The sequence below is a fragment of the Actinoplanes sp. NPDC049598 genome (assembly GCF_040675435.1).
Lineage (GTDB): Bacteria > Actinomycetota > Actinomycetes > Mycobacteriales > Micromonosporaceae > Actinoplanes.
Genome location: NZ_JBFAOX010000007.1, coordinates 261378 through 373684, shown reverse-complemented (window position 1 = coordinate 373684; position 112307 = coordinate 261378). Strand labels below are relative to the sequence as shown.

The window sequence follows — 112307 nt, the reverse complement described above, 5'->3', positions numbered from 1 at the left end:
GTCTCGTAGTCGAAGTCGCCCGTCATGCGGCGACGGTAAACCTGTACCCCCGGGTGCGGGTCAAGCGCGGACGAGCCAGCGCATGACGTCGAGCGCGTGCGACGCCGGGTCCGGGATGGGGTGGAAGACGTGCTCGACGTGGCCGTCGGTGACGACCAGGGTCAGCCGCTCGTACAGGGTCAGATCGCCGGCGGCGAGGGTGGGCAGGCCCAGAGCGGCGGCCAGACCCAGGCGCGGGTCCGGGATGAGGGGGTACGGAAGACCCAGGCGGTGTACCAGTTCTCGCTGGTAGCCGGTCGACTGGGCGGACAGGCCGTACACGCGGGCGGCCCCGGCGGCCAGGATCTCGGCGTGGTGGTCGCGCAGCCAGATGGCCTGGTCGGTGCTGCCCCGGGCGCCGTGGATCTCGAGCAGGCCGCGGGGCAGGTCGACCCCGGGGCGGCCGGTGAGCGGGTAGACGAAGATCACGCTGCGGCCGGGGCCGAGGGCGCTCAGATCGACCGGCCGGCCGTCGGTGGCGTAGAAGGTCAGCGCGGGCAGCGGCTTGCCGGCCAGGTCGGCGGCGGCGGAGCCGGTGGGCGCGCCGGTGACCACCGAGCGGGCCGCCTCGTCGATCCGGGCGTCCAGGGCCTCCCGCTGGGCGGTCAGCTCGCCGATGCGTTTCTGCAGGCCGGTGACCGTGCTGCGGAACGTCGCGACGGCCGCCGCGCACACGTCGTCGCCGTTGGCGATGGACTCGACGAACGGCCGCGTCTCCTCGACCGACAGGCCCAGGGCCATCAGCTCACGGATCTGGGTCACCTGCCGGACGGCGATCGGCTCGTATTCCCGGTAGCCGTTGCTCAGCCGGCGCGGCACGACCAGCCCGGCCGCCTCGTAGTAGCGCAGGGCCCGCACGGTCGTCCCCGTGCGGCGCGCCAGCTCCCCGACCCTCATTTCCTCTTCCTCCGGGGCAGGCGTGGCCACCTCTTGCCGAGGACCAGATAGGCGGCGTACGCGGCGGCGGCCACCGCCACCGGCACCCCCGGCCAGCCCTCGTGGATGATCAGCGGCGGCCCGGCCGCGACCAGGGCCAGGGCGAGGGTCAGCCGGTGCGAGCTGAGCCGCCGGGGACCTTGTGGCACGCGATCCCCCCACCCCGGTCATGACGCTCGTACGGGGCAAGTATCCCAGCCGTCCGTTCCCGTGGAGATCGCGGCATGTCCGCACCGGTCCCCCATGAGAGCTACCCCGGATTGCTCACCGTGCGGTGATGATCGACGGGGGTGACTTTCCCTAGCGTCTCTCCCATGCCTCGCTTCCGCGGGAGAAACGCCGCGGCCGCGGCACCGCGCCGGCCGCCATGAGCCCGCCCGCCGGCGAGCCCACCACGCCCGAGCCCCAGGCGTCCTGACCGGCGACGACCAGACCCTTGACGGCTGTACGGGTCCCCGCGAACCCGGCCCGCAGCCGCTCCGGCGTCGCCGCCGGCCCGTAGAAGGACCCCCGCACGCTGTGCTGGTAATTCTCGAACGACAGCGGGGTGGACACCTCGGCGAACGCGATGTTCTCCCGGAAGCCGGGCCGGCGCTGCTCGAGCCGGTCGAGCATCCGCTCGGCCGTGTGGAAGCGGGCGACCGGGTTGTCGAGCGAGGCGAACGACACGTACAGCACGCCCTCGCCGCCGTCGACATCCGGCATGAACCAGTGGTTCTCCCCGCGGATCCCGAACCCGGGCCGCTCCTTGAGCCCGAGCAACAACATCACCGCCGAGGGCTCGGGCGGGCCTTCGGCCTTCCAGACCGGCCAGGCCGTACGTCGTCCGGCAGTGGCTGCAGCTGCACCCGGCCCTCGGTCATGAAGGTGAGCAACGGCCCGGCGTCGGCGCTCATGTAGTGCAGCCCGGTGCCGAATTTGAAGCACCCCTCCCGCGAGAACTCGTGCGTCATCCCGCCGAGCGTGTAGTGCTGCTCCAGCACCAGCACCCGCCGGCCACCGAACTCGGCCAGCATCCGGGCCGCCGTCAGGCCACCCATCCCCGATCCGATCACCACCACATCGACCTGCTCGTCGGAAGCCACGCCACCCAAGCCAGGCAGCCCCGACTGGACCCGTCCTGGACGCTTACTGGATCCTCAGGGCGGCGCTCCGGCCCCCGGCCCGGTTATAATTCCCTGACCTCGCGGTTCGCGGGGACAAGATGGCCTCTCCGCGGTGCGTCTCCGGCCCGCGATGCCACGAGCCATCCCCGGGAGCGTGGCCATGACCTCGAGCACCGTCCGTTCCGACAGCGCCCGTTCCGACGGCGCCTTCGACTGGGACACCGAGGAGTCGGAGGCGGTCCAGAAGGCGGCCGCCGAGGCGCAGACCGTGGCCACGACCGACACCGTCCGGGCCTACCTGCGCGAGATCGGCCGGGTCCCCCTGCTCACCGCCGAGCAGGAGGTCAGCATCGCCCGGCGCATCGAGGCCGGGCTCTACGCGGCCGAGCTGCTGCGCGCCGCCGACGCCGAGGACCGCCCGATCGAGACCGAGCTGCGCCGCGACCTGCGGTGGATCGTCCGCGACGGCGACCGCGCCAAGAACCACCTGCTCGAGGCCAACCTGCGCCTGGTCGTCTCGCTGGCCAAGCGGTACACGGGCCGCGGCATGGCCTTCCTCGACCTGATCCAGGAGGGCAACGTCGGCCTGATCCGCGCGGTCGAAAAGTTCGATTACGCGAAGGGCTTCAAGTTCTCCACGTACGCGACGTGGTGGATCCGCCAGGCCATCACCCGCTCGATGGCCGACCAGAGCCGCACGATCCGCATCCCGGTGCACATGGCCGAGATCATCAACAAGCTCGGCCACATCCAGCGCGACCTGCTGCACAGGCTCGGCCGGGACGCCACCCCCGAGGAGCTCGGGGCCGAGATGGACATGCCGGTCGAGAAGATCCACGAGATCCAGCAGTACGCTCGTGAGCCGATCTCGCTCGACCAGACGTTCGGGGCCGAGGGCGACTCCCAGATCGGCGACTTCATCGAGGACAGCGAGGCCGTGGTCGCCCTCGACGCGGTCAGCTTCACCATGCTGCAGGACGAGATCGAGGCCGTGCTGGCCACCCTCACCGAGCGCGAGGCGGGCGTGGTCCGGCTGCGCTTCGGCATCCGCGACGGCCAGCCCCGCACCCTCGACGAGATCGGCCAGGTGTACGGGGTGACCCGCGAGCGCATCCGCCAGATCGAGTCCAAGACGATGGCCAAGCTGCGCCACCCGGCCCGCTCCCGGCAGCTCTCCGACTACCTGTTCTGATTTCTCGCGAGCACCTTGCGCCGGCCCGTCCGGCCCTCAATACTTAGCCTCATGGCAAAGTATTCGGCCGTGCTGGACGACGTCTTCGTCGCGCTGGCCGACCCGACCCGGCGCGGCGTCATCCGCCGGCTCGGCGAGGGCCCGGCGACGGTCGGCGAGCTCGCCGGCGCGTACCCCATGACCTTGCCGTCCTTCATGAAGCACGTGCGCACCCTGGAGTCGGCCGGCCTGATCCGCACCACCAAGGCCGGGCGGGTCCGCACCTGCGTGCTCGACCGCGAGCGCCTCGCCGTCGTCGAGGACTGGCTCGCCGAGCAGCGCGACGTCTGGGAGCAGCGCACCGACCGTCTCGCGAGTTTCGTTGAGGAGCCGTCGTGAATCCCGAGCTTGATCTGAGCCTGCACCGCGTCATCCGCGCCCCGCGCACCGCGGTGTGGAAGGCCTGGACCGACCCCGCCCGTTTCGAGAAGTGGTGGATCCCAGCGCCGACGGTCTGCCGCGTCGACAGTCTCGAGCCGCGGGCGGGCGGCGCCCTGCTGACGCACATGAGCGAGGACGGCACGACGTTCGTCCCGCACATGGACGCCCTCTTCCTGGTCGTCGAGGAGCTGTCCCGGATCGTCTTCACCAACGCCGTCGACAGCGCCTGGCGGCCCGCCGTCCCGGCCCCGGTCGCCATGACCGCCGAGATCACCTTCGCCGACCACCCGGACGGCACGGACTACCGCATCCTGGTCCGGCACGGCGACCCGGCCGCCCGCCGACGGCACGAGGAGCTCGGCTTCCTCGACGGCTGGGGCACGGTGACCACCCAACTGGAGGCGGCCGCGCTATGAGACTCGTCCTGACCTCGTTCGTCACGCTCGACGGCGTCAGCCAGGGCCCGGGCGCCCCCGACGAGGACCCCAGCGACGGCTTCACCCGGGGCGGCTGGCTCGTGCCCTACCTGGACAAGCAGTTCGTGCAGCGCACCTCGGAGTGGCTCGGCCACGCCGACGGCCTGCTGCTGGGCCGCCGCACCTACGAGGCCTTCGCCCGCGACTGGCCCCAGATCAAAGGCGACGACCCTTTTACCGTACGGATGAACGCCCTACCCAAATACGTCGTGACCAGCACGCTCACCTCCGGCAGCTGGAATCCGACCACCGTGCTGTCCCTGGAGGCCGTGGCCGACCTGAAGACCCGCCCCGGCCGCGAGCTCCAGATCCACGGCAGCGCCCGCCTCGGCGCCACCTTGCTGCAGGCCGGCCTGATCGACACCGTCCGGCTGGCCGTGGCCCCGACCGTGCTGGGCACAGGCCGCCGCCTGCTCGACCACCCGAGCGCACCTACCACGCCGGCCGCCGGCCCCCGCCAACCCGATCTCCTAAGCGGGCCGGTCGGGCTGCGGCTCATTCGGCACGAGGCGACGACGACCGGCTTGCTGCTGCTCGAATACGAGAATGCCGGGGCCGCTCAGGTGGGCTCCTACGAGGGTGTGTCGGCCTTCGTCTAGGCCGGGCCCGGTGTGTCCTTGATCAAGTGCTGGTCACTGCCAGGTTGGCAGGTGGTAGCTTTGTGCGGGTGACCGGCACAGTTGACCTCAGGGAGCGGCGGCGACTCGCCACCGTGGCCGAGATCGAGGCGGTGGCCCTCGATCTCTTCGATGAGCGCGGGTCGGAGCGGACGACCGTCGAGGAGATCGCGGCGGCGGCCGGGGTGTCGCAGCGGACGTTCTTCCGGTACTTCCCGACCAAGGAAGACGCGGCGCTCGGGGTCAACCGGACGTTCCAGGAAGCGTTCAGCGGGCAACTGGCCGAAGGCAAGGATGTCTTCGAAGCGGTCGCCGCGGCGCTGGCCGGCCTGCGCACACGCCCCGGCGCGGTCGAGCGGCTCTTGCGGGTGCGGCGCCTGCTGGCCCAGGACGAGAATCTCCGGCGGGCCGCGCTGGCTTTCGACGCCGAGGCCTGCCACGCCAACCAGCGGCTGATCGAGGGCGGCCCGCTGCGGGCCCGCGTGGTGATCGAGACGGTCAGCGTGGCGCTGCGGGCAGCGCTCGACGAGTGGGCGCGCCGCCGGCACGACGGCGAGGACGCCGACCTGCTCGAAATCTTCCGCGAAGCCTGCGGATATCAGAAGGCCATGTGACAGACCGCCAGCCCGCCGGCCCGGCCGAGCCGCTCCGTCCCGCCAGGCCCCGCCCGGTCAGACCACCGGTCCAGCCAGACCCCCGTCCACCCCCGCCTTGGTCCGGCTGGGGAAAATATCAGTTGAAATGGGTAAACATGCTTTTCACGCCTTTGGAGCTCGGCTCCATCAGTCTGCGTAACCGCCTGGTGATGGCGCCGCTGACCCGCATCCGGGCCGGGGCCGATGACGGGGTGCCGGGTGATCTGCTGGTCGAGTACTACCGGCAGCGGGCCTCGATGGGGCTGATCGTCACCGAGGGCACCTGGCCGGTGCGGGAGGGCCGCACCTGGATCGGCCAGCCCGGCATCGAGACGGCCGAGCAGGTTGCGGGCTGGCGCCGGGTGACCGACGCCGTGCACGAGGCCGGCGGGAAGATCATCATGCAGATCATGCACGGCGGCCGGATCTCGCACCCGGAGGTCGGCGGGACCGGGCGTACGGTCGCGCCGAGCGCCATCGCCGCGCCCGGGGAGATCCGCATCCACAACGGCAAGGCCGATCTGCCGGTGCCGCACGAGCTGACCCGGTCGGAGATCGCTTCGGTGGTCGAGGGGTTCGCGGCCGCGGCGCGTAACGCGGTCGCGGCCGGCATGGACGGTGTCGAGGTTCACGGGGCCAACGGCTACCTCGTTCACCAGTTCCTCTCCCCCGCTTCCAACCTCCGCACGGATGAGTACAGCGACCGGCCCCGGTTCGCGATCGAGGTCGTGACCGCGGTGGCCGCGGCCATCGGCGCCGATCGCACCGGTGTCCGGCTCTCGCCCGAGCACAACATCCAGGGTGCGCTCGAGACCGACCCGGCCGACGTCCTGACCACGTACCTCTCCCTGGCCGAAGGCCTGAACGGCCACCTGGCCTTCGCCGACCTGCTGCACGCCGAGCCGGGGGGCGAGCTGGTGCAGAAGCTGCGGCACGCGCTCGGGGTGCCGGCGATTGTCAACACCGGCTTCGGGAAGACCACGACCCGTGAGGAAGCGGCCCAGCTGCTGGCCGACGGCGTCGGTGACGCGGTGGCCGTGGGGCGCGCGGCCATCGCCAACCCGGATCTGGCCGAACGCTGGCGGCGGGACACGCACGAGAACACCCCTGACCCCGCGACGTTCTACGTGGGCGGCGCGACCGGCTACACCGACTACCCGACCTTGAAGGAGCTCGCATGAAAGCGGCCGTCTACTACGAGAACGGCGGACCCGAGGTCCTGCGTTACGAGGAGGTGCCGGACCCGGCGCCGAAGGCGGGCGAGGTGCTGCTGCGGATCGAGGCCGTCGGCGTGCAGGGCGGTGACACGCTGCACCGGCAGCTCACCCCGTTCGAGTCAGCGCCGCACATCGTCGGCTACCAGGCGGCGGGAACGATTGCGGCGGTGGGCGAGGGCGTCACGGCCGTACGCGAGGGGCAGCGCGCGGTCGCGTTCATGATGGCCGGCTCGCACGCCGAACTGGCCGCAGTGCCGCTGCACAACGTCTACGTGGTGCCGGACGACATGGACCCGCGGGTCGCGGCCGGCATCCCGGTCGAGTTCGGCACGGCCGACGACTGCCTGTTCGAGTTCGGCCACCTGAAGGCCGGTGAGACGGTCCTGATCCAGGCCGCGGCGGGCGGCGTCGGTCTGGCCGCCGTGCAGCTGGCCAAGGCGGCCGGGGCCACGGTCATCGGCACCGCCTCCAGTGACGAGAAGCTTGCGCGGCTGGCCGATTACGGCCTCGACCACGCCATCAACTACAAGAACGACGACGTGGTCGAGCGGGTCCGCGAGCTCACCGACGGCCGCGGCGTCGACCTCGTCCTGGACCCGGTCGGCGGCCGCACCCTCGAGGGCAGCATCAACGCCCTGGCCTACCGCGGCCGCATCAGCTGGGTCGGCCAAGCATCGCGGGAGTCGTACTCCCCGCAGTTGGGCCCCCTGATGGGCAAGAGCGCGTCCTTGAACGGCGTCTACTTCGGCGCCGAGATGTCGCACAACCCCGAGCGCACCCGCGCCCTGATCGAGAAGCTGATCGGCCGCGTCGCGTCGGGCGAGCTCAAGGTCGTGATCGACAAGGAGTTCCCGCTGGCCGAGGCGGCCGAGGCGCACCGCTACATCGAGAGCCGCGCCGCCTTCGGCCGCGTGCTGCTCATCCCGTAGGTCAGCCGGCCCACCGCGGATCCGCCCGCCGCACGGCGAAGCTGGAGCGCAGCCGCTCGAAGGCGCTGCGCACCGGGACCGGCACCTCGACGTGGGCGATGAAGTCACGCCCCGCCGGGCCGTAGTCGGTCAGGCGGGGCACTTCACCCATCAGCAGTTCGACATAGCGTTCGACGGTCCACATCCCGGCGGGCGGGTCCACCAACGACAGCCGGCCGTCGACCTCGGTCACGGTGGTCCGGTGGGCCGCGTAGTTGATGAGCCGCGTCGAGGGCGCGTGCTTGCGGAAACCCGCGTCCATCCGGCGCTGCATCGTCGCGTCCTGGATCAGAATCAACTGCTTCGGCTGTACGCCGTGGGCGTGCAACAACCGCAGCGCGTACGTCACGTTGTTGCCGCAGTTGGTCGACTCCTCCTCCAGCAGGTCGGCTGTCAATCCGTACCTCTCCCGCAGGTAGCGGTCGAAGAGCGCGGCCTCCGTCCCCGAGCTCACCCCGAGGGTCTCCCGGAGCGCGCCCGTCGTGTGGCCCTGGCCGCCGACGATCATGTAGCGCTCGGCGGCGCCCGCGCGCATGGCCCCGGCGAAGACGTCCGCGCCGGCCTGGATGCTGCCGCCGAAGAGGATCGCCACGTCGGCCATGCCGGCAGTGAGCGTTTGTGCGTCGCGGAGTGCGCAGAACTCCACGAGGGTGTTGACATCCGCAGCCCGGCTCATGATCCCAGCTTACGGAGATCAGTTTGCACCGAGTGCAACGATGCACTTAGGGTAACCACTGTGATGATCAACGCCCAGCCGCCGGATCGGCGGGCGGCGCTCAAGGCGCGGCACCGGCGGGCGATCCTCGACGCGGCCCGGGAGCTGATCTCCGAGGGCGGGCCGAGCCGGCTCAGCGTCGACCTGCTGGCCGAGCGGGCCGACGTCTCGCGGCGCACGATCTTCAACCACTTCGCCTCGATCGACGACGTCGTGACGACCGTCTGCACCGAGGTGCTGGGGGTCGTCATCGAGAACGTCCTCGAGCAGATCAGCACGGCCCCCGCCGTGTCGACCTTCGAGACCGTGGCCGGGGCGCTGCGCGAGACGGACGTACCGAGCCTGATCGCCTTTCTCTATCAGGCCCTCGGCGGCTTCGGCGCCGGCGATCCGCGCCCTCAGCAGATCTTCCAGGCGACCTTCGCGCGGACCACGAGCGACCTCGCACGCCTGCTGGCCGACCGGCACGCGGATCTGGACGCGCTGGAGGCCGAGATCCTGGTCAGCTCGCTGATGCACGGCACGGAAGTCATCGCGCACCACTGGATCGCCGAGACCGGCGCCGTGGTGGACAAGGACTCGCGGTGGCTGTGGCTCCATCTGCTCGAGCGGCTCATCGACAGCATCCGTACCGGTTATCCCTCCTGAAAGGCTCCCCCGTGGCCGAGTTGCTCTACCGTCTCGGGCGTTTCAGCGCCCGGCGGGCCTGGACCGTCCTGATCGCCTGGCTGGTGATCCTGGGGTTGTCCGTCACCGCGTACCTCACCCTCGGCGGCACCCTGTCGTCGCAGGTCACCATCCCCGGCACGAAGACCGACGAGGTCACCCAGCAGCTCGCGCAGCGGTTCCCCAGCGCCAGCGGCGGCTCGGGCACGATCGTGTTCCACACCGCGAACGGGTCGGCGTTCACCGACGAGCAGAAGAGCGGGATCGCCGCGCTGCTCAAGAGCACCGGTGAGCTCGACGGCGTGGCGTCCACCAACGACCCGTTCGCCACCCAGCAGCAGGTCACCCAGCAGGCCGCGCAGATCGAGGGCGGCCTGGCCCAGATCGCGCAGGCGCCCTCGAGCCCTCAGATCGACGCGCAGAAGGCCAAACTGGAGCTCTCGCAGAAGCTGCTAGCCCTGTCGTCGAAGGTCCGGCTCGTCTCGGAGGACGACAGCGCCGCCACCGCGCCCGTCGTCTTCGACAAGCCGCGGATGGAGGTCACCCAGGAGACCAAGGACGGCGTGGTCGACCACGTCTCGGCCGGGCTGCCGGCCGGGGTCGAGGCCGCTTTCTCCAACGACATCACCCAGGGCGTGCCGCAGGTGCTGGGCGTCGGTGAGGTCATCGGCGTCGTGGTCGCCGCGATCGTCCTGCTCGTCATGCTCGGCTCGCTGCTGGCGGCCGCGCTGCCCCTGGTCGGCGCGCTCGTCGGCGTCGGGGTCGGGGTCACGGCGTCGCTCGCCCTCTCCGGCACGGTCGACATGCTCTCGATCACCCCGGTGCTGGGCGTGATGCTCGGCCTGGCCGTCGGCATCGACTACAGCCTGTTCATCCTCAACCGGCACCGCCGTCAGCTGCTGGCCGGTGTGGACCAGCACGAGTCGATCGGGCTGGCCAACGGCACCTCCGGCAACGCGGTCGTCTTCGCCGGGGCCACCGTCCTCGTCGCGCTGCTCGCCCTCAACGTCACCGGCATCGGTTTTCTCGGCATGATGGGCACGGTCGGCGCCATCTGCGTCGCCGTCGCCGTCATCGTGGCCGTCACGCTCACCCCGGCCCTGCTCTCCCTGCTCGGCCCGCGGGTGCTCGGCCGTAAGGCCCGCGCCCGCATCGGACAGTCCACCACCACCACACCGGCCCAACCCATGCGTACCGGTCGTGCCGTCCTCACGGCCCTGGCCGGACTGGCCGCCCTCATCGTCATCGCCCTCCCGGCCCTGTCCATCCGGCTCGGCCTGCCCGACGGCTCGTCCGAGGCCGAGGACTCGTCGCAGTACCAGGCGTACAAGCTGACCGAGGAGAAGTTCGGCGCCGGCGTCAACGGGCCGCTGCTCGTCGTGGCCGAACTGCCCAAGGCGGTGACCGGCGACGCCGTGCTGGCCGAGCAGGTCCGGGTCGGCACCGCCCTGCAGGGCGCGAACGATGTCACCGCGGTCGCCCCGATCGGCCAGTCCAAGGACGGCGCCCTGCTCGCCTTCCAGGTCATCCCGGCCGGCGGCCCGTCCAGCGAGTCGACCGAACAACTCGTCCGCGACCTGCGCGGCCTCTCCCCGCTCGACGGCGACGTCACCCTCGGCGTGGCCGGCAGCGCCAGCGGCAACATCGACATCTCGGAGCAGCTCTCCGACGTGCTGCCGCTCTACCTGGGCGTCGTCCTCGGCCTCTCGCTGATCATCCTGATCTTCGTCTTCCGCTCGCTGCTGGTGCCGCTGACCGCGACCCTCGGCTTCGTCCTGTCGCTGTTCGCCACGTTCGGCGCCATCACCGCGATCTTCCAGTGGGGCTGGCTCGGCTCGGTCTTCGGCGTGCACGACCCGGGGCCGATCCTGAGCTTCCTGCCGACCATCCTGATCGGCATCCTGTTCGGGCTGGCCATGGACTATCAGCTGTTCCTGGTATCGGGCATGCGGGAGGCGTACGCCCACGGGGCACCGGCCCGCCTCGCCGTGCGCCAGGGCGTCCATGCCGGCCGTACGGTCGTGACCGCCGCCGCCATCATCATGATCTCCGTCTTCGGCGGCTTCATCTTCTCCCACACGGCGATGATCCGGTCCCTCGGTTTCGGCCTGGCCTTCGGCGTCCTGGCCGACGCGTTCGTCGTACGGATGCTGGTCATCCCGGCCCTCATGCATCTCCTCGGCCGGTCGGCGTGGTGGATCCCCCGCTGGCTCGACCGCATCCTGCCCAATGTGGATGTCGAGGGGGCCGCCCTGGAACGCAGCCACCCCGCGCCTTCTCACGACACCGCTCCGGACGTCGCCAGGCCGACCACCGTGGACAACGCCGTTTGACCCAGCCGTCGACGATGGGGCGTATGAACGCGGGCCCCGTCGTCGACGACCGGGACGGTGTCGCGGTCGTCAGCCTGGACAAAGGCAAGGTCAACGCCCTCGATCTAGACCTGCTGCACGAGATCACGGCGGCCTTCGCCGAGCTCGACCGAAGACGGGAGGCGGGCCGCCGGGAGGCGCGATCGGGCCGGAGGGCGCGGCCGGGCTGCCGGATGTCGCTGTTGCTCGGGCGCGGGCGATGGCCGGGATCGCGCCCGACACGTTCCGGGTGACCAAACAGCAGTTACGGGCCGGGGTGCGGCGGCAAGCGGATCCGCGGGTCGCGGAGCTGTGGATCAGAGCGGTCGAGGAGGGACGGATCGAGCGGTACATGAGCCGTTTACATATGTAATTCAACAACATATGGTGGCGGCATGAGGGAGCCGACGTACTTCATCCTGGCCGCGCTCCAGGACGAGCCCCGGCACGGCTACGCGATCATCACGCGGGTCGCCGAGCTGTCGCATCAGCGCGTCATGCTGGCCACCGGGACGCTCTACCAGGCGCTCGACCGGCTCGTCCGGGAGGAGCTGATCGAGGTCGAGCGCGACGAGGTGGTCAACGGCCGGGCCCGGCGGCATTACGCCCTCACTCCCGGCGGCCGCCAGGCGCTGCGGGCCGAGGCGGCCCGCATGGCCGAGGCGGCCCAGGTCGTGCTGCGGGTGAGGCCGGCATGAGCCCGTACGAGGTGCTGGTCCGCCTCTACCCCGCCGACCAGCCCCGCGACGAGATGCTCGGGGTCCTGGAGGAGAACGCCCGGCCCTGGCCCTACGAGGCCCCGGCCCTGCTGCTCGGCGCGCTGCGGGCCCGCACCGGCGGCAGCCACCCGCCCCGCCTGCGCTGGCTCTACGCGACCCGCGCAGCTGCCCTCATACTGCTGGTGGCCGGCGCCACCGCACCCGTCCTCGACCTGCGGTACGGCATCGTCCTGCTCAACGACCTCATGATCGCCACCTGGATCTGCGCCGGCCTGGCCGCCACCGCCGTCATGCTGGGCGCCCGCCTCCCGGCGCTGGGCCTGTCGCTGTCCGCCCTGCTCCTCAGCGGCACCGACCTGACCAGCGTCACCGCCATCGCCGCGTACACCCTGGCCGCCGTCCTGCTGCTGATCCCCGGCCCGTCCCTGCCCGTGCGCAACCCACTGCCCATCGCCCTGGCCGTGGTCTGGGCCGTCGACTACACCCTGCCCGCCTGGGTCCAGTCGGCCCTGCTGCTCGCCCTGCTCGCCTGGACCTTCATCGACGAGCGCATCCTGCTCGCCACCGGCCTGGCCCTGCTGGCCGGCCTGGTCGCCGTGACCGACGACGTGGTCACCGCCAACGACCCCCGCAGCCTGCTGATCCTGGCCGGCTGGCGCCTCGGCCTCCCCGCCGCCCTGGTCGCGGTGGGCGCCCTGCTCACCCACCGCCGAGCCCAGACCTGACCCCACCGCCACCCGCCGAGCCAGGCCGCGGGACGGGGAGCGAGCGGCCGGCCCTCCGAGCCATGACTCGGCGAGTTGCCACCCCCACTCCGCCTCCGCGAGGCGAGCGGCCGTCGCTGAGCCGCCGGGGTGCCGCGGCCCGGCGGCCCAGCCCGGCGGGGTGCTGCGGCCCGGCGGGCTGGGCCGCCGGGCGAGAACTCAGACGGCGATGCGGCCTCCATCGGCGGGGAGGATGGCGCCGTGCACAAAGGAGGCCTCGTCGGTGGCGAGGAAGACGATGGCGGCGGCGATCTCCTCCGGGCTGCCGGGGCGACCGGCGGGGCCGGCGGTGGCGAGCTGGTCCAGAGACTCGCCCATGGCGGCGGTGCCCTCGGTGCGGGTGGGGCCGGGTGAGACGGCGTTGACGCGGACGCCCGCCGGGCCGTACTCGGCGGCCCAGGACTTGGTCAGCAGGACCAGGGCGGCCTTGCTGGAGCCGTAGAGGCCCATCCCGGCCGCGCCGAACTCGGCCACCATTGTGGTCACGTTGACGACGGCCCCGCGGCCGCGGGCGGCCATGGCCGGGGCGAGTTCGGCCACCAGGAAGTACGGCGCCTTGACGTTCAGGGTGTAGACCTCGTCGAACTGCTCCTCGGTGGTCTTCTCGGTCGGGCCGAACGGGAAGACGCCGGCGCTGTTGACCAGGATGTCGATCGGGCCGGCGAGCTCGGCCGCCCGCACCGCCAGGGCCCGGGCCGACGCCTCGTCGCGCAGGTCGCTCGCCACGAAGTACGCGGTCCCGCCGTCCTGCTCGATCTGCCGCACGGCCGCCTCACCGCGCGCCGCGTCGCGGCCGGAGAGCACCACCGTCGCGCCTCGCGCGGCCAGCGCCGCCGCGGTCGCCCGTCCGATGCCGCTGGTGCCACCGGTGACGAGAGCCGCCCGGCCGGAAAGTTCTGTTGTCATCATGTCCGGCCCAACCAGCCACCCCGGCCCCGGCCATCCCGCCCGCGATAAGGCCTCCTTATCACCGGCCATCAGGAGGTGCCCACGCTGGAGCGGGGTGGGGATCGGCCGGGGAAGCGCGCGGTGTGGTGCGATGGACCGGTGGAGTTGCGCGAGCTGAGGGCGTTCGCGGCGGTGGCCGCCGAGGGCAGTGTGTCCGGGGCGGCGCGGCGGCTGCGGATCAGCCAGCCGGCGGTCTCGCAGATCGTCGCGGCGCTGGAGCAGCAGGTCGGGGTGGAGTTGCTCGTGCGCAGCAGCACCGGGGTGGCGCTGACCGAGGCCGGTTCGGTGCTGGCGGCGGAGGCGCGGGCGATGCTGGCGCGGCACGATCAGGCGCTGGCAGCGGTGGGGCGGTTCGCCACCGCCGGGGATTCGCTGCTGCGGGTGGGGGTGCCGCTCGAGATGCCGCCGGAGCTGCTGCCCCGGGCGGTCGCGGCGCTGGCCGCCGAGCATCCGCGGACCCGGGTCGTGGTGCGTCACCTGTCGTCGGCCGCGCAGCTGGACGCGCTGCGCGACGGCGAGCTCGATCTGGGCCTGGTCCGCAGCCGCCCGCCCGACTCCGAGCTCGACGCCCTCATCGTGGTCGAGGAACGCCTCGGGGTCCTGCTGGCCACGACCCCAGACCCGGGTGTACGCCTGGACGCGCTGGCCGGTCGGGAATGGGTCGGCTTCCCGCGGGCCGACAGCCCCGACTGGTACGACGAGATCGTCGCCGTGCTCCGCAGCCACGGCCTGAACCCCGGCCCGGCCGCGGCCCCGGGCCAGTCGCTGATCGCCGAGGTCAAGTTCGCCGCCGTCACGGCCGGGCGGGCGTTCGCCTTCGCGCCGGAGCACTGGACCGTGCCGCTGCCGGCCGGGATCCACTGGGTCCCGCTGATCGGCTCACCGCTCGTCCGGCGTACATGGGCGGTCTGGCCGGCCTCCTCCCGCCGCCGCGACCTGGCCCGCCTGATCGCCGAGCTGGAGCCGCCCCGCACGGACTGAGCCCGAGCCGAGCGCGAGCCACCCCACGCGGAATGAGCCCGAGCCGAGCGCGAGCGGCCCCACGCGGACTGAGCCCAAGCCGAGCGCGAGCCACCCAAGCGGACTCAGCCCGAGCCGCCCGGCCCCGCCCGAGCGCCCGCGATACTCTTGTCCTGCGACAACAAATCACCCCGACCCGATCAGGCAAGGTCTTCCGCATTGCTCGACGAGACCGCCCTCTGCGGCACCCTGTCCTCGTCCCCCGACGGCACGATCACCGAGGTCAACGACACCCTGCTGGGCTGGCTGGGCTACCGCCGGGACGAGGTGGCCGGCCGCCGGCGCTTCGGTGACCTGCTGACGATCGGCGCCCGGCTGTACTACGAGACCCACCTGTCCCCGCTGCTCGGCCTGCAGGGCGAGGTCAGCGGCGTCACCCTCGATCTGCGGACCCGGGACGGCAGTTCGTTCCCCGTCCTGGTCAGCTCGCTGGCGCTGCCGGGGCCGCCGCGGCTGATCCGCACGATCCTGTTCGACGGCCGGGAGCGCCGCGCCTACGAGCGGGAGCTGCTGGCCGCCCGCCGGGCCGCCGAGCGGGAGAGCGACCGGCTGCGCCACCTGGTGTCCGATCTGCAGCGCAGCCTGTTGCCGGCCGTGCTGCGGACGCCGCCGGGGCTGGAGACCGCCGCCCACTACCGGATGGCCTCGGCCGACCAGGTCGGCGGCGACTTCTACGATCTGTTCCCGCTGTCCGACGGCCGGTGGGGCTTCTTCCTGGGTGACGTCAGCGGCAAGGGCATCGGCGCCGCCGCGGTGACCGCCCTGGCCCGGTACACGCTGCGGGCGGCCGCGGTCTACGACCCGGACCCGGCGGCCGTCCTGCGCAACCTCAACCAGGTGCTCTACCAGGAGTACCGCGACGACGCCCGCTACTGCACCGTCGTCTTCGGCATCCTCACGCCGGGGACGGGCGGGGCGACGGCGGTGATCGCCAGCGGCGGGCATCCGGAGCCGCTGCTGCTGCGGGCCGACGGAAGCGTCGAACGTCATGCCACCCGGGGCCGGCTGGTCGGCGTCTTCCCCGGCTCGGCCTACACCAACACCAGGCTGGCCCTCGGGCCGGGCGACACGCTCGTGCTCTACACCGACGGTCTCTCCGAGGCCCGCACCGGCGGCGACGAGCGTTTCGGGGTGGAGGCGGTGACCCGGTTCGCGGCGGCGCTCGCTCCGGCCGGCGCCTCCGCGGTCGTCGACGCCGTCGTCGGGCTGCTCGACGGCTTCGGGCCCGGCCTCGAGGACGACACCGCCGTCATGGCCGTCAGCGTCCCGGCGGGCTGACCCCGGCCGGTGGTTCGGCCCGGTGGATGCGGTTGCGGCCGGCCTTCTTGGCCTCGTAGAGGGCGGCGTCGGCGCGGGCGGTGAGACATTCGGCGGTCTCGGCGCCGTCCCAGACGGCGACGCCGGCCGAGAAGGTCTGCCCGAGCGGGGTGGCCCGGCGCATGCGATCGACGATCTCGTGGGCCTGCTCGGCGGTGGCGTCGGGCAGCATGACGACGAACTCCTCGCCACCGAAGCGGGCCAGGTGGTCGGCCGTGCGCAGCTGTTCCTGCCAGGCCGCGGCCGACTCCTTCAGGACCCGGTCGCCGGCCAGGTGCCCGTACGCGTCGTTGAAGCGCTTGAAGTGGTCGATGTCGATGATGGCCACGGCCAGCGGGTCGCCGGTGCGCCGAACCCGGTCGATGGTGCGGGGCAGCTCGGTGTTCCAGGCGCGCCGGTTGGGCAGGCCGGTCAGCTCGTCGGTGACGGCCAGTTCGCGTACCTTCTCGGTCTGCACGTCGAGCTGGGTGATCAGCTGCGACATGCGGGTCACCACCAGCAGGAACAGCGCGACGCAGCCGAACCCTATGGCGAAGGCGTCGGTGATCTCGTGCCGGGCTGCCTGCTCGATCAGCAGGGCCGGCGCGATGAGCGAGACCAGGGTCAGCATCAGTAGCAGCCGGCGGTTGGGCCGAACCGAGCGCGGCGCGACGACGACCGGGAGCGCACGGGTGGCGGGATGAACCGCGGCCGCCGCGAACAGCAGGTAGCCGATCAGGAACGCGTCGGCCAGGAGCTTGTGGACCAGGGTGCCGGGCTCCCAGACCATCTGGTTGATGACGGCCCAGGCGCCGTCGCCGCCGAGGAAGCAGAGCAGGGCGGCGCCCAGCAGCCGGAACGAGATGTTCCGGGCGCCGCCGCCCAGCATCAGCCTGGCTGTCATGGCCAGTAGAGCGAGGTCGCCCACCGGGTAGCCGACGCTGACGATGTGGCCGAGCAACCCGATCGACGGGTCGGCGGCCACCGGTTTGATCAGGAAGATCCACGCCAACAGCCCGAAACCGGTGGTCAGGGTGGCCGCGTCGACCAGGCTCGACCAGTCCCGCTGGGCGGTGCGCCGCCGGATGAGCAGCAGCAGCCCGATCGCCACGGCCGGATAGAGCGAGAGGTACGCGGCGTCGGCCGGCGACGGGAACGGCGGGTCGTCCTCGACGTGGCTGACCAAGTACTCGACCAGGATGCCGCTCGCGTTGCCGGCCACGCCGGCGGCGAACAGCCACCACATCACCGGCAGGCCCGGGCGGTGGCGCCGCACTCCCACCACGATCATCGTGGCGGCGTACCAGCCGACCGCGACCTGCCAGATCACCTGGGCCAGGCTGCCGTCGGGCACGGCGAGGAAGCCGGCCACGGCCAGCACCGCGACGGCCCCATGCCCGCGTAAAAGATGCACGTGGTTGCCATCGGCAGCGGCCGGCAAGACCTGACCGCTTACGTGATCGATCAATCTCGATTAACGTGCGGTCATGGCGCACGAGGACCTCGGGCAGTTCGGTTACCGGCAGGAACTGAGCCGCTCGCTGAGCTTCACCGACCTGCTGATCTACGGGCTCATCTTCATGGTGCCGATCGCCCCGTTCGGCATCTTCGGCAGCGTGTACAACGGCTCGGGCGGGATGGTCGCGCTGGCGTACGTCGTCGGCATGGTCGCGATGATGTTCACCGCGCTGTCGTACGCCCAGATGGTCAAGGCCTTCCCGATGGCCGGCTCGGTCTACAGCTACGCGGGGCGCGGCATCGCGCCGCCGGTCGGGTTCCTGGCCGGGTGGGTGATCCTGCTCGATTACGTACTGGTCCCGGGCCTGCTCTATCTCGTGGCCGGCGTGGCCATGCACTCGCTGGTGCCGGGCGTGCCGGTCTGGCTCTGGCTGGTCGCCTTCGTCGTTCTCAACACGGTGGTCAACTATCTCGGCATCAAGATGACGGCCCGGGTCAACCGGATCATGCTGCTGGCCGAGCTCGTCATTCTGGCGATCTTCCTGGTCGTCGGCGTGGTGGCCCTGGCCAACGGCAAGGGGGCGGGCTTCTCGTGGAGCCCGCTCTACAACGCGGACACGTTCTCCTGGTCGGTGGTCTTCGGCGCGGTGTCGATCGCCGTGCTGTCGTTCCTCGGCTTCGACGGCATCTCGATGCTGGCCGAGGAGAGCCGCGAGGAGGCCCGCCAGATCGGCCGGGCCATGGTCGGGGCGCTCCTGCTGGCGGGGACGCTGTTCATCGTGCAGACCTGGGTGGCGGCGCTGCTGGTGCCGGACGCGCCGGGGCTGCTGGCCGACGGCGACCCCGAGGGCACGGCGTTCTACGACGCGGCCCGGGTGGCCGGCGGCGGCTGGCTGGCCGACCTGACCGCGCTGGCCACGGCCATCGCCTGGGGCTTCGCCAACTCCCTGGTCGCCCAGGCCGCGACCAGCCGCCTGCTGTACGCGATGGCGCGCGACCGCCAGATGCCGCGTTTCCTGAGCAAGATCAACGAGCGGCACCGGGTGCCGGCCAACGCCACCCTGCTCGTGGCCGCGGTGTCGCTGGCCCTGGGTCTCTACATGGCGAGCCGGGACGACGGCATCTCGCTGCTCTCGACGCTGGTCAACTTCGGCGCGATGACCGCGTTCCTGGCCCTGCACGTGGCCGTGGTCGTGCACTACGTGGTGCGTAACGGCAGCCGCGACTGGTGGCGGCACCTGGCCGTGCCGGTGATCGGCTTCGTGATCCTGCTCTACGTGGTGATCAACGCCGACATCGCGGCCCAGACGCTCGGCTTCGCCTGGCTCGGCCTCGGGGTGATCGTGCTTATCGTCTTCTACGTGTCCGGGCGGCGGCCCTCGCTGGCCGGGATGTCTTCGGGAGATCATTCATGACCGTCAGCTATCACCCCAAGCCGGAAGAGCTGTCCTACACCTTCGGCGGCCGGGAGCCGGTGCTCAGTGTCGCGCCCGGCACCACCGTCGAGCTCTACACCGAGGACTGCTTCGGCGGGCGCGTGCGGAGCGTGGACGACCTGCCCTCGGTGGTGTGCGAGTTCCCGTACCTCAACCCGGTCACCGGACCCCTCTTCGTCGAGGGGGCCGAGCCCGGCGACACCCTGGCCGTGCACTTCGCGTCGATCACGCCGGCCCGCGACTGGGCCGTCTCCTCGACGTTCCCGCACTTCGGGGCGCTGACCGGCACCCACACCACGGCCATGCTGCACCCGCCGCTGGACGAGGTGGTCTGGCGCTACGACGTCGACGTGGCGGCCGGCACAGTCACCTATCACGCACGCCGGGGCGACTACAGCGTCCCGATGCCGCTCGACCCCATGCACGGCACGGCCGGGGTGGCCCCGGCCGCGTTCGAGAGCCGGATGACCATCGTGCCCGACACCCACGGCGGGAACCTGGACACGCCGGAGCTGCGGGCCGGGGTCACGGCCTACTTCGGGGTCAACGTGCCGGGCGCGCTCTTCGCCCTGGGAGACGGTCACTGCCGTCAGGGTGACGGCGAGGTGTGCGGTACGGGGGTGGAAGCGGCCATGAACACGGTGGTGATCCTCGACCTCATCAAGGGGGTGGAGACCCCGACGCCGCGGTTCGAGACCGACGACGCGCTCATGTCGGCCGGGTCGGCCCGGCCGCTCGAGGACGCGTACCGCATGAGCCAGCACGACCTGGTGACCTGGACCGCCGGTCTGACCGGGCTGGACCTGCTCGACGCGTATCAGCTGGTCAGCCAGGCCGGCCAGGCCCCGGTGGGCAACGTCTGCGACCCGAACTACACGATGCTGGCCAAACTGCCCAAGCAGTACCTGCGCGGCGCCACCGCGTACGACGGCATGCACGCGCGCCTGCGCGCCCGGGCCTAGACAACCGGCCTGCTACCGACGGGAACCGGGATCGCTCTCAGCCGACTGCGATACCCGGGCCCCGCGCCGCCGAAAGGGAGGGTCGCCCCCACTTGACGACCCTGTGAAGGACCCACCACCGTGAGCCTCCGCCGCGCGGCCGTAGTCACCTGTTCGCTGCTTCTCGGATTGGCCGCGCCGGCCGTACCCGCCGCCGCTTCCACCAAGGCGGCTGCCGCGCCGACCCGGGCCACCCGGCTCGCCACGGTCAAGGCGGCGAAGTCGCTGAACTACTACCCGGCGGCGAACGGCTGGACGGCCATGTGGACGAACTGGAACCCGGCCAGGATCGACGCCGATCTGGCCCGGGGCGCCGCCCTCGGCGCCACCAACGTCCGGGTCATCGTCTTCCCGCAGGTCTTCGGCTACCCCACGCCGAAGGCGGCCTACGCGGCCCGGCTGGCCACCTTCGTCAGCCTGGCCGCCAAGCACGGGATGACCGTGCGGCTCACGCTCTTCGACTGGTGGGACGCCTACGCCGACGCCAAGGGCAGCGCCGCCTGGGCGACCGCGCTGCTCAAGCCCTACGCCAACGACAAGCGGGTGATCGCGGTCGAGCTCAAGAACGAGATCAACCCCGACAACGCCGCGGTCATCGCCTGGGCGAAGAGGCTGATCCCGGCCGTACGCGCCGCCGTGCCGACGATGCCGCTGACCCTCTCGGTCGACGGCCCGACCGGCGCCCCCGGCCTCGCGAAGATCAAGAAGCAGCTGGCCGCGACCCCGCTCGACTACTACGACTTCCACTTCTACGGCAACTCCGAGCGTGCCCTGTCGATCATCCGCACGGCCCAGGCGGCGGTCAGCCCGGCCCCGATCGTGATCGGCGAGGCCGGCCTGAACACCCGGTCCAACACCGAGGGCGAGCAGGCCGCGTTCCTGGCCCGGGTCTTCCGGGCGGCTTCCGCGGCCGGCGTCCGGTCGGTCTCGCCGTGGACGCTCAACGACTTCGCGGCCGGCGCCATCCCGCGCTCGGCCACCGCCCAGGCCCCGATCCAGTACAGCTACGGCCTCTACCGGCTCAACGGCACCGCCAAGCCGGCCGCGGCCGTCGTCCGTTCCGCGTGGAAGGGCACGGCGCTGCCCGCAAGCATCGTCGACTCGAGCTTCGAGGCGGCCGCCGGGCAGTCGCCGTGGCGCCCCTACCTGCCCGAGCTGGGTCAGGCCGTACGGACGTCGACGGTGGCCCACACCGGCAAGTCGTCGATCCGCTTCACCCGTACCGGCAAGACCGCCGCCGGCTCGCCGTCCCAGCGGGTCGCCCCGATCGCCCCGGTAGGCCCCGGCCAGAAGTGGAAGGCCGAGGTGTGGGCCCGCGGCACCGCCGCCACCGGGGCCAACCAGATCGCCCTGAGCTGGTTCGACGCCACCGACAAGTGGCTCGGCGGCGCCAACTCGGCTTCGCTCCCCTTGGGCACTACGGGCTGGACCAAGCTGACCGTGACCGGCACCGCCCCGGCCGGCGCGGCCAGCCTCCAGGTCCACCTCAAGTCCGGCGCCAACACCGGCGCGGTCTGGTTCGACGACGCGGTCCTAAACCCGCTTCACTAGCTGAGCGATCACCGCCGCGCCCGCATCGTCCAGGTGCTCCAGTGCGTACGACGTGGGCCAGAGCCCGCCCCCGTCGTCGAGCCGCGCCTCCGGGCTGAAGCCCAGCGTGGAGTAGCGGGCCTTGTCCCCCTGCCCGCTACGGAAGAAGACGACCACCTTGCCGTTGCGGGCCCAGCCCGGCTGGCCGTAGTACAGCTTCGGCCGCAGGTCGGGCGCCGCCTCGGCCACGATGCTCAGCAGCCGCTCGGCCATACCCCGATCCGGCTGCGGCATCTCCGCGATCTTGGCTAGCACGGCCGCCTCGCTCTGCTCCTGCTTGAGCTCGGCCGCGCGCGCCTTCATCGCGGCCCGCTCCTCCGTCGAAAACGTCATGGCCGCGACGTTAACCAAGGGCCACGACTGGGCGCTTCTCCATTCGTGACGTCCTCAGCGGTAGCCGCCCAGAGTCGGGTGAGCCGGCCCGCCGAGCTGGACCGAGATCCGGTCGACCACCCTCCAGTACGGGGATCCGTCGCTCTCGTAGACGTCCGGCTCCTCGGCGTGGAGCTCGCCGGCGACGCCCGCCATGCCGGCGATCTCCCGGGCCAGGACGGCCCAGTCGTCACCGGTCAGCGTGACCGTGGCCGGCTCGGCCCCGATCCGCCGTTGGACGGCCGCCGACAGGCGCCGCAGCCGGGCCCCTTCCTCGGCCTGCCCGCTCTCCCCGCCCAGGGTCCCGTCGTCCACCGCCACGTCGTCCATGGGGGCGACCGCGTCCAGCACCAGCCGCCACTGACGCACCGTCAGCGTCACCGGATAGCGTCGCCCGGGCACGACGCCGAGCTCCCGAACGGCGTCCACATCGGTCGCCTGACGCAGGTCGGTGAGCCCCGCCTTGACGGCGAACTCACACCACGGCGACCAGCCCACCTCGGTGCCCGGCTCGTTCGTGCCACGCACCCGCCAGCGGTAGGACTCCCCTGGCCCGAACCCCCAGTCGCCCGCCTCCAGGACGATGTTCTCCCCCGGCTGCCCCGCCACCACGCTCATGATCGACTCGTCCTCGGACGCCCCGAGCGGCTGGTATTCGAACGTCGCCTCGATCGGCCCCGTGCCCGGATCCGTGAACACCACCGACAGCGTGGGCCGGGTGGTCCCGACCACCGGCCGCGCCGCCCCGCGCACACACCCCTCCCGGCCGCCGGTGGCCAGCCGCGCCGCCCGCGGCACCCGCAACGACGGGAGGACCGGCGCCCCCGCAACCGAGCGCTCACCGCCATCCGGCGAGGCCACGCCACCCTCAAGGGCGATCGAGCACGTCACATGGACGCCATCAGCGGTACGCGTCCCACAGTCGGCCAGCGGGTCCCGCTCGGTCACGCCGGCCCCGCGAGGCTGCGAAGGCACCAGCGCCACCGCAGCCAGCAACAGCACCGCCGCCGCCCGCCTGACCATGATCACCGCCTCAGCCTACGACCGCCTCACCCCCCACCGGACCCCGTCGGCGCCGCTCGCTGGCCGGCGACCGCCGGCCTGCGGCGCGCTGGCGGGCCGGCGCGGAGGGCCGGCGGGTGGGCGCTGGGGCAAGCGGGGTGGGCTGAACGGCCGTTGCCGTGGGCTGGGGCGGGCGGGAATGATGTTGGCATGGCGGGGGCCGGCGCGGCGCGCGTGCCGGACATCGTCGGGCGCGGGGAGGAGCAGCAAGTCCTTCGGCGTCTGGTTGAGCGGCTGCCGGACGGGGGTGGCGTGCTCGTCGTCCGCGGTGATCCCGGAGTGGGCAAGTCGACATTGCTGGCCGAGGCCGCGCGGCTCGCCCCCGGGTTCGGGGCTCGGGTTCTGCGTACCACCGGGGTGGAGCCGGCCGGGCAGGTCGCCTTCGCCGGACTGGAGCAGCTGCTGCGGCCCTTGCGGAACAGTATCGGCCACCTGGCCCGGCCGCAGCGGGCGGCGCTGGCCTCGGCCCTCGGGCAGGCCGACGACGCCGTGCCCGACGTCTTCCTGGTCGCGCTGGCCACTCTCAACCTGGTGGCCGAGGCCGCCCCGGTCCTCGTGGTGGTCGAGGATGGTCAGTGGTTGGACCAGCCGAGCGCTGAAGTGCTCGCGTTCGTCGCCCGGCGGCTCGACTTCGAGCCGATCGGGATCGTCGCCGCGATCCGGGCCGGTCATTCCAGCCCGCTCGCCGACGCTGCGATGCCGGTGCTCGACCTGGCCCCGCTCTCCGGTCCCGCCTCGGCCGCCCTGCTCGACGCCCGTTTCCCCACCCTGCCGGCCGTGGCCCGCCGCCGCGTCCTCGACGAGGCCGCCGGCAACCCGCTCGCCCTGCTCGAGTTCCCGCTCAGCCTGGCCGGCACGCCCGAGAGCCGCCGACTGCTGAACCTCCTCGGGGAGCCCGACAACAGACTGCCACCGGACCTCACAGAGGAGGCGGTTGGCGTGGCCGGCAGCCAACCATCGCTGAGCCCGCACGACCCGGTCGCAAGTCAGCTGCCGCCGCACAGCGCGGGAATGCTCGGTGCCTCGCTGCGGCAGCTGACCGAGCACGCACGAGGCGCGGCGGAGGCGATCGAAGCCGAGCCGTTGAGCGATGTCGGGGCGGTCGAGGGGCGGCTGCCGCTGCCGGAGCGGCTCGAGCGGGCGTTCGGCGCGCGGACGCAAGGGCTGCCCGAGGCGACGCTCGCCCTGCTGCTCGCCGCCGCGGTCGATGACGGGGACGAGCTGTCGGAGGTGCTGGCGGCGGCCACCATCATCCGAGGCGGCGAGCCGGTCACGGTGGACGATGTCGCGCCGGCGGTGGCCGGTGGGCTGATCGCGGTGGCCGGGGGGCGGCTGGAGTTCCGGCATCCGCTGGTGCGGTCGGCGATTCTGCAGCAGGCCCCGCCCGGGCGGCGGCATCGGGCCCATGCGGCGCTGGCCGAAGTCCTGCGGGCCGACATCGAGCGCCGGGCCTGGCATCGGGGCGCCTCGGTGATCGGGCCGGATGACGATGTCGCGGCCGATCTGGGTGCGGCCGGGGTGCGGGCGTTGCGCCGGGGCGCGGTCGAGACGGCGGTCGCCGCGTTCGAGCGGGCCGCCCAGTTGAGTGTGGACCTCGCCCGGCGGGCCGACCGGCTGCTGCGGGCGGCCGACCTCGCCGCCGAGACGGGGCGGCGGGACGCCGTACGGCGGCTGCTGGGTCAGGCCGAGGCGCTGGACCTGTCGTCCGCGCAGCGGACCCTGGCCACCTGGATCCGGGATTCGTTCGACGACGGCCTGCACGACGTGGCGGCCAACACCCGGGGCCTGGCCGACCTGGCCGAGCGGGTCGCGGCCGGCGGGGACGCCGACCTGGCCCTGCGGATCCTGTGGACGGCGGCGATCCGCTGCTACTTCGCCGAGCCGGGTGAGGACGTACGCCGGTGGGTGGTCGCCGTGGCCGAGCGGAGCTGCCCGGACAGCGGGGATCCGCGGCTGCTGGCCATCCTCGCCTTCGTCGCCCCCATCGAGCGCGGCCGGGCCGTTCTCGACCGGCTGCCGGAGGTGACGGCCCGGTCGGCCGGCGATCCCACGGCGGCCCGCCTGCTGTCGAACGCCGCGATGGCCACCGGCGCCTTCGACACCGGCCTGGCCCTGGCCACGGCCGCGGTGACCGGGCTGCGGGCGCAGGGCCGGCTGGCCCTTCTGGCCCGCGCGGCCAGCGTACGGTCGTGGTGTGCCTGGCAGTTGACCGATCTGGCCGAGGCCATCCCGAGCGCGCGCGAGGCGGTGCGGCTGGCGCGGGAGACCGGGCAGCCGCACATCCGGCTGCTGGCGCTGGCGCACGAGTGTGTGATCGCCGCGACGGTCGGGGAGGACGACGAAGCCGAGCGGCTGGCGTCCGAAGTGGAGCGGGCAGCCCTGCCCGCCGGTCTGCGGCCCGCCCTGGCCGGGGTCCAGGCGGCCCGCGGGCTGTCCGCGCTGGGCACCGGGCGTTATTCGGACGCGTTCGAGCATCTGCGCCGCGTCTTCGATCCGGCCGATCCCGCGTACCATCTGGGTAGTCGTTGCTTCCTCATCGGTGACCTGGTCGAGGCGGCGGTGCGCAGCGGCCGGGCCGAGCCGGTGCGGCCGCTGCTGGCCGAGATGGAGGTGGCCGGGCGGAGCACGCCCTCGCCGTCGTTGCACCTCAATCTGCGGTACGCGCGCGCCTTGCTGGCCACCGACGACAACGCCGAGGGGCTGTTCCAGGCGGCGCTGCGGGCCGATCTGGCCCGATGGCCCTTCGCCCGGGCGCGCGTCCAGCTGGCGTACGGCCAATGGTTGCGCCGCCAGCGGCGCCCGGCCGAGGCCCGAGGTCATCTGCGGGCCGCGCGGGAGGCGTTCGACGCGCTCGGCACCGTCGCCTGGGGTGACCGGGCCCGCTGGGACCTGCGCGCCTCCGGTGAGGCCAGCCGGGGACGGCCGGCGCCGGCCCGCGAGTTGCTCACGCCCCAGGAGCTGCAGATCGCGCAGATGGCGGCCGACGGGCTGACCAACCGGGAGATCGGCCAGCGGCTCTACCTGTCCCACCGGACCGTCAGCACGCACCTGCAGCGGATCTACCCGAAGCTCGGCGTCACCTCGCGGGGTGCGCTGGCCGGGGCTCTACAGCAGTAACGTGACGTACGCGCCCACGCCGGGCCGCTGTTTAGGCTTCGGCTCATGACTCCGTTGCAGGGCCGGTTCCCCGAACGTCAGCTCCTGGAGACGTTCACCGGGACCGTCCGCGACGGCCGCAGCGCCGCCCTGGTGCTGATCGGCGAGGCCGGGATCGGCAAGACCCGGCTGCTCGACCACGCGGCGGCGACGGCCGGCGACCTGCGGATCGCGCGGACGGCCGGCGCTGAGTCGGAGTCGCACCTGGGGTTCTCCGGCCTGCACCAGCTGCTGCGGCCGTTCCTCGACCGGATGGACCGGCTCCCCGATCCGCAGCGGTCCGCCCTGGCCACGGCGTTCGGCCTGGTCACGGCCTCGCCGCCGGACCTGTTCCTGGTCGGGCTGGCCGCGCTGACCCTGCTGGCCGACGCGGCGGCCGACCTGCCGGTGATCTGCCTGGTCGACGACGCTCACTGGCTCGACCGGGAGTCGCTGGGCGTGCTGGCCTTCCTGGGCCGGCGGCTGGGCGCGGACGGCCTCGGGCTGCTGATCGCCGCCCGCGACGAGCCCGGGGCCCGGGCCGTGCTGCGCGGCCTCGACACCCATCCGCTGGACGGGCTGGCCGGCGACGACGCCCGCGGGCTGATCGCCTCGGCGGCCGCCGGGCGGCTGGATGCGCGCGTGGCGGGCCGGATCGCAGCCGAGAGCGGCGGCAACCCGCTCGCCCTGATCGAGATGACGGCCGCTCTCTCCCCCGACCAGCTGGCCGGCGGGTCGGTGCTGCCGGAGTTCCTGCCGATCGGCGACAGCCTGGAGGCCCACTTCGCCCGCCAAGTGCGGCTGCTGCCCGCCGACACCCGGCAGTTCCTGCTGCTCGTGGCGGCGGCCCCGCCCGGCGACTCGGCGGTGCTGTGGCGGGCCGCGAGCCGGCTCGGTCTGGCCCCGACCGCCGCCGACGAGGCGGTCTCGCAGGGCATCCTGCTGCCCGAACTCGCCCTGCGGCACCCGCTGATCCGCTCGGCCGCCTACACCACGGCCACGCCGGCCGAGCGGCGCGCGGTCCATCTCGCGCTGGGCGAGACCATCGAGCACGACCCGGGCCGCCGGGCCTGGCACCTCGCCGAGTCCGTGGTCGGGCTGGACGACGGGGTGGCCGGGCAGCTGGAGCAGGCGGCCGAGCGGGCCCGCACCCGCGGCGGCTACGCCACCCAGGGCGCGTTCCTGTCCCGGGCGGCCGAGCTGACCTCGGACGGGCCGCTGCGGGCCCGGCGGTTCCTGGCCGCGACCCGGCCGTACATGCTCGTCGGGGACATCGCCACGGCCGCCCGGCGGCTCGACCAGGCGACCCCGGGTCTGGACTCCCCGGCGCTGAAGGCGGCCGGGCAGCGGGCGCGGGCCACGATCGAGTGGTACTCCTCCGGCGTGGCCGCCAAGGCGCCGGCCCTCCTGCTCGACGCGGTGCAGCGGTTCAGCCCGCTGGACGACGGCACGGTCCGGGAGATGCTGTGGGAGGCGATGATCGCCGGCCTCATCTCGGGCCGGCACACGGCCGGGGTCACCCTGGCCGACATCGCCGACGTCGCGCTCAAGACGCCGGGACCGCCGACCCTGGCCGGCTTCCTGCTCGACGCTTTCGCCATGCGCACCGTGGGCGACTTCGACCGGGCCGTGCCGCTGCTGCGGGACGCAGTGGCGGCGATGCGCACCGGCGACCTCGGCGCCAGCAGCGAGCCGCTGACCTCGGTCGGCTCGTGGGCCGCGCTCGAGGTGTGGGACGACGAGGGGTTCGGCGCCGTCCTGGACCGGATGGACGCCTTCGCCCGCGGCCAGGGCGCGCTGCACGCCTTGAAGTCCACGTTGGACGTGGTGGCGGCCTGGCGGACCATCACCGGCCGGTTCGCCGCGGCCGAGGCCGTGCACGACGAGGCGGACCAGGTCGCGGCGGCCATCGGCCTGCCCGGCAACGGCGTCGAGCACCGCCTGGAGCTGCTGGCCTGGCAGGGCCGCGAGGCCGAGAGCCGGGCGGCGGCCGAGTTCACCGAGCGGGTCTGGGCCACCGAGCTGCGGTACGGGGTGCTGGGCAACCACGCGTCGTACGCCACGGTCATCCTGGAACTGGGCCTCGGCCGCTACCCGGAGGCGCTGGCCGCGGCCCGGCCGTTGCTCGACGAGGACACCATCGGCATCGGCAACCGGGTGCTGACCGACGTCATCGAGGCCGGGGTGCGCGCCGGCGACCGGGCGGCGGCCGAGTTCGCCTTCGAGCGGCTCTCCGAGCGGGCCCCGGCCAGCGGCACGCCGTGGGCCCTCGGGTTGCTCGCCCGCGGTCGTGCGCTGCTGGCCGGCGACGGCGCCGAGTCGCACTACGCCGAGGCGGCCGACCTGCTCGGCCGTACGGCTGTGCGGACCGAGCTGGCCCGCACCCACCTGGTGCACGGCGAGTGGCTGCGCCGCCGGGGCCGGCGCACCGACGCCCGCGACCAGCTGCGTACCGCGTACGACCTGTTCCTGGGTTTCGGGGCCGCCGCCTTCGCCGAGCGGGCCCGGGTCGAGCTGCGGGCCACCGGCGAGTCGGCCCGCAAGCGCGACGACCCGGCCCCGGCCACCCTGACCCCGCAGGAGCTTCAGGTGGCCACCCTGGCCGCCGGCGGCGCGACCAACACCGAGATCGCCACCCGGCTGTTCATCACCGCCTCCACCGTCGAGTACCACCTGAACAAGATCTTCCGGAAGCTCGGTCTCACCTCCCGGCGGCAGATCGCCGGGAGACTGGGGTCTTTCCCCGGGGCGAGCTAGGCGCCGACCGTGGTGCGGTAGGCGCATGACTGAACCGACACCCGTCATCTTCATCCACGGCCTCTGGCTGCACGCGTCCTCCTGGTCCGACTGGGAGGAGGCGTTCCGCGCCGCCGGCTATCAGACGTCGGCCCCGGGCTGGCCGGGCGACCCGGACACCGTGGCCGAGGCCCGGGCCAACCCGGAGAGCATCGCCGATCACGGCATCGACGACGTCGTCGCGCACTACGCGGCGCTCATCTCGGCCCTGCCGGTCAAGCCGATCCTGGTCGGCCACTCCTTCGGCGGCATGATCGCGCAGAAGCTGCTCGGGCAGGACCTGGCCGCCGCGGCCGTGGCGATCGACGCCGCCCAGATCAAGGGCGTGCTCCCGCTGCCGCTCTCCGCGCTGCGGGCCACCCTGCCGGTCTTCCGTAACCCGGCCAACAAGCACAAGGCGGTCTCGCTGACCCCCGAACAGTTCCGCTTCGCCTTCGGCAACGCCGTGAGCGAGGAAGAGTCCCAGGAGCTGTACGACAAATGGACGATCCCGGCCCCCGGCAAGCCCCTCTTCGAGGCGGCCGCGGCCAACTTCGACCCGCACTCACCGGCCAAGGTGGACACCGCCAACGAGATGCGCGGCCCGCTGCTGCTCATCATGGGCGGCAAGGACCACACCGTGCCCGAGGCGGTCACCAAGGCCACCCTCAAGCAGTACCGGCACTCCGACGCGGTCACCGACATCCTCGAGTTCCCCGACCGGGCCCACTCGCTGACCATCGACCACGGCTGGCAAGAGGTGGCCGAGGCGTCGCTGGGCTGGCTGAAGCGGCAGGGCCTGTGAACCTCCACCTCTACGGCAAGACCGCGGTCGTCACCGGCGCCAGCAAGGGCATCGGCCTGGCCGTGGCCCAGGCCCTGGCCGGCGAGGGCGCCAACGTCGTCACCGGCTCCCGCGACACCACCCCCGAGCTGACCGCGCTGGCCGCCACGGCCACCGTCCGCCCCGTGAAGGCCGACCTGTCCACCCCCGAGGGCCCGGCGGCGCTCATCGAGGCCGCCGTGACCGAGTTCGGCGGCGTCGACATCCTGGTCAACAACGTCGGCGGGGTCCGCCCCCGCACCGGCGGCTTCCTGTCGGTCACCGACGACGACTGGCTCACGGCCCTGACCATCAACCTCCTTTCGGCCGTACGCATCACCCGCGCCGCCCTGCCCTCGATGCTCGACCGCGGCGCCGGCAGCATCATCACGATCGGCTCGGTCAACGCCCACCTCCCCGACCCGCTGGTCATCGACTACAGCGCGGCCAAGGCCGCCCTGTGGAACTTCAGCAAGTCCCTGTCCAAGGAAGTCGGACCCCGCGGCATCCGCGTCAACACGATCAGCCCCGGCCCGGTCAGCACCGCCCTCTGGCTCGGCGCCGACGGCGTGGCCGCCACGGTCAGCGCCGCCGGCGGCCCCTCCCCGGAGGAGGTGGCCGCCCAGGCCGCCGCCGGCTCGGTGACCAACCGCTTCACCCGCCCCGACGAGGTCGCGGCCCTGGTCCTCCTGCTGGCCGGTGACCGGGCCGAAAACGTCACCGGCGCCGACTTCTCCATCGACGGCGGCCTGACCACCACTCTCTAAGGCATTCCCGTTCTGGTTCCGGGCGGCCAGACACAAACCCTGGCCCCCGGCACCACATCACCTTCGGCCTCGAGGCACCCCCGCGCTCACTTGGTCCGCTCAAACAAGCCAAGCCGGCCGCCTTCACCCCGAGGCTTAGTTTCCTCAGCGGTTCTGGATGATGATCGCTGCGGCGAAGGCGACCGCCGCGATAGCAAGGACAACCGTCAGTGCGAAGTAGGCGAGGGCGGTATCGAGCGCGCCGCCTTCGCATGCTTCAGCGACAATCACGGCGATGGTTTCCGCGAAAGCGGCCGCAGCGACTAATACGGCCTTCCCGAGAGGGTCACTTCCGCGCGGCCCATCCGTACTGCCGTGGCTCATTCCGATCGCCGTAGTCATCGGACTCGGTGGCGCCGCCGCTCTCCGCAACCCTTCGTGGAGCGGCTCCTCGTAGAGCAGTGGGCCATCTTGCGGCAGGCTCATCGGCCATGGACATCGGCGAACCGAAGTTGTTCATGCGAGTAGTGCCCCGCCGTCGACGGGGAGGATGGTGCCGGTGGTGAAGGGCTGGGACATCAAGTAGAGGTAGGCGTCGGCTACGTCCGTGACCTCGCCGACTCGGCCCAACGGCACGGTGGCGGCTGTGTCCGCGTACAGCTGGGATGTGATCTCGGCGGGACCCCACATCGGCGAGCGGGTCACGCCGGGCTTGACCGCGTTGACGCGGACCGGGGCCAGCTCGACCGCGAGGGCTCGCGTCAGGGCCTCGATGGCGCCGCAGATGCTGGCGGGGATGGACCAGCCGGGGCCGGGGCGGTCGGCCGCGGTGCCGCTGGTCAGGGTGATCGAGCCGCCGGGGGTGAGGTGCGGCAGGGCGCCCTGGATGGCGGCGATCGCGCCGAAGTAGCGCAGGCCGAAGAAGGCGCGGGCGTCGACGGAGGCGATCGGGGCCAGGGCGAGCTGCTCCCCCGCCGTGTAGACCAGGTGGTCGAAGGGGCCGATCTCGTCGAAGAGGCCGGCCGGCGGGTGGGCCAGGTCGGCGGCCAGGCCGGTGACGCCCAGGCGGGCGGCGGCGTCGGAGGGGTGGCGGGAGACGATGACCACCTCGGCGCCGCGTTCCGTGGCCGCCTCGGCCGTCGCGTAGCCGATGCCGGAGGTGCCGCCGAGGATGACCACCCGCTGTTTCGCAATGTTCATGCCTCCACGCTGCGCCCCGGCCGGCGGTCGCGTCCAAGACCTGTTCCGTCGGCTGTAATACCCTGGAGGCATCGACGTCGACCTGCGGAAACTGCGCTACTTCGTGGCCGTCGCCCGGCAGCTTCACTACGGGCGGGCCGCCGCTGAGCTGCACATCGCCCAGCCCGTGCTGTCGCGGCAGATCCGGGCTCTGGAGGACGAGCTGCACGCCCAGCTGTTCCGGCGGGACCGGCGCTCGACCGAGCTGACCGACGCCGGGCGCCGGCTGCTCGAGGACGCGGTGCCGCTGCTGGCCGCGGCCCAGGCGATGCAGCGGCGGGTGGCCCGCAAGTTCGTGGTCGCCTTCATGCCGGGGCTGATCGTCACCGACGCTGTCCGGCGGCTGCGGGAGCGGCAGCTCGAGGTCGAGGTGCTGCGGACCAGCTGGCACGACCAGGCCGAGGTGCTGCGCGACGGCCGCGCCGACGTCAGCTTCGTGCGTCTTCCGATCGACGAGCAGGGCCTGGCCGTACGCCTTCTGCACAGTGAGCCGCGCGTCGTGGTCCTCCCGGCCGGTCATCGCCTGGCCGGCAAGGAGTCGGTGGCCATGGCCGATCTGCACGGCGAGCGCCTGCTCCAGGACCCGTCAGCGGTGCCCGAGTGGCGCGGCGAGGCCACCCCGGTCCCGGCGCTCGCCGTGGAGGAGAAGCTGGAGAACGTGGCGGCCGGCCGGGGCATCGTCGTCCTGCCGCTCTCCACCGCCACGTACTACACCCGATCGGACGTCATCTGGGCCCGGATCGGTGACATCCCGGACGGGCAGGTCGCCGTGGCCCGGGTGGCCGGGCGACCCGACCCGCTGGCCGATTATTAAGGGCTCGTATCCTGGCTGCCATGGACGAAGACCTGTTCGAGTCCGAGGCAGGCTTCGCGGGGTTGGGGCTTCGATCGGAGCTGCTGCGCGCGCTGGCCGGGCTCGGTTATGAGGAACCCACGCCGATCCAGCGCGGGGCCATCCCGCCCCTGCTGGCCGGTGAGGACCTGGTCGGCCAGGCGGCCACCGGCACGGGTAAGACCGCCGCGTTCGCGCTGCCGCTGCTGCAGTCGCTGACCCGGGACGGGGCCGAGGGGCCGCAGGCGCTGGCCCTCGTGCCGACCCGGGAGCTGGCCGAGCAGGTCTCCCAGGCCGTCCACCGTTACGGGCGTGAGCTGGGCGTGCGCGTGCTGCCGGTCTACGGCGGGCAGCCGATCGGGCGCCAGTTGCAGGCCCTGGCCCGCGGCGTGGACGTCGTGGTCGGCACCCCGGGCCGGGTCCTCGACCACATCAACCGGGGCACGCTGCACCTCGGTGACGTCCGCACCGTCGTGCTGGACGAGGCCGACGAGATGCTCGACATGGGCTTCGCCGAGGACATCGAGGCGATCCTGGCCGAGACCCCGGCCGAGCGCCAGACCGTGCTCTTCTCGGCCACGATGCCGCCCCGGATCGACGCCATCGCCCGGCGCCACCTGCGCGAGCCGGTCCGGATCCGGATGGGCCGGGAGGACGCCTCGCCGGGTGAGCTGCCGTTGGTCCGCCAGAGCGCGTACATCGTGGCCCGGCCCTACAAGACCGCGGCCCTGGGCCGGATCCTGGACGTCGAGGCGCCGACCGCGGCGATCGTCTTCTGCCGTACGCGGGAGGAGGTCGACCAGGTCACGGAGACGCTCAACGGGCGCGGCTACCGGGCCGAGGCGCTGCACGGCGGCATGAGCCAGGACCAGCGCGACCGGGTCATGGCCCGGCTCCGCGGCGGCAGCACCGAGCTGCTGGTGGCGACCGACGTGGCCGCCCGCGGGCTCGACGTCGAGCAGCTCACCCACGTGATCAACTTCAACGTGCCGGCGGCCCCCGAGGCGTACGTCCACCGCATCGGCCGCGTTGGCCGGGCCGGTCGCGAGGGTGTCGCGATCAGCCTGGCCGAGCCCCGCGAGCAGCGCATGCTCAAGGCGATCGAGCGGCTGACCGGCCGCCGGATCCCGCTCGAGAAGCTGCCCACGGTGACCGATCTGCGGGCCCGGCGGCTCGAACTGACCAAGGTCGCCCTTCAGGGCGCCCTGGAGGGCGACGACCTGGAACGCTTCCGGGTGGTGATCGACTCGCTGACCGAGGAGCACGACCTCGAGCAGGTCGCCCTGGCCGCGGTGAAACTCCTGCACGAGGCCGCCGGCGGCGACGTGGACGAGCAGGAGATCCCGGAGTCGTCGGCCCCGCGCCGAGACCGCGATCCGCAGACCCGCCAGCGCCCCACCGACTCCGGCGTGACCCGCCTGTTCGTCGGCATCGGCCGCAAGTCCGGCCTGCGCCCGCAGGACCTGGTCGGCGCCATCGCCGGCGAGTCCAACCTGCCCGCCCGCGACATCGGCGCCATCCAGATCACCGACCGGTTCTCGCTGGTCGAGGTCCCCGAGCAGGCGGCCGACCGGGTCATCAAGGCGCTGTCCCGGGCCACCATCCGCGGCAAGCGCCCGACGGTCCGCCGGGAGCGTTTCACCCGATAAACCCCTCCAGCCAGGCGGTACGGGTTCGGCGCGCGGCCACCGAGAGAGGCGCATCCGGGAACAGGGCGTCGAAACCGTGGACGCCGCCGGCCCAGACGTGCAGTTCGGCGTGCCCGGCGCGCCGGGCTTACTCGGCCGCCTCGTCGCGGAAGAGCTCGGCCGACCCGGCGTCGACGTAGGTGGGCGGCAGCCCGGACAGGTCGGCGGCCCGCGCCGGGGAGACGTACGGCGTGGGCTCGCTGTCACCGAGCAGGCTGCGCCAGGCGAACGCGTTCATCTCCGGCGTCCACACCTCGAACGTCTCGTCGCTCCGGGTGCGGTGGTCGAGCATGGGGCCGATCAGCACCTGAGCCGCGATGGCCGGGCCGCCGCGGTCCCGGGCCATCAGGGTGACGCCGGCGGCGAGGCCACCGCCGGCGCTCGCGCCCGCCACGACCAGGCGGGCGGGGTCGATGCCGAGCTCGTCGGCATGCTCGGCGACCCAGGTCAGGCCTCGGTAGCAGTCGTCGACCGGCTCCGAACCGTGCGCCTCGGGGGCCAGCCGGTAGTCGACCGAGACCACGACCGCGCCGAACTCGGTCAGCCACTCCAGCGGGATGTCGATCTGCGAATAGCGGTTGCCCATGACCATGCCGCCACCGTGGATCCAGTAGACGCAGGGCGCCGCCGGGGTCGGCGTGGCTGGGGCGAGCGCCGCGGGCGCGGTCGGGGCGGGCGCCGTTGCGACGGGTGCGGATGGCACGGGTGCGGATGGGCGCAGGATCGCCAGAGGGATCGACCCGGGGATGGTGACTTCCTGGCGGTTGACGTTGGGCGGCGGGGGCGGGGCGGCGTACGGCCGGATCTGGGTGAGGGTCGCGGCGTCGAGCGGGGGCATGGGCGGCAGGGCGGACAGGCGTACGGCCAGGTCGTTGTCGATCATGAGAAGACCGCCTTGCCGCCGACCGGGACCTCGTCGGTGTAGGTCGAGTCGCCGGCCAGCAACGGCTGCAGGCGGGCGACGAGGGTCTGCGCCGTCTCGGAGGCGAAGAACGCGGCGTGCGCCTCGCGGCTGGTCCAGCCCTCGGTGACGTGGACGACGTCGGGGTCGGCGGCCGAGCGGCCGACCAGGAACACCGCGCAGTCCGGGTGCGGCAGCGAGGGCGCGCCGAGCAGCAGCGCGACGAGCTCGTCGCCCCGGCCGGGCCGGGCGGTCATCGTGGCGTGAAATCCGTGCATCATGCTCTCATCGAACCGCGCCCACCGGTCGTTCGGGTTGGGCAAAGCCACCGCACTCTTGCCTGATCCCACCACGATAGGGAGGATTGTGCGATGAAGCTCGACGCGCTGAGAGCACTGCTGTCCCGCCACGCCCGGCCCGATCAGCTCACCCCGATCGAGGGCGTGCTGATCTCGAAGGTCGACCGCACCGGCCCGCCGGCGCCGGCCATGTCCGGCGCGGTGCTCGCGGTGATCGCCCAGGGCTCGAAGCGGCTCGCCCTGGGCGACCGCGTCTACGAGTACGGCGCCGGGCAGTACCTGATCGCCTCGGTCGACCTGCCGGTGACCGGCCAGTTCACCCGGGCCAGCCCCGACGAGCCCGCCCTCGGCTTCGGCCTGCTGCTGCACCCGGCCGCCATCGCCGAGGTCCTGCTGCACGCCCCGCCCGGCGACCTGCCCCCGTCCCCCGGCGGCACCCCCTCCGGCCTGGTCGTCAGCGACGCCCCCGACGAGCTGCTGGACGCGGTGGTCCGGCTGCTGCGCCTGATCGAGCGCCCCCGCGACATGGCCATGCTGGCCCCGCTGATCAAGAAGGAGATCCTCTGGCGGCTGCTCAGCGGGGAGCAGGGTGCGGCCGTACGCCAACTCGGGCTGGCCGACAGCAGCCTCACCCACATCGCCCGCGCCGTCCAGTGGATCCGCGACCACTACACGCGCGCGTTCCAGGTGGAGGAGCTGGCCCGGCTGGCCGGGATGAGCCCGTCCGCCTTCTACCGCAACTTCCAGGCCGTCACCGCGACCAGCCCCATCCAGTTCCAGAAGCAGATCCGCCTGCAACAGGCCCGCCTGCTGCTGGCCGCCGCCCCGGCCGACATCACCGGCGTCAGCCGCACCGTCGGCTACGACAGCCTGTCCCAGTTCAGCCGCGAGTACCGCCGCCAGTTCGGCGCTCCACCCAGCCAGGACGCCGCCCGCCTGGCCGCTCAGCTGCCGAAGAACGCGAGCATGTCCTCGGCCGTGGGCTGATAGGCGGCGGCCACCGCGTGGGCCTCGCTGCGCGGGAACAGCGCCTCCTCGTACTCCGCGAGAGCCGCCTCCAAGTCGTCCGGATGGGCCGCGATGGCCGTGCCCAGCTCGGCCGCGTCCTGCATGGCCAGGTTGGCGCCCTCCCCGTCCGGCGGGGCCAGATGCGCGGCATCGCCGAGCAGCGTCACGCCGGGCGTGCGGTCCCAGCGCAGCCCGGCCGGCAGCCCGAAGTGCGGCCGGTGCACCGGCGCGGTGTCGCTGTCGGTGATGAACGCGACCAGCTCGGGCGCCCACCCGTCGAACTCCCGGGCCACCCGCGCGGCGTCCAGGTCGGCGAACCAGTCCAGCGGCTCGTGCAACTCGATGTACGCGTGCAACGTCCCACCGGCCTCCCGATGCACGTTGATCTGCTTCCCGGCGAAGTCGGCCGCGATCGTCGTCCCCGGCCCGGCCACCCGGTCGACCGCCGGGTGACGCCGCGCCACGTCGTACAGAAAGGTCTCCACGAACGAGGTCCCGGCGTAGGCCGGCACAGCCTCCGTCAGCAGTGGCCGCACCCGCGACCAGGCCCCATCCGCCCCCACCAGCAGCCGCGTGACCACGGTCCGCCCACCCTCGAAAATCACCTCATGGCGTCCACCGCCGAGCCCCCGTACCGCCTCGACCTTGTGCCCCCACCGAACGGTCCCCGCCGGCAGCGAATCGAGCAGGATCCGCCGCAGCTCCCCCCGCGGCACCTCAGGCCGCCCACCGTTCCCGTCGTCGGCCTTGTCGAACAGCAGCGACCCGTCCGGGGCGAGCCCGCGGTAAGCCTCGCGCCCTTCCAGAACCGCCGCCCGGAACTCCGCGGTCAGCCCGGCCGCCGCCAGCGCCGGCTGCCCGTTGCCCTCGTGAATGTCGAGCATCCCGCCCTGCGCCCGAGCCTCCGGCGACGCCTCCGCCTCGTAGACCGTGGCCGCAATGCCGTTGACGTGCAGCACCCGGGCCAGCGTGAGCCCGCCGAGCCCGCCCCCGATAATCGTGACTGGTGTGTTCATGCGCCCAGGTTGACCCCCACCGCTCACACGGCGCGCACACCGCACTGACACGCGCACCCCACCGGCACCCGGCCCGTGTCAGCGACTTCCGCGCCCCAACCCCGCTGCCGCCCCACCGCCCCACCGCCCCACCGCGCGGCTGCCCCACCGCCCCGTCGTCCGACCACGCCGCCGTCCGACCTCCGAGCCGCTGGACCTGCACTACTGGAACCCGGAGGACTTCCCCGAGCCCGGGCCGACCGGCGCCAGCGAACTCGCCGGCGCCTCGTTCACCGCCGACGGCCGCCACCTGTTCCTCAACGTGCAGTACCCGGGCGTCACGTGCGTGATCACCGGGCCGTGGCGCTGACCGATCGACGGTGGCCGGCCGGTGCTGCCGCGGTCACGCGCGACCTTGGGCCGCGATGAGAGATCGATAGGTCTCGTAGGCCGGTTTGCGGGCGTAGTCGCCGGCGCAGAGGCCGAACGTGCCGAGGGCGGAGCCGGCGGCCGAGTCCGCGTCGGAGAGGGCGAAGAGCTCGAACTGCGCTGCCCCGGCAGTGGCGGACGCGTCGATCAGCGCGGTCAGCGACGAGACCTGGCCGGCCGGCGTGCGGTGGGCGCCGCTGGGGCTGCCGGCCTCGGCGATGTGGAACGGGAGGTCCGGTGGGAAGTGGGCCTCGGCGAGTCGATCGCGAAGGTGTTTCACGGCGTGCAGAGTGGCGGCGTGGACGTCGGGATGGGGTGAGAAGCCGTCGGGGTAGAGGCCGAGCCCCGCATAGTCCACATGCGCGGCGAAGTCGGCGTACGGCAGGGAGATGAGGTCCCGCCAGAACGGGTCGTCGCCGCCGAGCCACTCGGCGGGCTCGGCCAGCGAGAAGCCGACCTGGACGCCGTCGCGGACACGTGTGCGCGCGTAGGGCAGGCCTCGCGTGAGCGCGGTGAGAACGCCGGGCGAACTGCCGTCGATGTGCGGGATGGGGAAATTCGCCTCGAGTGTGACCTGCAGATATTTCACCAGGTGGCCGTACCGGTCGAGGGCTCGGTCGATGAAGCGGAGCCAGCCGTCGAGGTCGGCCACCGGAGGGAGGTAGCTCAGCACGAGGTCGAGCTCACGCCCCCCGGAGATGTACCAGTCGTCGGGCATGGTCAGGTGATCGAGGTCGCCGGCGGCTCCTATCTCTTGCTCCAAGGCGGTGTTGCCGCCGCACCAGCGGACATATTCGCGGATCACGAAGGGTTGGCCGCCGGCCAGGTCGTCGACGAGCGGGCCGATGTGGACCGGGTCGGCGGGACCGGCGCAGGTCGCTCCGGCGCGGCTGCCGACGTAGATGCCGAACTTCATGCGAGTACCTCCAGGTCGCCGCCGGCCAACCGGTCGGCGGTCTCGGTCAGCCAGGCGATCTCGGTGGCCAGCACCCGCAGCCAGTAGTGGACCTCGATCATCTGGATCTCGGGCAGGCCGGGTGGGATCACCGGGGTCTCGCGCCGCAGGCGCTCGGCCCGGGTCCGCAGCACCGCGATCGCCTCGGTGACAGGCAGGATGCCGAGGTACGCGACGCCGGTCAGGAAGTCGGCCGACGCGGGCAGGGCCTCGGTCAGCGTCTCGTGGACACGTGAACGGAACAGCGAGATCCCGGCATCGGTGGGCCGGTACGTGGTCCGCGCGGGGCGGTTGCCGACGCTCTCCGGCGTGTCGGGATGGAGCAAACCGCCGTCGGCCAGGGTTTTCAGGAGCGTGACGACGCTGCTGCGCCGGGTCTTGAGGTGCGGGTAGCGGGTTTCCAGGCGGGCGGTGACCTCGTACGCGTGGGTGGGCTGCTCGACGAGCAGGCCGAGGATCGGCAGCACGAGGCTGTTACGGGTGGCGTCCAGCGGCATGCCGTCACTCTATAGACGTATACGTCTATTGGCTACCCCGGCCCCGGATCAGGCGGCTCAGGTCGGAGCGGCCGATGTCGTCGAGCGCGGGCGGCAGCTCGGCGAGCCGGCCCCGCACCTCCAGCCACTCCCAGACGGCCGCCGGCTCGCGACCGTGGGGGAAGCGGGCCCGTTCGTAGCCGGGGATGCCGAGCCGGTCGGCCAGATCCGGCCAATCGGCATGCAGGCGCCGCGTGACGTCCAGCTTCACGGACCCGGTGACGGCCGACGCGAACGCGGGCTCGGCGGCGGCGGAGGTGAGCGTGGGCCCGGCGGCGGCGGAGGTGAGCGTGGGCCCGGCGGCGGCTACCCCGGCGCGGCTCGGGAGGAGTTGGGCCAGGAGAGCGAAAAGGACCTCGGCCGAGGCGCGGGCGGCGAAGTGTTTGAAGCGGTCGTCCTTGGCGAAGTCGGCGTGGTCCATCACGCCCTTGGCGACCAGCCAGTGCGGGACCTCGCGGTCATGGGCCACGGTGGCGATGGTCGCGGCCTCCATCTCCAGGGCGAGGATCTTGCGAGCGCCCATGGCCTTGAGGCGGGCCCAGATCTCCGGGTCCTGGATCACCGCGCTGCCGCTGGCCATCGGTCCGGGCAGGACGGCGAAGGGCAGCCGCTCCGGCCCGTCGATGTCGTCCAGGGCCCGCATGATCCTCGTTCGCCCGGCGGCGGTCAGCGCCCAACCGCCGGCCACCGGCGGCTCACCAGCGTCAGTGCGCGCCGGGTGGGCATAGTCCGCGCTCCCGGACCAGGCGATCAGACCGTCGGCCTCCAGCTTCGACAACCGCGGGGTCCAGGTGCCGCGGGGAAAATACCGGTCCCGCGCCGGGTGGGTCTTGGGGTTCTGGCCCCGGTACAGGCGCTCCAGAAGCCAGACGTCGGACTCGTGCGACCCGGCCTCGCCGAAACTGGGCAGCTTCGAAGGGCGGAAGTCCTGCACCGCGCGCAGCCAGCGGTCGCTCAGCGGGTACTGCTGATGGGCGCCCTGGAACACCGCGCCGGACAGCTTGCCCTCGTCGTACTCGTACGCGGGCGAGGCGACGACGACATCGCCGGGGGCGGTGTCGGCCGGGTCGCCGGCGCAGACGCCGCTCATGGCCAGGCAGGCCGGGGTGAGTTGTTCGGTCAGCGCGGCCGCGAACGCGCCCGTCCTGCGCCCGCCCATCTCGGTCGGCCGGGCCAGCGCCACCGTCAGCCGGCCCCCGTCGGCCGCGTCGAGCTCGCCGATGAGGTAGGCGTCCTCCTCCTGCCAGCCGGAGGCGGCGGCGCGGGCCGCTTCGTACTCCAGGGGCAGCGCGGCGATGACGAGAACATCGACGGAGCTCATGCCTGGACACCTTAGCCACGGGGGGTCTCGCGGGGCAGGGCCTCGCGCAGCTGACGCCTGGAGGTGACCCCGAGCTTGGTGAAGACCTTGCGCAGGTGCCATTCGACCGTGCGGGGGCTCAGGAACAGCCGTTCGCCGACCTCCGGGTTGGAGAGGCCGTCGCGGACCAGGACGGCGATCTGCCGTTCCTGGGCGGTCAGCTCGTCGTGGCCGGTGGACCCCGGGGCCTGTTTGCGGACGGCCTCGCCGACGGCCAGCAGCGCGCGCCGGGCCCGTTCGGCGAAGGCCTCCAGGCCCATCTCGGTCAACATCTCATGAGCGGTACGGAGGTGTTCGCGCGCCTCGTCGCGGGGTCCGTGGTCGCGCAGCCATTCGCCGTACAGCAGCTCGGCCCGGGCCAGTTCGGAGCGCAGGCCCGTACGGCCGAGGCGCGAGATCGCCGTACGGAACAGGTCCGGCGCCGAAGCCGCGTCACTCAGCAGGGCCCGGCAGCGGGCCAGCGTGCCCTCGGCCCAGTCGGTGCCGGCCGGTCCGGCCGCGTCGGTGAGCCGCCGCAGCGCGTCCCGGGCGATCTCGGGCTCGCCGGCCTTGGCCGCCGCCTCGACCAGCTCGGGCAGCGCCCAGTCGGCGACCCAGAGCACCGCCATCCCGGCCGAGATCCGCGCCGCCGCCATCGCCTCGGCGAAGCGGCCGAGGCCGTTGTTCAGCACCGCCGCCGACCACTGGGAGATCGTCACGCCGAGCGCCTCGCCGCCCGCCTCGGCCGTCGCGATCGTCCGGGCCAGCAGCTGGGACGCCTCGGGCTCGCGGCCGCGCAGGGCGGACAGGCGCAAGCGGACGTACGGGGAGATGGGCAGCCCGAGCGCGGACGCCACGGTCTCGGCCTCGGCGGCGATCGCGGCGACCCGGTCGAGGTCGCCGGTGAACGAGGTGGACATGCCCGACGCGGTCAGGTCGAGCGGCAGGTGGGCCAGCGCCCCGGCCGACCGGACGGCCGCGACCTGGCGGTCCGTCAGGGCCCGCAGGGCTTCGTCGTCCCAGATCGACGGGGGTACGCCGTTGGCCACCCAGCCCCACACGAGGGCGTCGCCCAGCGGCAGATCGGCCATCAGCACGGCGGCCTGGCGCAGCCGCCGGACCGCCTCGGCCCGGTGACCGGTGAGGATCTCGCCGTAGCCGTCGAGGACCAGGTCGAGCACGCGCGGCGGCCCCTCGCGGGCGGGCAGCGCGGCGGTCGACCGGGCGGTCGCGGCCATGGTCTCCCGGTCGCCCGCCATCAGGGCGGCGCCCCAGGCCAGCAGATAGGTCTCCCGGGCCAGGTCGAGGTCGTACGGCTCGAGGCGCTGGGCGGCCGCCAGCAGCGCCCCCGGCGCCTCGTCGGTGCGGCCGGAGGCGAACGCGATGTGCCCGCGGATCAGCTCGGCCCGGGCCCGCGGGAACTCGCCGTCGGCGTCGCGCCGGGCCAGGTCGGCCAGGCGGCGCGCGGCCTCGAGGTCGCCGGCTTGCAGGGTGGCCTCGGCCGCGGCCAGGGCCCGGCCGATGCGCCGGCCGGCGTCCAGGGTGAGCTGTACCGACCGTTGCAGGAAGGCCGCCGCCGCGGCCCGGCCGCCGCGGGCCTGAGCCCGGCCGGCCGACCGCTCGAGCTCGGCCGCCACCTCTTCGTCGGGGCCGGCCGCGGCCGCCGCGCGGTGCCAGGCCCGGCGGTCGGGGTCGATCGCGGGGTCGGTGACCTCGGCCAGGGCCAGATGGACGGCCCGGCGTGCGCGGGGCGGGCCGGCCTGGTAGACCGCCGAGCGGACCAGCGGATGCCGGAAGGTGACCCGTTCGTCGATGGCGAGCAGCCCGTCGGTGCCGCCGGCGAGCGCGGCCGCCGGGTCGATGCCGAGCCGTTCGGCGGCCGCCCACAGCAGCACCGGGTCGCCGAGCGGTTCGGCCGCCGCGATCAGCAGCAGCGTCCGGGTCTGGTCGGAGAACTCGGCGATCCGGTTGAGGAAGCTCTGCTCAATCTGGCCCGGCAGCGAGTCGCCGGCCCGCAGCAGGCCGAGCCCGCCCGCGATCTGGGTCGGCGACAGCCCGCGCGGGAGCTCGACCAGGGCGAGCGGGTTGCCGCGGGTCTCGGCCACGATCCGGTCCCGGATGGACCGGTCGAGCCCGGCGTGGGTGAGCGAGTCGAGCAGGGCGTGGGCGTCGCCGTCGCGCAGACCGGTGATCTCGAGCTCGGGTAGCCCGATCAGGGCCGGTTCGCGCTCGCGGGTGGCGAAGACCAGGGCCACCGACTCGGCCAGCAGCCGCCGGGCCACGAAGCTCAGGGCCTGGGCCGAGGCCCGGTCGAGCCACTGCGCGTCGTCGACGACGCACAGCAGGGGGGACTGCTCGGACGCCTCGGAGAGCAGGCTGAGCACGGCCAGGCCGACCAGGAACCGGTCGGGCGGGGCGCCGGCGCGCAGGCCGAGCACGGTCTCCAGGGCCGCCCGCTGCACGTCGGGCAGCCGGGGCAGCAGGTCGAGCAGCGGCCCGCAGAGCTGGTGCAGGGCGGCGAAGGCGAGCTCCATCTCCGACTCGACGCCGGCCGCCCGCAGCACGCGCAGACCGGTGGCCCGGCCGCGGGCGTAGTCGAGCAGTGCGGTCTTGCCGACGCCCGGCCCACCGTGGACCACCAGGACCCGGCTCTCCCCGGTCCGGACGGCCGCGATCGTCCGGTCGAGCGCGGCACATTCCCGTCGCCGTCCGAGCAGCTGCACCTCAACATCGTTGTCCAGGCGCGGCGGGATGAGAATCGTGCGTAAGGCGGATCACAAACCCGCCTCCCGTAGCGTGTGGCAGATGACCTTGGTCCGCCGCGCCGCGCTCGTCCTGGTGCTCCTTCTGGCCGGGACGCTGGCAGCCGACGCGCCGCGGCCCGCGGCCGGGCACACGGTGACGTACGACAAGTACTCGCTCATGCTCGACGGCAAGCGGACCTATATCTGGTCGGGCGAATTCTCGTACTGGCGCCTGCCCAGCCCCGGCCTGTGGCGCGACGTTCTGCAGAAGATGAAGGCCAACGGCTACAACGCGGTCTCGCTCTATTTCAACTGGGCCTACCACTCCCCTGAGAAGGGTGTGTACGACTTCACCGGCGTCCGCGACGTCGATCTGCTCCTCGACATCGCGGAGGAGACCGGGCTGTACGTGATCGCGCGCCCCGGCCCGTACATCAACGCGGAAACCAGCGGCGGCGGCTTTCCCGGCTGGCTGAACACCGATCCGGCGCGGGCCCGCAGCGACGCGCCGAGCTATCTGGCCGCGGCCGACGAATGGATGTCGCGGATCGACGCGATCATCCGGCGGCATCAATACACCAACGGCACCGGCACGGTCATCCTGCAGCAGATCGAGAACGAGCTCTTCGCGGTCGGGCCGTCGCAACAGCGCTACATGAGACACCTGGCCGCGAAGGTCCGGGCCGACGGCATCACCGTGCCCATCTTCCACAATGACGTCGGGCGCAACGGCTACTGGGCGCCGCCGGGACCGGTCGACCTGTACGCCTTCGACGCGTACGTCGGGCCGCAACGGTGTTCCGACCCGATGAAACAGGCGCCCGACTTCGGGATCTGGGGGTCGAAGGGCGCGGCCGCCTCGCCGGATACCCCGGGCTTCACGGCCGAGTTCGGCGGCGGCTGGTTCGACTACTGGGGCGGCCCGGGCGCGTACGAATGCCTCGCGGAAAAGGGCGCGGGGCCCGGCTACGAGAAGGTCTTCTACGGCACGAACATCGCCAACGGACTGAGCATCCAGAACTTCTACATGACCTACGGCGGGACGTCGTGGGGCTGGCTGCCGTCGCCGATCGTCTACACCTCGTACGATTACGGCGCGGCGATCAGCGAGGCCCGGCAACTGCGGCCGAAGACGACGGTGATGAAGCAGCTGGGCCTTTTCGGGCAGAGCTTCGAACCGCTCACCAAGCTCGTCCGGGGCCCGGCCGTCACGCCGTCCTCGCCCAGGGTCAGGGTCTATCACGACGTCAATCCCGACTCGGGCGCGCACCTTTTCGTGGCCCGCGCCGCGGCCACCGAGAATTTCACGCTGCCCATCGCCACGGCCGACGGGAATTACACCCTGCCCGTACGCCTCGACGGGCTGGACGCCAAACTGCTGATCGCCGACTACGACATGGACGGGCAGCACCTCGTCTACTCGACCTCCGAATTGGTGACCCATTTTCCGGGCACCGCGCTGTTCGCCGGCCGGGGCGAAACCGTTCTCCGCTACAGCAGCGCGCCGACCGTCTCGGACAATGTGGAGAGCCGTTACGACGCCGCCACCGGTGACCTGCATGTGAACCACACGAGGGAAGGCCTCGTGGAGGTGCGGATCACCGGGGGCGGCCGGCCCCCGCTCACCCTGCTGCTCACCGACGACGTGAGCGCGCTCTGGCGCTACGACACGGCGGCCGGGCCGGTCATCGTGAGCGGACCGGCGCTGGTCCGTACGGCCTCGGTCGAAGGGTCTTCGCTCTTGCTCACCGGCGACACGAGCGCGCCCACGGACCTGCGGACCTGGGGGCCCGCGGGGGTGGACCGGGTGCTGTGGAACGGCCAGGCCGTCACCGGCAAACTGCCCGGGCCGTACGCGGTGAGGCTCCCCGCCCTCACGTGGCGCTCGGCGCCGGACCCGGCCGTCCCGGCCTGGCGCGCCGCCGACCGCACCACGACCGCCTCCACGACACCGCCACCGGCCGGCCAGCCCGTGCTCACCGCCGACGACTACGGCTTCCACCAGGGCGACATCTGGTACCAGGGCCGCTTCACCGGGGACGTCGAATCGCTGAGCTTCCGGTACGGGGGTGGGGGCGCCGGTCTGCTGCAGGTGTGGGTCGACGGCGCCTACGCCGGGCAGGACGTGGTGCCGAACGGGGTGCCGTCGCCACCGCGGACGGCCGAGGCGACCTTCAAGGTGCCGGCGGCGGCCCGCGGCGAGGGCGCCCACGAGGTCACCGTGATGGTCCGCAACAACGGGCGCAGCCAGGACATGGCGGCCGACGACGCGCACAAGGAGGGCCGCGGGCTGATCTCGACCTCGCTCGGGGCCGCCGCGACGTGGCAGATCCAGGGCAACCGCGGTGGCGAGGACCTGGTCGACCCGGCCCGCGGCATCACCAACGCGGGCGGGCTGGGCGGCGAGTATTACGGCTTCCACCTGCCCGGTTATCCCGACAGCGGCTGGTCGTCCGCCTCGACGGTTGCGCCCGGCACCACTTGGTATCGCACCACCTTCGACCTCGCCGTCCCGGCGGGTCACGACGCGTCACTCGGCCTGACCATCGGGGATCCGGCGACCGTACGCTCCTCGGCGAACTACCGTGCCTTGATCTTCCTGAACGGCTGGAACCTCGGGCAGTACATCGCGAACGTGGGCCCGCAGAACACCTTCGTGCTGCCGAACGGCATTCTGAACCCGTCCGGTCGTAACACCCTGGCCCTCGCCGTGACCAGCAACGGAGGGCCCGGCGACGGTTTGGAGAAGGTCACCTTGAGCGACTTGGGCACTGTCCGCGGCGGCGTACCCGTCCCCCTCGTTTCCGCTCCCGGCTGGAACGCCTCGACCTGGGGTACGCCATGATCCGGCTCCGCGGGACGGCGGTCCTGATCATCGCCGTGGCTCTGGCCGGCTGCTCGCCGGCCGATCCGGGGCCGGCCGCCTCGTCCGCCTCTCCCGCTGCTCCGTCCTCTGCCTCTGCTGCGTCTCCGTCGGCCGGTCCTGCCGTGGCTCTGCTTTTCGCCGGGCTCGAGGAGCGATTCAGGGCGCGGCTCGGCGTCTACGCGCTGGACACCGGCTCCGGGCGGACGGTCGCCTACCGCGCCGACGAGCGCTTCGCCCATGCCTCGACGTTCAAGGCGCTGCAGGCCGGCGTCGTGCTGCGCCGCACCGCCGACCTCGACCAGGTGATCACCTATCGGCGGGGCGACCTGATCGCGCACTCCCCCGTCACGTCCGAGCATGTCGGCGACGGTATGACCATCGGCGGGCTGATCACCGCGTCCCTGCAGTACAGCGACAACACCGCCGCCAACCTCCTCTTCGAGCACCTCGGCGGCCCCGGCCGCCTGGAGCGGGAGCTGCGCGCCCTCGGCAACAGCGTCACGACGATCGACCGCGTCGAGCCCGCCCTGAACGAGGCCACCCCCGGCGACACGCGCGACACCAGCACACCCCGCGCCCTCGGCACCACCCTGCAGCGCCTCGCCCTCGGCGACGCCCTTCCCGCCCCACGGCGCACCCTCCTGATCGACACGATGCGCGGCAACACCACCGGCGCCCCCTACATCCGCGCCAGCGTTCCCCGCGGCTGGGCCGTCGCCGACAAGACCGGCAGCGGCGGCTACGGCACCCGCAACGACATCGCCGTCCTCTTTCCGCCGGCCGGCGCCCCGCTGATCCTGGCCATCCAGTCCGACCGCGGTCGGCCGGACGCCCCCTCCGCCGACACCCTCATCGCCGACGCGACGCGGACCGCGGTCGCCGCCCTGCGCTGAACCGGCCCGCAGAGATCGATCACGCGCCAGCCCCGCCGCCCGGCCCGCTGAGGTCGATCACGTAGAAGAGGAGGGCTCCCCGGTCGTCGTGCTCGGTGCGGTCGACCCGCAGGCCCAGGCGTTCGACGATGCGGCGGGAGGCCGTGTTGGCCGGGCGGATGCTCGACCAGACGCGCTTCAGGCCGGCGGCGCGACACTCGGCGAGAACGGCCCGGGCCGCCTCGGAGGCGAAGCCGCGGCCCTGGTCGGAGTGCCGGATCATGTAGCCGATCTCGGGTTCGGCGTAGCCGGTGCGGCCCTTGAGCATTCCGCAATTCCCGATCAGCGCGCCGGAGTCGAGATCCCGCAGGGCGTACCAGCACAAGCCGTGTTCCGCCTGAGCCTTGGTGCGGTTGCGGATCCACTGCTCGGTCTGCGAGAGCGCGGTGAACGGCCCGGAGCCGATCGTGTGCGTCAGCGGATCGGCGAAGAGCTCGTGCAGCTCCTCGAGGTCGTCCATCGTGAAGTGCCGCAGCCGCAGCCTCGGCGTGGTCAGCGACGATCGCATCGGTCCTCCCCAGGTAGGCAGCACGCAGCGTAACGAGGTGTGACGGCGGATCGTCGGGCCGGGACCTCGCTGCCCACACTGACCGGAATCCGACAGGGACACCTTCTGAGCTGGCGTGTCACGGCGCGTGGGGATGAATGAACCGGGAGCGCGGTTAGCCGATCTTCGAAGCGGGGCACGCAGCGCCGTACAGCCGCGGTCACTCCCCGTTCCGCGGCCGGTTCTACAGCGAGGAGCGCCATGAGCATCGACAAGACCGGCAGCGGTACGGACGAGCTGCTTGCCCCCGAGGACGAGGCGACCACACCCGAGACGCCCCGGCCGCGGCTGCGGCATGCGGTCACCACGCGGGCCGCGCAGCTCCGCGAGACGGCCCCGGCCAAGGTGCGTCAGGCGGGCGGCGCGGTCCGCCGCAAGCCGGTTCCCGCCGCCGGCGCTCTGGCGGCGGTCGGTGCCGTGATCGCGGTGGTGCTCGTCCGCCGCCGGGCGGCCCAGGCCAAGGCCGCGCGCAGCCGGTGGGTGCCGGCACGCTTCCAGCGCTGACACGGTCCCGAGACTGCTGTCCCCGTGGGTGTTGCCGCGCCCACGGGGACCTGTCGTTCCCCGGCGCCAGTGGCACTTTCTCTTAAGCTTTTATGAAGCCCTTCTGGGACGTATTTACCCATATCTGCGGTCAAACTAGCGTCGAAGACATGAAGCTTTCTCGCCGCGCCCTCCTGGGCGCCGCTGTGGCCGGCACCGCCGCCGTGGCCACCGGCGTCACGCTCGACGCGTTCGCCGGCGATACGCCCGCCGGCCAGGCCTCCGGGCCGGGCGACGTCGTCGGCAAGATCACCGTCGGGTACCAGGGCTGGTTCACCGGCAAGGGCGACGGCGCCCCGCTCGACGGCTGGTGGCACTACGGCCAGATCTGGCAGAACCCGCCGTCACCGGCCAACCAGGCCCTCAAATCGTGGCCCGACGTCCGCGATTACGAGAAGACGTACGCCACCGGTTACGCAAACCTGGGCGACGGCCGCCCGGCCACGGTTTTCTCGTCGTACGACCAGCAGACCGTCGACACCCACTTCCGGTGGATGCGGGAGAACGGGCTCGACACCGCGGCCCTGCAGCGCTTCAACCCGGTCGGCGGGGAGGGCCCCGTCCGCGACGCGATCACCGTCAAGGTGCGGGCCGCGGCCGAGAAGCACGGCCGCAAGTTCTACATCATGTACGACGTCACCAACTGGAAGGACATGCAGCAGCAGATCAAGGACGACTGGACGGCCAAGATGAAGGCGCATACCGCGTCCTCGGCCTATGCCACACAGGACGGCCGGCCCGTCGTCTGCATCTGGGGTTTCGGCTTCAACGACGACGCCCACCCGTGGGACGCGGCGGTCTGCCTCGAGGTCATCACCTGGTTCAAGGCGCAGGGCGTCTACCTGATCGGCGGTACGCCGACGCACTGGCGCCGGGCCGACGGCAAGGACGATTCGCGCGCCGGATTCCAGGATGTCTACCACGCGTTCGACATGGTCTCGCCGTGGATGGTCGGCCGGATCGGCGACAGCGCCGGCTCCGACTGGTTCCACGACAACGTGACCGTGCCGGACGTCGCCGACTGCACCGCCCACGGCATCGACTACCAGCCGTGCGTGCTGCCGGGTGATCTGCAGGAGGGCCAGCGCCGGCACGGCGACTTCATGTGGCGGCAGTTCTACAACGTGATCCGGGCCGGCGCGCCGGCCGTCTACATCTCGATGTTCGACGAGTACAACGAGGGCAACCAGATCGCCAAGACGGCCGAAACCGGGGCCGACGTGCCGGTGGGCAGCACGTTCCTGGCCCTTGACGAAGACGGCACCCGCTGCTCGGCCGACTACTACCTGCGCCTGGCCGGCGACGGCGGCCGGATGCTGAAGGGCCAGATCGCGCTGACCGCCACCCGGCCCACTGCGCCGGTCGTGGCCGCGGACACCGTGGCTCTGCGGTCCCGCGCCAACAACAAATTCGTGACCGGCTCGCCGCTGACGGCATCGGCGGCCACCGCCGCCGAGAAGTTCACCATCGTCGACGCCGGTTCGGGATCGGTGGCGCTCCGGTCCGCCACGACCGGCAAGTACGTGTGCGCCGAGAACGCCGGCGGGTCGCCGCTTGTGGCCGACCGGGACGCGATCGGCAGCTGGGAGAAGTTCGTCCGGGTCGGCAACGCCGACGGCTCGATCAGCCTCCGCTGCGCGGCCAACGGCAAGTATGTGTGCGCGGAGGACGCCGGGGCCGGCTCGCTGGTCGCCAACCGGACGGCGATCGGCCTGTGGGAGAGTTTCGACCTCGTGTAGGGCCGCCCCCTGAACGCACCCCGGTTCCGGCACGCCTTATGATCTTGCCGCGTGATCCACAAAAGACTATCCATAATGGTATTAGTCGGTCTTGTCGTCGCGCTTCCGGCCGCCCCGGCCCGGGCCGACGAGACCGAGGCGCCCCAGGTGGAGCTGGTCCTCGACGTCAGCGGCTCCATGCGGGCCAAGGACATCGACGGCCAGACGAGGATCGCGGTCGCCAAGCGCGCCTTCGGCCAGGTCGTCGACGGGCTGCCGGAGACCACCGACCTCGGCATCCGGGTCCTGGGCGCCACCTACCCGGGCGACGACAAGAAGAAGGGCTGCCAGGACACCCAGCAGATCGTCCCGGTCGGCCCGGTTGACGCGGCCGCGGCCAAGGCGGCCATCGCCGCGCTCAAGCCCACCGGCTACACCCCGATCGGCCTGGCCTTGCGGGCGGCCGCCAAGGACCTCGGCACCGGCGAGGCGGCCCGGCGCATCGTGCTGATCACCGACGGCGAGGACACGTGCACGCCACCCGACCCGTGCACGGTCGCCCGCGAACTGGCCGCCCGGGGCACCAAGCTGGTGGTGGACACGCTCGGCCTCACCCCCGACGAGAAGACCCGCAAGCAGCTCGTCTGCATTTCCACGGCGACCGGCGGTACGTACGCCTCGGCGCAGAGCGAACAGGAGCTCACCGATCGGGTCCAGCAGCTCGTGGACCGCGCCGCCGTCCCGCCGCCGGTGACTCCCGCGACCGTGGCGGGGGCGCTCACCTGTGACAAGGCCCCGACGCTCTCCCCCGGCGTCTACACCGACCGGGAGCGGATCGGCGAACACCGCTACTACCGGGTGCCGGTGCGGGCCAGTGAGGAACTGCGGGTGTCGGTCAGTGTGGCCCTCGACCGGCCGGTCAACCGCGATTACGGCGTACTGCTCAAGGCATCGACCACCAACGGCCGCGAGCTGGTCCGGGGGTTGGACGCGGCGAGCGGGCGGGCCGACGTCATCTCGGCCGGCCTGCGCTGGTCCTCCCTGGAGGTGACGGACGTCTGCGTGATCGTCAGCAACTCGTTCGCCTCGGCCACCTCGGCCGGCGCCCCCGGCATGCCGCTCGAGCTCAGCATCGACACCGTCGCTGCCTCGACCGCCCCCGACGCCCCCGGCCTCGGCCGCGGCTGGCTGCTCCTGCTGGTCCTCGTCGTGGCCGGCCTGATCGCCGGCGTGCTGGCCGGCTGGCTGACCCGCTGGTGGGTCGCCACCTGGAGGGAGAACTGATGCACGTCCTGCTCGCCGCGCTGCTCGCGGCCTCCGGCAGCGCCGGAACCTCGTACCTGACCGCCACCCCGATCGACACCACCCACCCGGCCCAGGTCTCCGCGGTCACCGGCGACTACCTGTACTGGTCCTTCCCGGCCGAGGCAGGCCAGCAGCCGGCCCTGACGGCCAAGGTCACGCTCCCCGCGACCGCCGACCGGCACGGCGCCCAGGCCTGGACCATCGAGGTCTTCGACGGCCTCCGCCGCCGCCAGCCCTGCGTCGCCGGCGAGCAGAGCCCCCTGGCCGCGCCCGACGCCACCGAGCTCACGCTGGGCTGCCAGATCCGGCAGGTACGCTCCTGGGCCGAGCCCGCAGATCAAGATCCACTGCCCGGTACGTATTACGTGCGCCTGTCCTCCACCGAGATCCCCGAACAGGACCTGGGCCTGCCCCTCAAGGTCGACCTCACCCTGACCGCCGACAAGGGCGACACCGGCGGCGACCAGGGCACCCTGGCCGCCCCGCTGACCCCGATCAACCGCCCCGGCACGGTCAACCCGGAGCCCGCCCCCTCGGCCTCCGCCGCCCCCGAGTCGTCGGCGTCGTCCTTCCTGCCCGAGTTCTCCTCCCGCTGGGTCTGGACCACCACCGGCGGCGTCCTGGCCGCCGTCGCGGGCCTGGTCGGCTTCTCCTTCACGCGGCGACGCCGCCGCGCCTGACCCCCCGGCCGCCCGGGTCCTCACCCGGGCGGCCGGCCACGGCGTCGTAGTCCCGGCGCTGGCCCGCGAGTTTCTGGCCGCCGTGCCCCGCCTGGCGCCCGTTCCATAGAAGTCAGGCGATGGCCAGCGTGGGGGCGAACGTGGCCTCGATCTCGGCCGCGGTGACCGGGGCGCCGAACAGAAAGCCCTGGGCCAGGCGGTAACCCGCGTCGTACAGGCGCTGGGCCTGCTCCTCGGTCTCGACGCCCTCGGCCACCGCCTCCAGGTGCAGGCCGTTGGTGAAGCCGATCAGGTGCTCGACGATGACGGCGCCGGCCTCGCCGGCCGCGCGGCCGCTGACGAACGACTTGTCGACCTTGAGGACGTCGACCGGGCAGTCCAGCAGCAGGCTCAGCGACGACTGGCCGGTGCCGAAGTCGTCCAGGGCCACCCGCAGCCCGGCCGCGCGCAACCGGCGCACGGCGTCGAGCGGGGCGCCCGCGCCGAAGACCGCGGTCTCGGTCACCTCCAGGAGGAGGCGGGTGCGGTCCACCCCCGTACGGCTGATGATCTCCTCGACCTGCTCGGCGAAGCCGGGCTCGGCCAGCTGGCGCGCCGACACGTTGATGCTGACCTTGGCCGGGGCGTTGTCGCCGAAGCGGCGCTGCCAGTCGGCCGCCTGAAGGCAGGCCTGTTCGAGGACCCAGCGGCCGATCTCGATGATGCGGCCGTTGCGCTCGGCCAGCGGGATGAAGACGTCCGGCGAGACCAGGCCGCGCTCGGGGTGCCGCCAGCGCAGCAGCACCTCGACACCGGCCGGGCGGCCCAGCGGCAGCTCGACGATGGGCTGGTGGACGAGGAACAGCTCGTCGCGGTCGAGCGCCTGGAGCAGGTCGGCTCCCAGGCGCGCGCTCTCCTGCATGAGCTCGTCCATCGCCGGGTCGAACCAGTGCCGGCGGTCGCCGCCCTCGGCCTTGGCCGTGTACATGGCGACGTCGGCCCGGCGCAGCATCTCCTCCGGCGAGTCGCCGGGCCGGGCGGCGGTGACCCCGATGCTGGCCACGCTGCGTACCGGCCCGCCGTTGATCTGGGCCGGCTCGCGCAGCGAGACGAGCACGGCGTCCAGGATCTCCTCGACCGGGGCGGCGCCGGCGTGCGGCAGGACGAGGGTGAACTCGTCGCCGCCGAGACGCGCCACCAGGCCGTCGCCGGTGGCCTCGCGCAGCCGTTGGCTGACGATCATGAGGAGGGCGTCGCCGCTGTGGTGGCCGAGCCGGTCGTTGACGCTCTTGAAGTCGTCCATGTCGAGCAGGGCCACGTGGAACGGCACCTCGGCCGCGATCAGCCGCCCGACGCTCTCCTCGAAGTGCACGCGGTTGCCGGCCCCGGTCAGCGGGTCGTGCGTGGCCTGGTGCCGCAGCTGCTCCTGCAGCCGCCGGTTGTCGCGCAGCGCGACCAGCTGGCGGACCATCACGAGCACGGTCAGGACGACGGTGCTGACCCGCACGGCCGCGCTGTCCCCGGCCGCCGAGAGCAGCAGCGCGTCCATGGCGGCCACGGCGAAGTACGGCGTCACACTGTTGCGGCGGACCCGGCGCGGGCGCGGCGGCCGGCCGCCGCCGCGCAGCTGCCGGGTCGCGGCGAGCTGGATGCTCAGGGCGGCCAGCGGCACGGCGACCAGACTGGACGAGAGGTACGCATAGCCGATCAGGAACGGTGATGTGCCGCCGCAGATCGTGCCCAGCGCGGCCCCGCCGGCCAGGATGTGCAGCGCCTGCCGGTCGAGCCGGCCCGCGCCGGCGAAAGCGACCTTGATGAAGGTGAGCAGCGACACGAAACCGACCACCATGATGGCCAGCATGGGCCCGGCCGAACCGGTCTGCGACGTCCAGCCTTGGTGGTCGCGGATGAGGAACTGCCAGACGAAGGCGCCGCCGGCGGCGAGCACCACGCAGGTGTCGAGGCCGAACCGGATCCAGTCGCTGCGGGTGCGCTGCCACGACGGCAGCCGCAGCATCGCCCAGATGACCAGGCCCAGCACCGCCAGGTAGCAGACGAGGGTGACCGGGCCGACCCGCTGCGACGGCTCGGAGCCGCCGACCGCGTCGACCGTGTTGGCGATGGTGCCGGCCACGAAGAACACGCTGGCCAGGGCCAAGTGCCGCCAGAAGCGCCGGGTGCCGCCGTCCAGCGCCGGCGACCGGGCCGCGGTCCAGCAGGCGTACGCGGCCAGGCCGGCGCTCACCGGCAGCGGCAGCCAGCCCACCACCGGGTGGGCCCAGACGTGGCCGAGACCGGCGAGCAGGTAGGCGGCGTCGGCGAGCACGAGCAGGACGCCCACCGCCGCGAGCGCGTTCCGCTCGAGCCAGTTCTTTCCGTGGCGCATACCGTGGTGCCTCCGCTTCGCCCGCCGTGATGGCTCGACCGCACCCATCGGCGGCTGTTGACGAAAACGCAAGGTATTTCAAATTAGAAATGTTTACGGACTTCCTCGGCGCGCCGGCCGGCGAGGAGCCGGCTCGGGTGGCGTCAGGCGGGGCCGGCCAGGCCGGCCAGGCGGAGGGCCAGGCGGGTGCGGAAGGCCGGGAGGGCGGCCAGGGCCGACATCGCGGTGTTGCGGATCGGGCGGACGGGGCCGGGCACGGTGGCGAGCCGGGTCAGGCGGGACGCGAAGCGCACCACCTCCTGGGCGGCCGGGCGGCGCGTGGCCGCGTACCGGTCGAGGGCGGTCCCGGAGCCGTCGATGACGGCGTCGGCCAGGGCGAGGGCGTCGCGCAGCCCGAGGTTCATGCCCTGGCCACCGGCCGGGCTGTGCACGTGACCGGCGTCGCCCGCGAGCAGCACCGGGCCGGCCCGGAAGGTGCCGGCCACGCGATGGTGGACCCGGAACCGCGAGCCCCAGACCACCTCGGCCACGCGGGCCGGCTCGCGGGCGGGGCCGCGGTCGTCCATCAGAGCTTGGACGTACGGGATGTCCGGCTGCTCCGGGGCGTCGTCGACGGCGGCCACGAGGCGGACCGTTCCGTCGGGCAGCGGCGCCCAGACGAGCAGCCCGGCCCGGGAGAAATAGAGAACGACCTCGTCCCGCGGCGGCCCGCCGTCGACCTTCACGTCGGCCAGCGCGAACGACTCGCCGCCCGAGGTGGCGTCGCCGAACCCGATCCCGGCCAGGCGGCGGATGGTGCTCTGCATGCCGTCGGCGGCCACCACGAACCGGGCCGTGACCCGCTCGCCACCGGCGAAGGTGACGGTGGCGCCGTCAAGGCCGACCGCCTCGTAGCCGCGCCGGACCGTGCCGCCGGCGGCGGTCAGGCGGTCGTTCAGGACGGCCTCCGTCGTCGACTGCGGGACCATCAGGGCGTACGGATAAGGCGTGGGCAGGCCGCTGAAGTCGACCGGCACCAGCACCCGGTCACGGTCGCGGATGGTGAAGCGCGGCGCCGGGATGCCGGCCGCGATCAAGGGCTCGGCGGCGCCGATCCGGTCGAGGGCCTCCAACGTGCGGGCGTGCACGACGGCGGCCCGGCTGGTGTGGGCGGTGCTGGTCACCCGGTCGACGACGGTGACGTCGACGCCGTGGCTCGCGAGGGCGGTCGCGGTGGCCAGGCCCACGGGGCCGGCCCCGACGACCAGGACGTCAGTGGTTGCGGGAAGCATGGAAGTCACCTGCCAACATCTGTTTGCCAACGTGTGTTGGCAGAACCGTAACCCCACCCGCGAGCAGAAGTCAACGGGCGTTGGCCTACAGTTGTTGGCATGAACGACGACCGACCACGGCGCTCCGACGGCACCCGGGCCGCGATCCTGCGCGCGGCCCGCGAGCGCTTCGCCGCCGACGGCTACGAGCGGGCCACCATCCGGGCCATCGCGGCCGACGCGGCCATCGACCCGTCGATGGTGATGCGCTACTACGGCAACAAGGAACGGCTGTTCGCGGCCGCCGCCGAGTTCGACCTGCGCCTGCCCGACCTGTCGGCCACCCCCGCCGGCCAGGCCGCGGCCGTCCTGGTCGGGCACTTCCTGGAGCGCTGGGAGGGCGACGAGACCCTCATGGCCCTGCTCCGGGCCGGCGTGACCAACCCGGCCGCCGCCGAGCGCATGCGCGAGATCTTCGCCGCCCAGCTGATGCCGGTCGCCGAGCGCCTCTCCCCCGACCAGCCCCAGACCCGGGCCGGCCTGGTCGCCTCGCAGATCCTGGGCCTGGCCCTGTGCCGTTACGTGCTGAAGCTGCCCCCGATGGCCGCCCTCGACCGGGCCGAGCTCATCGCCTGGGTCAACCCGGCCGTCGAGCACTACCTGCTCGGAACTCCCGTCGGCGGTGGGCCGCGGGGATCCTAATACCGGAAGCGGGCGAGGTTGGTCTGCAGGGCGCCGGCCACGCGGGCCAGGTCGGCTGAGGTCTGCTCGGTGTTGGCGGCGGCGTTGGTGGTCTCCGCCGCCGCCTGGGCCACGCCGCTGACGTTGGCGCTGATCTCGGCCGAGCCGGTGGCCACCTCGGCCACGTTGCGGCTCATCTCGGCCGTGGTCGCGGTCTGCTCCTCGACGGCGGCCGCGATCGCGGTCTGGGTGTCGTTGATCTGCTGGATGACCTCGCTGATGGCGTTGATCGCGATGAGCGCCGCCTCCGAGTCGGCCTGGATGGCCGAGACCCGGGTCGAGATGTCCTCGGTGGCCCGGGCCGTCTCCTGGGCCAGGTCCTTGACCTCGGAGGCGACCACGGCGAAGCCCTTGCCCTGCTCGCCGGCCCGGGCCGCCTCGATGGTGGCGTTGAGTGCGAGCAGGTTGGTCTGCTCGGCGATGCTGGTGATCAGCTTGACCACGTCGTCGATCTCGGCCGAGGAGGTGCCGAGCTTGTCGAGGATCTCGCGGGCGTCGGCGGTGGTGGTGACCGCGCCGGCCGCCACCGCGGCCGCGCTCGACGTCGAGCGGGCGATCTCGGCGATCGAGGCGCCGATCTCCTCCGAGCCGGCCGCGATGGTCGAGATGTTGACGCTGATCTGTTCGGAGGCGGAGGACGCGCCCTGGGCCTGGGCGGCCGAGAGCCGGGCCGAGTCGTTGACCGACGTGGCCACGGCCGACAGCTCCTCGGAGGACGAGGCGAGCGTCTCGACGTTGACCCCGATCTCGCGCATGGCGGTGGTCAGCCGTTCCAGCGCCGCGTTGAGCGACTGGCCCATCTGGCCCATCTCGTCCTTGCTGCGGACCTCCAGGCGCTGATCCAGCACGCCCTGGGCCAGCTCGGCCAGCACCGCCACGGTGCGCCGGGCCGGGCCCGCGATGGCCCGGCTGACCACGAAGACGATCAGCCCGGAGAGCAGGACGGCGGCGATGATCAACCCGATGATGAAGATCTCGGCCGACTTGCCGGCGTCCTGGGAGTCGGCCAGCGACCGGGCGGCGAACGTGGACTCGAGCTCGTCCAGTTCGTCGAGCGCGGTCACCATGGCCGCGATCGCGGTGTCGGCGCCCTCGCCCCGGGCCTTCAGGAACCCGGCGTTGTCGCTCGCCAGCGCACTGGGGATCAGCTTCTCGTCACGGACCTGGCGGTAGGTCGCGAGGGCCTCGGTGAAGGCCTTCACCTGCGCCTCGCGGCCCTCGACGCCGGTGGCCTGATACGCCGCCCACTGCTTGTCGAGGTCGGCGTCGTACTGCTCCATCTGCGCCCGGGCCTTCGCCTTGGCCTCGGCGGTGCCGGAGATGAGCATGTTGACCACGCTGAACCGGATGAACGCCGTGTCGGCCTTGACGCTCCCGACGTCGGCGATGGCGATCAGATTGCTTTGATACATGTCCTCGGTGCGGTCGTTCGTCTCCCGGAGACGCATGATGCCGACAACGCCCACCACGACCGCCAGCGCACATACCACGCTGAAGCTGACGACGAGCTTGGACGCGACACGAAGGTTCTGAAACCAGGACATCACGTCTTCCACTTCGACCGTCGAGACGTTCCGCTGAGGCGCACGGCAATGGTCAGACCGGCCCGACTTCCATCCGTTCGCCACCGACGCCGCGTACCGCAGCCGGCCGGGCGATCGCCGTTCCGGCCTGAAGACCCGGGCGTTCCCACCCCGGCTTGTGGGCTAAGCGACGGCGTTCAGTGCCTGCCACGTGGCCTGGCCGACCTTGCCGTCGGCGTTGAGGCGGAGGGCGCGCTGGAACGCGCGTACGGCCTCCTCGGTCTTCTGCCCGAAGGTGCCGTCGGTCTCGGTGAGGGCCGGGCCGTGGCGGGCCATGTTGAGGCGTCCCTTGATCCACCTGATGTGGCCGGCTGCGGTGCTGCCGCGGGCGACGACGTAGCCGGGGTAGGGGCGGTCCGGGAAACGTTGCCCCAGGCCGGCCCGGAAGCCCAGGCCCGCGTACGTCTTCAGCCACGTCGAGGTGTCGAACAGGCGGCGGGGCGGCCGGCCCTTGGCCGCGCAGATGATGCCGGAGGCGTAACCGCTGCAGTCGCCGCCGCGGCGCGCCGAGGGGACGCCGAAGATGATGTACGGCTGGCCGACGCAGCTGTCCGCGTACCGTTTGGCCGCGGCGCCCTCGGCGTCGGAGAGCACGATGTGGAACTGGTGCCGGAAGAGACGGTTGCCGGCGCCCCGGGCCGTCGAGCCCCGGAGGCAGCCGCGGCCGCCCCGCGACTCGTAGTTGATCCCGCCGAGCGTGCACGCCATGTGCCCGTACCGAGAGCCGAGCTCGGACGCGGTGCTCACGCCGACCTGCAGGAGCTTCGCCATGTCAGTCCACCTCCGGCTCGTCGGCCGGGGCGCTGGCGAAGAACTCTTCCTCTTCCTCCGAGTACGTTGTCTCGTCGGGGGCGGCCTCGGTGCCCTCGGGTTCGACGTCCTCGCCGTCGAACGGGGTGACCTCCTGGTCGGACATCGGTGACTCCTCTTGTCGTTGCTCCCTTTCAGGCGCACAACGATCAAGATCGTTCTGCCGAAGGGCCGACGATCAGATCCACCCGTACGAGGGCGTGCAGTCCTCACCATGCGGTGAAGCTGTTCGGTCGAGGGCGCGTGATCCGCTCTGGCCTGAGCGCCGAAAAGGAGTCCGGGCCGGTCGCCGCCACGACCAGCCCGGACGGTCTCGGTGCGATCAGGTGTAGCAGCGGTAGAAATTCCACGTGTACTTCGCGCCGTAGCGGTACACCTGGGTGCCGAAGCAGGTCTTGATGCCCGGTCGGTCGTCCACCATCGGGGACGGCACGAAGCCCGTGTTGACCCGGCCGATGACCTCCTGGGAGGTTCCCGGCTCGTTCCAGATCCAGCTGGTCGTGCCGTTGTAGGCCGAGAACGGCACCGCGGTCAGCAGCCAGGCCGAGCCGCACGCGTTCGAGTGCCAAACCTCCACGTACGCCGCCACGTCGCCGTTCGTCCCCCAGGCCTGACGCGCGTCGATCCGGCGCTGGTCGCCCAGGCAACCGGACGCGCCCGGCGCCCTCCCGGTGCAGGTCGGGCCGTAGCACCCCGCCGCCGCGGCCGGCTCGGTCGTGGCGACAGCGAGGCCCCCGGCCATCGCCACGAAAGCGGTCATTGCCGTGACAGCTTTCCTGAGTCGAGTCATCCCGATCCTCCTCGTTCCGGCTCGGCCGGCGGCGGGGCTGAGGACCAGAGTGGGCGGTGGCGGGGTTGTTCAGGCCGACCGGCGTTTTATCGACGCCAGCATCTCACCGGCCCGCACCGTGTCCGGATGGTCTGGCCCGAGCAAGCGCTTACGGGCCTCTCGGATCGTGCGGAACAGCTTCGCCGCTTCAGTCCGGCGACCCGACGCCACGTACGTCTCAGCCAGGTTGTACATCGAGTGCAGGGTGTCCGGGTGTTCCCGGCCCAGCACTTCCTTGCGCAGGACGAGCGTTGACTCGTGCAGTTCGATGGCCTCATCGTGCCGGCCGAGCGCCCGCAGACCGCCCGCGAGGTTGTTGCGGGACTGGAGGGTGTCCGGGTGCAGATCACCGACGGTGCGGCGCCGGGCGTCGAGGGTGGCCTCGTAAAGCCGGATCGCCTCCTCGTGCCGGCCGACCGCCCGGTAGCAACCGGCCAGGTTGTTCCGCGACTGCAGGGTGTCCGGATGATCGGGGCCGAACACTCGCTCCCGTGCCTCGAGAGTGGCCTCGCTCAGGGCGATCGCCTCCTCGTGCCGGCCCAGCTCGCGGTAACCGACCGCGATGTTGCTGGCGTTGGCCAGGGTGTCCGGGTGTTCGCGACCCAGTACCCGGCGGCGCGCCGACAACGTCGCCTCACCGATCTCCAGGCATTCGGCGTACCGCCCGGTCGACCAGTAGGCGCCGCCCAGGCAGTACCGGGAGGTCAGCGTATCGGGATGGTCGGGGCCGAGAAGCTCACGCCGGGTAGCTGAGGCTTGTTCGAGCAGGCTGACGGCGGTGCCGTACCGGCCTTGACCACGGTGGTAAACCGCGCAGGCGGTGAACAACCCGGCCGCGGCGAGCTGAAGTTCCGGGTTCGCACGCAACAGCTCGACGCCGGCCAGGTGACCGGCGAGCGCCTCGACGTGTGGTGCCAGGCGCGCCCATCGCGGCCAGGAAACGAGATCGGTCTCCGGGTTGCCGCCCGGCGCGAGTGACCCGACGGCTCGCACCGCGGCGAGCGCAGGTGTGGCGCTGTCGTGCTCTGCCCTGGCCATGGTCTGTACCAGCCGGTGGACGGAAATGCCCGCCTCACTGAGATTCACCATGTGGTACGACGCGAGCAGGGCGACCGCGTCCTCGATGTCCAGCGCGTCACCGCCGGAGGCGCCCAGCAGATCGAGGTCGATGGCGTCCGGCGCCAGATACGCGATCAGGTCCAGTAGCCGACCGGCATCGGGGTTCTGGCTGGTCAACGCGGCCACGGTGACCTGCCAGGTCCGGGCGACCGGATGCCCGTCGCGAACGGAGGCCGGCGCGCCGAGGATCCGCAGGGGCTGTCGGGCCAGCCGCCGGCGATAGTCCAGGACCGAGATGTTCGGCCGTTCGCGCAGGTAAGCCGCCGCCTGGCGGAGCGCCAGCGGGAGATCACCCACGTCGGCCGCCAGCTCGGCCGCCGCGACGGGCTCGCCACGGCGGCCGGACCATTGCCGTAGCAGGTCGAGACTGGCCGGCCGGGTCAACGGTCCGAGATGCAGCGTCGCCAGGCCGAGCTCGGCCCAGCTGAGGTCTCGGCGGGTGGTGACCAGCAACCGCCCGTTGACCGCGGTGGCGGCCAGCGGCCGCACCACCCCGAGGTCGGCCACGTTGTCGAGCACGACCAGCCAGTCGTCGTGCGAGGCCAGCCACTGGCGGGCCCAGGCCGTGGCGTCGGCCGTCCCGGCCGCCGCCGGCCAGCCCGGGTTCAGGGCGCGGGTCAGGCCGGCCAGCGCCGCAGCGACATTGTCCTCGCTGTCAGCGGTTATCCACCAGGTCAGGGCGAAGCTCCGGCGGTACGCGAACTGGACGGCCAGCTCGGTCTTGCCGACCCCGCCAAGCCCGTGCACGGCGACACCTTTGTGCGTTTCCAGACCGACGGTCAGAGCCGCCAGGGAGTCGTCGCGGCCGACGAAGGACGGCACCGGCGGCTGAGGCAGATTGGTCAGCCCGGCCACGTGCCCGACCTGGGTGGCCGGCTCGGGCAGGGCCGTCCGGGCCCTCAGATCGCGAAGGTGCTCCCATGCGGCCAGGAACTCGTCCGGCCGGCCGCCGCAGACTGCCACATACGCTGTCACCGTCTGCCAGGTCGGCAGTTCTTCGCCTCGGGCCGCGCCGGACAGCGCCGCGACGGACCGACCGGCAGCCCGGCTCATCGCCTGGTATGTCGGACGGCCCGCCTCGGTTCGCAGCCGCCGGAGACGATCCGCGAAGGCGTGCAACGGATCGTGCTCCGGGTCGAGTGGCACTTCGGGACGGCCCACCCTTCGATGATGCGGGTTCGTCGCCGCCGACGCAGGCCCCTGACCGCGCAGTTGCTCCCGGAGACGCACCCGGTGAGTACGCCCGGCGTATGGGCGTCAACGCCGGTCCGTCCTGACCGACGGCTGGGTGGCCGACTTGGCCGACAACGCCGCGGTCAGGGCCGGCTTGGACGGGGTGTAGAGCCACGCGGTGAACAGGTCGTCCACCTGCCGGCCGGAGAGGCGCTCGGCCAGCGCCACGAACTGGGCCGTGGTGACGTTGCCGCCGGCGTGGGTGGTGGCCCAGGTCTTGAGCAGGCGGAAGAACGTGGCGTCGCCGATGCGCAGGCGCAGGGCGTGCAGGGTCATGGCGCCCCGGTCGTAGACGGCCCCGTCGAACAGGTTGTCCGGACCGGGGTCGCCGATGCGCAGCGTCCAGAACGACGATTCGGCCGCGATGCTGTAGGTGTCGTCGAAGATCTGCTGGGCGGTGGCGCGACCCTCGCGTTCGCTCCACAGCCACTCGGCGTACGTGGCGAAGCCCTCGTTGAGCCAGATCTCGCGCCAGTTGGCCACGGCCAGGCTGTCGCCGTACCACTGGTGGGCCAGCTCGTGCACGACCACGTTGTCGGAGCGGGGGCCGTCGGTGAAGAACTCACGGCCGTAGATCGGGCGGGTCTGGTTCTCCAGGGCGAAGCCCAGGCCGGCCACGTCGTCGACGATGCCGCCGGCCGAGGTGAACGGGTACGGGCCGAACAGGGACGACTCGAATTTCAGGATCTCGGGCTGACGGGCGAAGGAGCGGGCCACCCACTCGCCGGTCGTGGCCGGCTCGTCGGCGACCGTGCCGACGGACCACTGGCTCGGGTTCGGCTCGCTGCCGGGCGGCGGGCCACCGGGCGCCCACCCGTCGAGAGTGTTGCCGTCGGGCTCGAACGACGTGGTGCCCGGCCCGGTCGAGACCACGATGTCGTCGATGAAGACACCGGGCGGGCTGTACGACGGGTCGTTCGCGTACGACAGCGAAAGCTCGACACGCTTGCCGGCGTACGCCGACAGGTCGACCGACCATTGCTCATAGCCGTCACTGACCCCGGTGGCCGCGTTCCAGGCGCCGGTCGTGCCGGACGGGGTGCAGGCGTCGTCGGTCGCGGTCACGTAGTGCAGCAGGAACGGGTGCACGTCGGGCGCGTAGGCGCACAGGGCGCCGGTCTCCCGCGTGGTGTGGCCGTTCGCATCCGGCAGCGTGGTCCAGTAGCCGGCGCCGGCCGTGCGCGCCTCCACGAAGAAGAAGTCCCAATCAGACTCCGTCTCACGGCTCACCCAGAACGACATCTTCCCGCCACCCGCCGGCACATCGACAGAGCGGGAGAGGCGCTTGTACGCCGGTTCGCCCGTCCCGCTGATCGCCAGCTGCCGCCCGCTGTGGGCCGGCGGGCGCACGAACAGGTCAGGATCGATGGCGTCGAAGAAGCGCAGACCATTCTTGACGTACGAGTTCATGCGGAACTCGCCGACGGTGGCAGTGGCCAGATAGGACGCCATCGGGGCCCGCTGATTCCACAGCCACGTGGTCCACGGACCCTTGGTGGTGTGGCTGAGCAGGTCGCCGTTGGAGACCGCCTCCAGCCCCTTGGGCACGGTGACGCGTACGGTGTAGGAGGCCTTGTCCCGCGGATGGTCGTTGACCGGGAACAAGGTCGACGCGGAGAACGGCTGCCCGACGATCACCATGCCGTCGTCGGTGTGGAAGACCCCGCCGTCACCGAGACTCTCGTTGGCGATCAGCCCCGGCACACCGTCGTAGCGCGCGACCACGGCGAAGGTCCGCCCCTTCCGCAGGCCGCGAGCCGGAGTGACGGTGAGCTCGTCACCGCTGCGGCTCCACTGCGCTGTGCGACCGTCAACGGTCACGGAGCGAACGGACAGCCCGTGGAAGTCGAGGTTGAACTTCGACAGGTCCTCGGTCGCCCTCGCGGTGATGCCGGCGGTGCCCACCAAGAGGTCGTCGGCCGGGGTGTAGCGCAGGTCGAGCCCGTAGTGCCGGACGTCGTAGCCCCCGTTGCCGGCCAGCGGGAAGTACGGATCGCCGATCCCCGGGGCGCCGGGCTTGTACGCGGTTCGCGCGCTTGCCGGCGTTCCATACGCCAGCAACGCGAGCACCGCAACGACAGCGAGCGCGACCCTGCGAAACATCCGGACCTCCCGGCGAGAAACGGCTCAGCTCCGATCACGCTATGCCGCCCCCGCACACGCCCCATCCGCCAAACGGCCATCGGCAAGCGCCGATCCATCACCTCCCCCAGCCCAAATCGGGCGTGCGGTCACACGCCGCGGCGGTGTGGGAGCAGGGTGCCCGGGGGCGTCCGCGCCTACGCGTCGCGGCGGTTCAAACGCAGGGGCGCCCAGGGCATGCGCGCCTACGCATCGCGGCCGTGCAAGAACAGGGACGCCCAAGGCGTGCACGGCTACGCATCGCGGCCGCGCAAGAGCAGGGCGCCGAGGGACAGTGCGGCTGCTGTCCAGGCGGCCACGACGGCCAGGGCTGCCCACGGGCCCAGCGGCAGCGTGTCGTTCTCGACCGTGGTGGCGAGGGCCTGCACGGCTGTGGCCGGGGTCAGACGGTAGAGCCACCGAGACCAATCCGGGTCGGGCAGCATCCACAGCAGCATCGGCGTCAGGTAGAGCAGACCCAGCACGACACCGATGGCCGCCGCGGAGCTGCGGACGGCCGCGGCCACCCCCAGCCCGAGCAGACCGATCAGGATCAGGTGCAGGACCGACTCGGCGGCGGCCCGCCACAGCCCCGCGCTCCACGGCAGGCCGATCACCGCCACCCCCACACCGAGCACCGCGGCCGGCGCGACTCCCGCCGTGAGCAGCGCAGCCTTGGCGACGAGCACGTCCAGGCGGCGCGGGACAGCAAGCAGTGTGGCCCGGATCAGCCCAGTCCCGTACTCCCCGGCCAGGATCTGCACCCCGGCCGCCGCCACCGCCGCCTGACCGAGACGGACCCCCAGCAGCCGCAGCTGCACCGGATCGACCACGTCCCGGCCGAGCGCCACCCCGCCGGCAACGAGCAGCACCGCGAGCCCCAACGGCACAGCGAGGCCGATCCACCCGGTGCGCAACTTCGCCCTCTCCGCGATCCATGCCGCCCTCACGTCGTCCTCCCCCAAAGCCGCGGGTTATCCGCCACACGCCCGCGCGAACTGATCGCTGCCCTCGCGCCACGCTCCGGCGAGGTGGGCGAGGTGGGCGAGGTGGGCGAGGTGGGCGAGGTGGGCGAGGTGGGCGAGGTGGGCGAGGTGGGCGAGGTGGGCGAGGACGGCCCCCACGAGGTCGGCGGGGCCGGCGTCAGCGCGCTCATGACGGGCTCCGATGCAGGCGCCAGGTGGCAGCGGCGACGGCGGCCAGGGCGTACAGGGCGAGGACGGCCAGGCCGGCCCACGGTGACAGCGGGTAGTAGCCGTCCAGCACCGTTTGCGGGCGGGAGGCCTGCGGGTAGAACGGGATGCTCTGCTGGATCGCGAACGCCGCGGCCGGGGTCACGCGCAGCAGCCATTCGCCCGCGGCCGGCGGAAGCACGGAGGTCAGGGCCAGGATCGGGGGCGCCAGCATGAGGGTGGTCACCGCGACGATCGCGGGCACGGCTCGTCTGAGGAGGGAGCCCAGGCCGTACGCGAGGACAGCCGTCAACGAGAGCAGCACGGCCGTGCCGCCGGCCACGCGCAGGGTCGTCGGCCACGGGGCGGCGAGAACGACCACGGCCTTGGCGTGCAGCATCCCCAGGGTCACCGGCATGGTCACCGCGACCGCTACGACGCCGGCCACCAGCGCCACCGCCCCGATCACAGCCGCCTTGGCCGCTGACACATGCACCCGGCGGGGCACCGCGGCGAGCGTCGTGCGGATCATCCCGTGGCGGAACTCGGCCGTTCCGAACAGAACCGCCACCACGATCAGCGGCAGCAGCGCCGCGAAGACGCCCGTCAGAGTCCGCTCCACCGGCATCCCGCCCTCGCTGTCCAGCCCGATGTCACCGGCGCCGGCCACGGTGATCACGCCCCCGGCCTCCGTGTGCCCCGGCGGGTGGGTCTGCTCCCAGGTGGTGCGGTAGTCGTCGTATCCCACCAGCGCGTCGACCCAGCCGGCACCCGCCGCCGGCTGGTTTGCGGGGGTGGCAGGGGTCACGTGGGTGAATTGGGCGGTGGCCTGGGTCCAGCGGGCGGCGACGGAGTGGCCGCCCTGGGGGCGTTCCTCGACGGTCAGGCCACTCGGGGAGGCGACGAAAAGGCCGAACTCGACAGACTGGGGCAGGTCGTTCAGGCGTACGGCATCAAGCTTTTGCCAGGTGGCGCCGTCGGCCGAGGTGTGACCGGTGATCTCGTCGCCGGTGCGGGTGAGGCGGAGCCAGGACGTGCGGACGGGTGGGCCGGCCTTGTCGTGGGTGAAGCCGGACTGCATGCGCACGCCGTGGTGGCCCGTGAGCATGATGGCGGCGTAGTCGGCGCCGGGGCGGGTGCCGTCCTTGATCATCAGGCCGGCCTTGGCCCAGGGGACCACGCCGCGGACGATCTCGTCGTGGTGGGGTGGCGGGTAGGTGATGGTGCCGTCGAGGTTGCCCACCTGGGCGGTGATGGAGCCGTCGCCGGTGAGCGTCTGGTGCACGAACGTGAACCTGTCCTGCACGGATCGGCCGGACGAGTCGGTCGGTGGGGCCGGGCAGTCGACTTCGCGGGTGCCGTCCATGCACGACATGGTCACGCCGGACGCGAACAGGCAGCCCAGCGCCAGCATGAGCAGACCGGCGGCCGCGGTGCCGGCGATCCAGGCCCGTACGGTGCGGAACTTCAGCCATTCGGCGCGCAGGATCATCGGATGCCCCCGACGCCGGCGGTGAGCTCGAGATACGCGGCCTCGAGCGAGGAGTACCGGCCGATCAGGTCGCCCACGCCGGCGTCGGCGATCACCCGGCCGTGTCCGGCCACGACCACGTGCCCGGCGATGTCCTGCAGTTCGCTCATCAAATGACTGGAGACAAGCACCGAACGTCCCTCCGCGGCCAGATCACGCAGCAGATCGCGCATCCAGACGATCCCGGCGGGGTCGAGGCCGTTGAACGGCTCGTCGAGCAGCAGCACCGGCGGATCGCCGAGCAACGCGGCGGCCACCCCGAGGCGCTGCCGCATGCCGAGCGAATAGCCGCGGGCCGCACGTCGGCCGGCGGCGGCGAGGCCGGTCAACTCCAGCACTTCGTCGGCGCGGTGGGCGGGCAGGTCCTGGGAGGCGGCCAGCCACAGCAGGTGGTTGCGGCCGCTGCGCGAGGGATGCAGCGCGTGCGGGTCGAGCAGCGCCCCGCAGTGCCGCATCGGATGGTTGAGTTCGGCGTAGCGCCGGCCACCGATCGTTGCCGTCCCGGCGTCCGGCCGGTCCAGGCCGGCGATGGCGCGCAGCGTCGTCGACTTGCCGGCCCCGTTCGGGCCGACGAAGCCGGTCACGTGCCCCGGGCGTACGACGAAGGTCATCCCGTCCAGCGCGACCGACGGCCCGAACCGCTTGCGTAACCCGTTGACTTCAATGGTCGTCATGCGAGGTTTTCTACGGACGAGCCCCTAACCCGGCCGCGACGAAGGCTGTCATTTCTCTGTTAGGGGTGGGCGGGCATGCTGGGCGGATGGGAGTTCGGCTGCGGTTCACGCTGCTGTACGGCGTGCTGTTCGTGATTTCCGGGGCGGGGCTGCTGGCGATCACGGCGGCGTTCAGTGTGCGGTCGACCCGGCCGGCCGGGGATCCGCTGGGGCCGGGGGTGGCTGCGCAACTCGAGATCGCCGCCGAGGCTCAGAACCGGCGGTTGCTGCTCGGGGCGGTCATGGCCATGGCCGTCATGGTGGTGCTGGCGCTGCTGTTGGGGCGGGCGGCGGCGGGTACGGTGCTGCGGCCGCTGCGGACGATCACGGCGGCCACCCGGCGGATCACCGCTGACAATCTGCATTCGCGGCTGGCCGTCGAGGGGCCGGCGGATGAGGTCAAGGCGCTGGCCGACACCATCGACGAGCTGCTGGGGCGGCTGGAGGAGTCGTTCGCGGCGCAGCGCAGGTTTGTGGCGGACGCGTCGCACGAGCTGCGGACGCCGCTGGCCACGATGCGGGCGGCGATCGACGTGGCGGAGGCCAAGCCGGGCGCGCCGGTCGAGGTGAGCCGGCTCGCCGGACGGGTGCGGGCCGAGCTCGATCAGCTGGAACGGCTGCTGGAGGGGTTGCTCGTGCTGGCCCGGGCGCAGCACGGTGCGCTCGACGGGCGTACGCCGCTGTCCATGATGTCGCTGATCCCGGCGGGGACCCCGGTGGTGGGGAACGACTTCGTGACCATGGGCAATCCGGTCCTGCTGGCCCGGATGGTGTCCAACGTGGTCGACAACGCGATCCGGCACAACGAGCCCGGCGGCCGGCGGCAGGTGACGCTCTCCCCCGGCCTGCTGGTGGTCGAGAACGACGGCCCGGTGCTCGACCCCGGCGAGGTGGCGACGTTGGCGCGCCCGTTCCGCCGGATGGGCACTGCGCGCACCACAGCGGACGGCACGGGGCTTGGATTGGCGATTGCCTCGGCGATCGCCTCGGCTCACGGTGGGGCGCTCGTGCCGCGGGCACGGCCGGAAGGCGGGTTGCGCGTGGAGATCCGACTCCCGGTGGAGGGGGGCCGATGAGGGTTCTGGTGGTCGAGGACGCGCCGGCGCTGGCCGAAGTGGTGGCGGAAGGGCTTCGGGATCAGGGTATGGCGGTCGATGTGGCGCTGGACGGGCTCGGGGCGGCGGCGAAGGTGGACGTCAACGCGTACGACGTCGTTGTCCTTGACCGGGATCTGCCGGGGCTGAGCGGGGACACGCTGTGTCAGATGATCACGAGCCGGGGTGAGCGGGCGATGGTGCTCATGCTGACGGCGGCCGGGTCGGCTGATGACCGGGTGCGGGGGCTGACCCTGGGGGCGGACGACTACCTGGCCAAGCCGTTCCACTTTCCGGAGTTGGTGTTGCGGGTGCAGTCGCTCGCGCGGCGCCGGCCGGTCGCGCAGCCGCGGACGCTGGTGGTGGGCGGGCTGGAGCTTGATCCGATCACGCGGGTGGCTCGCCGGTCCGGCGTACGTCTCGGTCTGTCGGTCAAGGAGTTCGCCGTGCTCGAGGCGCTCATGCGGGCGGCGCCGGGCTATCTGAGCAGCGAGGCGCTGCTGGAGCAGGTGTGGGACGAGAACGCCGACCCGTTCACCAACACGGTCACGGTGACCGTGGGCCGGCTGCGGCGCAAGCTGGGCGACCCGCCGGCCATCGTCACCCTGCCCGGAGTCGGCTACCGCGTCGCATAATGCGACAGGCGGCGGGCGCCGGCGCTTCTGGCGTCGAGCGCATGAAGGCACTCGTCTATCACGGCCCCGGGCGCAAGGCCTGGGAGGACGTCCCCGACGCGACCGTCCAGGAGCCGACCGACGTGGTCGTCCGGGTCGACACGACCACGATCTGCGGCACCGACCTGCACATTCTGCACGGCGACGTGGCCGCCGTGACCGACGGCCGGATCCTCGGCCACGAGGCCGTGGGCACGGTCACCGCGGTCGGCGAGGCGGTCAAGGACTTCCGGGCCGGCGACCGGGTGCTGGTGCCGGCGGGCGGATCCCGGCCGAGAAGATGGGCACGCATTCCTTCACGTTCGCTGAGATCGACGAGGCGTACAGCGTCTTCGGCAACGCGGCCGCCCACAGCGCCCTGAAAGTCATCATCACGCCGGCGTGATCGATATGGTCACCGGATGGCGCGATTCGTCCATCTGAACGGGCCGCCGGGCATCGGCAAGTCCACGCTGTCGGCGCTGCTGGCCGACCGGGTGCCCGGCACGCTCAACCTCGACGCCGACAAGGTGCACCAGCTTGTCGGCGGTTGGCGCGACGAGACCGTCGACACGTGGCCGATCGCCTGGTCCGTGGTTCGGGCGATGGCCGCGACCCACTTGGACGGCGGGCGTGACGTCGTCATGCCGCAATACCTGGCCCGGACTGAGCGAATCGACACCTTCGAGCAACTCGCTCACGAGCACGGGGCGAGCTTCCGCGAGGTCGTGCTGCTGGACGAACGCGCACCGGCGATCGAGCGTTTTCACCGCCGCGCACGCGACAGCGACGACCCGTGGATCCGGCACCACCACCTCCGGGCCGACCCCGGCGAGATGTACGACAAGTTGACGGCGGCCGTTCGTCTCCGGCCGGCCGCCGTGGTGGTTCCCAGCCGGGCCCGGGCGGTGCGCGAGACGTACGACGCCCTGGTCGTCGCGCTCAGTCGGCCAGCAGGTGACGGACGTGGTCGGCGCTGATCCGTACGTCGGTGATCGGCCCTTCGCCCCTGGGCTCCTCGGTGAGGATGGTGTCCTGTTCGAGGACGTGCCAGCCGGTGTAGCCGCTGCGGTCCAGGTGGCCGAGGATGGCGGCGAAGTCGATGTCGCCCCGGCCGAGCGGGCGGTACATCGCCTGGCGGACCCCGTCGGTGTAGGTGATCCGGCCGGCGCGGACCTTGGCCGCCACGGTGCCGTCGACGTCCTTGAGGTGGGTGTGCGCGATCCGGTCGGGGGCCTGACGGGTCAGCTCGGCCGGGTCGCCGCCGCCGATGTAGAGGTGGCCGGTGTCCAGGCAGAGCGCGATGGCGGAACCGTCGAGGACGCGTTCGACCTCCTTCGGCTTCTCCACCATCGTGCCCACGTGCGGGTGCAGCACGGCCCGGACACCGCGGCCGGCGGCCAGCGCGGCGACCCGGTCCAGATTGGCCAGCAGCAGGCGCCAGCCCTGCTCGTCCAACTCGGGCCGGGCGTCGTAGCCGGCCCGGCCGCTGTCGGCGGACAGGACCAGCGTGCCGGCGCCGGTGGCGGCGTAGCTCTCGAGCAGGCGGGCGACCGCCGGCAGCGGGTCGTGACCGGGCACGTGCAGCACGGTCGGGGTGAAGCCGCCGACCGCGGTCAGGTGGTGCTCGCCCAGCACGGCGGCCAGGGCGGCCGGATCCGCGGGCAGGAAGCCGTCGGGGCCGAACTCGGTGGCGGCCAGTCCGACCTCACGCATCTGGGCCAGCACCCGCGCCGGGCTCAACTGGTAGCCCCAGCCGGGGACCTCGCACACGCCCCACGAAATGGGAGCGCCGGCAATACGGTTCGCTGCGGTCATGCGCATGCCTGCAGCTTTCCCGTTCGCTTCAGCCCGCGGACGGTCCGGAATCCATCAAAAAGCCCTCAGGTGGAGAGGGCCACCACCTGGAGGCCCACGTTGACGGCGCGGTCGGCGTAACGCTCGTAATAACGGCCCAGCAGCGCGCCGTCGACGGCCGCCTCGACGCCCAGGGGCCACTCGGGGCTGAGCATCGCGGTGAACAGGCGGCGGTGCAGCTGGTCCATCGCGTCGTCGTCGCGGTCGAGCTGGGCCGCCAGCTCGGCGTCGCGGCCGGCCAGGGCCGAGACGATTTTGCCGCTTAGCTCGTCGGCCACCGTGTTCATGGCGCGGAAGAGCTCGGCCAGCTCCGGCGCGACGGCGGGGGTCGGGTTGCGGCGCAGGGTGGCCCGGGCCACATGCACGGCCAGCTCACCCATCCGCTCGAGGTCGCCCGCCACCTGGATGGCGCCGATGACCATGCGCGGGTCGGCCGCGGCCGGGGGCGCCACCAGCTCGTACGCCCGGTCCTCGGCCACCCGGTGCAGCACGTCGATCTCCACCCCACGGTCGACCGCCTGCTGGGCCAGGATCGGGTCGGCCGCGAGCAGCGCCGCCCCGGCCTGCCGCATCGTCTCCCGCACGGCCCGGGCCATGGTGACCAGGACCCCGCTGACCCGGGCGAACTCGTCGTGAAGATCCTCGCGCACAGCTCGCTCCCCGGCCGGATGACGTTTCCGGCGATGCTACGGCCTACCCCCGGGCTATCGCAGGTCCGGCCACGCTGCTTCTTCGCCGGGCCGAGTGTTATAACGATGGATGTCGATGCACACCCCTAGCTGAGGGAGTGACATGCGGATATCAACCATCAGCCGGACCGCCGTCGCCGCCGTGGCGGTCGTCCTGGTCACGCCGGTCGTCGCGGTCGCGCAGGAACCGGCGGGCCGCGCCTGGGGCAGCGGATGGACGGCCTCGGCGCAGGGCGCCTACCCCGACGGGTACGCGGTGGGGCAGCCCGACCTGAGCACGGTCCTGCCCGGCAACCAGGCCAGCGATCAGACCCTGCGCATGATCGTGCCGCCGTCGGCCGAGGGTACGCGGTGGCGCGTACGGCTGACCAACGAGTTCGGCACCAGGCCGGTGACCTTCCGGAGCGCGTCGGCCGGTCTGCAGTCGAACGGGGCCAACCTCGCGCCCGGCACCAACCGGCCGCTGACCTTCGCCGGCAAGCGTTCCGTCACCGTGCCGGCCGGCCGGACGGTGCTCAGCGACGCGGTGCCGGTGCGGGTCACCGACGCCCAGTCGCAGCGGCTCGCCGTGAGCGTGCACGTGGCCGGCGCGAGCGGCCCGATGACGTGGCACGCGGCCTCGTTCACCACGTCCTACCTGACCGACCCGAACGCCGGCGACCACACCGCGGACACGGCCGACGCGGCGTTCCCGAACTCGACCACGTCGTGGTTCTTCCTCTCCGAGCTGCTCGTCCAGCGGCACGACCCGGCCACCGTGGTGGCCTTCGGCGACTCCATCACCGACGGCTTCTTCTCCACCATCAACGGCCGCGACCGCTGGCCCGACGTCCTGCAGCGCCGCCTCGACGCGTCCGGCAGCGACCTCACGGTGGTCACCGAGGCCATCGGCGGCAACATGGTCACCCGGATCGGCCGTACGCCCGGTGGTTGCACCCCCTGCGACGGCCCGCCCGCGATCGACCGGCTGGACCGCGACGTGCTTCAGCGCCCGGGCGTACGTGTCGTCATCCTCCTCGAAGGCATCAACGACCTCGGCGGCGGCAACGCCACCGCCGCGCAGGTGATCGACGGCTACCGCGAGATCATCCGCCGCGTCCACGCCCGCGGCATCAAGATCATCGGCGCTACCCTGACCCCGTCCGCGGGCACCGAGTTCGGGCTCTACGGCACCCCCGAGACCGATGCCAAGCGTCGCGCGATCAACGACTTCATCCGCACCAGCGGCCAGTTCGACGGCGTGGCCGACTTCTCCGCCGTCACCGAGGACCCGGCCCGCCCCGGCCACCTGCGCCCGGCCTTCGACACCAACAGCAGCGTCGGCGGCCCCGGCGACCACCTCCACCCCAACCGAGCCGGCTTCCTGGCCATGGCCGGCGCCATCGACCTGCCCCAGCTGAAGCGCCTCGCCTCGGGCCGGGCCCTTCAGCCCGCCGCCTGAGCGGCGGCCAGGACTTCGTTGAAGGCCTCGGTGGAGCTGGGGTGGGTCCAGACGGCGTCGCGCAGACCGGCGGCCGGGACACCGGCCCGCATGGCCAGCGCGACCGTGTTGATCAGCTCCTGGGCGTCGACGCTGAGCAGCGCGGCGCCCAGGATCTGGTCGGTCTCGGCGTCGATGACGAACTTCATCACGCCGCGGACGTCGTCGAGGATGCGGGCCCGGGGCATGGCCGCGATGGCGGCCACCGGCTTGGCCGCCACCCGCACGGCGCGACCCTCCGCGCGGGCCCGCGCCTCGGTCAGCCCGACCCGGGCCAGCGGCGGGGTCATGAACAGCGTGTACGGCACGGCCACCCGGTCGGTGGTGGCGCGCCGGCCCTCGCCCAGCAGCTGGTCGGCCACCACCCGGTAGTCGTCGAGCGAGATGTAGGTGAACTGGGGGCCGCCGTTGACGTCGCCGATGGCGAAGATGTGCGGGCGGCTGGTGCGCAGGTGCTCGTCCACCTCGATGGCGCCGGTCATGGTGGTGCGCACGCCGGCCGCCTCGAGCCGCAGGCCGGCGGTGGCGGGCCGGCGGCCGGTGGCGGCCAGGACGGCGTCCGCCTCGACCGTGTGGCTCACGCCGTCCACTTCGTACTCGACGACCGCCCCCGCCTCGGTGTCGGTGACCCGCCGGGCGCGGGCGCCGGTGACGAAGGTGACCCCCTCGTCGCGCAGGATCTGTTCGGCCGCCCCGGCGATGTCGTCGTCCTCGGCCCGCAGGATGCGCGCTGCGCTCTCCAGGACCGTCACCCGGGCGCCGGAGCGGCTCAGCATCGCCGCGAACTCAATGCCCTGATAGCCGCCGCCGAGCACGGTCACGCGGCGGGGCAGGACCGGCGAGGCGATCAGATCCGTCCCGGTGACCAGGTGGCGGCTGTCGCGCAGGCCGGCCACGTCCGGCACCACCGGCTCGGCTCCGGTGTTGATGACGATGGTGTCGGCGGTGATCTCCAGCCGGTCGGCGCCGGCCGTGACCTCGACCCGCTTCTCGTCGAGGAAGGCCGCGGCGCCGGTCACCACGGTCACCGAGTCGAGCGAGTCGAGCATGCGGAAGTTGTTGCCGCGCAGCAGCGAGGTCAGCGACGCCGTCCAGGCCACCGAGTCGGCGTACCAGGCCTCGGCGTCCGCGTCCCCGGGGCGGGCGGCGGCCCGGTGGATCAGCGCCTTGGTCGGCACGCAGCCGATGTTGATGCACGTGCCGCCATACATCTGCGCGGACCGCTCGACCATCACCACCCGCCGCCCCTGGCGGCCCAGCGCCGCCGCGAGCGTCTTGCCGCCCTTACCGAAACCGATGACCAGCAGATCCGCGTGCATGGCGTCCATGGATCTAGACTCGGCCGCAACAGGTGATGCGGCAAGACCGTATTGACTCATATTTCGTCGAGATCGGCTCATGGATTCGCTCAGCGCTCTGATTCGCATGGCCCGCGCGGAGGGCCGGGTGGACGTACGCTGCCTGCTCGCCGGCCGGCACACGCTGGACAACCCGCCCTCGACGGCCGGCAAGGCGCCGTTCCACCTGCTGCTCGACGGCCACTGCACGGTCGAGGCGGGCGACCGCGTGATCGACCTGCGCGCCGGCGACCTGCTCGTGCTGCCCCGCGGCGAGCGGCACCGGGTGCGGGTCAGCGCGGACGGCCCGCCGGCGCCGGCCACCAGGAGCGCGGGCGGCGTGGTGGAGACGCTGCGCAGCGACGGCGTGCCGGCCGTCGACCTGTTCTGCGGCCACTACACGTATCGGCCGGGCGCGGGCGAGCTGCTGTTCGCCGGGCTGCCGGCGGTGGTGCACGCGTCCTTCGGCACCGGGGCCGCCTCGCCGCTGCGCCCGCTGGGCGAACTGATGCGCCACGAGGCCGCCCTCGACGGCCCCGGCTCGGGCGCCCTGCTGGCCGCGTTGTGCGAGGCGCTGCTCACGCTCGCCCTGCGCGGGGACGGTCACGACCGGCCGCACCCGGCGCCGTGGACCGCCGTGCCCGATCCGGGGTTGCGGGCGGTCGTCGAGGCGGTGGTGAGCCGGCCCGGGCAGCCGTGGACGACGGCCGGGCTGGCCCGGGTGGCCGGCGTCTCACGGGCCACCCTGGCCCGGCACTTCGCGGCCGCGACCGGTCTGAGCATCGCCGCCTTCGTCACCCGGACCCGGATGACGATCGCCGCCGACCTGCTGGCCACCACCGAGCTCGGCCTCGACGACGTCGCCGCCCGCGCCGGTTACCGCTCGACCTCCGCCTTCGGCAAGGCGTTCCGCGCCGCCACCGGCGTCACCCCGGCCCGCCTGCGCCGCAGCCGGACCAGATAGGCCCTAGGCCGGCTTCGGCCCGTCGTGGGGGCAGCGGAGGCAGTCGCCCGCGTTACCGGCGGTGGCGCGGACGGTGTCGAGCGCGGCCAGGGCCGAGCGGGCACTGTCGAGGGTGGCGTGGCCGGCCTGGGTGAGAGCGACGTGGTGGGTGGAGCGGTCGAAGAGCTGCTTGCCCAGGTCGCGTTCGAGGTCGCGGATGGTGCGGGAGACGGCGGACTGGGCGATGCGCAGGCGGCCGGCCGCGCCGGAGAAGCTGCCCTCCTCGGCCACGGCCACGAAGGTGCTGAGATGTCGCAGGTCGACCACGGTGGCGTGGGTACTCCCCCGGGTTATCTCCAGACGGCATAACCGTTCGGCCGGCGCCCGCATACGGTCGGTACAGCAACCATTTGGAGGAGCTATGGCATCCGTACTCGTCGTTCTGTCGTCGGCCCGGGTCTGGACCTGGACGGACGGCACGCAGCACCCGACCGGCTTCTGGGCCGAGGAGCTCGTCACCCCGTACCGCATGTTGATCGAAGCCGGCGCCGACGTGACCGTCGCGACCCCCGGGGGCCTGGTGCCGGTGGCCGATGAGAAGAGCATCGACAGTGAGGAGATCCGCCGTCATCTCGACGAGATGGCCGGCGTGCTGGCGAAGCCGGTGCGCCTGGAGGACGTGGAGCCGGCCCGGTACGACGCCGTGCTGATCCCGGGTGGGCACGGGCCCATGCAGGACCTGGCGGTCAATGCCGACATCGCCCGGGTGCTGGCGGCCATGCTGCCCGATCCGGGCAAGACGGTGGCCGCGCTCTGCCACGGGCTGGCCGCCTTCCTGCCGGCCGGGGCGCCCGACGGCGGCTGGCTGTTCCGCGGCCGCCGGATGACCTCGTTCATCGACGACGAGGAGCGTCAGGCCGGGCTCGCCGAGCACGCGCCGTGGCTGTTGGAGACGCGGCTGCGCCAGGCCGGCGCGGTCTTCGAGGGCGGGCCGGCCTGGTCGTCGCACGCCGTCGTCGACGGGAACCTGATCACCGGGCAGAACCCCGCCTCGGCCGAGGCGGTCGGCGAGGCTCTGCTCAAGGCGATTCAGCACGCGTAGACGCGGAACTCCCAGAGCGAATAGCCGTACGGAGTTCCGCGCTCAGTGCCGTAGAGGCGCACGTAGCGGGCGCTGCCGCTGAGCCCGTGCGTGACCTGGCCGCCGGCCCCGGTGCCCGTCACCGTGACGGCCGGCGTCCAGGTCGTGCCGTCGGCCGAGGTCTCGATGCGGTAGGAGCGGCCGTAGGCGCCCTCCCAGGTCAGCTCGGCCCGGGTCAGGGTGCGGGACGAGCCGAGGTCGACCTGCAGCCACTGCGGGTCGGCGAAGGCGGACGACCAGCGGGTGCCGGCGTCGCCGTCGACGGCGTTGGCGGCGGGGAAGCCGGCCGCCTCGGTGGACGACGCGGTGGCCGGTCGCCCCTGGGAGGCGAGGGTGCCGGTGCCGCAGCCCGTCGAGGGCACCCCGCCGGCGTTGCCGCCCGACCAGTTGACCGCGCCACCGGCCACCGTGCGACCGGCGGGCAGGGCCAGCGTCCGCCCGTCGGAGAAGGTCACGGTCATCGCTGCGCTGGTGATGTTCGAGGCCACGTACGTCCGGGCCCCGTTCTTGACGAAGACCTTGGCCAGCGGGTGGTTGGCCGTGACGGTGGTGTCGACCTGGCCGAGGGCGGCCAGGTTGCGGATCCAGTGGAACGTGTGCGCCTTGCTCTCGCCCTCCTCCGGCGTGTACGAGCTGTCGGCGCGGAACCGGGACAGCGCGCCGTCGGGGTCGCCGAGGGCGAGGTACTGCCACAGCATGTCGCGCCAGATCGTCGGCTCGCCGCCGTTGTTGCGGACCAGTTCGGCGTACGTGGAGCGGACGGCGGCCGGATGATCGCCCAGGTACAGCTGGCCACCCGTGATCGGCAGCATGTTGATGCCGACGATCATCTCGTGCTCGCCGGAGAACCACGTCGCGTACGCTCCGCCGGAACCCCACACGATGGCCGAGTAGTTGTGGCCCCAGGACGCCGGGAAGTTCTCGTTGCGCACGTCGAACCAGTACTCGTTGATCGCCGCGGCCTGGGTCGTGTAGATCCAGACGCCGGCGTCCCGGACCGCCGTGTTGCCGGTGGCCTGACCCCACTGGATCAGCGCGTTGGCGAAGTTCTGCCCCTCCGACGACGACTCCTGGTTGTTGCCGGCGCCGAACGAGCCGTGCCCGGACGCCCAGTCGTGGCCCTCGTAGATGTCGAAGTCACGCAGGTACGGGAAGCGGGTGTCGGACCGGTCGTAGTTGTTGGCGTCCCGGATGAGCAGGTCGACCATGCCGCCGTAGCGCCCGCTGGCGGCCCAGGCCGGGTCGAACTTGGCGAGGGTGGCCGCCGCGGCCACGAAGTAGCCGTAGTGGAAGTGGTGGTCGTTGAGTTCCTGGTCGGAACCGTACGAGGCCGGGTAGCCGATCAGCGTGCCCCAGTTGCGGTCGTAGTAGAAGACCCGCGAGGTCTTGCCGGAGGACGCGGTGAACCAGTCGGTCAGGCGCGTCCGGATGACGTTGAGCGCCGAGTCGCGTACGGCTGTGATGTTGAGTTGATCGGCGATCTCGGCGATCCGGGCGGCCCGCCCCAGACCCTTGCCCGTCCAGTACGTGTCGTCGCCGCGGAAGTCGGCCGGGTTGCTCAGTTCGGCGTTGAGAAAGTTCGTGATCGTGGTCAGGTCGGCCCCGGAGGAGTCACCCACCGCGGGGACCTCGGGCAGCACCCCGGTGTACGCCATGGACGTGCTGAACTGGCTGCCGGTCACGATCCGCATGGCGCCGCGCGGGGAGACGTAACTCTGCGCGAGCGGGGCCGACCCGGTCAGGTAGCGCCACTGATGCGGGTAGAGCGCGATGACCGTGCCCGTGCCGGTGCCCTCGCGGGCGGTGGTGGTCAGCGCGTACGTCGTGGTGACCGTGCCGTTGGCCTGGTTGTAGCTGTAGGACAGGCGGCTGCCGGTGACATGGTTGTGCGCGTACGGGGTGAAGCGGTCGGCCAGCGCGAGCTTGTCGGTCGTGCTGGTGGCGCTCGTGGTGGGCAGCACGGCGACCGAGAGGTAGCCCCGGCCGGCGAGGTTGCTGCGGATCGTGGTGCCGCTCAGTGACCAGGTGGCACCGGTCGGCGCCCACGCGACGTAGTCGTGGCCGCCGATCGAGAAGCCGATCCGGTTGCCGCTGTTCGACCACGCGGTCGGCGGCCCGGTGATGGTCAGAACGGCGTCGCCACCGGTCACCTGGTAGTACGACAGGGGCAGGCCGCGCCCGATGGTCGCGCGCAGGGTGCGCCCGCCGCCGGAGAGCAAGGTGCTGACCGTCCAGTCGCTCCAGCCGTCGACCAGGGCCTGGCCGGCGGTGAGCCCGTCCACACCGACGCGCACGTGCTCGGCGTACGGATAGTGGTATTCGCCGGTGCCGGTGGCGGACCCGCTGATCGCGGCGTCGGTCTGGTACGACAGGCCCAGCCCGCCCGCGCTCGGCTGGTAGGCGGCCGGCCCGGCGAACAGCGGCGTGGAGAACTGGCAGTCGACCCGCTTGAACAGCAGCGAGGACCACCAGTCGTTGGTCGGCACCGGGCCGGCCGGGGCGTTGCCGGTCACGTACTGCCGGGGGTTGGTGGAGATCGAGCCGCAGCCGGTGGGCAGGCTGCGCCCGGCCGGCAGGGTTTCGAGGTAACTGCCGGCGCCGACCGGCGCGGCCGACGCGCGACCGCTGCCGGTGAGCACCGCCAGGCCGCCGGCGGTGATCACGGTGAGGGCCGCGACCAGGCCGGCGACGATTCGGGGATGGGTCATGGGAGCCTCCGGACTTGGGGGAAGAGAGCGCTCTCAGAGTCCCGGAAGGCTAACCATTACAGAGGGTTTCGTCAATGTTACGAAGATGAATGCCAGCTGGTCGGAATGCCCGCGAGGGCGAGCAGGCGCCCGTCGGACGACCAGATCGGGCTGTACTCGGACACGTCCGGGGTGCTCGACAGGTTGGTCATCGCCCCGGTGCGCACATCGATCGACCACGGATCACCCAGGGCCACCAAGGCCGGGGAGCGGCCGTTCGAACTCCAGGCCAGCTCGGACGCCCGTCGGGCGAATAGTCGGGATGGGCCCAGAACGCAAGATGGAGGCCGAGGCTGCGGACCTCACCGCCGCGCGCGGACGCTGACGACCCGTAAGGGGGCTCATCCACATGGCCGATGGTGCGCCCACGGGCATCTCGGTGTTGGATGGAGTGCGATGCTCTCGTCGATGGAGGCCGTTCGCCGGCTCATGGATCTGCGCCACCGTGGGCGCGCCGAGGACCTTCCGGCCGTCCTGGCCGAGGCCGCGCCGCTGCTCGACGCCGAGGCGGCGACCGTCCTGCTGGTCGATTACGGGCAGGTCGGGCTGCATCCGCTGCGCGGGACCACGCTCGACCTGGCCACCACGCACACGGTCGAGGGCTCCCCCGCCGGGCGGGCCTTCACCACGGCCGAGCAGCAGTGGCTCGAGACCGACGACGGTGGGCGGCTGTGGCTGCCGCTGCTGCACGGGGCCGAGCGGCTCGGCGTGCTGGAGTTCCGGGTCAAGGCCTATCCCCCGGCCGCCACCCGGCACGACCTCGAGGTGATCGCGGCCCTGGTGGCCGAGCTGATCGCCAGCCGGCGTTTCTACGGCGACGCGGTCGAGCACACCCGGCGCCGGCTGCCCATGCAGCTGCCGGCCGAGATCATCTGGAACCAGCTGCCGCCGCTGACCTTCGCGGTGGACGGGACGATGGTCACGGCCGTGCTCGAGCCCTGCTACGAGGTGGGCGGCGACGCGTTCGACTACGCGGCCAACGGCGACACCCTGCACGTGGCGCTCTTCGACACGGTCGGGCACGGCATCAGCGCCAGCGCGCTGACCACGCTGACGCTGAACACGTACCGCAACGCCCGCCGCTCCGGGCTCTCGCTGAGCGACACGTGCCGCTCGCTCGACAAGTGGATCAACGCGCAGTACCCGGGTTCGTTCGTCACCGCGCTGCTGTCCGAGCTGGACATGGCGACCGGCGCCTACCGGCGGATCAGCGCCGGCCACCCGGCCGAGATCTTCCTGCGCGACGGGCAGACGCTGCCGCCGCTGCCCACCCCGAACACACTGCCGTTGGGGCTGGGCCACATGCTTCGCCGGCCGCCGCGGGTCATCGAGGAGCAGCTGCGCCCGGGCGACGCGCTGGTCTTCTACACCGACGGCATCACCGAGGCCCGCGACGCCTCGGGCGCGCTGTTCGGCGTCGACCGGCTCGGCGAGTTCATGCTCGGTGAGCTGCGCGAGGGCGCCCCGGCGCCGGAGACCATGCGCCGTCTCATTCAGACGATCGTGTCGTACGAAAACGGGGAGCTCCGCGACGACGCGACCGCGGCCATGCTCCAGTGGCGCCGCCACGAGCACAAACCCGCGTAAGGTGGGCGCCCGGATGCCGGCGCCGTGGTCAAACCCTCGTCCAAAAGGATTCGGCGCCGGCATCCGTGCGCTGAGATCAAGTATTCCGCCGCCGCCACCAGCAGCGACAGAGCCACATGTACTGATCCAACCCGCCTGAAATCAGACCTTTCCCGGCGTTCGTCTACGCGAGATGACCGAAAGGCCGGAAACATCCGATTTGTCAGTAACGGACAGGCTCAGATCCCTAAGATGCATCCGGCATCGAGGCTTCGGCCGGCTCCGGGGCGGGCAGGGGGCGCAGGCGGATCTGGGTGATGGCGCGGCCGGCGATCTGGGTGACCTCGGCCGTGTGGCCGTCGACCGGGACGATCTCGCCGGGGGCGGTCGGGATGTGGCCGAGCTGGGCCAGGACCAGGCCGGCGACCGTGGTGTAGTCGTTGTCGGCCAGGCGTTCGGTGTCGACGCCGATGTCGGGCAGGTCGTGGATGGGGAACGTGCCGGGCAGCAGCATCGCGCCGTCGGGCTCGCGGACGACCGACTGGACGTCGCGGTCGGTCTCGTCGTAGATCTCGCCGACGACCTCCTCGACCAGGTCCTCCATCGTCACGATGCCGTCGATGGCCCCGCGCTCGTCGACGACCAGGGCGAGCTGCTGGCGCCGGCCGCGCATCTGCACCATCATGTCGGAGACCTTGAGGCTCTCGGGCAGGAACTGAGCGTCGAACATGTGGTCGCGCACCGGGCCGATGGCGTCGATCAGGTCGCGCAGGTGCACGACGCCGAGCACGTCGTCCAACCCCATCGGGCCGGTCACCGGGGCGCGGGAATGCCCGCCGGCGGCGAGCTCGGCCAGGGCCTCGCGGGCGGGCAGGTCGGCCGGCACGGAGAGCACGTCGCGGCGTGGCACCAGGATCTCGCGCAGCACCCGGTCACTTGCCGAGCAGCCAGACCACCGGCCGTGACAGGGCCGACAGCATGTCGAGCGGGCGGGCCACCATCAGCGCCCACCCCTCGGCCCGCTGCATGGCGATCCGCTTCGGGGCCAGCTCCCCCACGACCAGCGTGAAGAAGGTCAGCACGATGGTGACCAGCACGATGGACACCGGCTCGGCGGCGCTGCCCAGAAACGCCAGCGGCCCGGTCAGCGGCTTGGCCAGCGACACCGCGGCCGAGGCCGAGGCCAGGAAGCCGGCCAGGGTGATGCCGATCTGGATGGTGGCCAGGAACCGGTTGGGGTCACGGGCCAGCTTGGCCAGGGTCGCCCCGGTGCGCGACGACCGCTCGAGGCGCTGCAGCTGGCTGTCGCGCAGCGAGATGAGAGCCATTTCACTGCCGGAGAACGCCGCGTTCAACAAGACCAGAATCACCACGAGGACGATTTGCCAGCCGTAGCCGCCCACGCCGGGCTCACTTCTTCGAAAAAAGGCCGGGTAAGTGCGCCGAAGGATAGCCGGTGAAACTGAAAGATGTTTCGTTTCCGGCGGCGGCGGAAATTGCCGGGTCGTCACCGTAGAACAAGGAGCGCACGTGGAAATCTCCGGAATCATCACCGCCATCGTCATCGGCCTGATCGTCGGCGCCCTGGGCCGGCTCGTGGTCCCCGGTAAGCAGAACATCCCGATCTGGCTGACCATCCTGATCGGCATCGTGGCCGCCATCATCGGCACGTTCCTGGCCGCCGCCATCGGCGTCGACGACACCCGTGGCATCGACTGGATCGAGCTGATCATCCAGGTCGTGCTGGCCGCGATCGGCGTCAGCCTCGTCGCCGGCCTGCGCGGCCGGCGCTGAACTAGGAAGAAGCCAAGGTAACGACCGCGTCGATCCCCGTGGGCTCCGCGGCGTCCAGCCGGACGCCGCCGCCACCGGCCTCGGCCAGCTTCGCCACCAGCGCGAGGCCGAGGCCGGTGCCCCCGCGCGGCGCCCCCGGCGCCCGCCAGAACGGCTCCAGGGCCTTCACCCGCTGGTCGGCCGCCAGGCCGGGACCGGCGTCGACGACATGCAGGACCACCTCGCCGTCCGCCGCCCGGGCCGCGCTCAGCCCGATGCGGCTGGCGTCCGGCGCGGCGTTCAGCGCGTTCGAAATCAGGTTGTCGAGGATCTGCTCGATCGCACCCGGCATCGCCCTCGCCGGCAGCGGCCCCTCGGCCGTGACCTGAATGGTTATCCCCCGCTCGGCGGCCAGCGGCCGCCAGATCGCCGCCCGCTCGGCCACCTCGGCCGCCGCGTCGATCACCTCCGGGCGTTCGTCCCGGCGCTCGATCATCGTGAGGTCGAGCAACGTGTTGACCAGCTGATCGAGCCGCTCGGTCTCCTTGATCGCCGCCTCCAGGCTCTCGGCCCCGGCCGGCGCGACGTCCGGTTCCAGGTTCTCCAGCCGCAGCCGGAGCGCCGCGAGCGGACCTTTGAGCTGGTGGGAGGCGTGGTCGGCGAAGGCCCCGCGGGCGGCCAGCACGCTGTGCAGGCGCTCGGCGGTCCGGTTGAAGGTCTCGGCCAGGCGCCGCAGCTCGGGCGGCCCCGCGACGATCCGTACAGCTGGGGGCCCGTTGTCGTCCGCCAGTTGATCGGCGGCCTCCTCGAGGGCGGTGACCGGCCGCACGATCCACCGGGCCAGGGCCCGGGCGACCGCGGCCCCCACGGCCAGCACCAGCAGGCAGGCCCCGGCGAGCAGGGCCCAGACCCGGTGCACCTGCTCGGTGACCGACGTGGTGGGCACGACCAGGCGCACCGAGCCGGCGGCGTGCAGCGACACCGAGACCGACATCATCCGTACGCCGTCGACCTCGGCGAAGCCGTGCCGGATCCCCTCGGCCGCGGGCGCGCCGCCGAGCTGTGGCTGCGGGCCGTAGACCAGCCGGCCGGCGGCGTCGCGGACCTCGACCCGCCCGTCCCAGCGGCGGGCCACCGCGGCCGCGATCTCGCCCACCTGGTCCCCGTCGTCCTCGCCGAGCTCGGCCCCGACGTAGGCCGCGACGATCTCGGCCTCCCGCTCCGAGCTTGCGGCGCAGGGCCGCGATGTGGAAGTCGAGGGTCTTGCTGCGGGTGTCGGTGGTGGCCCAGATCTGCTCGAGCAGCTTCTGCCGCAGCACCATGGTGCCGGGCCGGGCCGCGAGCATCTCCAGCAGGTCGTACTCCTTCGGGGCGAGGGCGATCGCCTGGCCGGCGACGGTCACTTCCCGGGCCGTACGGTCGATGGCCAGCGGGCCGAGCACCAGGTTGTCCGGTTCGGGACGCTTCGTCGAACGGGACCGGCGGTCGACGGCGCGGATCCGCGCCACCAGCTCGCGCAGGCTGAACGGTTTGGCCAGGTAGTCGTCGGCCCCACCCTCGAGACCGCGGACCAGGTCGGCCTCGGCCCGCCGGGCGGTCAGCATGATGATCGGCACGCCCTGCGACCGGCTTAGGGCCCAGCAGACGTCGACACCGTCGATGTCGGGCAGCCCGAGATCGAGCAGCACCAGATCGGCCGGCGGGGCGGCCAGGGCGGCGGCGCCGGTCGCGACGTGCTCGGCCTCGATGCCGAAACGGGCCAGGCCCTGCACCAGAGGAATCGCGATGGAATCGTCGTCCTCGACCAGTAGAACCCGCATGCCTCATGATTATCACGCCACCGGTCCTGGACGAAAACTTTCCTTTTCCTATAACTGTCCTCGAACTATTCCGGGCATATTCCCGGAAAAGCAGATCAAACCCCGTTCCAGCGCCGGCCGCGGCGGCACGGTATAAATGCCTGATGCGCACGGCCCGTCCGCACCCGGCGCGGACCGTGGCAGTGGCTTTCCTGGCCGCGATCGCCGCCGGGGCCGCGCTCCTCATGCTGCCCGTCGCCCGGGCCGGCGACGGCTCGGCTCCCTTCCTGACCGCGCTGTTCACCTCAACCTCGGCCATCACCACGTCCGGGATGAGCACGGTCGACACCGCCACCTACTGGTCCGGCTTCGGTCACGTGCTGCTCGCCGTGCTGACCCAGACCGGCGGCTTCGGGATCACCACCTTCGCCACCCTGCTCGGCCTGATCGTGTCGCAGCGGCTGGGGCTGCGCGGCCGGATGATGGCCGGCGTCGAGACCAGCACCGGGCTCGCCCACGGCGACTTCCGCCCGGTGCTGATCCTGGCCGCCGTGGTGATGTTCGCGTGCGAGACCGTGATCGCCGGCTTCGTCACCGCCCGGCTGTGGCTGACCTACGACGTGCCGTTCGGCCCGGCCCTGGCCGAGGGGGCGTTCAACGCCGTGCAGGCGTTCAACAACTGCGGCTTCTCACTGCGCAGCGACGGTCTCACCGGCTTCGCGGCCGACTGGTGGATCTGCCTGCCGCTGACCCTCGGCGTCGTCGCCGGTGGCATCGGCGTGCCCGTGATCTACGAGATCGTCCGCCAGCGGCACCGCCCGGCCGCGTGGTCGACGCACACCCGGCTCACCGTGTGGGGCACGCTGGCCCTGCTCGCGATCGGTTTCGCCACCGTGCTGGCCCTCGAGTGGCGCAACCCGGCGACCCTGGGCCCGCTCGGCGTGCCGGGCAAGATCCTGGCCGCGTTCGTGCAGGGGACCATCCCCCGCTCGGGCGGCTTCAACACGGTCGACTACGGGGCCATGCACGAGGACACCTCGGCCGTCGTCACCGTCCTGATGTTCATCGGCGGCGGCAGCGCGAGCACCGCCGGCGGCATCAAGGTGACCACGTTCTTCCTGCTCGCGTACGTCATCTGGACCGAGGTCAAGGGCGAGCGGGACGTGGTCATCGGGCGCCGCCGGATCGCCGAGTCGACGCAGCGCCAGGCCACCTCGGTCGCCCTGCTGGGCGTGGCCACGGTCGCCGCCGGCACCCTGACCCTGCTCGCCGTCACCTCGGCCGTGCCCTTCGACCGGGCGCTGTTCGAGGTCATGTCGGCGTTCAGCACGGCCGGGCTGACCAACGGGCTCACCGCCGAGCTGCCCGGCTCCCGCCAGCTCGTCCTGAGTGTGATGATGTTCGTCGGCCGGATCGGCACGGTCGCCGTCGCGTCCGCCCTGGCCCTCAACACCCGTCATCGGCTGTACCGGTACCCGGAGGAGCGACCCATCGTTGGCTGACAAGACCATCGCCCCGGACGAGAACATCGTCGTGATCGGCCTGGGCCGCTTCGGCGGCCAGGTCGCCGAGTCGCTGCTGCAGCTCGGCCACGAGGTGCTCGGCGTCGACGAGGACGCCGAAATCGTGCAACAGTGGTCGGACCAGCTCACCCACGTGGTGCAGGCCGACTCGACCGACTCCGACGCCCTGCTGCAGGTCGGCGCCAAGGAGTTCACCCGGGCCGTGGTCGGCATCGGCAACAACATCGAGGCCAGCGTGCTGACCGTGCTCACCCTCAGCGAGCTCGGCCTGCGCGACATCTGGGCCAAGGCGGTCTCGGCCAAGCACGGCCGGATCCTGCGCTCGGTCGGCGCCCACCACGTGATCTACCCCGAGGCCACCATGGGCGACCGGGTGGCCCACCTGATCGCCGACCGGATGCTCGACGTGATCGAGTTCGACGACGGCTTCGCCGTGGCCCGGACCAAGGCCCCGCCCGGGTCCGCCGGGCGCACCCTGGCCGATCTCGGGCTCCGTTCGAAATACGGCCTGACGGTGATCGGCGTCAAGACCCCGGGGGCCGACCTGACGTACGCCGTGCCGGAGACCGTGGTGCCCGGCGACGCCGAGCTCGTCGTCGGGGGCAGCGTCGAGCAGGTGCGGCGGTTCACCGCCACCACCTGATCGTGTGACGGCGGTTGCGCCGGCCGCGCGGCATCGGGCAGCGTGGCGTCAATGAAAGCCGCCGACGTGGCGGCAGCCTCATGAGGTCGGGTGCGGCCGCAGGCCACCGGGGCTGCTTCCACGAGACCGCGTTCTACGATTCCGATCAGACTTTCCTCGACGTCGTCGGGCCGTTCCTGGCCGGCGGGCTCGCCGCCGGCGAGCCGGTGGTCTCCGCCTTCGCCGGGCACAACCAGACCCTCGTCCTGGGCGCGTTCGGCCCGCGCAGCGGGATCCGGTTCCTCGACGGCGGGGTGCAGTACGCCCGCCCGGCCTCGGCCATCGACCGCTACCGGCGCGTGCTGCGGGACTACGTGGTGGCCGGCGCCGAACAGATCCGGGTGGCCGGCCAGGTGCCGCACCCCGGCTCGGGGGTCCCTTGGGAGTGGTGGGTGCGCTACGAGGCGGCGCTGAACCGGGTCTTCGGCGGCGTCCCCGTCTGGGGCCTGTGCCCGTACGACCTGCGGCAGGCCCCGAGCCAGGTGCTGGACGACGCCCGCAGCACCCACCCGTATGTGGCCACCGGCGACGAGCACGCGGCCAACCCGGCCTTCGTGGCCCCGGAGGAGTTCCTGGCCGGCCGGCGGTCCCGCTGGCGGGACCCGCTGGAGGCGACGGAGCCGGCGGCCACCTTCCACGACCCGCTGCCGGCCCGGGTGCGGGCCGCCGTGGCCCAGGCCGGCCCGTCGACGACCTTGGGCGAGAACGACATCCGCGGGCTGATCCTGGGCGCGTCGGAGGCGGTCAGCAACGCCATCCGGCACGGCCGGCCGCCCGTCACCGTACGGCTGTGGAGTTCCCTCGACCGGATCCTGGTCACCGTGACCGACACCGGCGACGGGCCTTCCGATCCGTACGCCGGTCTGCAGCCCTCACCCGGCGGCGGACTGGGCCTGTGGCTGGCCTTCCAGTCCTGCGGCTACGTCACCCTCGACCGGGGGCCCGCCGGTTTCACCGTACGGCTTCTCGCGGGCCGGGCCGAGCCATGACCGCCGCCGCCTGCCTCCGGCCCGGGGATCACGTCGGCGCCGCCTTCGACTCGGCCGACGCGTTCACCGAGACCACGATCGCCGTCGCCGAGCGGGCGATCGCCGCCTCGGCCCGGATGCTGATCTTCCCGGGCGGCGCCGGCCGCGACGACCCGGCCGGCTACCGGCGGCTCTGCGACCGCCGCAGCCCCGTCGTGGCCGCCGCCGGCGACCAGATCGGGCTGGGCGACAGCCGGCAGGTCCAGTGGGCGCCCGGCCGTCTCGACCCGGAACACCTGACCCAGGCCTACACGGCCGCGACCCGCCAGGCCGTGGCCGACGGCTTCACCGGCCTGTGGGTCAGCGTCGACATGACCTGGGCCGCCGGCGCCGACCCGGACGCCCTGATCGCCTTCGAGGCCGACTCGTCGGCCCTGTTCACCGCGGGCGAGCTGACCGCCGTCTGCCAGTACGACACCCGCGTCTTCGCCCGCCCGCACGTCACCGCCGCCGGCCAGGCCCACCCGGCCGGTCTGGCCAACCGGTCCCCGCTGCGCCACCGCCTGACCGAGGAGGGCCGCACCATGGCCCTCTCGGGCGAGGTCGATCTGGCCAACACGACCGCCTTCGCGGCTCTGCTGCGCCGTCTCCGGCCCGGTCACACCCTCGACCTGACCGCGACGACGTTCCTCGACCTCCGCGCCCTGGCCGCCATCGCCCGCCGCCAGACCGAGCTCATCGACCTGAAGGTCCGGACCACACCCAGCCAGTGCGGCCTGCTCGACCTGATCCGCGACGCCGGCGGCTCAGCGCCGGCGGGCGGCCGGCTGCAGTGACGGGCTGACCGGATGGCGCCGCACGAACGCGATGGCCAGCTGGATCAGCGTCAGCCCGGCCTCGTCGGCGAGCTGCGAGAGCCGGTCAAGAATGCGGTCAGCATGCGGGTTCGCATGCTGACCGCATTTCCCAGCCGTGATCTTGTGGCTGGCGGGGGTCAGCCGTTGCCGACGCCCCAGCCGGCGGCCCGCCAGATCTGGAGGCCGTCGAGTGGGACCGGGGGCAGGGGCTTCAGCCTGACCACCCTGGGGCGGGGGCAGAGCTCGTCGGACGGGTCGAAGGCGAGGGTCAGCTTGGGCGCGGTGGAGGGCGACGGCTCGCCGGCTTGGGCGGGTGCCGGGGAGAGCGGCAATGCCGCAGCGGCCAGCGCGGCCGCTGCGAGGAACTTGCGCATCGGAACTCCTGGTGGTTGTGGATCGGATGCACTCGACGCTAGGCGCGCCGGGTTGCCCTGCCGCCCGGACCGGAATCACCGGCCTGTCCGGAATCCGACCTCAGCGTCCGCCCGGCTAGCCTGGCGGCGGTGACCGACGACTTCACCGCCACGTTGCCGCGCAAGAGGATGGGCGCCGGTGCGCTGCTGACCGACGATCAGGGCCGGGTGCTGCTGGTCGAGCCGACCTACAAGGACTACTGGGAGGTGCCCGGCGGTGCGGTCGAGGCGGATGAGTCGCCCTACGCGGCGGTGGGACGCGAGCTGAAGGAGGAGCTCGGCCTGATCGTGCGGCTGGGCCGGCTGCTGGTCACCGACTGGGTGCCACCGCGCCCGAACCGCACCGAGGGCCTGATGCTCATCTTCGACGGCGGCGTCCTCACCCCGGAGCAGACGGCACAGATCACGCTGCCCGCCGACGAGCTGCGCAGCTGGGCCTGGTGCACCGAGCAGCAGGCCACCGAGCGGCTGTCCGACCTGCTGGCCCGCCGGATCATCGCCGCGATCCGCGCCCGGGCGGAGAACACGGCGGTCTACTTGCAGAACGGGTTCTTCGTGGTCTGACCGCGCATGATGATGGTCATGGCGCATGTTTTCATCACCGGCTCGGCGGACGGGCTGGGCCGGGCGACCGCCGCCACCCTGCTCGACGAGGGGCACAAGGTCGTCGTGCACGCCCGGAGCACCGCCACCGGTGGCTACTGGTATCACCAGCGGCGGCGCGACCCGCACCCGGCGGCCCGGCGCGCCGGCTTTCAGGACAAGCTGCTGGGCGCTCTGGGCGAGCTGACAGGTGCGGTCATCCGGTGACCTTCCAGTCCTGGACGTCGATCTGGCTGCCGCCGTAGCGGGAGGTGAAGATGCTCATCACGCCCAGGGTCCTGAGGCGCTGGTGGTCGATGAGCGGGTCCGAGTAGTAGATGGCGGCCGAGGTGTAGCGGATGGTCCAGTCGGTCCAGCCCGAGGCCTTCGAGGCGGTCTCGATGTGCAGCTTCTTGGTGCTGGAGTCGCCGCTGGCCACGTAGAGGTTGTCGTTGGCGTCGACGGCGATGTCGCCGCGGGACGAGCGCTCCAGGAACGGCGTGTACGTCTGGTGCCAGACCTTGCTCGCCTTGTCGCGCCAGTAGTGGACCAGCACGGCGGTCTCGCGGGCGGCGGTGAAGTCGGTGTTGCTCGCGGCCGCGGCGGGCAGGTGCGAGGCGAGGACGTGCACGATGCCGGCCGCGTCGACCACCTGGGACTCCTGGTTGATCAGGCCGCGGTTCTGGCCGATGCTCCACACCTTGAGGCCGGCGGCGTTGGAGGCCAGGGGGTTGCTGCCGGTGGTGGCCACGACCGTGCCGGCGTTGTTGCGCCAGGTGCGTCCCTTGTCCTTGCTGTACGCGTAGTAGATGTCATGGTTCGTGCTGGCGTCGGACGTCTCGCGCACGGTCCAGGTGACGTGCAACAACGGGTCGAGTCCGTCGTACTCGATGCCGAACAGGTAGGCGTTGTTGTTGTGGGTCGTGCCGTCGATGAACTCGCCGAGGTAGGTCCACGCCCCCGAGCGGTACTCGTACAGCACCTCGTCACCGGTCCCGCTCACGCCCGTACGGATGGCCAGTTGCAGCGTGCCGTCGGGGTGGGCGAAGAACTGCGGGTACGTCACGACGGCCATGCTCGTGCTGGTCAGGCTGCTCTGCACGGCGCCGAAGCCGGCCGTCGACCAGGTGGCCGAGGTGGCCAGCCCGGCCACCGACTTGCGGTAGCGGAAGACCGACGAGTGCGTGTCGAAGGCCAGGTGGATCGTGCCGTCGGCCGGGGCGATGCCGATGCTGATCACGTTGTGCGAGTCGGTCGAGGTGGTCTGGTAGTCGGTCAGGCGCAGGTTGGCCCAGGCGCCGGAGGGCAGCTGGCGCCGGGAGAGGTTGACGTAGCCGCCCTGGTCCCAGAAGGCCGCATATTGCCAGCCCTTGTACGTGACGATGCCGTCCTGCTGGAAGGACTCGCCGTTCATGTACCCGGTGTACGTCAGTGCCGTCCGCCCGTTGGTGGTGAGCACGGTCGTGGACACCGGCGTCACCGTAGGAGCGGCCGCGATCGCCAGCAGCGCCATCAAGACCATGAAACGTTTCACCATGCCCGCTCCTTCCATCGACGTTGATGGATGGAGCTTACAGCGGCAACCACTCCGTGCTGGTCGTGATCTCGGCGAGGACCGCCGGGATCGGCTCCACGCCCAGGCCGGGACCGGTCGGGACGGGGAGGTGGCCGCCGTCCAGGACGAAGGGCTCGGTCACATCCGTACGGAAGTAGCGGTCCGACGCCGAGGTGTCCCCGGGCAGGGTGAAACCCGGCAGCGCGGCCAGCGCGACGTTGGCGGCCCGGCCCAGGCCGGTCTCGAGCATCCCGCCGCACCAGACCGGGACGCCGTTGGCCACGCACACGTCGTGGATGCGGCGGGCCTCCAGATAGCCGCCGACCCGGCCCGGCTTGACGTTGACGATGCTGCACGCGCCGAGCCGGATCGCGTCGGCCGCCGACCGGGCCGAGACGATCGACTCGTCCAGGCAGATCGGCGTCCGGACCCGCTTGGCCAGCTCGGCGTGGCCGAGCACGTCCTCCTCGTCCAGCGGCTGCTCGATCAGCAACAGCCCGAAGGGGTCCAGCGCGGCCAGCAAAGGCCAATCCCCCAGGCCGTACGCGGTATTGGCGTCGACCTGAAGCAGCAGGTCATCCCCGAAGCGCTCGCGGACCGCGCGCACCGGCGCCACGTCCCAGCCCGGCTCGATCTTCAGCTTGATCCGGACGTAGCCCTGCGCCACATAGCCGCCGACCGCGTCGAGCAGGGCCGGAATCGAGTCCATGATGCCCACCGACACCCCGCACGGCACGCGATCCCGGGTGGCGCCGAGCTCCCGGGCGAACGACCGGCCCTCGCCGCGCAGCTCGGCGTCGAGCACCGCGGTCTCCAACGCCGCCTTGGCCATCCAGTGCCCCTTGAACCGGTGCAGCGCCGGCGCGACAGCGGTGGCCCCGGCCGGCGGACGGGCGGCCAGCGCGGGCACGAGATAGCGGCGCAGCACATCGGCCGCCGCCTCCACGTACTCGCTGGAGTAGAGCGGATCGCTCATGGCGACACACTCCCCCCAGCCCTCGGCCTCGTCGGTCACCGCACGCAGCAGCAGCACGTCCCGCTCGGTCTCCGTGCCGAACGACGTGCGGAACGGCGCCACGAGCGGCATCCGGATCCGGCGCAACTCGATCCCGGTCAGTTTCATCGGCTCTCCCTGTCCAGCACGTACCAGCCCGCCCGGTCGAATCCGCGGACCCGGGCCCCTTCGTCGATCAGCGGGGCGAGCGCGTCCCGCACCGCGACCCGCCAGCGTCGCGCGCAGGCCGGGTCGGTCGCCCGCAGCGTCTCGATGTCGGTGGGCACGGCGACCAGCACCGTGCGGCCGTCCGCGGTTCCCGCGACGGGCTCACCCCCGGGCGTACGCCCCAGAGCAGTGACCGCTCCAGCCGCCCTCAGCCCAGCCACGTCGCTCCCCCGCCCGCCACCGCGGGCGGCTCGTTCGACGGCCGGCGCGGTCAGATCCCAGTGCAGCAACAGCCGATCGGTGTCGTCGTCACCGTTGATGGCGTCGCCCATCGTGCCGTAGAAGTCGGGCAGATACTGGGCCGGCACCGCGCCCAGCTTGACCAGATTGAAGAAGGCGTTGCGACGAACCAGCGGGTCGAACGTCCAGCTGATCCGGGTCACGCCCTGGCCGAGCGCCCACGCCCGCTGATGGAGCTTGATGGCCCGGCCCACACTGCGCCCCCGCGCGGCCCGGGTGACCCCCGCGACGTGGCTGTGCACCTCACGGCGCTCCGGCGCCGCGAAGAACCCGACGCAGGCCCCGATCATGCCGGTGTCGTCGTAGGCCCCCGCCACGTAGTTGCCGGCCTTGCTCATCGCCCGCAACAGCTCCCGGCTCACCGGCGCATTCCCCGGCTGCGAGTGCCAGATGCTGTCGAACAGCCAGTACACCTCATGCAGATCGGCCAGCTCACTCAGCAGCCGAATCCGCACCCCCGCCGCCTCAGCCGCGGCCCCGGCAGCGGCACCGGCGGCGGAAGCCCCCGCGGCCGCCTCAGCCACCGAAGCCGCAGTAAGCACGCTCGCGTGATCAGTCATGCGACGGCCGCTCCGAAGTCGCCCGGCCCACGCCGCCACCGGCCCACGCCGAGGGGGCGGCAACGTCGTGGGGCGCAGGGTCGGCGAGCAACGCCGCCGTGAGGGCGGCGACCAGCGCTGCGCGGCGGGGGAGCTCGGCGATGACGACGTGTTCGTTTGCGGCGTGGGCGCCGCCGCCGACGGCGCCGAGGCCGTCCAGGGTGGGGGTGCCGATGCCGGCGGTGAAGTTGCCGTCCGAGGCGCCGCCGACGGCGGCCCGGGCCAGCGGGGGCAGGCCCAGCTCGCCGGCGATCGCGACGGCCCGCCCGAACAGCGCGTCCGAAGCCGCGGCCTCGAGTGGTGGCCGGTTGGGGCCGCCCTCTATGGTGAGCCGGGCGCCGGGCAGCACCGGGGTCAGGCCGCGGAGGGCGTCGTCGACCCGTTTCTGCTCGGCGGTGGTCCGGGCCCGGACGTCGACCGCGAACTCCCCCACCGCCGGGACCGTGTTGGTGGTCGTGCCGGCGGTCATCCGGGTCGGCACCACGGTCGTCCCGAGAGCGGGGTCGGCCAGCGCCGAGACCGCGAGCACCTGATAGGCCAGTTCCACTGTGGAGTTGATGCCTGCTTCGGGCTCGAGACCCGCGTGGGCGGCCCGCCCGGAAACCCGTACCCGGTAGAGCGAAACCCCTTTGCGCTCGGTCTTGAGCGCTCCCCCGTCGGCCGAGGCCTCCAGCACGAGCGCCGCCACGCAGACCGCCGCCTCCTGCTCGATCAGTTCCCGCGAGGTCGGCGAGCCGAGCTCCTCGTCGCCGGTGACGAGCAGGGTCACCCCGGCCCGATCGGGCAGCGCCGCCACCGCGTGCAGGGCCTGCACCACCCCGGCCTTCATGTCGAAACAGCCCGGCCCGCGCAGGACCTCGCCGTCGACCACGAACGGGTTCCCGGCCAGCGACCCGATCGGCCACACCGTGTCGTGATGCCCCAGCAGCAGCACCCGGGCCGGCCCGTCGCCGAAGCGCCACCGCAGATGCGTCCGCCCGTCCAGCACGATCCGCTCCGGCGCCGTCCCCAGCCGCCGCTGCCCGATCCCGGCCAGGACCTCGGCGGACCGCGCCACCGCGGCCCGATCGTCCGACGGCGACTCGCAGGCCACCAGCTCCTCAAGATCGGCCAGTAGGCCGGCGAGCAACTCCGGCCGCCCCGGGTCAAGCGGGTGAGACAGCCGCGAGGGTCGATCCATCTCAGGCCACCTTCGGGGTGGCCCGCACGCCCAGGTGCAGATACGGCTCCCCGGTCGGCAACCGGTAGAACAGCACCGGGATCCACGACCGGCTGCCGGGAAGGCGTACGAGGTAGAGGTCCTCCCGGACCGCGACCATCGCGGTCTCCTGGACCGGCTCCGGGGTGAGCTCGGCCAGCGGCCCGGTTGTGGTGATGCGCAGCATCGGCCCGCTCTCCCCCGCGTACACCTCGAGCCTGGTGCTGGCCCGCTCGTAGGTCCCCACGTGGGGTGTCAGGTCGGCCTCGACCGGCGGTGACGGCAGGGTGAGCGGCGCCGGCATGGTCAGCCCGGCCACCTCGGCGAAGATCTCCGAGAACAGGTCCTGGTAGAGGTCGCGGGCACCCTCGCCGTTGGTCAGCAGGGTGACGGCGAGGCCTTGCGACGGCAGCAGCCGCAGGAAGGCCGACTGGCCGATGGTGTTGCCGTCGTGGCCGATGAGGCGCTGCCCGTCCCAGCCGAAGCGGATCCAGCCCAGCCCCCACGAGTCGCCGAGGGTGTACTTCTCCGGCAGTTCGACCTGTTCGGCCGCCATCGCCTCGGCCCCGGCCGCGCTGATCAGCCGGGTGCCGTCGGGAGCGAGCCCGCCGGTCAGGTGCAGGCGGGCGAAGGCCAGCAGGTCGGCCACGGTGGCGGTGATCAGGCCGGCCGGGCCGAGCGCGCGGGGCAGCGTCCAGACCGGGGCCACCTTCGGCCCGGGCAGGTGACCGGCGGCGGCCCGGTGCAGCAGCGCCTCCTCGGGCAGGGTGCCGGTGCGGCGCAGGCCGAGCGGCGTGCTGAGGCGTTCGCGCAGGGCCGCGTCCCAGGTGCCGCCGGTGAGCTTCTCGACGACCCGGCCGGCCAGCGAGAAGCCGGAGTTGCAGTACGACCAGGTGGCGCCGAGCGGGTGATTCTGGGCCACCTCGCGCAGGCCGCTGACGTACTTCTCCAGGCAGTCGTCGCCGCGCCCGGTGTCGGTGAAGACGTCGCCGTCGATGCCGCTGGTGTGGGTGAGCAGGTGCCGCATGGTCAGCTTGGCCGTGACGCCCGGGTCGGACAGGGCCAGCTCGGGCAGCATGTCGACGATCGGGGCGTCCAGCTCGAGCTTGCCCTCGTCGACCAGCTGCTGGACCAGGGTGGCCGTCCACACCTTGCTGATCGAGCCGATCTGGAAGACCGAGTCGGTGGTGGCCTCGACGCCGGTGTCCACATTGACCACGCCATAGGCGGCTCCCACGATGTCATCCGAGTCGAGGCGCAGAATGCCGAGAGCCGCCCCCGGAACGCCGTGTCGCTCGGCGAGGACATTCAGTCGCCGCTGCCAGTGGCCTTGGTCCAGCGGGCGATGGCCTCCGGTGTGCCGGCGCACCCACTCGGAGATCCGCCGGTTGAAGTCGAGGCGCTGCGACGGCGGCCCCTCGACGATCAGCAGGTGCGAGCCGCCCGGGTAGAGCACCAGCTCGGCCGGCACACCCCGCTCGCGCAGGGCGGTGTGCCACTGCTGGGCCTGGCCGACCGGGCAGCGCAGGTCGGCGTCGCCCTGGATGATCAGCGTCGGCGTGGTGACCTGGGCGACCCGGGTCAGCGGGGACATCGCCGCGTAGCGCTCGGGCTCCTCCCAGGGGCGCCCGCCGAGCTCGAGCGTGGCCAGCAGGGACCCGTCGTCCGAGCTGCCGGCCATGCTGGTCAGGTCGCTGACCACGCCACCGGTGACCGCGGCGGCGAAGCGGCCGTCGAGGGCGGTGAGGTAGCAGGTCATGTAGCCGCCGTAGCTGTAACCGGCCACGGCCAGCCGCTGCGGGTCGGCGGTGCCGTCGGCCACCAGCTGGTCGAGCGGTTCCAAGAAGTCGCGGGCGTCGGCCTCGCCCCACGCGCCCTGGGCGGCGGTGTAGAACTGCTCGCCGTAGCCGTCGCTGGCCCGCGGATTGATCAGCAGGACGGTCCAGCCGGCGGCGGCCAGCTCCTGGTGGTAGAGGTGGATGTCGTCGGCGGCCCCGTTCCACGCGTTGTGCGGGCCGCCGTGGATGTCCAGCAGCAGCGGCCCGGGCCCGCTCGCCTCGGGGTCGCGGATCAGCCAGCCCTCGACCACGGTGCCGTCCGAGATGGTGAACTCGCGCTCCACCCGCGGGAACAGCTCGACGTCGTCGAAGACGGAGCCGTGCGTCGTGCGTACGGTCTCGGTCCCCGAGGCCAGGTCGACCGTGACGACCTCGCCGTACGAGGTGGGGGTGGCCAGGACGACGGCGGCAGTGTCCCCGGCCACCGACAACCCGGAGACGACCCGTCCGGCGCCGCCCACGATCGCCCGGGGCTCGCCGCCGTCCAGGGGCACGGCATAAAGATGAGAGCAACCCCGGTGCCGTACGCAGAAAAGCACCGTCCGCCCGTTGTCGGTGAACCGGGGAATCGCGCCGGGGTAAGCCGGCCCACCCGGCATGACATTGCGGTCGAGGCTCGCGGCCAGGTCACGCACCGGGCCACCGTCGAGCGGCACGTGGAGCAGGCGCGCGTGCCCGGCCGGCGGCCCGGTGTACCCGACGACGACGAGCGCGTCGCCCTCGGGCGTCCAGACGGCCGGCCCGGCGTAGCCATCGGCCAGCCCGGCCACCTCGGGCTTGGCGAGCGGGTCGGTGACGTCGAGGACGTGCACCGGCGCCCGCAGAACCAGGTCGGCGTCGGGGGCGGTGGCCGCCGGGAAGGCCAGCCGGGTCGAGTCGGGTGACCAGGCCGCGTCGCCGGCGTGCCAGTCCCCCTCGGTCACCTGCCGTGCCTTCCGGCTGTCCACATCCAGCACGAACAGGTGTTTGCGCAGGTCACGCAGCAGCCCTGCGCCGTCCGCGCGGTAGTCGAGGCGTTCGGTGACGATCGGCGCGCTCTCGGCGGCTTTCTGCGTGGCCACGGCGGCGGCGAAGGCGATCTTCGTGCCGTCCGGGCTCCACTGCGGAGCCCCCGCGCCCTGCGGCAGGTCGGTGACCGCCTCGGCCTCGCCGCCGGCGACCGGCAGCAGCCACAGCTGGGCCGGGCTGTCGCCGCCGCGGAGGAAGGCGAGCCACTGCCCGTCCGGCGACCAGGCCGGCGACGAGTCGGCCGGGCCCCGGGTCAGCCGGCGGGCGCCGTCCGGCCCGGCGACCCAGATGCTCCGGGTGACGCGGTCGGCCTCCCGGTCGGCCGCGCGCAGCACGTAGGCCACCCGGCGGCCGTCCGGGCTCAGGGCGGGCTGTTCCGGCGCCGCCACCGACACCAGATCCTCGATCTGCGCACGACGTACCACGGTTCTCCCCCTCGGCTCGCGGGTCTCTTCGCGAAGCCTGCCCGCCGACGCCCCCGGTGTCATGGTCGGCGCCGACGAGTCGGAGGCGCTCGACTCGTCCGTTCCACCGAGGCGGGCCCACCGGCGCCGGTGCCGCATACTCGTCACATGGAGATCGTCATCGGCACCGTGGCCCTCGTCGTGATCGCCGTCCTGGCCGTCATCGCCGTGCGAAACGTGCGCCAGGGCTTCGCCGACGGCTATCACAACGGCACCCGCTCCCGCCGTCGCCGGCGCGGCGTGCTCGACACCCTGCTCACCAACAACGCCCGCTCGTACGACCAGAGCAGCGTCACCGGCGACTCCAGCAACTGACGACGCCGGCCCACGCCCTCGCCGCCGCCGGACCATCGTGTTCGACGTGGCCGGCACGATCAGGCTGTCACCCGGCGGCCGCCAGGCCGGCTGACCATCACCCAAAGCGGGAGCTCAACTGAGGGACTCGGCCGCTGCGGGCGGGTGGAGGGCGACCGGATGCGTCTCGGCAAGCTCAACTATGCGAGCTCGATCGCGAGGGACCGGGCGGCGGTGATCACGGCGCCGCTGACCGTCGAGCCGAGCAGGCGGCCGGGGCCGCCGTGGAAGGCGGCGGCGCCCGCGGTGAGGGTGATCGAGCCGTGGCCGTCGAGGGTGGGCCGGGCCGCGCGTACGGCGTCGAGGGCGCGGAACAGGCGGACGTCGAAGAAGTCGCGGGCCTGGGCCGGGTCGTAGTCGGCGATGGTGGCGCGGGCCAGGGCGTCGCCGGCGGTGTAGGCCAAGTGGTGGAACGGGCCGGTCCCGGCGAAGAACGCCGCCAGCGAGGCCGGGTCGGTGACGTCGAGCGGCCGGGGCCCGGCCGGGTGGTCGATGGGCAGCGCCACCACGCGGGGCTCGGTGTAGAGGTCGACCACCGTGAGGCCGTCCTCGGCGAACGGCCGCTGGGCCAGGCAGGCGTCGAAGCGGCCGTCGCGCAGCCCGGCGATCTGGCCGGTCCACGAGGTCCGGGCCACGTCGACCTGGAGCTGGGGGAACCGGTTCTCCAGGTGCCGTACGAGCGGGGTGACGATCGTGCCCGGAAGGAACCCGAGGGTCACGCTCCGGCCGTCGCGGGCGGCCACGCGGATGCGCCGCTGCACCGTCTCGGCCGACCGCAGCAGCTCCCGCGCGTCGTCGCGCAGGATCTCGCCGACGGGGGTGAGCCGGGTGCCGGAACGCGACCGTTCGAAGAGTTTGGCTCCGAGGTCGCGCTCCAGGGCGGCGATGGACCGGCTCAGCGCGGGCTGGGCGAGGTGCAGGATCTCGGCCGCCCGCCCGTAGTTCTCCGTACCGGCCAGGGTCAGGAAGTATCGCAGCCGGCGCAGGTCGAGGTCAGTCATGGCGGCTCACCCACCCATTGTTCCGCAGCTCAGCGGCGGGGCTCCCAGCGGAACAGACGGTGGGCGAAGGAGACGGCGACGACGACCCAGGCGAGGGTGGGGGCCAGCAGGAGCAGGGAGTCGGTCAGGGCGACGCCGCCGTTCCAGGCGTTGAGCATCAGCTCGGTGGCGGCGCCGCCCGGCAGCAGGCGCTTGAGCAGTTCGAGGTTCTCGGTGCCGGTGATGCCGACCCAGCTGGCCACGGCGATGACGCCGAGACTGACCGGCAGCGTGGTGACCTGGGCGTGCTCGGGCGAGTTGGTGACCCCGGCCGTGGCCAGGGCCAGGCCGATCATCATGGCCACCGTGGCCAGCACGGCCAGGACGAGCAGCAGCACGTTGTCGGGGCGGCCGGCCACCACGCCGAAGACGATCAGGATGCCGGCCAGCTGGACCAGGGCGATGACCGTGGCCGGGGCGACCAGGCCGGCCAGGATCCCGGCGTCGCTCTCCGCCGTGGAGCGCAGGCGTTTGAGGAACAGGTTCTGCCGGCGGGAGGCCAGCGTGGTCACGGTCGACGTGTAGAGGCCGAAGGCGGCGACGGTGAACATGACGATCGCGGCGATGTAGCCGAGGGTGGCCAGCTCGGCGAAGACCTCGTGCCGGTAGACGAAGAACACGCTGATCGCTAGCGGGATGACGAAGCTGGTGACCAGCACCAGCCGGTTGCGGAAGATCTGGATCAGTTCGGTACGGGCGATGGCGAGCACGAGGACCCCCTCAGGAAGCGATGGATTCGATGGAGCGGAAGACGTCGTCGAGCCGGGTCGGGCCGGCCGACAGGTCACCCAACTCGAGCCCGTGATCCTGGGCCCAGCCGAGCAGCACGTACAGGTCCTTCTGCAGGTTGAAGGTCTCGACCCGCACCGACCCGCCGGCGCCGACAGCGGCCTGCAGCGGCAGCGAAGGCGCGGGAGCCGCCAGCGTGAAGGTGATGACCGCGGGCAACGAGCGCGTCAGCTCGGAGACCGTGCCCTCCCGGCGCAGGGTGCCCTGGTGCATCAGCCCGATCCGGTCGGCCCGCTGCTGCGCCTCCTCCAGGTAGTGGGTGGTCAGCACGACGGTCGAGCCGTTCTCGCGCAGCCGGTCGACCGCGTTCCACAGGTCGTCGCGGGACTGGATGTCCAGCCCGGTGGTCGGCTCGTCCAGGAAGATCAGCTCGGGGGTGCCGTAGACGGCCGTGGCGAAGTCCAGGCGCCGCTTCTCGCCGCCGGAGAGCTGGCCGACCAGGGTGCCGGCCTTGCCGGTGAGCTCGACGACGTCGATGACCCGGTCCACGTCGTCGCTGCGCCGGGTCAGCCGGCCGATCAGAGCGACCGACTCGCGGACGGTCAGGTCCGGGGAGAAGCCGCTCTCCTGCAGCATGACGCCCATCCGGGGCCGTACGGCGGCGCGATCGCGCGGGCTGTGCCCGAAGACCCGGACGGTGCCCGAGGTCGCGGTCCGGTGCCCCTCGACGGTCTCCAGGGCCGAGGTCTTCCCGGCGCCGTTGGTGCCGAGAAGCGCGTACAGCTCACCCGGCCGGACCTCGAACGAGAGGTCCCGGACGGCGTGGAAGTCGCCGTACTTGAGATTGAGGTGGTCGACTTCGATCACTGGCGTGGTGGACATGACTCGATGAAACAGCGGCCCCGTCCGTACGGTCAGTGTCGCCGTGTCACCAACCGGATATGACGTGGTGTCACTACTGGCCGCGCCGATCCCGCCGAATACTGGTGGGGTGAAGGCAAGATCGCTGCGCATCACCGAGGCCACGCAGGGCCGCCTGCGCCGCCTCAACCTGTACACCGCGCTGCCGCCGATCGTGCTGGCGGCGGTGGTCGTGGTGGCGGTCGATCTGCGCTCCTGGTGGCACGTGCTCGTGCTGGCCCCGGGCGCGATCGCGGCGCTGGTGGCCTTCGAGCGGTGGACGGCCAACGACATCGGCCGGGTGGCCTGGCCGTGCCTGATCGTGGCGGCCGCGGTCTGGCCGGTCGGCGTGCTCGTGGTGGCCGCCCCCAACGCGTACTGGGGGGTGATCAGCGTGGCCTCGCTCGCCCTGCCGCGGCTGCCGCGCCACAAGTACGCGGCGGCGGCCGCCGTGCTGCTCTACGTGGCCGGGGTCGGCGCCACCCGGCTCCTGGTCGACGGCGACGACGCGTTCGCCGCGTTCGTTCTCGTCCCGAGCGGCCTGACCGTGCTGATCATGGTGCTCTCGTTCGCCGGCGAGCGGTTCTACGACATCGTGCAGGAGCTGGAGGTGTCCCGCGAACGCGAGGCCGAGCTGGCCGTCATCCGCGAGCGGGTGCGCTTCGCGGGCGACCTGCACGACATCCAGGGCCACACGCTCCACGTGGTCAAGCTCAAGGCCGCGCTCGCGGGCAAGCTCGTGCACAGCGATCCGGCCCGGGCCGAACAGGAGCTGCAGGAGATCCACGGCCTGGTCAGCGACACCATCCAACAGACCAAAGAGCTGGCGTACGCGCAACGGCGGCTCAACCTGTCGGCGGAGCTCGAGAACGCGAAGAACCTGTTCGAGGCGGCCGGGATCCGGGTGCGCATCACGCGCGAGTCGGAGCCGGACGCCCGCGTGAGCGAGATGCTCGGCCAGGTGCTGCGGGAGACGACGACCAACATCCTGCGGCACGCGCAGGCCACGCAGGTGCGGATCACGCTGGCCGGGTCGGGCATCACGATCGTCAACGACGGCGCGGCCCTGAACGGGCCGCTCGAGTTGCGCGGGCTCTCGGCCCTGCGCCGGCGGATCGAGACCGATGGCGGGGAGCTCACCGTGCGGGTGGACGCCGGCGACTTCACGACGGCAGCGACATTCGGGGGTACGCGGTGACATCGGTGGTGCTGGCCGACGACGAGGCCCTGCTGCGCAAGGCGCTGGCCGCCCTGCTGCCGCTCGAGGGCGACATCACCGTGCTGGCCGAGGCGTCGGACGGCGAGGAAGCCATCGCGGCCACCATGCGCCACGAGCCGGACGTGCTCGTGATCGACCTGGAGATGCCGAACGTGGACGGGCTCGGGGCGCTGGCCGAGATCCGCCGTCTCCGCCCCGGACAGAAGGTGCTCATGCTGACCCGGCACGCGCGTCCGGGCGTACTGCGCAAGGCCTTGAAGTTGGGGGTGCAGGGCTTCGTGAGCAAGTCGGCCGAGCCGGCCCACATCGCCACCGTCATCGCCACCCTGCACTCGGGCAAACGCTGGATCGACCCCGACGTCTCGGCCCTGGCCGTCATCGACGACTGCCCGCTCACCGAACGCGAGCTGGACGTCCTCCGGGTGACCGGCGAGGGCTACTCGGTGGCCGACATCGCCGCCCGGCTCCATCTGGCCCCCGGGACCGTCCGCAACTACCTGTCCAGCGCCATGCAGAAGACCCAGACCCAGACCCGCCACGAGGCGGCCCGCTACGCCCGCGAACACGATTGGTTGTGAGACATGCTTCTGGTCGAGGACCTGATGCTGCTGTTGCTCGACGACGAAACCGGAACACCCGCCGCGGCGGGCACGCTGCCCTACGCGCTCGGCGGGGCCGTGCTGGTCGAACTGGCCCTCCGCGGCCGGGTCGAGACGGACGGGAAGAAGGTGTACGCGACAGGTTCGGAACCGCTCGGCGACCCGCTGCTCCAGGAGGCGTACGACAAGGTCGCCGAGAAACCCCGCAGCGCGCAGACGCTCCTGCTGTCGATCGGCGGCAAGCTCTGGGACCCGGTCATCGAGCGCCTCATCGACCGCGGCCTGATCCGCCGCGAGAAGAAGCGGGTACTGGGCGTCTTCAAGATGAACACCTTGCCGGCCACGGATTCGGACTACGAGACCGTGATGCGCGACCGCATCCGCGGCGTCCTGGTCGACGGTGACCAGCCCGACGCCCGTACGGCCGCGCTGATCGCTCTTCTCTCGTCAAGCGGCGCGCTGCCGATGTTGCGGCCCCAGCTGGCCTGGTCATCGCCGGTCATCAAACGGGCCAAGGAACTGGAGCAGGGCCACTGGGGCGCCGAGGCCGTGAACACCGCCGTGACCGCCACGGCCGCCGCCATCGCCGCCTCGACCGCCGCGGTGGCCGTCACCGTGGTCACGACGACGAGTTAACCGGCCAGGTGCTCGAGGGAGACCACCCACAGCTTCTCGGCGGTCTCCGGGTCGAGGGCCCACCGCTTGACGGCATGGCTGTGGTCCAAGAGCTTCGCGCCGTCGGGCACGGTGTACGCCTCGTTGCCGTCGTCGAGGTAATGCCCGCCGGTGCGGGCGAACTCGGGGGCGACCGCGGCGACGAGGGTGGTGGCGGCGCCCTGCTGGGTGGTCTTGTAGGCGAAGGCGCCGGCGGCCTCGGCCGCGGCGAGGTAGGCCTTTTGTTCCGGGGTGAAGTCGCGCTGCAGGCCGGTGGCGACGAACCGGCCGCTACATCGGCGCCATGGCCCGTGAGGTCGCGGTTCTGGTGGAGACCAACCCGGAGTTGCTCGGTGCGGTCGTGGCCGACTATCCCCGGCGCTTCGCCTCACTCGTCACGGAGGCGGTTGCGGCCGGTCGGCCCGCGTCGGCCGCGGGCACAGCAGCGGACGTGTCCCGGACCCTGCTGAGCGTCGCCGCCGGCCTCAAGCACGAAGTGACCGACCGGGACGAATTCGTCGCTCGCATGGGTGTCGCCGTGGACTTACTGCTGACGGCGCTCGGTGGCCGGGCCCGGGAAGACGCGTAGCTGGAGCATGGCGCCGAAGCGGGCCTCGGGGTCGGTCAGGTCCAGGTCGCCGACCTCGGCCAGGCGGCGTAGGCGGTAGCGGAAGGTGTTGGGGTGCACGTGCAGGGCCGCGGCGGCGGCTACCGCGTCGCCGAAGGCGTCCAGCCAGGCGGTCAGGGTGTCGACCAGGTCGGCGTTGTGTTCGGTGTCGTAGGCGAGGAGTTTGGCCAGCGGGCCCGTGGGGGTGTCGCCGCGGGCGGCGACCAGGTCGCGCATCTCCAGGATCATGGCCTTGGTGTAGACGTCGCTGAGGCGGGCCACCCGGCGGTCGCAGCCGGAACGCAGGACGCGCAGGGCCCGGTCGGCGCTGGCGCGGGCGGCGGGGAGCACGGCGACCGACAAAGCGGCCGGGCTCACGCCGACGAAGGCGGGCACCCGGTCGCCGACGCGGTCGAGGAACTCGGTGGCCACCTTGAGCGCGCGCTCCTCGGTGACGGCGGGCAGCAGGCCGTACGCGACGTCGCCGAGCAGGGCGACCGCGCTGCCCGCGTGCACCGCGCTCAGGTGCATGGCCAGCGCGTCGGCCAACCGTTGGCGGTCGGCGGCCAGGCCGGAGCGGTCGGCCGGGCCCTCCGGCTCGGCCGGGGCCAGCGCGAGCACGACGAGCGGCTGGTCGGCCAGGCCGAGGCGGGCCAGCGATTCGCGGGCGCCGGAGCCTCCTTCGAGGGCGGTGCCGACCAGTTCCGTACGGAGCCGGCGCTCGACGTCCGCGCCCGCCCGCAGCCGCAGCATGTGCAGGGCGACCAGCTTGGCCGCGTCGCTGAAGGCGCGGGAGCGGTCGGGGGTGAGCGGCTCGTGCACGGCGGCCCAGATCGAGCCGAGGAACTCGTCGCCGGCCCGGACGGCCACGGCGGCCCGCGGCACCGAGAACTCGCCGGGGGCGGTCTCCGGCGGCGGGAAGTAGACCGGGTCGGGGCTGCGGTGCAGGTCGCGGTGGACACCGGCCCGGGTCAGCAGGCGGGCGAAGCGCTCCGGCACCTGGCGGCCCAGGATGGTCTCGACCCGGGACTCGTCGGCCTCCTCCTGGCGGCCGGAGAAGGCCAGCACGCGCGAATCCGGGTCCTCGATCGTGACCGGGGCGTCGACCAGCGCGGCGACGGCGTTGGCCAGGGCGAACAGGTCACCCGAGGGCAGGCCGCCGAGCATCTCGGGGCCGGGGTCGCCGACGTCGCCCTGGCTGAGCATCGAGCGCAGCAGCGCGGCCAGCTGGTCCCAGGACGCGCCGCGGGTCAGCGCGAGCAGGGCCACCCCCGACTCGTCGACGGCGGCTCTCACTTCCTCGGTGGCCGGCACGGGGGCCCGTACGATCAAGCCGGCCGCCGCCTGCTCCCCCAGCGCACGCAGCAGGGCGGCGATCTCGCCCGGCTCGCGCAGACCCACGCCGAGCACCAGCGCCGGTGAGGGCAGATGAGGCTCGTCGAACGGGTCGTGAATGGCTATCCCGGCGATGGGCCGCACACTGAGGACGCCGTGCACCAGATCCAGCAGCGTGGTGCCCAGATCGTCGAGGATCCGGCCGAGACTCGCGCGCGGCAGCTGGGTCATGCCGCTCACATTAGGGCTTGGGGACAGCATCCAGCAGCTCTCGTGTGTAGTCGTGGCGGGGGTCCTGGAGCACCTGCTCGACCGGGCCGCACTCGACGATCCGGCCCTGGCGCATCACGGCGACGATGTCGCTGACGTAGCGGACCACGGCCAGGTTGTGCGAGATGAAGAGCATGGTCAGCCGCATCTGCCGTTGCAGGTCGCGGACCACGTTGAGCACGGCGCCCTGGATCGAGACGTCGAGGGCCGAGGTGATCTCGTCGGCCACGATGACTTCGGGGCGGCCGGCCAGGGCCCGGGCCAGCGCGACCCGTTGCCGCTGCCCGCCGGAGAGCCGGTCGGGGCGGTCGGCAGAACGGAGAGCAGGCAGGCCGACCAATTCCAGCAGCCGGGCCACCTCCGCGCGCCGGTCCGGCTCGCGACGGGGCATCGCCTCGGCGATCGAGGCGCCTACGGTCATGCGGGGATCCAGGGCCGAGTACGGATCCTGGAAGATCATCTGCACCTTTCGCCGCGGAACGTCCCCGCCGTCCAGCAGAATCCGGCCGGAAGTGAGCGGGGCCAGCCCGACAGCCGCCCGGGCCAGCGTCGATTTGCCCGACCCGGACTCGCCGACCAGTCCCACCACCTGCCCGGCCGGCACCACCAGGTCGACCCCGTCCACCGCGACCGTGCCGCCCCGGCGCGGGCCGAAGCGGACGGTCACGTTCTCGAAGGTCAGCTCGCGCATCGCGGGGTGGCCCGGGCGCCGAAGTGCACGTACCGCTCGCCGGTGGGCAGCTGGTAGAAGCTGGCCGGGATCCAGTTGCCGGTCTCCGGGTCCTGGCACACGAACAGGCCGGGCTCGACCGCGACCATCTTGTAGTCGACCGGTTTCTCCTGCAGCACCTCGGCCAGCGGGCCGGTCACGCTGACCCGCATGATCGGGCCGCCGTCGTCGACGCGTACCTCCTGGCGGATGCTCGCCCGCTCGTAGACCGCAGCGTACGGCGCCGGATCGACCTCGACCGGCTCGGCCGGCGGCCCGAGCGGGTGCGGCACCGGCACCCCGGCCAGGTCGGCGAAGATCTCGCGGAACAACTCCTCGTACAGCTTGGCGCCGTTGCCGCCGTTGGTCAGCAGCGTGACCGCCAGCCCCTGCTCGGGCAGGATCCGCAGGAACGCGGCCTGGCCGATGGTGTTGCCGTCGTGCCCGATCAGCCGGTGCCCGTTGCCCCAGCCGAGCCGCTCCCAGCCCAGGCCCCACGAGTCGCCGAGCAGGCGCGTGTCCGGCAGCTCGACCTGATGCTCGGCCATCGCGGCGGTGCTCGCGGGGCTGAGCACCCCGGCCCCGTTCTGAAGGTGCATGCGGGCGAACCGCAGCGCGTCGGCCGCGGTGGACACGACCGCGCCGGCCGGGCCGGCCGAGCGCGGAATGCCCCAGACCGGCGCCACCGTCTGCTCGCCGTCGTCGGTCACGTGCCCCACGGCGGCGCGGTGCATCAGCGCCTCCTCGGGCAGGGTCACCGTGTGTTCCAGCCCGAGCGGGGTGATGATCCGTTCGCGCAGGGCCGCGTCCCAGGTGCCGCCGGTCAGCTTCTCGACGACCCGGCCGGCCAGCGAGAACCCGGAGTTGCAGTAGGACCAGGTGGCTTCCAGCGGGTGGTTCTGCGCGGCCTCGGCCAGCCCGGTGACGTACTTCTCCAGGCAGTCGTCGCCGCGGCCGGTGTCGGTGAAGATGTCGCCGTCGATGCCGCTGGTGTGGGTCAGCAGGTGCCGCATGGTCAGCTTGGCCGTCACGCCGGGGTCGCCGAGGCGCAGCTCGGGCAGCACGTCCACGACCGGCGCGTCCAGCTGCAGCTTACCCTCGTCGACCAGCTGCATGACCAGCGTGGCGGTCCACACCTTGCTGATCGAGCCGATCTGGAACAGCGAGTCGGTCGTCGTCTCCACCCCCGTGCGGAGGCTGAGGACGCCGTACGCGGCCTCGGCGATCTCGTCCTCGGACAGGATCCCCAAAGTGGCCCCGGGAACCTTGTGGCGCTCGGCGAGCTCGGCCAGTCGCCCGGTCCAGTGTGCGATGTCGACGGTCACGGTGCTTCTCCTCCCAGGTGTGCGGTCTGCGCCTGTCCCGCGGGCGTCAGGTCGGCGTGCCAGCAGGCGACGCGGCGGCCCTCGGCGTACGCCGTCAGGGGTGGATCCTCGTGCCGGCAGCGATCGGTGGCCAGCGGGCAGCGCGGGGCGTAGGCGCAACCGGTGGGCAACGCGTGCGGGTCCGGCGGCCGGCCCGGGATCACCGCGAGCGGCCGGTTGCGGTCGGTGGTCATGTCGGGCACGGCGGCGACCAGGGCCCGGGTGTACGGATGACGAGCGTCGGCCAGCAGCGAACCGGTGGGCAGGTCCTCGACGATCCGCCCGGCGTACATCACCAGCACCCGGTCGCAGACCTGGCTCACCACGGTCACGTCGTGGCTGATGAACAGCAGCCCGGCCTGCTCGGCGGCGCGGACCTTGGCCAGCAGCTCCAGCACCTGGCGCTGCACGGTCACGTCGAGGGCGGTGGTGGGTTCGTCCGCGATGATGAGCCGGGGACTGGCCATGATGCCCATGCCGATCATGGCCCGCTGGCGCATGCCCCCGGAGAACTCGTGCGGCAGCTGCCGGGCCCGGCGCCCGGCGTCGGGGATGCGGACCGCGGCCAGCCGGTCGACCGCCCGGCGCCAGGCCGTGCGGCGGTCCGCCTTCTGGTGCTCGCGGGCCACTTCGGCCAGCTGCCGGCCCACCTTGTGGGTCGGGTTGAGCGACGTCATCGGATCCTGGAAGACCATGGCCAAGGAGGTGCCGAGCAGTTTCCGATGCTCGCGGGCCGCGTCCTGGCCGCGGCCTTCGGGCGAGCCGGTGCTTTCGCGCAGGTCGGCCCCGAGGAAGTCGAGCCGATCGGCTTGGACCCGGCCGGGGGGCTCGATCAGCCGGGCGATGGCCAAGGCGGTCAGGCTCTTGCCCGAGCCCGACTCCCCGACGATGCCGACCGCCTCGCCCGTGCGCAGCGTCAGGCTCACGCCGCGCACCGGGGTCACCTCGCCGCCGGCAGCGGGGAAGCTGACGCGCAGATTCGCGAACTCCAGCAGGTTCTCCGCCGACCGCTCGGTCACCGGGACCTCGGTGGCGGGGGCGGGATCGGCGGGCGGCGGTCCGCCCGTGTCGGAGCGCAGGCCGATGGCGCGGGCGACCGCCTCGCCGGTCAGGTTGAACGCCATCGCGGCCAGCACCACGGCCACGCCGGCGGCCAGCGCCCCGGCCGGGTGGATGTAGATCTGGGCCAGTCCCTCGCCGAGCAGCCGCCCCCAGTCGTAGCTCGGCGCCTGCACGCCCAGACCGAGGAACGACAGGCTCGCGAAGGCCAGCACCGCGCTGCCGGCCGCCGCCGTCGCCGAGACCACCAGCGGCTCGGCGATGTTCGGGAGCACGTGCCGCAGCAGGATCCGGACCCGGCCGACGCCGGACACCCGGGCCGCGGCGATGAAGTCACGGTTGGCCACGGTCGCGGCCATGGTCTGGGTCAGACGGGCGAACCCGGGTGCGGTGGCGAAGCCGATGGCCAGCACCGCCCCCTTGGCCCCGACCCCGAAGACGACCGCGAAGAAGAGCGCGAGCAGCAGCGTCGGGAAGGCCACGGCGATGTTGATGACCGCGGTGATCCACCGGCCGGCCCGGCGCCCGAGCAGCGTGGGCGCGGTGCCCAGCAGCAGCCCGGCGGCCACCCCGATCCCGGTCGCCAGCAGGGCCAGCCCCACCGACAGCCGGGTGGCCACCAGCACCCGGGCCAGGATGTCGCGGCCCAGCAGGTCGGTGCCGACCGGATGAGCGGATGACGGCCCCTGCAGGATGGCGGCCGAGTCGACCGCGGCGGCCCGGTCCTGCCAGATCAGCGGGGCCACCAGGGCCAGGCCCAGGACCAGCACCATGAGCGCGGCCGCGGTGATCGCCAGTGGTTTCCTCATCAGCTGTCCCGGATGGCCGAGCGCGGGTCGAGCACGGCCAGGGCCACGTCCACCACCAGGTTGATCAGCAGCACGCCGATGCCGTAGACGAGCACCACCCCCTGCACGGTCGGGTAGTCCTTGGCCAGGATGGACTGCACGATCGTGCTGCCCAGCCCGGGCCAGGCGAAGATGTTCTCGATCAGCACCGTGCCCGCGACCAGCCCGCCGAGCAGCAGACCGCCGATGGTCAGCGTCGCGGTGAGCGCGTTGGGCAGGGCGTGCCGCAGGTAGATCGCCGCGGGCCGCAGGCGCTTGGCCCGGGCGGTCCGGATGTAGTCCGCCTGCAACACCGTCAGCAGCTCGACCCGGACGATCCGGGCCAGCATGAAGGCCGGGCCGATGGCCAGGGACAGGACCGGCAGGATGTACGAGTCGAAGCCCGCCCGCCCGGCCACGGGCAGCCACCCGAGCTGGACGCTGAAGACGAAGACCAGCCCGACCGCCATCAGGAACTCGGGTATGGTCGCGACCACGACACCGGCCGAGGTCAGGGCCCAGTCGCTGCCCCGCCGCCGTCCGTGCCGGGCCAGCACGGTCATCAGGGTGCCGAGCGGCACCGAGACGATCACCGCCACCGCGAAGGCCAGCAGCGCCATCTCCACTGTGGAGCCGAGCCGGGCCGAGATCACCTCGTTCACCGGCAGGCCCGAGCTCATCGAGACGCCCAGGTCGCCGGTGACGAGGTGGCCCAGGTAGTGCACGTACTGCAGCCACAGCGGGTCATTGAGCCCCATCGCCTCGCGCCGCTGCTCGACCAGCGAGATCGGGGCGGTGGGGCCGAGCGCCGTGCGGACCGGGTCGCCCGGCAGCACGTGGATCATCAGGAACGCGGCGGTCACCAGCACCCAGACCGACACCACCAGCCGCCCGGCGCGGCGCAGCCCGAACCGCACCCAGGCGTTGTCGGCCGGGCCTTTGAGCGCGGCCAGTCCGGCCGCGGCGACGGTCATCGGTCAGCCCAGCATGCGGATCGACGACGGATCGATGTCACCCTCGGACAGGTTCAGCTCGGCCCCGCGGGCGATGACCGGCACGTTGGAGTTGGCGAACGGCACCAGGTCCAGGTTCTTGATCACCGCTTTCTCGGCCGTCTCCCACTGCGGGCAGCCGCTCTCCCCGGTGACCTTCTGGGCCGCGGCCACCGCCGAGGCGTACTCCTGGTTGTCGAACGCGGCGAAGTTGGCCCCGTCGGGTGGCGTCGGGCCGGAGAGGAACGGCACCAGCTGGCTGGGCAGCGTCACGCCGATCGGGAACATGGCCACGTCCCAGGCGAGCTGCCCGGCCGCGATCTGGCCGACCTGGGCGGTGGTGACCGACTTGAGCTCGATCTGCGCCCCCGCGGCCTGCCACTGCTGCTGCAGCAGCTCGGCCGCGGCCTGTGCGCCCGGCCCCCCGGTGGAGCCCCAGGCCACCACGAGCTTGCGGCCGCCGAGACTGCTCGCGGCCAGGGCCGCCTTGCCCGCGGCGGCGTCGAAGCCGGGCAGGTTGCCGGTCACCGTGTCGCCCTTGCACGGGGAGTTGGCCGGGACGACCAGCCCGGTCGGGGCGGCGCCGCGGCCGCTGGTGAAGACCTGCTGCATCTGCTTGAGGTCGAGCGACTGGACGAGGGCCTGGCGCACCTTCTCATCGGCCGTGGGCAGCCCGGCCTTCTGGTTGAACCAGAGCTCGCCGGTCGGGGCCAGCACGTCGCGCTTGAGGTAGTCGCCGCCCTGCAGCCGCTGGCTGTCCGGGCCGGTGAAGCGGGCGGCGTTGACCTCGCCCGACAGGAGCAGGTTGGCCGTGGTGGTCTCGTTGGTGATGACCCGGATGACCACTTTTTCCGGCTGCCCGACCGGAGCCTGGACGTCCTTGCGGCGGGTCAGCGTGTAGTGGTCGTCCGGCACGGCCTCGGTCACCGTGTACAGGCCCGTGCCGTCGGCCGCCTGCTTGAGCTTGGTCCGGTCGGCCATGCCCTTGGCGCAGACGATCGGCAGCGCGCCCAGGTTGCGGTCGAGGAACGCGTCCGCGGCGGGCGCGGTCACGCTGACCGTGCCGGCCGCGTCGTCGGCGGTGGCCTTGGCCCCGGCCGGCACGTAGAGGCCGATCCGGGTCGAGGAGTTCTTGGGGTCGCCGACGAACGAGATGTTCGCGGCCACCGTGGTCGCGGTCAGCGGCGTGCCGTCGGCGCAGGTGACACCCTTGCGCAGGGTGAACTTGGCCGTGGTGCCGGTCGTCTCCCAGGTCTCGGCCAGCCCGGGCTTCGTCTTGCCGTCCGGCGCGAAACCGAGCAGCGAGTCGTAGAGGAACCGGTCGACCTGCCCGGTGACCGACAGCGAGGTGAAATGGGGATCGAGGTTGCCGGGGTCGCCCGGCACAGCCATCGTGAACGTCTTGCCGTCGACCGGCCGGCGACCGCCCGTACCGCCGCCGCCGTCACCGCAGGCGGCCAGGAGCACCACAGCCCCGGCCACCGCCGCGCATCGCAAAGCCTTCATAGTGCCTCCACGTGCTGCGTGTGCGGAAAGACTGCCGATCACCCGGCCTCTTTGTCTTTGGCGCTCCCGACAACAACGTGGAGATCCACTTGTCCCGGTGGACGACAGGCGAACGATCGGTGTCAGCCGATCAGCATGCGGGCGCCCAGCCCGCGCAACTCGGAACCGCCGGCCTGGCGGCGGGACCGGTCGAGCAACGTCCGTACGGTCGCCGCGATGTCGGCCGTGCGGTGCACGTGCTGCGGCGCGAGCCGCTCGGCGGTGAGCAACAGGCGGATGGCCTCACGGTCCCGGTGGCCCACCGCAGCCAGCGCCCGGGCGGTGTCGGCGTAGTAGTAGACCTGGCGCAGGCCGACCGGCAGGGCCGCGGGCGTGACCCGCCGCGCGATCTCCACCGCGTGCCCGGGGT

104 protein-coding genes and 4 pseudogenes (2 of these 108 cut by a window edge) are annotated in these 112307 nt (G+C 72.4%); 50 read left to right on the top strand and 58 right to left on the bottom strand.

The window, feature by feature from the left end:
• From AB0J66_RS19285 to AB0J66_RS19265, 5 genes are all read right to left on the bottom strand, one after another.
• Window positions 1-26: the 5' end (the start) of a class I SAM-dependent methyltransferase gene (locus AB0J66_RS19285; protein WP_364662071.1), read on the bottom strand. 739 nt of this gene lie to the left of the window's left edge; only the first 26 of its 765 coding nucleotides appear in the window; the start codon lies at window positions 24-26; its stop codon lies beyond the left edge, outside the window.
• A 34-nt stretch (window positions 27-60) separates the two neighbouring features.
• Window positions 61-936, bottom strand: a complete 876-nt coding sequence (locus tag AB0J66_RS19280; protein ID WP_364662068.1) for a MerR family transcriptional regulator — start codon at window positions 934-936, stop codon at window positions 61-63.
• Window positions 933-1124 (bottom strand): hypothetical protein, encoded by a 192-nt coding sequence (locus tag AB0J66_RS19275; RefSeq protein ID WP_364662066.1) that lies wholly within the window; start codon window positions 1122-1124, stop codon window positions 933-935. Before AB0J66_RS19275 ends, AB0J66_RS19280 begins: the two co-directional genes overlap by 4 nt.
• A gap of 151 nt (window positions 1125-1275) precedes the next feature.
• On the bottom strand, window positions 1276-1746 hold the full coding sequence (locus tag AB0J66_RS19270; protein ID WP_364662063.1) for a hypothetical protein: 471 nt from the start codon (window positions 1744-1746) through the stop codon (window positions 1276-1278).
• Complete coding sequence (locus AB0J66_RS19265; protein WP_364662061.1) at window positions 1743-2060, bottom strand: FAD-dependent oxidoreductase; 318 nt, start codon at window positions 2058-2060, stop codon at window positions 1743-1745. The genes AB0J66_RS19270 and AB0J66_RS19265 overlap by 4 nt, the downstream gene beginning before the upstream one ends.
• A gap of 202 nt (window positions 2061-2262) precedes the next feature.
• Here AB0J66_RS19265 and AB0J66_RS19260 point away from each other — a divergent pair.
• From AB0J66_RS19260 to AB0J66_RS19230, 7 genes and pseudogenes are all read left to right on the top strand, one after another.
• Window positions 2263-3273 (top strand): annotated as a pseudogene (locus AB0J66_RS19260) (RNA polymerase sigma factor); the annotation flags it as partial.
• Window positions 3274-3324: 51 nt separating this feature from the next.
• Window positions 3325-3651 (top strand): metalloregulator ArsR/SmtB family transcription factor, encoded by a 327-nt coding sequence (locus tag AB0J66_RS19255; RefSeq protein ID WP_364662059.1) that lies wholly within the window; start codon window positions 3325-3327, stop codon window positions 3649-3651.
• Window positions 3648-4109 (top strand): SRPBCC domain-containing protein, encoded by a 462-nt coding sequence (locus AB0J66_RS19250; RefSeq protein WP_364662056.1) that lies wholly within the window; start codon window positions 3648-3650, stop codon window positions 4107-4109. Before AB0J66_RS19255 ends, AB0J66_RS19250 begins: the two co-directional genes overlap by 4 nt.
• Entirely contained in the window at window positions 4106-4768 is a 663-nt protein-coding gene (locus AB0J66_RS19245; RefSeq protein WP_364662055.1) for a dihydrofolate reductase family protein, read from the top strand. Before AB0J66_RS19250 ends, AB0J66_RS19245 begins: the two co-directional genes overlap by 4 nt.
• Before the next feature lie 68 nt (window positions 4769-4836).
• Window positions 4837-5400: a TetR family transcriptional regulator gene (locus AB0J66_RS19240; RefSeq protein WP_364662052.1), complete on the top strand. Its 564-nt coding sequence runs from the start codon at window positions 4837-4839 to the stop codon at window positions 5398-5400.
• 137 nt (window positions 5401-5537) lie between these two features.
• Window positions 5538-6602, top strand: coding sequence for an alkene reductase (locus AB0J66_RS19235; RefSeq protein WP_364662050.1), 1065 nt, complete (start codon window positions 5538-5540; stop codon window positions 6600-6602).
• On the top strand, window positions 6599-7567 hold the full coding sequence (locus AB0J66_RS19230) for a zinc-binding dehydrogenase (protein WP_364662047.1): 969 nt from the start codon (window positions 6599-6601) through the stop codon (window positions 7565-7567). Before AB0J66_RS19235 ends, AB0J66_RS19230 begins: the two co-directional genes overlap by 4 nt.
• Before the next feature lies 1 nt (window position 7568).
• Here AB0J66_RS19230 and AB0J66_RS19225 read toward each other — a convergent pair whose 3' ends face one another.
• Window positions 7569-8282: a YdcF family protein gene (locus AB0J66_RS19225; protein ID WP_364662044.1), complete on the bottom strand. Its 714-nt coding sequence runs from the start codon at window positions 8280-8282 to the stop codon at window positions 7569-7571.
• Between the two features lie 63 nt (window positions 8283-8345).
• On the opposite strand from AB0J66_RS19225, the gene AB0J66_RS19220 reads away from it, so the two are divergent.
• The 5 genes from AB0J66_RS19220 (at window position 8346) to AB0J66_RS19200 (ending at window position 12782) form a co-directional block, all read left to right on the top strand.
• Window positions 8346-8969 carry a TetR/AcrR family transcriptional regulator gene (locus AB0J66_RS19220; protein ID WP_364662186.1) on the top strand — a complete coding sequence of 208 codons (624 nt, stop codon included), beginning with the start codon at window positions 8346-8348 and terminating at the stop codon, window positions 8967-8969.
• 11 nt (window positions 8970-8980) lie between these two features.
• Entirely contained in the window at window positions 8981-11320 is a 2340-nt protein-coding gene (locus AB0J66_RS19215; RefSeq protein ID WP_364662041.1) for an MMPL family transporter, read from the top strand.
• A 23-nt stretch (window positions 11321-11343) separates the two neighbouring features.
• On the top strand, window positions 11344-11592 hold the full coding sequence (locus tag AB0J66_RS19210) for a hypothetical protein (protein ID WP_364662038.1): 249 nt from the start codon (window positions 11344-11346) through the stop codon (window positions 11590-11592).
• Between the two features lie 141 nt (window positions 11593-11733).
• Window positions 11734-12036 carry a PadR family transcriptional regulator gene (locus AB0J66_RS19205; protein ID WP_364662035.1) on the top strand — a complete coding sequence of 101 codons (303 nt, stop codon included), beginning with the start codon at window positions 11734-11736 and terminating at the stop codon, window positions 12034-12036.
• Complete coding sequence (locus AB0J66_RS19200) at window positions 12033-12782, top strand: hypothetical protein (RefSeq protein ID WP_364662032.1); 750 nt, start codon at window positions 12033-12035, stop codon at window positions 12780-12782. The genes AB0J66_RS19205 and AB0J66_RS19200 overlap by 4 nt, the downstream gene beginning before the upstream one ends.
• 198 nt (window positions 12783-12980) lie before the next feature.
• Here AB0J66_RS19200 and AB0J66_RS19195 read toward each other — a convergent pair whose 3' ends face one another.
• Window positions 12981-13727, bottom strand: a complete 747-nt coding sequence (locus AB0J66_RS19195) for an SDR family oxidoreductase (protein WP_364662029.1) — start codon at window positions 13725-13727, stop codon at window positions 12981-12983.
• 141 nt (window positions 13728-13868) lie between these two features.
• On the opposite strand from AB0J66_RS19195, the gene AB0J66_RS19190 reads away from it, so the two are divergent.
• Both AB0J66_RS19190 and AB0J66_RS19185 read left to right on the top strand, forming a co-directional pair.
• Window positions 13869-14750, top strand: coding sequence for a LysR family transcriptional regulator (locus AB0J66_RS19190; RefSeq protein WP_364662027.1), 882 nt, complete (start codon window positions 13869-13871; stop codon window positions 14748-14750).
• A 198-nt stretch (window positions 14751-14948) separates the two neighbouring features.
• Window positions 14949-16067, top strand: coding sequence for a SpoIIE family protein phosphatase (locus tag AB0J66_RS19185; protein WP_364662024.1), 1119 nt, complete (start codon window positions 14949-14951; stop codon window positions 16065-16067).
• Here the strand turns inward: AB0J66_RS19185 and AB0J66_RS19180 are convergent.
• Window positions 16048-17499 carry a GGDEF domain-containing protein gene (locus AB0J66_RS19180; protein WP_364662021.1) on the bottom strand — a complete coding sequence of 484 codons (1452 nt, stop codon included), beginning with the start codon at window positions 17497-17499 and terminating at the stop codon, window positions 16048-16050. The genes AB0J66_RS19185 and AB0J66_RS19180 overlap by 20 nt on opposite strands.
• 73 nt (window positions 17500-17572) lie before the next feature.
• On the opposite strand from AB0J66_RS19180, the gene AB0J66_RS19175 reads away from it, so the two are divergent.
• From AB0J66_RS19175 to AB0J66_RS19165, 3 genes are all read left to right on the top strand, one after another.
• Window positions 17573-18958 (top strand): APC family permease, encoded by a 1386-nt coding sequence (locus AB0J66_RS19175; protein ID WP_364662019.1) that lies wholly within the window; start codon window positions 17573-17575, stop codon window positions 18956-18958.
• The gene (locus AB0J66_RS19170) at window positions 18955-19941 is read left to right on the top strand and encodes an acetamidase/formamidase family protein (protein WP_364662017.1); all 987 of its coding nucleotides are present in this window, start codon (window positions 18955-18957) and stop codon (window positions 19939-19941) included. Before AB0J66_RS19175 ends, AB0J66_RS19170 begins: the two co-directional genes overlap by 4 nt.
• Before the next feature lie 120 nt (window positions 19942-20061).
• On the top strand, window positions 20062-21531 hold the full coding sequence (locus AB0J66_RS19165) for a glycosyl hydrolase (RefSeq protein WP_364662014.1): 1470 nt from the start codon (window positions 20062-20064) through the stop codon (window positions 21529-21531).
• Here AB0J66_RS19165 and AB0J66_RS19160 read toward each other — a convergent pair.
• Together AB0J66_RS19160 and AB0J66_RS19155 are read right to left on the bottom strand one after the other, a co-directional pair.
• Window positions 21514-21903, bottom strand: coding sequence for a DUF1801 domain-containing protein (locus AB0J66_RS19160; protein ID WP_364662012.1), 390 nt, complete (start codon window positions 21901-21903; stop codon window positions 21514-21516). The two genes, AB0J66_RS19165 and AB0J66_RS19160, sit on opposite strands and share 18 nt — an antisense overlap.
• A gap of 54 nt (window positions 21904-21957) precedes the next feature.
• Window positions 21958-22971 (bottom strand): hypothetical protein, encoded by a 1014-nt coding sequence (locus AB0J66_RS19155; protein ID WP_364662009.1) that lies wholly within the window; start codon window positions 22969-22971, stop codon window positions 21958-21960.
• A 183-nt stretch (window positions 22972-23154) separates the two neighbouring features.
• On the opposite strand from AB0J66_RS19155, the gene AB0J66_RS19150 reads away from it, so the two are divergent.
• The 4 genes from AB0J66_RS19150 to AB0J66_RS19135 are packed head-to-tail and all read left to right on the top strand — an operon-like array spanning window position 23155 to window position 30504.
• Complete coding sequence (locus tag AB0J66_RS19150; RefSeq protein WP_364662007.1) at window positions 23155-26121, top strand: AAA family ATPase; 2967 nt, start codon at window positions 23155-23157, stop codon at window positions 26119-26121.
• A gap of 45 nt (window positions 26122-26166) precedes the next feature.
• Entirely contained in the window at window positions 26167-28896 is a 2730-nt protein-coding gene (locus AB0J66_RS19145; RefSeq protein WP_364662003.1) for a LuxR C-terminal-related transcriptional regulator, read from the top strand.
• Between the two features lie 25 nt (window positions 28897-28921).
• Window positions 28922-29719, top strand: coding sequence for an alpha/beta hydrolase (locus tag AB0J66_RS19140; protein WP_364662000.1), 798 nt, complete (start codon window positions 28922-28924; stop codon window positions 29717-29719).
• Window positions 29716-30504, top strand: a complete 789-nt coding sequence (locus AB0J66_RS19135) for an oxidoreductase (protein ID WP_364661997.1) — start codon at window positions 29716-29718, stop codon at window positions 30502-30504. The genes AB0J66_RS19140 and AB0J66_RS19135 overlap by 4 nt, the downstream gene beginning before the upstream one ends.
• A gap of 144 nt (window positions 30505-30648) precedes the next feature.
• Here the strand turns inward: AB0J66_RS19135 and AB0J66_RS19130 are convergent, their stop codons facing one another.
• A complete protein-coding gene (locus tag AB0J66_RS19130; RefSeq protein WP_364661995.1) occupies window positions 30649-30885 on the bottom strand; it encodes a hypothetical protein in 237 nt (78 codons plus the stop codon).
• Window positions 30886-30999: 114 nt separating this feature from the next.
• Entirely contained in the window at window positions 31000-31683 is a 684-nt protein-coding gene (locus AB0J66_RS19125) for an SDR family oxidoreductase (RefSeq protein ID WP_364661992.1), read from the bottom strand.
• Between the two features lie 70 nt (window positions 31684-31753).
• On the opposite strand from AB0J66_RS19125, the gene AB0J66_RS19120 reads away from it, so the two are divergent.
• Together AB0J66_RS19120 and AB0J66_RS19115 are read left to right on the top strand one after the other, a co-directional pair.
• Window positions 31754-32536, top strand: coding sequence for a LysR family transcriptional regulator (locus tag AB0J66_RS19120; protein ID WP_364662184.1), 783 nt, complete (start codon window positions 31754-31756; stop codon window positions 32534-32536).
• 20 nt (window positions 32537-32556) lie between these two features.
• Window positions 32557-34203 (top strand): DEAD/DEAH box helicase, encoded by a 1647-nt coding sequence (locus tag AB0J66_RS19115; RefSeq protein ID WP_364661989.1) that lies wholly within the window; start codon window positions 32557-32559, stop codon window positions 34201-34203.
• A 127-nt stretch (window positions 34204-34330) separates the two neighbouring features.
• Here AB0J66_RS19115 and AB0J66_RS19110 read toward each other — a convergent pair whose 3' ends face one another.
• A complete protein-coding gene (locus AB0J66_RS19110) occupies window positions 34331-35125 on the bottom strand; it encodes an alpha/beta hydrolase fold domain-containing protein (RefSeq protein WP_364661987.1) in 795 nt (264 codons plus the stop codon).
• Window positions 35122-35424, bottom strand: coding sequence for an antibiotic biosynthesis monooxygenase (locus AB0J66_RS19105; protein ID WP_364661984.1), 303 nt, complete (start codon window positions 35422-35424; stop codon window positions 35122-35124). The genes AB0J66_RS19110 and AB0J66_RS19105 overlap by 4 nt, the downstream gene beginning before the upstream one ends.
• Before the next feature lie 90 nt (window positions 35425-35514).
• On the opposite strand from AB0J66_RS19105, the gene AB0J66_RS19100 reads away from it, so the two are divergent.
• Entirely contained in the window at window positions 35515-36429 is a 915-nt protein-coding gene (locus AB0J66_RS19100; protein WP_364661982.1) for an AraC family transcriptional regulator, read from the top strand.
• Here AB0J66_RS19100 and AB0J66_RS19095 read toward each other — a convergent pair.
• The 5 genes from AB0J66_RS19095 to AB0J66_RS19075 all read right to left on the bottom strand — a co-directional run bounded on the left by AB0J66_RS19095 (window position 36387) and on the right by AB0J66_RS19075 (window position 43427).
• The gene (locus AB0J66_RS19095) at window positions 36387-37466 is read right to left on the bottom strand and encodes an NAD(P)/FAD-dependent oxidoreductase (RefSeq protein ID WP_364661979.1); all 1080 of its coding nucleotides are present in this window, start codon (window positions 37464-37466) and stop codon (window positions 36387-36389) included. The genes AB0J66_RS19100 and AB0J66_RS19095 overlap by 43 nt on opposite strands.
• Before the next feature lie 382 nt (window positions 37467-37848).
• Window positions 37849-38790 (bottom strand): hypothetical protein, encoded by a 942-nt coding sequence (locus AB0J66_RS19090; protein ID WP_364661976.1) that lies wholly within the window; start codon window positions 38788-38790, stop codon window positions 37849-37851.
• Complete coding sequence (locus tag AB0J66_RS19085; protein WP_364661973.1) at window positions 38787-39326, bottom strand: PadR family transcriptional regulator; 540 nt, start codon at window positions 39324-39326, stop codon at window positions 38787-38789. Before AB0J66_RS19085 ends, AB0J66_RS19090 begins: the two co-directional genes overlap by 4 nt.
• Before the next feature lie 25 nt (window positions 39327-39351).
• Window positions 39352-40686, bottom strand: coding sequence for a hypothetical protein (locus tag AB0J66_RS19080; protein ID WP_364661970.1), 1335 nt, complete (start codon window positions 40684-40686; stop codon window positions 39352-39354).
• Between the two features lie 11 nt (window positions 40687-40697).
• Window positions 40698-43427, bottom strand: coding sequence for an AAA family ATPase (locus tag AB0J66_RS19075; RefSeq protein ID WP_364661969.1), 2730 nt, complete (start codon window positions 43425-43427; stop codon window positions 40698-40700).
• 82 nt (window positions 43428-43509) lie between these two features.
• On the opposite strand from AB0J66_RS19075, the gene AB0J66_RS19070 reads away from it, so the two are divergent.
• Both AB0J66_RS19070 and bla read left to right on the top strand, forming a co-directional pair.
• Window positions 43510-46293 (top strand): beta-galactosidase, encoded by a 2784-nt coding sequence (locus AB0J66_RS19070; RefSeq protein ID WP_364661966.1) that lies wholly within the window; start codon window positions 43510-43512, stop codon window positions 46291-46293.
• A 143-nt stretch (window positions 46294-46436) separates the two neighbouring features.
• Window positions 46437-47207 carry a class A beta-lactamase gene (gene bla, locus AB0J66_RS19065; RefSeq protein ID WP_364661963.1) on the top strand — a complete coding sequence of 257 codons (771 nt, stop codon included), beginning with the start codon at window positions 46437-46439 and terminating at the stop codon, window positions 47205-47207.
• A 19-nt stretch (window positions 47208-47226) separates the two neighbouring features.
• Here the strand turns inward: bla and AB0J66_RS19060 are convergent, their stop codons facing one another.
• A complete protein-coding gene (locus AB0J66_RS19060; protein ID WP_364661960.1) occupies window positions 47227-47754 on the bottom strand; it encodes a GNAT family N-acetyltransferase in 528 nt (175 codons plus the stop codon).
• 240 nt (window positions 47755-47994) lie between these two features.
• Between AB0J66_RS19060 and AB0J66_RS19055 the strand changes: the two genes are divergently transcribed.
• The 4 genes from AB0J66_RS19055 to AB0J66_RS19040 all read left to right on the top strand — a co-directional run bounded on the left by AB0J66_RS19055 (window position 47995) and on the right by AB0J66_RS19040 (window position 52039).
• Window positions 47995-48297 carry a hypothetical protein gene (locus AB0J66_RS19055; RefSeq protein WP_364661957.1) on the top strand — a complete coding sequence of 101 codons (303 nt, stop codon included), beginning with the start codon at window positions 47995-47997 and terminating at the stop codon, window positions 48295-48297.
• Between the two features lie 149 nt (window positions 48298-48446).
• Entirely contained in the window at window positions 48447-50075 is a 1629-nt protein-coding gene (locus AB0J66_RS19050; RefSeq protein WP_364661955.1) for a lectin, read from the top strand.
• A 75-nt stretch (window positions 50076-50150) separates the two neighbouring features.
• Window positions 50151-51338 (top strand): VWA domain-containing protein, encoded by a 1188-nt coding sequence (locus AB0J66_RS19045; RefSeq protein ID WP_364661952.1) that lies wholly within the window; start codon window positions 50151-50153, stop codon window positions 51336-51338.
• Window positions 51338-52039, top strand: coding sequence for a peptidase (locus AB0J66_RS19040; protein WP_364661949.1), 702 nt, complete (start codon window positions 51338-51340; stop codon window positions 52037-52039). The genes AB0J66_RS19045 and AB0J66_RS19040 overlap by 1 nt, the downstream gene beginning before the upstream one ends.
• Before the next feature lie 112 nt (window positions 52040-52151).
• On the opposite strand, the gene AB0J66_RS19035 is transcribed toward AB0J66_RS19040, so the two are convergent.
• Together AB0J66_RS19035 and AB0J66_RS19030 are read right to left on the bottom strand one after the other, a co-directional pair.
• Window positions 52152-54404: a bifunctional diguanylate cyclase/phosphodiesterase gene (locus tag AB0J66_RS19035; protein ID WP_364661947.1), complete on the bottom strand. Its 2253-nt coding sequence runs from the start codon at window positions 54402-54404 to the stop codon at window positions 52152-52154.
• Between the two features lie 143 nt (window positions 54405-54547).
• Complete coding sequence (locus AB0J66_RS19030; RefSeq protein WP_364661945.1) at window positions 54548-55675, bottom strand: FAD-dependent oxidoreductase; 1128 nt, start codon at window positions 55673-55675, stop codon at window positions 54548-54550.
• Window positions 55676-55774: 99 nt separating this feature from the next.
• On the opposite strand from AB0J66_RS19030, the gene AB0J66_RS19025 reads away from it, so the two are divergent.
• Complete coding sequence (locus AB0J66_RS19025; protein WP_364661943.1) at window positions 55775-56356, top strand: TetR/AcrR family transcriptional regulator; 582 nt, start codon at window positions 55775-55777, stop codon at window positions 56354-56356.
• Here the strand turns inward: AB0J66_RS19025 and AB0J66_RS19020 are convergent.
• From AB0J66_RS19020 to AB0J66_RS18975, 10 genes are all read right to left on the bottom strand, one after another.
• Window positions 56353-57939, bottom strand: a complete 1587-nt coding sequence (locus AB0J66_RS19020; protein ID WP_364661941.1) for a methyl-accepting chemotaxis protein — start codon at window positions 57937-57939, stop codon at window positions 56353-56355. The genes AB0J66_RS19025 and AB0J66_RS19020 overlap by 4 nt on opposite strands.
• Before the next feature lie 162 nt (window positions 57940-58101).
• Entirely contained in the window at window positions 58102-58749 is a 648-nt protein-coding gene (locus tag AB0J66_RS19015; protein WP_364661940.1) for a peptidoglycan-binding domain-containing protein, read from the bottom strand.
• 1 nt (window position 58750) lies between these two features.
• The gene (locus AB0J66_RS19010) at window positions 58751-58894 is read right to left on the bottom strand and encodes a hypothetical protein (protein ID WP_364661937.1); all 144 of its coding nucleotides are present in this window, start codon (window positions 58892-58894) and stop codon (window positions 58751-58753) included.
• A gap of 216 nt (window positions 58895-59110) precedes the next feature.
• The gene (locus tag AB0J66_RS19005) at window positions 59111-59548 is read right to left on the bottom strand and encodes a DUF2690 domain-containing protein (RefSeq protein WP_364661934.1); all 438 of its coding nucleotides are present in this window, start codon (window positions 59546-59548) and stop codon (window positions 59111-59113) included.
• 99 nt (window positions 59549-59647) lie between these two features.
• The gene (locus AB0J66_RS19000) at window positions 59648-61897 is read right to left on the bottom strand and encodes a tetratricopeptide repeat-containing protein (protein WP_364661931.1); all 2250 of its coding nucleotides are present in this window, start codon (window positions 61895-61897) and stop codon (window positions 59648-59650) included.
• 96 nt (window positions 61898-61993) lie between these two features.
• Window positions 61994-64072: a M1 family aminopeptidase gene (locus AB0J66_RS18995; RefSeq protein WP_364661929.1), complete on the bottom strand. Its 2079-nt coding sequence runs from the start codon at window positions 64070-64072 to the stop codon at window positions 61994-61996.
• A gap of 272 nt (window positions 64073-64344) precedes the next feature.
• Window positions 64345-65040 carry an ABC transporter permease gene (locus tag AB0J66_RS18990; RefSeq protein WP_364661926.1) on the bottom strand — a complete coding sequence of 232 codons (696 nt, stop codon included), beginning with the start codon at window positions 65038-65040 and terminating at the stop codon, window positions 64345-64347.
• Window positions 65041-65064: 24 nt separating this feature from the next.
• Complete coding sequence (locus tag AB0J66_RS18985; RefSeq protein ID WP_364661924.1) at window positions 65065-65214, bottom strand: hypothetical protein; 150 nt, start codon at window positions 65212-65214, stop codon at window positions 65065-65067.
• A 28-nt stretch (window positions 65215-65242) separates the two neighbouring features.
• A complete protein-coding gene (locus AB0J66_RS18980; protein ID WP_364661921.1) occupies window positions 65243-66754 on the bottom strand; it encodes a hypothetical protein in 1512 nt (503 codons plus the stop codon).
• The gene (locus tag AB0J66_RS18975; protein WP_364661918.1) at window positions 66751-67467 is read right to left on the bottom strand and encodes an ATP-binding cassette domain-containing protein; all 717 of its coding nucleotides are present in this window, start codon (window positions 67465-67467) and stop codon (window positions 66751-66753) included. Before AB0J66_RS18975 ends, AB0J66_RS18980 begins: the two co-directional genes overlap by 4 nt.
• A gap of 86 nt (window positions 67468-67553) precedes the next feature.
• Here AB0J66_RS18975 and AB0J66_RS18970 point away from each other — a divergent pair, with 86 nt between their 5' ends.
• The 4 genes and pseudogenes from AB0J66_RS18970 (at window position 67554) to AB0J66_RS18955 (ending at window position 70233) form a co-directional block, all read left to right on the top strand.
• Window positions 67554-68582, top strand: coding sequence for an ATP-binding protein (locus AB0J66_RS18970; protein WP_364661915.1), 1029 nt, complete (start codon window positions 67554-67556; stop codon window positions 68580-68582).
• The gene (locus tag AB0J66_RS18965) at window positions 68579-69235 is read left to right on the top strand and encodes a response regulator transcription factor (RefSeq protein ID WP_364661912.1); all 657 of its coding nucleotides are present in this window, start codon (window positions 68579-68581) and stop codon (window positions 69233-69235) included. Before AB0J66_RS18970 ends, AB0J66_RS18965 begins: the two co-directional genes overlap by 4 nt.
• Before the next feature lie 41 nt (window positions 69236-69276).
• Window positions 69277-69531: pseudogene (locus tag AB0J66_RS18960) on the top strand (alcohol dehydrogenase catalytic domain-containing protein); the annotation flags it as partial.
• A gap of 144 nt (window positions 69532-69675) precedes the next feature.
• Complete coding sequence (locus AB0J66_RS18955; RefSeq protein ID WP_364661909.1) at window positions 69676-70233, top strand: AAA family ATPase; 558 nt, start codon at window positions 69676-69678, stop codon at window positions 70231-70233.
• Here AB0J66_RS18955 and AB0J66_RS18950 read toward each other — a convergent pair.
• Together AB0J66_RS18950 and AB0J66_RS18945 are read right to left on the bottom strand one after the other, a co-directional pair.
• Window positions 70196-71071 (bottom strand): sugar phosphate isomerase/epimerase, encoded by an 876-nt coding sequence (locus AB0J66_RS18950; RefSeq protein WP_364661906.1) that lies wholly within the window; start codon window positions 71069-71071, stop codon window positions 70196-70198. The genes AB0J66_RS18955 and AB0J66_RS18950 overlap by 38 nt on opposite strands.
• 65 nt (window positions 71072-71136) lie before the next feature.
• Window positions 71137-71760 (bottom strand): PhoU domain-containing protein, encoded by a 624-nt coding sequence (locus tag AB0J66_RS18945; RefSeq protein WP_364661904.1) that lies wholly within the window; start codon window positions 71758-71760, stop codon window positions 71137-71139.
• Between the two features lie 142 nt (window positions 71761-71902).
• Between AB0J66_RS18945 and AB0J66_RS18940 the strand changes: the two genes are divergently transcribed.
• The gene (locus AB0J66_RS18940; protein WP_364661901.1) at window positions 71903-73240 is read left to right on the top strand and encodes an SGNH/GDSL hydrolase family protein; all 1338 of its coding nucleotides are present in this window, start codon (window positions 71903-71905) and stop codon (window positions 73238-73240) included.
• Here the strand turns inward: AB0J66_RS18940 and AB0J66_RS18935 are convergent.
• Complete coding sequence (locus AB0J66_RS18935; protein ID WP_364661898.1) at window positions 73225-74607, bottom strand: FAD-dependent oxidoreductase; 1383 nt, start codon at window positions 74605-74607, stop codon at window positions 73225-73227. The two genes, AB0J66_RS18940 and AB0J66_RS18935, sit on opposite strands and share 16 nt — an antisense overlap.
• A gap of 70 nt (window positions 74608-74677) precedes the next feature.
• Here AB0J66_RS18935 and AB0J66_RS18930 point away from each other — a divergent pair, with 70 nt between their 5' ends.
• Entirely contained in the window at window positions 74678-75580 is a 903-nt protein-coding gene (locus tag AB0J66_RS18930; RefSeq protein WP_364661896.1) for an AraC family transcriptional regulator, read from the top strand.
• 3 nt (window positions 75581-75583) lie between these two features.
• On the opposite strand, the gene AB0J66_RS18925 is transcribed toward AB0J66_RS18930, so the two are convergent.
• Window positions 75584-75886: a LysR family transcriptional regulator gene (locus tag AB0J66_RS18925; RefSeq protein WP_364661893.1), complete on the bottom strand. Its 303-nt coding sequence runs from the start codon at window positions 75884-75886 to the stop codon at window positions 75584-75586.
• 94 nt (window positions 75887-75980) lie between these two features.
• On the opposite strand from AB0J66_RS18925, the gene AB0J66_RS18920 reads away from it, so the two are divergent.
• The gene (locus AB0J66_RS18920; RefSeq protein WP_364661890.1) at window positions 75981-76661 is read left to right on the top strand and encodes a type 1 glutamine amidotransferase domain-containing protein; all 681 of its coding nucleotides are present in this window, start codon (window positions 75981-75983) and stop codon (window positions 76659-76661) included.
• Here the strand turns inward: AB0J66_RS18920 and AB0J66_RS18915 are convergent.
• Both AB0J66_RS18915 and AB0J66_RS18910 read right to left on the bottom strand, forming a co-directional pair.
• Entirely contained in the window at window positions 76649-79408 is a 2760-nt protein-coding gene (locus AB0J66_RS18915; RefSeq protein WP_364661887.1) for a glycosyl hydrolase, read from the bottom strand. The two genes, AB0J66_RS18920 and AB0J66_RS18915, sit on opposite strands and share 13 nt — an antisense overlap.
• A gap of 77 nt (window positions 79409-79485) precedes the next feature.
• Window positions 79486-79644: a hypothetical protein gene (locus AB0J66_RS18910; protein ID WP_364661885.1), complete on the bottom strand. Its 159-nt coding sequence runs from the start codon at window positions 79642-79644 to the stop codon at window positions 79486-79488.
• 211 nt (window positions 79645-79855) lie between these two features.
• On the opposite strand from AB0J66_RS18910, the gene AB0J66_RS18905 reads away from it, so the two are divergent.
• Window positions 79856-81034 (top strand): PP2C family protein-serine/threonine phosphatase, encoded by a 1179-nt coding sequence (locus AB0J66_RS18905; protein ID WP_364661882.1) that lies wholly within the window; start codon window positions 79856-79858, stop codon window positions 81032-81034.
• A gap of 226 nt (window positions 81035-81260) precedes the next feature.
• On the opposite strand, the pseudogene AB0J66_RS18900 reads toward AB0J66_RS18905, so the two are convergent.
• Window positions 81261-82416, bottom strand: a pseudogene (locus AB0J66_RS18900) (hemolysin family protein).
• A 127-nt stretch (window positions 82417-82543) separates the two neighbouring features.
• On the opposite strand from AB0J66_RS18900, the gene AB0J66_RS18895 reads away from it, so the two are divergent.
• Window positions 82544-82807: a GlsB/YeaQ/YmgE family stress response membrane protein gene (locus AB0J66_RS18895; RefSeq protein ID WP_364661880.1), complete on the top strand. Its 264-nt coding sequence runs from the start codon at window positions 82544-82546 to the stop codon at window positions 82805-82807.
• Window position 82808: 1 nt separating this feature from the next.
• On the opposite strand, the gene AB0J66_RS18890 is transcribed toward AB0J66_RS18895, so the two are convergent.
• Both AB0J66_RS18890 and AB0J66_RS18885 read right to left on the bottom strand, forming a co-directional pair.
• On the bottom strand, window positions 82809-83942 hold the full coding sequence (locus AB0J66_RS18890; RefSeq protein WP_364661877.1) for a HAMP domain-containing sensor histidine kinase: 1134 nt from the start codon (window positions 83940-83942) through the stop codon (window positions 82809-82811).
• Between the two features lie 64 nt (window positions 83943-84006).
• Window positions 84007-84606 (bottom strand): annotated as a pseudogene (locus AB0J66_RS18885) (response regulator transcription factor); the annotation flags it as partial.
• A gap of 143 nt (window positions 84607-84749) precedes the next feature.
• Between AB0J66_RS18885 and AB0J66_RS18880 the strand changes: the two are divergent.
• The 4 genes from AB0J66_RS18880 (at window position 84750) to AB0J66_RS18865 (ending at window position 88594) form a co-directional block, all read left to right on the top strand.
• Complete coding sequence (locus tag AB0J66_RS18880; protein ID WP_364661874.1) at window positions 84750-86087, top strand: potassium transporter TrkG; 1338 nt, start codon at window positions 84750-84752, stop codon at window positions 86085-86087.
• Entirely contained in the window at window positions 86080-86751 is a 672-nt protein-coding gene (locus tag AB0J66_RS18875; protein ID WP_364661871.1) for a TrkA family potassium uptake protein, read from the top strand. Before AB0J66_RS18880 ends, AB0J66_RS18875 begins: the two co-directional genes overlap by 8 nt.
• An 80-nt stretch (window positions 86752-86831) precedes the next feature.
• Window positions 86832-87779, top strand: coding sequence for an anti-sigma factor RsbA family regulatory protein (locus AB0J66_RS18870; protein ID WP_364661868.1), 948 nt, complete (start codon window positions 86832-86834; stop codon window positions 87777-87779).
• On the top strand, window positions 87776-88594 hold the full coding sequence (locus tag AB0J66_RS18865) for an MEDS domain-containing protein (protein ID WP_364661866.1): 819 nt from the start codon (window positions 87776-87778) through the stop codon (window positions 88592-88594). The genes AB0J66_RS18870 and AB0J66_RS18865 overlap by 4 nt, the downstream gene beginning before the upstream one ends.
• A gap of 158 nt (window positions 88595-88752) precedes the next feature.
• Here the strand turns inward: AB0J66_RS18865 and AB0J66_RS18860 are convergent, their stop codons facing one another.
• Window positions 88753-88989 (bottom strand): hypothetical protein, encoded by a 237-nt coding sequence (locus AB0J66_RS18860; RefSeq protein WP_364661863.1) that lies wholly within the window; start codon window positions 88987-88989, stop codon window positions 88753-88755.
• Window positions 88990-89118: 129 nt separating this feature from the next.
• Between AB0J66_RS18860 and AB0J66_RS18855 the strand changes: the two genes are divergently transcribed.
• Window positions 89119-89592, top strand: a complete 474-nt coding sequence (locus tag AB0J66_RS18855) for an NUDIX hydrolase (RefSeq protein WP_364661860.1) — start codon at window positions 89119-89121, stop codon at window positions 89590-89592.
• Window positions 89593-89610: 18 nt separating this feature from the next.
• A complete protein-coding gene (locus tag AB0J66_RS18850) occupies window positions 89611-89838 on the top strand; it encodes an SDR family NAD(P)-dependent oxidoreductase (RefSeq protein WP_364661857.1) in 228 nt (75 codons plus the stop codon).
• On the opposite strand, the gene AB0J66_RS18845 is transcribed toward AB0J66_RS18850, so the two are convergent.
• The 5 genes from AB0J66_RS18845 to AB0J66_RS18825 all read right to left on the bottom strand — a co-directional run bounded on the left by AB0J66_RS18845 (window position 89828) and on the right by AB0J66_RS18825 (window position 97695).
• Window positions 89828-91147 (bottom strand): BNR repeat-containing protein, encoded by a 1320-nt coding sequence (locus AB0J66_RS18845; RefSeq protein ID WP_364661854.1) that lies wholly within the window; start codon window positions 91145-91147, stop codon window positions 89828-89830. The genes AB0J66_RS18850 and AB0J66_RS18845 overlap by 11 nt on opposite strands.
• Before the next feature lie 34 nt (window positions 91148-91181).
• Window positions 91182-92288 carry an o-succinylbenzoate synthase gene (gene menC / locus AB0J66_RS18840; protein WP_364661852.1) on the bottom strand — a complete coding sequence of 369 codons (1107 nt, stop codon included), beginning with the start codon at window positions 92286-92288 and terminating at the stop codon, window positions 91182-91184.
• Window positions 92285-93082: a GNAT family N-acetyltransferase gene (locus tag AB0J66_RS18835; protein ID WP_364661849.1), complete on the bottom strand. Its 798-nt coding sequence runs from the start codon at window positions 93080-93082 to the stop codon at window positions 92285-92287. The genes menC and AB0J66_RS18835 overlap by 4 nt, the downstream gene beginning before the upstream one ends.
• Before the next feature lie 97 nt (window positions 93083-93179).
• Window positions 93180-94406, bottom strand: a complete 1227-nt coding sequence (locus AB0J66_RS18830) for a M20/M25/M40 family metallo-hydrolase (protein ID WP_364661846.1) — start codon at window positions 94404-94406, stop codon at window positions 93180-93182.
• A gap of 1 nt (window position 94407) precedes the next feature.
• Window positions 94408-97695 (bottom strand): serine hydrolase, encoded by a 3288-nt coding sequence (locus AB0J66_RS18825; protein WP_364661843.1) that lies wholly within the window; start codon window positions 97693-97695, stop codon window positions 94408-94410.
• A 147-nt stretch (window positions 97696-97842) separates the two neighbouring features.
• On the opposite strand from AB0J66_RS18825, the gene AB0J66_RS18820 reads away from it, so the two are divergent.
• Complete coding sequence (locus AB0J66_RS18820; protein WP_364661840.1) at window positions 97843-98049, top strand: hypothetical protein; 207 nt, start codon at window positions 97843-97845, stop codon at window positions 98047-98049.
• Between the two features lie 179 nt (window positions 98050-98228).
• Here the strand turns inward: AB0J66_RS18820 and AB0J66_RS18815 are convergent, their stop codons facing one another.
• The 3 genes from AB0J66_RS18815 to AB0J66_RS18805 are packed head-to-tail and all read right to left on the bottom strand — an operon-like array spanning window position 98229 to window position 100739.
• Window positions 98229-99089, bottom strand: a complete 861-nt coding sequence (locus AB0J66_RS18815) for an SDR family oxidoreductase (protein WP_364661838.1) — start codon at window positions 99087-99089, stop codon at window positions 98229-98231.
• 29 nt (window positions 99090-99118) lie between these two features.
• The gene (locus AB0J66_RS18810) at window positions 99119-99838 is read right to left on the bottom strand and encodes an ABC transporter permease (protein ID WP_364661835.1); all 720 of its coding nucleotides are present in this window, start codon (window positions 99836-99838) and stop codon (window positions 99119-99121) included.
• Window positions 99839-99848: 10 nt separating this feature from the next.
• On the bottom strand, window positions 99849-100739 hold the full coding sequence (locus AB0J66_RS18805; protein ID WP_364661832.1) for an ABC transporter ATP-binding protein: 891 nt from the start codon (window positions 100737-100739) through the stop codon (window positions 99849-99851).
• A gap of 109 nt (window positions 100740-100848) precedes the next feature.
• Between AB0J66_RS18805 and AB0J66_RS18800 the strand changes: the two genes are divergently transcribed.
• From AB0J66_RS18800 to AB0J66_RS18790, 3 genes are read left to right on the top strand one after another with little or no spacing between them, the layout of a single operon-like run.
• Window positions 100849-101955 carry a histidine kinase gene (locus tag AB0J66_RS18800; protein WP_364661830.1) on the top strand — a complete coding sequence of 369 codons (1107 nt, stop codon included), beginning with the start codon at window positions 100849-100851 and terminating at the stop codon, window positions 101953-101955.
• Window positions 101952-102554: a response regulator transcription factor gene (locus AB0J66_RS18795; protein ID WP_364661827.1), complete on the top strand. Its 603-nt coding sequence runs from the start codon at window positions 101952-101954 to the stop codon at window positions 102552-102554. Before AB0J66_RS18800 ends, AB0J66_RS18795 begins: the two co-directional genes overlap by 4 nt.
• Window positions 102555-102557: 3 nt before the next feature.
• Window positions 102558-103211 (top strand): GPP34 family phosphoprotein, encoded by a 654-nt coding sequence (locus AB0J66_RS18790; RefSeq protein ID WP_364661824.1) that lies wholly within the window; start codon window positions 102558-102560, stop codon window positions 103209-103211.
• Here AB0J66_RS18790 and AB0J66_RS18785 read toward each other — a convergent pair.
• The 8 genes from AB0J66_RS18785 to AB0J66_RS18750 all read right to left on the bottom strand — a co-directional run.
• Window positions 103208-103621: a hypothetical protein gene (locus AB0J66_RS18785; protein ID WP_364661822.1), complete on the bottom strand. Its 414-nt coding sequence runs from the start codon at window positions 103619-103621 to the stop codon at window positions 103208-103210. The genes AB0J66_RS18790 and AB0J66_RS18785 overlap by 4 nt on opposite strands.
• Window positions 103622-103773: 152 nt before the next feature.
• On the bottom strand, window positions 103774-105402 hold the full coding sequence (locus AB0J66_RS18780; RefSeq protein ID WP_364661819.1) for a helix-turn-helix domain-containing protein: 1629 nt from the start codon (window positions 105400-105402) through the stop codon (window positions 103774-103776).
• Between the two features lie 10 nt (window positions 105403-105412).
• Window positions 105413-106132 (bottom strand): ATP-binding cassette domain-containing protein, encoded by a 720-nt coding sequence (locus tag AB0J66_RS18775; protein ID WP_364661817.1) that lies wholly within the window; start codon window positions 106130-106132, stop codon window positions 105413-105415.
• Window positions 106120-107475, bottom strand: coding sequence for a serine hydrolase domain-containing protein (locus AB0J66_RS18770; RefSeq protein ID WP_364661814.1), 1356 nt, complete (start codon window positions 107473-107475; stop codon window positions 106120-106122). The genes AB0J66_RS18775 and AB0J66_RS18770 overlap by 13 nt, the downstream gene beginning before the upstream one ends.
• Complete coding sequence (locus AB0J66_RS18765) at window positions 107472-109382, bottom strand: dipeptide/oligopeptide/nickel ABC transporter permease/ATP-binding protein (RefSeq protein WP_364661811.1); 1911 nt, start codon at window positions 109380-109382, stop codon at window positions 107472-107474. Before AB0J66_RS18765 ends, AB0J66_RS18770 begins: the two co-directional genes overlap by 4 nt.
• Window positions 109382-110374 (bottom strand): ABC transporter permease, encoded by a 993-nt coding sequence (locus AB0J66_RS18760; protein ID WP_364661808.1) that lies wholly within the window; start codon window positions 110372-110374, stop codon window positions 109382-109384. Before AB0J66_RS18760 ends, AB0J66_RS18765 begins: the two co-directional genes overlap by 1 nt.
• A 3-nt stretch (window positions 110375-110377) precedes the next feature.
• A complete protein-coding gene (locus AB0J66_RS18755) occupies window positions 110378-111898 on the bottom strand; it encodes an ABC transporter substrate-binding protein (RefSeq protein WP_364661805.1) in 1521 nt (506 codons plus the stop codon).
• A 122-nt stretch (window positions 111899-112020) separates the two neighbouring features.
• Window positions 112021-112307, bottom strand: the final stretch of a protein-coding gene (locus tag AB0J66_RS18750) for a helix-turn-helix transcriptional regulator (protein WP_364661802.1). The gene runs 919 nt beyond the window's last position; only the last 287 of its 1206 coding nucleotides appear in the window; its start codon lies beyond the right edge, outside the window — the gene reads right to left on this strand; its stop codon occupies window positions 112021-112023.

Bases quoted from the DNA above. Each gene is read 5' to 3' on its own strand.
- AB0J66_RS19280 (WP_364662068.1), bottom strand. From the start codon at position 936: ATGAGGGTCGGGGAGCTGGCGCGCCGCACGGGGACGACCGTGCGGGCC.
- AB0J66_RS19255 (WP_364662059.1), top strand. From the start codon at position 3,325: ATGGCAAAGTATTCGGCCGTGCTGGACGACGTCTTCGTCGCGCTGGCC.
- AB0J66_RS19245 (WP_364662055.1), top strand. From the start codon at position 4,106: ATGAGACTCGTCCTGACCTCGTTCGTCACGCTCGACGGCGTCAGCCAG.
- AB0J66_RS19235 (WP_364662050.1), top strand. From the start codon at position 5,538: ATGCTTTTCACGCCTTTGGAGCTCGGCTCCATCAGTCTGCGTAACCGC.
- AB0J66_RS19230 (WP_364662047.1), top strand. From the start codon at position 6,599: ATGAAAGCGGCCGTCTACTACGAGAACGGCGGACCCGAGGTCCTGCGT.
- AB0J66_RS19225 (WP_364662044.1), bottom strand. From the start codon at position 8,282: ATGAGCCGGGCTGCGGATGTCAACACCCTCGTGGAGTTCTGCGCACTC.
- AB0J66_RS19220 (WP_364662186.1), top strand. From the start codon at position 8,346: ATGATCAACGCCCAGCCGCCGGATCGGCGGGCGGCGCTCAAGGCGCGG.
- AB0J66_RS19210 (WP_364662038.1), top strand. From the start codon at position 11,344: ATGAACGCGGGCCCCGTCGTCGACGACCGGGACGGTGTCGCGGTCGTC.
- AB0J66_RS19205 (WP_364662035.1), top strand. From the start codon at position 11,734: ATGAGGGAGCCGACGTACTTCATCCTGGCCGCGCTCCAGGACGAGCCC.
- AB0J66_RS19200 (WP_364662032.1), top strand. From the start codon at position 12,033: ATGAGCCCGTACGAGGTGCTGGTCCGCCTCTACCCCGCCGACCAGCCC.
- AB0J66_RS19195 (WP_364662029.1), bottom strand. From the start codon at position 13,727: ATGACAACAGAACTTTCCGGCCGGGCGGCTCTCGTCACCGGTGGCACC.
- AB0J66_RS19175 (WP_364662019.1), top strand. From the start codon at position 17,573: ATGGCGCACGAGGACCTCGGGCAGTTCGGTTACCGGCAGGAACTGAGC.
- AB0J66_RS19170 (WP_364662017.1), top strand. From the start codon at position 18,955: ATGACCGTCAGCTATCACCCCAAGCCGGAAGAGCTGTCCTACACCTTC.
- AB0J66_RS19160 (WP_364662012.1), bottom strand. From the start codon at position 21,903: ATGACGTTTTCGACGGAGGAGCGGGCCGCGATGAAGGCGCGCGCGGCC.
- AB0J66_RS19150 (WP_364662007.1), top strand. From the start codon at position 23,155: ATGGCGGGGGCCGGCGCGGCGCGCGTGCCGGACATCGTCGGGCGCGGG.
- AB0J66_RS19145 (WP_364662003.1), top strand. From the start codon at position 26,167: ATGACTCCGTTGCAGGGCCGGTTCCCCGAACGTCAGCTCCTGGAGACG.
- AB0J66_RS19140 (WP_364662000.1), top strand. From the start codon at position 28,922: ATGACTGAACCGACACCCGTCATCTTCATCCACGGCCTCTGGCTGCAC.
- AB0J66_RS19130 (WP_364661995.1), bottom strand. From the start codon at position 30,885: ATGACTACGGCGATCGGAATGAGCCACGGCAGTACGGATGGGCCGCGC.
- AB0J66_RS19125 (WP_364661992.1), bottom strand. From the start codon at position 31,683: ATGAACATTGCGAAACAGCGGGTGGTCATCCTCGGCGGCACCTCCGGC.
- AB0J66_RS19115 (WP_364661989.1), top strand. From the start codon at position 32,557: ATGGACGAAGACCTGTTCGAGTCCGAGGCAGGCTTCGCGGGGTTGGGG.
- AB0J66_RS19110 (WP_364661987.1), bottom strand. From the start codon at position 35,125: ATGATCGACAACGACCTGGCCGTACGCCTGTCCGCCCTGCCGCCCATG.
- AB0J66_RS19105 (WP_364661984.1), bottom strand. From the start codon at position 35,424: ATGATGCACGGATTTCACGCCACGATGACCGCCCGGCCCGGCCGGGGC.
- AB0J66_RS19100 (WP_364661982.1), top strand. From the start codon at position 35,515: ATGAAGCTCGACGCGCTGAGAGCACTGCTGTCCCGCCACGCCCGGCCC.
- AB0J66_RS19095 (WP_364661979.1), bottom strand. From the start codon at position 37,466: ATGAACACACCAGTCACGATTATCGGGGGCGGGCTCGGCGGGCTCACG.
- AB0J66_RS19090 (WP_364661976.1), bottom strand. From the start codon at position 38,790: ATGAAGTTCGGCATCTACGTCGGCAGCCGCGCCGGAGCGACCTGCGCC.
- AB0J66_RS19085 (WP_364661973.1), bottom strand. From the start codon at position 39,326: ATGCCGCTGGACGCCACCCGTAACAGCCTCGTGCTGCCGATCCTCGGC.
- AB0J66_RS19080 (WP_364661970.1), bottom strand. From the start codon at position 40,686: ATGAGCTCCGTCGATGTTCTCGTCATCGCCGCGCTGCCCCTGGAGTAC.
- AB0J66_RS19070 (WP_364661966.1), top strand. From the start codon at position 43,510: ATGACCTTGGTCCGCCGCGCCGCGCTCGTCCTGGTGCTCCTTCTGGCC.
- AB0J66_RS19060 (WP_364661960.1), bottom strand. From the start codon at position 47,754: ATGCGATCGTCGCTGACCACGCCGAGGCTGCGGCTGCGGCACTTCACG.
- AB0J66_RS19055 (WP_364661957.1), top strand. From the start codon at position 47,995: ATGAGCATCGACAAGACCGGCAGCGGTACGGACGAGCTGCTTGCCCCC.
- AB0J66_RS19050 (WP_364661955.1), top strand. From the start codon at position 48,447: ATGAAGCTTTCTCGCCGCGCCCTCCTGGGCGCCGCTGTGGCCGGCACC.
- AB0J66_RS19045 (WP_364661952.1), top strand. From the start codon at position 50,151: ATGGTATTAGTCGGTCTTGTCGTCGCGCTTCCGGCCGCCCCGGCCCGG.
- AB0J66_RS19040 (WP_364661949.1), top strand. From the start codon at position 51,338: ATGCACGTCCTGCTCGCCGCGCTGCTCGCGGCCTCCGGCAGCGCCGGA.
- AB0J66_RS19035 (WP_364661947.1), bottom strand. From the start codon at position 54,404: ATGCGCCACGGAAAGAACTGGCTCGAGCGGAACGCGCTCGCGGCGGTG.
- AB0J66_RS19030 (WP_364661945.1), bottom strand. From the start codon at position 55,675: ATGCTTCCCGCAACCACTGACGTCCTGGTCGTCGGGGCCGGCCCCGTG.
- AB0J66_RS19025 (WP_364661943.1), top strand. From the start codon at position 55,775: ATGAACGACGACCGACCACGGCGCTCCGACGGCACCCGGGCCGCGATC.
- AB0J66_RS19020 (WP_364661941.1), bottom strand. From the start codon at position 57,939: ATGTCCTGGTTTCAGAACCTTCGTGTCGCGTCCAAGCTCGTCGTCAGC.
- AB0J66_RS19015 (WP_364661940.1), bottom strand. From the start codon at position 58,749: ATGGCGAAGCTCCTGCAGGTCGGCGTGAGCACCGCGTCCGAGCTCGGC.
- AB0J66_RS19010 (WP_364661937.1), bottom strand. From the start codon at position 58,894: ATGTCCGACCAGGAGGTCACCCCGTTCGACGGCGAGGACGTCGAACCC.
- AB0J66_RS19005 (WP_364661934.1), bottom strand. From the start codon at position 59,548: ATGACCGCTTTCGTGGCGATGGCCGGGGGCCTCGCTGTCGCCACGACC.
- AB0J66_RS18995 (WP_364661929.1), bottom strand. From the start codon at position 64,072: ATGTTTCGCAGGGTCGCGCTCGCTGTCGTTGCGGTGCTCGCGTTGCTG.
- AB0J66_RS18980 (WP_364661921.1), bottom strand. From the start codon at position 66,754: ATGATCCTGCGCGCCGAATGGCTGAAGTTCCGCACCGTACGGGCCTGG.
- AB0J66_RS18975 (WP_364661918.1), bottom strand. From the start codon at position 67,467: ATGACGACCATTGAAGTCAACGGGTTACGCAAGCGGTTCGGGCCGTCG.
- AB0J66_RS18970 (WP_364661915.1), top strand. From the start codon at position 67,554: ATGGGAGTTCGGCTGCGGTTCACGCTGCTGTACGGCGTGCTGTTCGTG.
- AB0J66_RS18965 (WP_364661912.1), top strand. From the start codon at position 68,579: ATGAGGGTTCTGGTGGTCGAGGACGCGCCGGCGCTGGCCGAAGTGGTG.
- AB0J66_RS18955 (WP_364661909.1), top strand. From the start codon at position 69,676: ATGGCGCGATTCGTCCATCTGAACGGGCCGCCGGGCATCGGCAAGTCC.
- AB0J66_RS18950 (WP_364661906.1), bottom strand. From the start codon at position 71,071: ATGACCGCAGCGAACCGTATTGCCGGCGCTCCCATTTCGTGGGGCGTG.
- AB0J66_RS18940 (WP_364661901.1), top strand. From the start codon at position 71,903: ATGCGGATATCAACCATCAGCCGGACCGCCGTCGCCGCCGTGGCGGTC.
- AB0J66_RS18935 (WP_364661898.1), bottom strand. From the start codon at position 74,607: ATGGACGCCATGCACGCGGATCTGCTGGTCATCGGTTTCGGTAAGGGC.
- AB0J66_RS18930 (WP_364661896.1), top strand. From the start codon at position 74,678: ATGGATTCGCTCAGCGCTCTGATTCGCATGGCCCGCGCGGAGGGCCGG.
- AB0J66_RS18920 (WP_364661890.1), top strand. From the start codon at position 75,981: ATGGCATCCGTACTCGTCGTTCTGTCGTCGGCCCGGGTCTGGACCTGG.
- AB0J66_RS18915 (WP_364661887.1), bottom strand. From the start codon at position 79,408: ATGACCCATCCCCGAATCGTCGCCGGCCTGGTCGCGGCCCTCACCGTG.
- AB0J66_RS18905 (WP_364661882.1), top strand. From the start codon at position 79,856: ATGGAGGCCGTTCGCCGGCTCATGGATCTGCGCCACCGTGGGCGCGCC.
- AB0J66_RS18880 (WP_364661874.1), top strand. From the start codon at position 84,750: ATGCGCACGGCCCGTCCGCACCCGGCGCGGACCGTGGCAGTGGCTTTC.
- AB0J66_RS18870 (WP_364661868.1), top strand. From the start codon at position 86,832: ATGAGGTCGGGTGCGGCCGCAGGCCACCGGGGCTGCTTCCACGAGACC.
- AB0J66_RS18865 (WP_364661866.1), top strand. From the start codon at position 87,776: ATGACCGCCGCCGCCTGCCTCCGGCCCGGGGATCACGTCGGCGCCGCC.
- AB0J66_RS18860 (WP_364661863.1), bottom strand. From the start codon at position 88,989: ATGCGCAAGTTCCTCGCAGCGGCCGCGCTGGCCGCTGCGGCATTGCCG.
- AB0J66_RS18850 (WP_364661857.1), top strand. From the start codon at position 89,611: ATGGCGCATGTTTTCATCACCGGCTCGGCGGACGGGCTGGGCCGGGCG.
- AB0J66_RS18845 (WP_364661854.1), bottom strand. From the start codon at position 91,147: ATGGTGAAACGTTTCATGGTCTTGATGGCGCTGCTGGCGATCGCGGCC.
- menC (WP_364661852.1), bottom strand. From the start codon at position 92,288: ATGAAACTGACCGGGATCGAGTTGCGCCGGATCCGGATGCCGCTCGTG.
- AB0J66_RS18830 (WP_364661846.1), bottom strand. From the start codon at position 94,406: ATGGATCGACCCTCGCGGCTGTCTCACCCGCTTGACCCGGGGCGGCCG.
- AB0J66_RS18820 (WP_364661840.1), top strand. From the start codon at position 97,843: ATGGAGATCGTCATCGGCACCGTGGCCCTCGTCGTGATCGCCGTCCTG.
- AB0J66_RS18815 (WP_364661838.1), bottom strand. From the start codon at position 99,089: ATGACTGACCTCGACCTGCGCCGGCTGCGATACTTCCTGACCCTGGCC.
- AB0J66_RS18805 (WP_364661832.1), bottom strand. From the start codon at position 100,739: ATGTCCACCACGCCAGTGATCGAAGTCGACCACCTCAATCTCAAGTAC.
- AB0J66_RS18790 (WP_364661824.1), top strand. From the start codon at position 102,558: ATGCTTCTGGTCGAGGACCTGATGCTGCTGTTGCTCGACGACGAAACC.
- AB0J66_RS18780 (WP_364661819.1), bottom strand. From the start codon at position 105,402: ATGACCCAGCTGCCGCGCGCGAGTCTCGGCCGGATCCTCGACGATCTG.
- AB0J66_RS18775 (WP_364661817.1), bottom strand. From the start codon at position 106,132: ATGCGCGAGCTGACCTTCGAGAACGTGACCGTCCGCTTCGGCCCGCGC.
- AB0J66_RS18765 (WP_364661811.1), bottom strand. From the start codon at position 109,382: ATGAGGAAACCACTGGCGATCACCGCGGCCGCGCTCATGGTGCTGGTC.
- AB0J66_RS18760 (WP_364661808.1), bottom strand. From the start codon at position 110,374: ATGACCGTCGCCGCGGCCGGACTGGCCGCGCTCAAAGGCCCGGCCGAC.
- AB0J66_RS18755 (WP_364661805.1), bottom strand. From the start codon at position 111,898: ATGAAGGCTTTGCGATGCGCGGCGGTGGCCGGGGCTGTGGTGCTCCTG.